Genomic DNA, 109,539 nt, shown 5'->3' with positions numbered 1-109,539 from the left:
ACCGGCCCGATCGGAAGGCAAGCCGATCCAATCGGCGCCTGCACACCCGGCCACCCGCGTCGCGTCGTGCTCACTCTGCGACGGCCATTGGAACAAGACGCTTCCCTCAGATGGGAGAAGAACCAAAAAAAAAGGGCGCAGCCCAAGCTGCGCCCTTTCTGTCACACATTTACCGCCACGCTTACCAGAAGAACTGCAGGCGCGCTTCGAGGATGTTCGGGTCGTCGTTCACGAACGCACGCGCGGTCGAGTTGTACTTCTTGCTGTCCACCATCACGTAGTTCAGCGCGAACTTGGTGTTGGAGCGCCAGTAGTAGTTCACGCCCACGGTCCAGATATCCATCTTGCCGCCGAGCACGCCATCGACGATCGGCGGACGGCCGGCCACCGGGTTGGCGTTGACGTTGCCGTCGTTCAGATCCATGTGGTCGTAGCGCGCGCCCAGCTGCCACATGCCGCGGCCCGGCTCATCCGGCAGGCCGGTGGTCGGCGTGCCGCCCTTGTAGCCCCAGGTCTCGCCGGTGATGTTCCACAGGCCGCTGACGTAGAAGCCGTCGCTGGTGTAGTTGTCGCGGGTATAGCGCTTGGCCTTGCTGGTGTAGTACTCGGCCTGGGCCTTGAACGGGCCGCCGATGTACATCGCTTCGGCGCCGATCGTGCTGACGCGGTCGGTGTCCACCAGGTTGCCGCTGTCGACCAGACGCGCGGTGGCCAGGTCGGCGTTGGGACGGGCACGCACGCGCAGGGTGTCTGCGTCGGTGTCGTAGTCCACATAGCTCAGGCCGAAGTGGAGCACCTGGCCCTTGTCGTTGATCGGCGCCCAGGTACCACGCGCGCCGTAGCCGCTGCCGTGGGCCAGGTTGCGGGTCAGCTCGCGGCCGAAGGCGCTGGCGGTCACCGACCAGTTGTTGTCACCGATGCTGTAGGCGCCACCGAGGCGACGGGCCACCGCGTAGGTATTGGTGACGGCCGCCTTGGAAATGAAGTCGTTGTTCTTGGTGCTGGACAGTTCTTCCAGGCTGTTGGGCTGCTTGAACTGGCCGAACTGCACGAAGTGGTTGGCGTTGCCGGCCAGCTTGTACTTCAGGTTGGTGTCCAGGAACTTGTCGGCCTTGGCGTCGTAGCCGACCACCCATTCGATGTTGCCCGGGCCCTTGCCCTTGAGCACCAGTTCGGCGCGGCGCAGTTCGAACTCGCTGTCCTTGCCGTTGCCGGCATCACCGCCGTTGAGGTCGGTCAGGTCGTTGTCGAACCAGTTGCCGTCGGCCTGGACCAGGCCTTCGAAGGTGATCTCCGAACCGCCGATCACATCGATGGCCACTTCGGCGTGGGCAGCCGGGACGAACAGCGCAGCCGCAACAGCCGCGGTCAGGAGTTGGCGATGCAGTTTCATGGAGAGGAGCCTTGCAGGCAGGTGGGAAGATGCTGCGCAGGCTAATTAGTGAAGATTGCGTAAATATGACAGTTTCAGACAAACCGACGGCCGGCCCGGGTCAGGCGCCGTCAGGGGTTGCCATTGATGCCCGACGCAGATGACCGCCGGGTTGCGTGCAGATGGCAGTCGCGACACCGCCTCAGGCGGCGGTTTTCTGCTTGAACCGGCACAGGTCGCGGATGACGCATTGCGGGCAGTCCGGCTTGCGCGCCTTGCACACGTAGCGGCCGTGCAGGATCAGCCAGTGGTGCGCATCGAGCAGGAACTCGGCCGGGATCACCTTCACCAGCAGGTCTTCCACCGCGCGCACGTCCTTGCCCGGGGCCAGCCCGGTGCGGTTGGATACGCGGAAAATGTGGGTGTCCACCGCCATCACCGGCTCGCCGAACGCCGTGTTGAGCACCACGTTGGCGGTTTTGCGGCCCACCCCCGGCAGCGCCTCCAGCGCGGCACGGTCGCGCGGGACCTCGCCGCCGTGCTGGTCGATCAGCATCGCGCAGGCGGCGATCACGTTCTTGGCCTTGGCGTTGAACAGGCCGATGGTGGCGATGTATTTCTTCAGGCCGTCTTCGCCCAGCGCGAGCATCGCCTGCGGCGTGTTGGCCACCGGGAACAGCTTGCGGGTGGCCTTGTTGACGCCCACGTCGGTGGCCTGCGCAGACAGCGCCACGGCCACCAGCAGTTCGAACGGCGAGCTGTACTCCAGTTCGGTCTTCGGGTGCGGGTTGAGTTCGCGCAGGCGCGTGAACATTTCGATCACGTCGGCCTTGGGCATGCGCGCGCTGCGCGGCGCAGGTTTGGCCGCCGGGGTGCTCTTCATCGTGCTCATCAGGAAGTCTTGCCGGCAGCCTTGGCCTTCGCGCGCGCCAGGATCGCGGCGGCGGCGGGCGGCAGGGCCGGTTTCAGTTCGGGTGTGGGGGCCGGCGGTGCGCGGCGCGCCTCGCGTTCGGCGGCGCGGCGGGCCAGCCGCTGCGTGCGCTGCTGGTAGCGCGCACGCGCGGCCCAGGCACGGTACAGCTGCTGCTGGGCCTGCACCAGGCGCGCGGCAAGATCCGGGTGGCCCGGCAGCAGTGCGGCGTCGCCCGGTGAGGGCACATAGTCCATCAGGCCCGCCGCCAGCGCAGCGTCCAGGTCGTCATCGAGCACCAGCAACAGCAGGCGGGCGGGCAGGGCAGGTGCGGCGTGCATGGCTCAGCGGTTCTGGAACACCGGCGGGCGCCGGGCAAGGAACGCGGCGGTGCCTTCGCGCATGTCCTCGGTGGCGAACATCAGCCCGAACTGCGCGCTTTCGTACTCCAAGCCTTCGCCCAGCGCGCATTCGCCGCCCACGTGGATCGCATCGAGGATGCCGCGCAACGCCAGCGGCGCGGCCTTGGCCAGCTGCAACGCAAGCTCGGCCACGCGCGCGTCGAGCGCATCGGCAGCCACCACTTCATTGACGATACCCAAGTGCAGGGCGCGCGCGGCGGCGATCGGCGTGCCCAGCAGGCAGAGCTCCAACGCAGCAGCGCGGCCGCACAGGCGCAGCAGGCGCTGGCTGCCGCCGAAGCCGGGAATCAGCCCCAGGTTGATCTCGGGCTGCCCCACCTTGGCGGTGTCCGCGGCGATGCGCAGGTGGCAGGCCATCGCCAGTTCCAGGCCGCCGCCCAGCGCAAATCCGTTGATCCGGGCCAGGACCGGCTTGGGCATCCGCTCGATGCGGCGCATCAATTGCTGGCCCAGCAGCGAGAAGTCACGTCCCTGAACCGGGCTCAATCCGTTCATTTCCGCGATATCCGCGCCGGCCACGAAGGCCTTGGGACCGGCGCCGGTCAGCACCACCACGCGGACCGCCGGATCGGCAGCGGCCGCGGCAAACGCCGCATCCAGGGCCTCCAGCGTGGCGCGGTTGAGGGCATTGAGCTTGTCCGGCCGGTTCACGGTCACGGTGCGGATGGCACCGTCATCGGCAACGTCGATAGGGGCGGGGGCGATGGGGGCGTCGGCCACGGCAGGACTCCTGAAAACGTTAAAAAAAAGTGATGTTGAACTCTTGAAACGAAGTCAGGTCAGAGCCTGCGTCGTTAGTGGCGGTTCAACGTTGCGGCGGCTATCCTAACCCGTCGCCTCAGGGCGGCCCAATGCGTCCTGAGTTACCACCCCTGGAGAAACGTTTGATGAAGTTGCGTTCTATCGCGGTCGCCGTCGCGGCCCTGGCCCTGACGGGCAATGCCTTCGCCCAGGACACCTCGTCCGAAAAGGGCAAGCTGAGCTATTACTTCGGTTACGACTACGGTAACAACCTCGCTGAACTCACCGCGCGCGGCGAGCAGCTGGACATCAACTCGGTGGTCAAGGGCCTGCAGGATGCCTACGCCAAGAAGCAGCCGTCGATCACGGCGGAGCAGTTGAAGCCGGCCGTCGAAGCCTTCCAGAAGCGCGAGCAGGGTCGTGCCCAGGCCGCCAAGGCCGAATACGACAAGGCTGCGGCCGACAACAAGACCAAGAGCACCCAGTTCCTGGCCGCCAACAAGGCCAAGGCCGGCGTGCAGGCGCTGCCGAGCGGCGTGCAGTACCGCGTGGTTGAAGCCGGCAAGGGCGCCAAGCCGACCCAGGCCAGCGTCGTGCAGCTGGAAGTTGCCGGTCCGTACCCGTACGGCACCCGTCCGGCTGAAGCGCGTCCGGCGCAGCAGATTCCGTCGATCAAGGTCAGCGAAGTCGAAATGAAGGCCATGCGCGAAGTGCTCGTGCAGATGCCGGCTGGCTCGAAGTGGGAAGTCACCCTGCCGCCGGAACAGGCCTACGGTGCCGACCCGCGCACCCCGTTCCCGCCGAACGTGGCTGTGCAGTTCGAGATCAAGCTGGTCAGCGTCAAGTAATCTGTCGTTGCACCCCGAACGCGCCGGTGGATCACCGGCGCGTTTTTTTGTGCCCGGCCGTGCGGCGTCACGCGCGCCTGGATCTACTGCAGACGCGGCCCGAAGGCGCCTGGAAACCGCGCAAATCCCGTGTATTCGCGCTAATGTTGCCCGGTGCATTCCCTGGCAGACCCCACGCATGCAACACCTACGCCCTGCATCGGCATCTGCGCGCTGGATCGCGCCGGCCTTTGCACGGGCTGCCTGCGCAGCGTGGATGAAATCACCCGCTGGTCCACGATGACTCGACACCAACAGAACCACGTCATGCAGCACACGCTGCCGCTGCGCGAGCAGTTGCGGCAATCGCTGCGCGGCTCGCTGGCCGAACACGAGCGCCTGTTGCGCGCCCTGCACCCGCTCGACCAGCCGCCGACCGGCGATGGCTGGAACCGCAGCGAACTGATCGATCTGCTGCCGCCCGGGCCGCCGGTGGAAGCGGCAGTGCTGGCCGGCATCGTGCCGCGCGCCGAAGGGGCCCAGGTGATTTTGACCCGGCGCACCGAAACGCTGCGCCAGCACGGCGGGCAGGTGGGCTTTCCGGGTGGACGTACCGAGCCGGACGATCGCGATGCGGTGGCCGCCGCGCTGCGTGAAAGCCAGGAAGAAATCGCACTGCCGCCCGAGCAGGTCCAGGTGCTTGGCTATCTCGACCCGTTTGTGACCATCACCGGCTACCGGGTGATGCCGGTGGTGGCGGTGATCGACCCGGCGTTCGTGGCGGTGCCGCAGCCGGACGAAGTGGCCGAAGTGTTTGAAGTGCCGCTGGCCTACCTGATGGATCCGGACAACCTGCGCCACGTGGACATCGAGCACCGCGGCCGTGTCCGCCACGTGCTGGAGTACGGCTGGCCCGGCCAGCGCATCTGGGGCGCCACCGCCGCCATTCTCTACAACCTGCGTCGCCGCCTGGAGCAGACCGAATGAACACCGCCACTCCCACCTGGACCACGCTGGTGGATGCCGCCGATCTGGCCGCGACCCTGGGCCAGGCCGGCACCCGCGTGCTGGATGCGCGCGCCACGGCCAGCACTGCGGTACGCGTGATGGACGCGCGGTTCGCGCTGACCGATCCGCAATCCGGTGCCCAGGCATACGCGCAGGGGCATATTCCGGGCGCGCTGCACGCCGATCTCAACCGTGACCTGGCCGACCTGGGCAAGACCGGCCAGGGCCGCCATCCGCTGCCCGACAGTGACACGTTCGCCGCCACGCTCGGCAGGTGGGGCATCGCGCCCGATACCCAGGTGGTGGTCTACGACGCCGCGGATGGCAGCATGGCCGCCGCGCGCCTGTGGTGGCTGCTGCGCCTGATCGGCCATGCCCGGGTGGCGGTGCTCGACGGCGGCGTGGCCGCCTGGCAGGCCGCTGGCCTGGCGTTGACCACCGACCAACCGGTGGTGGAACCGCTGCCTCCCTATCCGGGCCGTTTCGATCGCGCCCGGATCGCAACGGTCGACGAAGTCGCCGCGCGCCTCAAGCACGCACCGGGGTGGCTGCTGGATGCGCGCGCGGGCGAGCGCTTCCGCGGCGACGTGGAGCCGCTCGACCCGGTCGCCGGCCACGTACCCGGGGCGGTCAACCGCCCGTTCGCGCTGAACGTGGCAGACGGCCGCCTGCGCCCGGCCCCTGATCTGCGCGCCGCGCTGCAGCCGTTGATCGGCACCCATGCCCCCGAACAGGTCGTGCTGATGTGCGGCTCGGGCGTCACCGCCTGCCACCTGCTACTGGCCATGGAAGTGGCCGGCCTGCACGGCGCAAAGGTCTATGCCGATTCGTGGAGCGGGTGGGTCAGCGACCCCACGCGCCCGGTCGCCACCGGCTGATGCCCGCACCCGTAGTGCCGGGCTCTGCCCGGCAACCAAACCGGTAGTGCCGGGCTCTGCCCGGCAACCCCGATTCACCCCCGCATTTCCTGCAGCGCCACCGCCGCCAACACCCGTGGCCACGGGAACAACGGACCCGGGTCGCGTTTGCGCGGCACCCGCCGTTCGGGATCGTCGCTGGCCACTTCCTCGCGCGTGTCCAGCCACTCGTGCCCGGCGATGTACTGCAGTGCTGGCAGGGTCTGGCACAGGTGCTGAAGCAGGTCGATCAGCGCGGCGATCTGGGCGTCGGCGTAGGGCTCGTCCATGGCCTGATGGCGCGAATCCAGCCAGTGCGGGTAGCGCCCGCGGTTGACCAGCTCGATACCGATCGAGCGCGGGTTGTAGCCGCTGACATGGTGCGCCACCCGGTCCACCGCCACGTACTGCACGATGCGGCCGTCACGGTCGATGTAGAAGTGCCCGCTGTTGCCGCTGCCGCTGTCGTACAGCACGCGCTCGCCGTATGCGCGCGCCATCGCCAGGTCGGGCAGTTCGGTGCAGTGGATCACCACCAGGTCGACCTGCGCCGGCACACGCGCCTGCAGGCTGTCCTGGTAGGGCAGGGGCTGCGGATCGATCGGTGGCGGGGCGCGGCCGGGCATGGCGCGATGCTAGCATTCCGCCATGAACGCTCAAATCGATTCCTGCCCGGTGCGTGCATGAGCCGCGGCCACTGCATCCTTTCCCACGGCTTTGAGAGCGGCCCGGACGCCACCAAGGTGACCGCGCTGGCCGAGGTCGCCCAGCGTCTGGGCTGGACCCATGAACGCCCCGACTACACCGACCTCGACGCGATGCGCGCGGTAAGCAGCGTGGGCGACGTGCGTGCGCGCCTGCAGCGGCTGCTAGAGCTGGCCGCCGGCGCCGCGCAGCGCGGACCGGTGGTGCTGGCCGGCTCCAGCCTGGGCGCCTACATCTCGGCGATCGCCTCGCTGCAGGTTCCCACCCGGGGCCTGTTCCTGATGGTGCCGCCCACCACCATGGGCCCGATGTCGGCCCTGGACGCGGCCCCGGTGCCCACCAGCGTGGTGCATGCCTGGCATGACGAGCTGATTCCCGCCGCACAGGTGATCGCCTGGGCCCAGGCCCGCTCGGCGCGGCTGCTGCTGGTCGATGACGGGCACCGGCTGAACAATCACGTCGAAGTGTCGGCCCGGGCGTTCGAGGAATTGCTGCTGTCGTTGTGACGGCGGAGCGACCTGCCGTGGGGCCGTGCCCCGGATCCGGTGGTCCGGCCGCGCCGTCGGGGCGATCCTGCCCCGGTCACGTACAATGGCCCTCCTGGCGCCCGCGCCGGGCTGCTTGCCGTGCCCGAGGGCACCCCTTCTCCGCTGACCTGCGATACCGATCCTGTGAAATTCTTTGTTTCCTGCGCCAAGGGCCTGGAGTACCTGCTTGCCGACGAACTGTTGGCGCTTGGCCTGGAAAAGGCCACCGCCACCATTTCCGGCGTCAACGCCGAGGGCGAACTGGCGCAGGCGCAGCGCGTGGTGCTGTGGTCGCGCCTGGCCAGCCGGGTGCTGTGGCCGCTGACCGAGTTCGACTGCCCCGATGAAGGCTCGCTCTACCAGGGCGTGTCGGCGATGGCGTGGGAGCAGCACATCAGCCCCGAGCTGACCCTGTCGGTGGACGCGCACGTCTCCGGGACCGAAATCACCCACGCGCGCTTCGCCGCCCAGCGGGTCAAGGACGGCGTGGTCGACAGCCTGCGTTCGCAGGGCCTGGAGCGGCCGTCGGTCAACACCGACTTCCCGGACGTGCGCATCAACCTGTCGCTGCGCAAGGGCCGGGCCACGATCTCGATCGACCTGGGCGGTGGCCCGATGCACCGCCGCGGCTGGCGCATGGCGCAGAACGATGCGCCGCTGAAGGAAAACCTGGCCGCCGCCGTGCTGCTGCGCGCCAACTGGCCGAAGATCCACAGCGAAGGCGGTGGCCTGCTCGACCCGATGTGCGGCAGCGGCACCCTGTTGATCGAAGGTGCCTTGATGGCCGCCGACGTGGCCCCGGGCCTGCAGCGCCACGGCAGCATTCCGCCGAGCCGCTGGCTGGGCTTCGACCGCGACGCCTGGAACAGCCTGATGGAGGAAGCGCGCGCCCGCGAAACCGCCGGCCGCAGTGCACTCAAGCAGGTGATCCACGGCAGCGACGTCGATCCGCACGCCATCCATGCGGCCAAGCAGAACGCCGAAACGGCCGGTGTGGGCCACGCCATCTGGTTCGGCGTGCGCGACATCACCGATGTGCAGGTGCCGCCGCAGGAGACCGGCTGCGTGGTCTGCAACCCGCCCTATGACGAGCGCCTGGCCGCCGATGCGGTGCTGTACCGCCAGCTCGGCGACGCGCTCAAGCGCGCGGTGCCGCAGTGGCGCGCCAGCCTGTTGTGCGGCAGCGCCGACCTGGCCTTCGCCACCGGCCTGCGCGCCAACAAGAAGTACCAGCTGTTCAACGGCGCCATCGAGTGCGCGCTGATCGTCTGCGACCCCATCGCGGTGCCGCAGCGCGAGAACGCCGGGCAGCCGCGTGAGCTCAGCGAAGGCGCGCAGATGGTGGCCAACCGCCTGCGCAAGAACATCAAGAAGTTCAAGAACTGGCGCGCACGCGAAGCGATCACCTGCTACCGCGTCTACGATGCCGACCTGCCCGAATACGCCGCCGCCATCGACGTCTACGAAGAAGATGCCGGCGCGCGCCGTACCTTCCTGCACGTGCAGGAATACGCTGCACCGGCCACCATTCCCGACGTGGACGTGCGCCGCCGCCGCAACGAGCTGTTGTCGGCCGCGCGCGAGGTGTTCCAGGTGCCGGCCGAGCAGGTCGCACTGAAGTCGCGCGAACGCGGTAAGGGCGGCAGCAAGTACGGTCGTTTCGAGCAGCGTGGCGAGTTCGTGCTGGTGCGCGAGAACGACGCGCTGCTGCGTGTGAACCTGTTCGATTACCTCGACACCGGCCTGTTCCTGGACCACCGTCCGTTGCGCTGGCACATGGCCCAGGAGGCCATCGGCAAGCGCTTCCTCAACCTGTTCTGCTACACCGGCGTGGCCAGTGTGCAGGCGGCGGTGGCCGGTGCGGCATCGACCACCAGCGTGGACCTGTCCGGCACCTACCTGCAGTGGTGCGCCGACAACCTGGCCTTGAACGGCAAGGGCGGCAGCCAGCACCAGCTGATCCAGGCCGATGCGCTGGCGTGGCTGGAGGCCGAGCGGCACCGCTTCGACGTGATCTTCTGCGATCCGCCGACCTTCTCCAACTCCGCGCGCGCCGAAGACTTCGACGTGCAGCGCGAGCACGTGCGCCTGCTGCGCGCGGCCGTGGCGCGGTTGAGCCCGGAAGGCGTGCTGTACTTCTCCAACAACTTCCGCCGCTTCAAGCTGGACGAAGAAGCGATCAAGGAGTTCGCCGAGTGCAAGGAGATCTCCGCCGATACCATCGGCGATGACTTCGAGCGCAACCCGCGCATCCACCGTGCATGGGAACTGCGCCGCTACGGCGCATGACGGAAAAGGGCCGCATGGACGATCGCCACCTCCACACCCACGGACTGCTGCTGCGTCCCTTCGAGGACACCGATGCCGCCGCCTTCGCCGCGGCGGTGCGGGAATCGGCCGAGGGCATGCGGCGCTGGATGCCGTGGTCCTCGGTGGACTACCGCGACGACCAGGCGCTGCAGTGGTTCCAGGCGTGCCGCGAAGGCTGGGAGGCGGGCACGGCGTACGAGTACGGCGTGTTCGACCCGGCCACCGGTGCGTTTCTGGGCGGCGCCGGATTGAACGCCATCCGGCGCGATCATCGCTTCTGCAACCTGGGGTACTGGGTGCGGCAGGCGGGGCAGGGCCAGGGCGTTGCCACCCGCGTCGTGCAGGCACTTGCGGCCCACGCATTCGGGTCGCTGCAGCTGCAGCGCGTGGAGATCGTCGTAGCGGTGGGCAACCTGGCCAGCGAACGGGTCGCGGTGAAGTCCGGTGCGCTGCACGAGTGCGTGGCGCGCAACCGCCTGGTCATCGACGACATGGCCGCACCGGCGCACGTGTTTTCGCTGGTCCCCTGACGCTGCCGGTCACGGTAGAGCCGACCGTTGGTCGGCTGTTTTCCGTTCGGGCATGGCGATAGCCGACCAACGGTCGGCTCTACCCGTTCGGCCGCCGGTCAGTGTGCGAGCAGCGCCACCGCCAACCCGATCACCGGCAATGCCCACGCCAACGGGGCGATCCAGCGTGGCCGGAACGGGTACAGGCCGAAGGCGATCAGCATGCCGCTGACCGTCATCGCACCCAGCCACAGCACCGGACCGGCGGCCCAGCCGTGGTCCCATACGCACAGCACGAACGACAGCGTCAGCAGCGCCCAGCCCAGCCAACGCCACAGGCGCATGCGTGCCGGGCTGGCCGGCGCCTTGCCGTGCAGGTCCAGCTGGTGCTTGTCCATGGCCAGCGACAGCGCGGTAAAGGCCGAGAAGCTCACGGTGAGGGCCAGCAGCATCATGCGTTGGCCTCCACGTTCGCGCTCTCCTGCGCCTTGGCTGCTGCCGCCGCGGCGGCCTGCCGCTTCTTCTTCTCCGCCGCGCTCAGCGCCGGTTGCCAACGCTGCATGCGCAGCGCGCAGTAGGCCAGCACCGCACCGAAGGCCAGCATCATCAGGTCGAACCCGGCCAGCACCCAGTCGCCGGTGCGCAGGGTCACGCCCAGGTGTGCGTGGGTGGTGAGGGCATTGATCACCGGGATCAACAGGAACATCGCCGCGCCCAGGTACAGCTGCCATGCCCACATCAGCCGCTTGGGCCAGATGAAGGCCGCCAGCAGGGCCGCAGCCCAGGCGTAGAAGAACACGTTCACTTCGGCATCGGCGCGCTCGGCCATCTGCACCGGCAGCAGCCGGTTGCCCCAGAAGTAGGCGGCGAAGGCGATCGGCAGGCCGGCGACCGCGCCGATGTTGAGTGCGTCCACCAGGCGCAGGCCGAAGCCGATCTTTCCGCTCTTGGCATGCTTGGGCCGTTCCTTGACCGCCCACAGCACCACGCCGCTGGCCACCATCAGGCAGCCGATCAGGCCGGACACGAAGAACAACGCACGCAGTCCCCAGTCGGCAAAGCGGGCCAGGTGCAGGCCGTACATCACCCCGCGGGTCTGGGTGGCGCCACCGGACAGCGGGCTGGCCTCGATCAGCGCGCCGCTCACCGCGTCATAGCGCAACGACGGCGTATCCACCGACAGCCGCTTGCCATCACGCTGGTACACATCGATCACCGCATTGGCCCCACCCGGGTGGTACAGGGTGAAGCCGCTCACCTGGGCGCCCTTCCACTCGGCGCGCGCGGCATCCAGCAACTGCTGGATGGGCAGTGCGGTGGCCGTGCCTTCGGTCGGTGTGTCGATATCGGCCAGGCGCGCGAAGGCCTCGCTGAAGAACGCATCCTCATCCTTGGGGTAAGCCACGTTCACGCCCCACGGCAGGTACATGAACATCAGGGTGACGATGCCGGTGTAGGTAATCATCGCGTGATACGGCAGGGCCATCACCGCGCTGACGTTGTGGAAATCCAGCCACGAACGCAGGCCCTTGTCCTTGCGGAAGGTAAAGAAGTCCTTGAAGATTTTCTTGTGGGTGATCACCCCGGTGATGATCGCCACCAGCATGAACATCGCGCAGAAGCCCACCAGATAGCGCGCCCAGTACACGGGGATGTAGTGCAGGTCGAAGTGCAGGCGGTAGAAGAAATCACCGCCGCGGGTTTCGCGTGCGGCCACTTCCTCGCCGGTGCCCGGGTCCACGGTGGCATCGCCGAAACGGCCACCGCCACGGCGGCGCTTCTCGCCTTCCACCGGCGGCTTGACCATCGATTCGGGGTTGCGCCAGAACATCCGCATGGCCGGGTTGCGCGGGTCGGGCAGGGTCACGTTCCAGCTTTCGGCCTGCGGTGCCTTGTGCTGCAGGAACGCAATGGCGCGCTCGGCGGCCACCTCGCTGGACACCGAACTGCGCGGCAGTTCCGGCCGCATCCAACGGCTGATCTCTTCGCGGTAGTAGCTGGCCGTGCCAGCCATGAAAATCAGCAACAGCAGCCAGCCGACCAGCAGCCCGGTCCAGGTGTGCAGCCACGCCATCGATTGGCGGAATCCGTTCTTCATGCGCCCGCCCTCAGCAGCTCGGTACCCACCCAGAACAGCGCGGTGGGAATCAGGATGCCGACCCATGCGCGCAGCGCGGTACGGGTGGCGAACGCCCACAACGCCGCGCAGGCGCACAGCACGATGGCCACCAGCATCCCGGTCAGCACGGCCTGCCCGCGCGCGATGGGCAGGGCCACGGCGAAGAACATCGAGCAGGTGGCGGCCAATGCGTAGCCGCCGAAGATCGCGGCGAACGAGCGTGACGCCACCCCCAACCAGGGGCGGGCGAAGAAACTTCCGAAGCGGCTGAACCAGCTGGCGTCAGGCGTGCTGTCCACGGGGAACCTGCAATGTCATGTCGAACAACGGACATCACCGGCCGCGGCCGGTGATGCATGGAAAAGTGGCCATCCGTGGCCGTGTCGCTGCACCAGGCAACGTTCCCTTGGAGAACGGTTACAGCTTCCAGCGCAGGTTCAACATCACGTTGCGCGGCTCGCCCCAGTACACGCCGTTGTAGAAACCGACGTTGCTGTAGTACTTCTTGTCGAGCAGGTTGTTGATGTTGAGCTGGGCCGAGAAATTGTCGTTGAAGCGGTAGCCGGCAAACACATTGACCAGGTAGAACGCGTCCTGGGTGATGCGTGCCGATTCGGTGCGGCCGCTGGTCAGGTAGTCGGCGCGCGGCTTGGTGCTGTTGCGGTAGATGCTGCTCTGCCAGCTCACGCCACCGCCCAGCGACAGCCGGTCCCAGGCACCGCTGGGACGCCAGCTGGTGTTGAGGCGGAAGGTGTCGATCGGGTTGGTGGTGTTCTGCAACACGCCCGCCTGGTTGCGGATGGTGGTATGGGCAAAGCCGGCCGAGATGTTCCAGTTTTCGGTGATGCTGCCCTGGGTCTCCACTTCCCAGCCCCGGACCTTGTTGCCCTTGCCGGTGGAGCGGTAGGCATCGGTGCCATCGGGCAGGCTGCCTGGCGGCACCGCGTCGTCCAGTTCGGCCACGTTGTCCTTGACGCCCTTGAACACCGCCGCGGAGGCATTGAGGCGGCCGTTGAAGAATTCGCCCTTCAGGCCCGCTTCCCACATGTCACCGACCACCGGCTCCAGGTAGTTGTTGTTGCGGTCGCGGTAGGACTGCGGCTGGAAAATGTCGGTGTAGCTGGCGTAGGCACTGAGCTGCCGGGTGAAATCGTAGATCAGGCCGAAGTACGGGGTGAGCGAGTCGTCCGGCTTGTAGCCGCCGCGGGTGGCGCCGTTGCGGTTGCCGGCCGCGTCATAGCTATAGGCCCAGGTACGGGTTTCCCAGCTGCCGTAGCGCGCGCCCAGCACCGCCAGCAATGGATCGGCCAACTGCAGCTTGGCGGCCACGTAGGCGGCGCGCTGGCGCAGTTCGTTTTCCGAGGCGATGCGGCCCAGGCGCTGGATCGGCAGCTGCGGGACCTGGCCGGTCCAGTTGCGCCAATCGGGCACCTGGACATAGCTGGCCGGGAAGTCGGGGATGTCGATGTCGGGCACCTCGCTGGCGCGCACCGACTGGCCGATGCCGGCCACCAGCTCATGCTCCTGGCCGAACAGACGGAACGGGCCGCTGACGTTGAGGTCGAACACCTTCATTTCGCTGCGTTCGGCGAAGTGGCTGGTATAGGCGGTAACGCCGGTGCCGTCCGCACGCGGGTAGCCGGCCGCGCCGTACCAGACGCTGCCGTCGGTATCGCGCTTGGCCTGGGTGGCGGCGGCCTTGATCGCCCAGCCATTGCCGAGCTGCTGCTCCAGGCGGGCGAAGGTGGTCTTCTCCACGATCGGCCAGCTGCTCCAGTCGGCGGACATGTTGGTGGAACGCGGCAGGTTGGCCGGCGTACCGTCGGCTCCCCAATACGGCACCACGCCCCAGGTCACGCCGGTGGTCTTCGGCGACTGGTACTCATAGCCCACCTCGAAAAGGGTGCTGTCGCCCAGGTCGGCCTGCACGATGCCGTAGAACACGTCCTTGTCGAGCGCGTAGACATCGCGGAACGAATCGCTCTGCTGCTTGGCGGCCACGAACCGCGCGCGCACGCGACCGTCCAGGGCGACCGGGCCGCCGATGTCCGCTTCCAGGCGCTGGTTGCCCCAGCGGCCCACGGTGATCCCGGCGCTCATCGCCACCGCATCGGTGGGGCGCTTGCGCACCATGTTGACGGTGCCCGACGGATCGCCGGCGCCGGTGGTCAGGCCGGTGGCGCCGCGGACCACTTCGATGCGCTCGTAGATCGCACTGTCGGTGTTGGTCTTGATCGACCCACCGAAGGTGTTGAGCATGCCGTCGATCTGGAAGTTGTTGATGGCATAGCCGCGCGAGATGTAGCTGATGCGCTCGCTGTCGGTCACCGACACGTGCACGCCGGTGACCTGGCCCATCACGTCGGACAGGGCGAACAGGCCCATGTCGTCCAGGCGCTGGCGGGTGAGCACGGTGACCGACTGCGGGGTGTGGCGCAGCGACAGGTCCAGCTTGGTCGCGGTGCGGGCCTGCTTGACGGTGTACGAGGTCGGGATGTCGCCATCGGCGGTGACCTTGACCGTGTCCAGCGTGGTTGCATCGCCCGGATCGGTCTCGGCCAGCACCAACGGCGCATGGCCGGCAAGCGCGGCAAGCAGGGCCAGGCTCAGCAGCGAGGGGCGGATCAGCGGCGATGCGGTTGGAACGGTCATGTCAGGTGTCCAGGGTGGTAAAGCGGCGGTGCAATCCATTGCGGGCCGCGCGGTGCGGGGCGCCACATGACAACCGTGGTAGGGCAGGGGAAGCCTGCGTCTCCGGCGGGATTGGTCTGGCGCACCGCTTCGCCGCCATCGGCAGGTGCGGGCTCCAGATCGGGTCGGTTGGGGGTGTACACGGGGCAGGACCTGGGTGCGCAGTGCGCTGCCGGGGCCGGAAGGGCTAGGCGTACAGCCAATGCGTGAATGATAGTCATTATCATTTCGTTCGGCAAGTGTTATCAAACCGTTCAATGCGTGCCCGTGGCGTGGTCATGCACGCCGGTCCACTGGCAGACTGAGGCCTGCCTACTACCGATGCGGACACGTAATGATGGAAGGGCTGGAACTGCCGACGATCACCAACCACATGCCCGACCTGCTGGCCACCGACGAAGCCTGGTGGGCGAACGTGCGGGCGCTGTACGACCTCGACGATGCGGTGGTGATGCTCGACAACGGGTACTGGGGCGCGATGGCACGCCCGGTACTGCAGGCCTACCAGCAGGCCACCGCCACGGTGAACGCCGGCAACGCGTGGTTCGGGCGGCGGGCGTTTCCACCCCTGTTGGAACAGGCGCGCACGCATCTGGCCGAGGTGCTGGGCGTGCATGCCGATGAGATCGTGCTCACGCGGGGCGCCACCGAGGCGATGCAGGTCCTGATCGGCGGCTACAACCGGCTCGCCCCCGGCGACACCGTGCTGTACGCCGATACCGACTACGACAGCATGATCAGCGCAATGCGCTGGTTGCACGCCCGCCGCGGCGTGGCGGCGCAGCGCATCGTGCTGCCCGAGCCGTTCGACCACGACAGCATCGTCGAAGCCTACCGGCAGGCATTGCAGCGCTACCCGCGTACGCGCCTGCTATTGCTCACCCAGGTCAACCACCGCAACGGCATGCAGCTGCCGGTGGCCGAGATCGCGGCGCTGGCCCGTGCCGCCGGCGCGGAGGTGGTGCTCGATGCCGCGCACGGCATCGGCCAGGTGGATACCCCGCTACGCGCGCTGGGGGTGGATTTCGTCGGCATCAACCTGCACAAGTGGATCGGCGCGCCGGTGGGCATGGGCGCCATCTACGTGCGGCGCGGCCGCGTGCGCGACCTGGACCCGTACATGGGCGAGGCCGACGATGACCGCATCGACACCCGCATCCACACCGGCACGGTCAACTTCGCCGCGTGCATGGCGCTGCCGGTCGCGCTGGACCTGCACCAGCGCATCGGGGTAGCCAACAAGCGCGCCCGGTTGTTGTACCTGCGCAACCTGTGGCTGGACGCGCTGCGCGACGAGGTTGGCGTGCAACTGCTGGCCTCGGCCGATCCACGGCTGTCCAGCGCGATCGCCGCCTTCCGCCTGCGCGGCCAGACCACGCTGGCCGACACCACCGCCACCGCCGAACAGATGGTCCGGCAGTCGGGCGTGTTCGTGGTGCCACGCGACGGCCTGGCCTCCGGCGCCTGCCTGCGGGTAACGCCGGGCATCTTCAGCACGCCGGCGCAGATGGCGGCGTTGGTGGGCGCGGTACGTGCGGCGCTGGGGTAGGGACGCTCAGGCCTGCCCGGAGTGATCCAGCGGTGTCACCGTCAGCCGCACGCCGAGTGCGCCAAGCACGCGCTGCACCGTGTCAAAACGGGGATGCGCGCCGGGTTTGAGGGCTTTGTACAGGCTCTCGCGGCCGAGGCCGGTCGACTCGGCGATGTGGGCCATTCCGCGTGCGCGCGCCACGGCCTGCAGTGCATCCTGGAAATGCACCGCGTCGTCGGCGGCCAGCGCCTCGGTGAGGTACACCGCAATGGCGGCGTCGTCGACCAGGTGGTCGGCAGGGTCGAAGGCGAGAAGGTGAGGCTTGCGCATGGAGAGATTCCTGGAGAGAGAGCCGCGTGGCAGTGCGCGCTAGAGCTGGTCGGCGATCCGTTGCGCCTTCTTGATGTCCGATGCCTGGCTGTCCTTGCTGCCCGCACAGAGCAGGATGATCAATTGCTTGCCACGCCGCGTGAAGTACACGCGGTACCCCGGACCATGATGGATGCGAAGCTCGCTGACACGGCCGCCGACCGGCTTGACGTCACCTTCGAGCCCATGGGCCAGGCGCTGGATGCGTTCTGCGATGAACGCGCGCGCTCGCGTGTCGCGCAACCGGCGCAGCCACCTGTCGAAGTCCTCGGTTGCCCGCACCGACGTCATGACGATGAGTGTATCTGATTGGATACTGGTTGCAAGCGGGCAGATGCCCGCTGCACTCAGCGCTTCGCGCAGGCCTTCTTGATCTCGTCTTCGATGCGCGGCGGCGCGGTGCGCCCGAAGGCTTCGCTGATGTCGCGGCGCACACGCAGGTCGTCGCACTTTTCCGGGTCCACCGAACCGTCGATGACCGTACCGCGCACCGCGGGCTGACCGCGGCCGGCATCGGCCTGCATGCGCCGGCGGGCGTCGTACAGCTCGCGCTGGGCGCGGGTGCGTTCTTCCCAGCTGAGTTTGGGGTCGCGGGTGATCGGCCGGGTCACACCGGTGTCCTGCTCGGGCGGGCAGGGCACGGTCTGGTAGATGGTCTGCCCGCCGGCGGCGCATTTGTACACGCGCCCGGCATGGGCGCTGCTGGCCAGCGCGCACAGCGCCAGCGCAAGGATGGTCCGTTGCATCATTCCCCCTGTGGGCCACACCAGCCCGGAATGCGCGGCAGAATACGCGAACCAATTCACAAAAACACCCGGTCAATCCGTCAACCGGGCGGGGTGCCTACCAGTGCATCCACACCGTCAGGGCGTGCAGCAGCAGGCCGATCAGGCCGCCCACCAGGGTGCCGTTGAAGCGGATGAACTGCAGGTCGCGGCCGACGCTCAGTTCCAGCTGTTCGACCAGGTGGCGCTCGTCCCAGCCCTTGACGGTCTGCGCGATGTGCTGGGTGACACCTTCGCGCAGGCGGCTGGTCAGCCGTTCGGCGCCGTCCATCAGGTGCTGGTTGAGCGCATCGCGCAGCGACGGATCGTCCTGCAGCGCCTGCCCGACCGAGGCCAGGCTGCGGCGCAGGTGGCCGGCCAGTGCCGAGTCCTCACTGGACAGGTCCGCGCGCAGGCTGGCGTGGATGCGCTCCCACAGGCCCTGCACATAGTCCTGCACGGCCGGATGGTCGATGATCTGCTGCTTGATCTGGTCGATTTTCCCGGCCAGCGCCGGGTCGGTGCGCAGGCGCTGGATATAGTCGGCCAGCCAGGTTTCGTAATCCCGCCGCAGCGGGTGCTCGGGCTGGGCCAGAATCTGCTGCAGCTCGGCCAGCACCGCGTGCGCCATGCGCTCGGCCAGGCTGTCGCCGATCTCGTCGATCGGCTTGACCCAGTTCACGGTGCTGGCCAGCTTGGGCCACTCGCGCTGGATGTAGCGCACGATCAGCTCGGACGCGCGCTGCTTCACCGATTCGTTGTCCAGCCACTCGCTGACCCGGGTCAGGCCCTCGTCGAGCACGCGCTGGTGCCGGTTGTCGGCGGTGAGCAGGCCCAGCAGCTCGCCGGCGGTGGCTGCGGCGTTCCACTGGCGCAGCTGCTGGATCACAAAGCCCTGGATGCTGCGCCGTACCGCCGCCTCGTCCAGGAAGTCCAGCGCCTGCAGTGCCCAGCCGCGGGCCATGTCGGCCAACAGCCGCGACCGTGCCGGGTCGGCCAGCCAGCTGCCCAGCCGGCTGGCCGGATCGAACACCTGCAACCGCGCCAGCAGCGCCTGCGGTTCCAGGAACTGGTCGCGCACGAACACCGCCAGGCTGTCGGCGATGCGGTCCTTGCTGTGCGGGATGATCGCGGTGTGCGGAATGGGCAGGCCCAGCGGCCGCCGGAACAGCGCCACCACGGCGAACCAGTCGGCCAGCGCACCCACGGCGGCGGCCTCGCAGAACGCCGACACCCACGCCCAGATGCCCCGCTCGCCCTGCAGATGGCTGATGACGAAGCCGGCCAGCATGGCCAGCAGCATCGCCAGCGCGATAAGTTTGAGACGGCGCAGCTGCGCGCGGCGGGGATCGGGCGGAGAAATAGGCGTCATCCCTACAGTCTACCCACCCCCGTATGAGCACCCGGTAGTGCCGGCCGCTGGCCGGCAACCAGGCGAACCCCGACAGAACGGTAGTGCCGGGCCCTGCCCGGCAACCCCGCACCCCGTACCGAAGCCAACCGGTAGTGCCGGCCGCTGGCCGGCAACCCCGGGGGCTGTCCGCAGGTGCATGGCGCGGTCCGCACCAAGAGCAGCCGGGCAGAGCCCGGCGCTACGCCGCGCACCGCTTCACATCACGCGTCGGCGTCGGCCAGCTGCTTGCGCAGTGCCGCCAGCTGCTGGCGCAGGGCGTCGTTTTCCAGCGTCAGCGCAATCACCCGCTGGCGCAGTTCGGCGGGGCCTTCGCCCAATGCGTTGAGCGCGTCGGCAATCTCGGCTTCGCGGCTGGGGTCCACCTCGGTGTCACCGTCGGCGCTGTGCAGCACCTCCTGCACCGGCTTGCGCGGCTTGCGCTTGGCCTCGCGCACGCGCTTGGCGGCCTGCTTCAGCTCGTCCTTGCCGCCCACGGCCGCAGCGCGCTGCTCATCCTCGGGCAGGTCGGCCACCGCCGCGGCGGCGCTGATCGAGATCACCCCGGTCTTCACCGCCTCCACCAGCTCCGGCGCGGCCTGCTTGTGGATGCGCTCGATCATCGTCACCTGGCTGCTGCTCAGGCGCGCTTCGCGGGCCATGTCGGCACGGCTGACCTTCGGCGCCGGTGCCCACGGCGGGCTGTCCTCATCGCCTTCAGGGCTGGCATCGGCGATCTCGCCGTCGCTTTCCTTCTGCAGCTGGGCCTGCTCGGCACGATGGCGCTCGGCGAGGATGTCGCGCTTGCGCAGGGCCAGCACGCCGCGCTGGAAGTCCGACACGCTGCGCCGCCCCAGGTGCTGCTCGATCATCCACAGGTGCACGTCGTCCATCGACTGGAAACGGGTGTTCTGCACGGTCTGGAACGGCAGGTCGTGCTTCTGGCAGATGCCGAAACGGTTATGCCCGTCCACCAGCACATCGCCCCACAGCACCAGCGCATCGCGGCAGCCTTCGGCCAGGATGCTGCGCTCCAGCGCGTCGTGCTCGTCGGTGGTCAGGGGATCGATGTAGGCCTTGAGTTCTTCTTTGACGACAATGTCCATGCAATCCGGTACGCGAGCCAACGTGACCGACCATTGTAATGGGGCGGGGTAGTCGCGTCCCGGTCGCCGGGTTCAGACAGGGCGGCCGGCAGGCATGGCCTCAGGCGGTGGCGTTGATCATGTCGCCCAGGATCTCCACGATGCGGTCGATCTGCGCCTTGTCGATGATCAACGGCGGCGACAGCGCGATCACGTCACCGGTGCAGCGCACCAGCAGGCTGCCCTCGCGGAAGCAGCGCTCGAACACCTCATAGCCACGCGCGCCGGGCGCATCCTTGCGCGGCATCAGCTCCACCGCGCCGATCAGCCCGAAATTGCGGATGTCCACCACGTGCGGCAGGCCGCGCAGGCTGTGCAGCGCCGATTGCCAGTACTCGCCCAGCTCGATGGCACGCTCGAACAGGTGCTCCTCGGCATAGGTGTCCAGCGTGGCCAGCGCGGCCGCGCAGGCCAGCGGATGGGCCGAATAGGTATAGCCATGGAACAGCTCGATGGCCGCCGGCGGGCCCTGCATGAAGGCCGCATGCACCGCATCGGACACCAGGGTGGCACCCATCGGCACCGCGCCGTTGGTGAGCCCCTTGGCCAGTGTCATCAGGTCCGGGGTTACCCCGAAGCGCTGCGCGGCGAATGCATTGCCTACGCGGCCGAAGCCGGTGATCACCTCGTCGAACACCAGCAGGATGCCGTGCTGGTCGCAGATCTCGCGCAGCCGCTGCAGGTAGCCCGGCGCCGGCAGGATCACCCCGGCCGAGCCGGCGACCGGTTCGACGAACACCGCGGCGATGGTGGAGGCATCGTGCAGCGCGATCAGCCGCTCCAGGTCCTCGGCCAGCTCGGCGCCATGCCGTGGCAGGCCGGGGCTGAACGCATTGCGCTGCAGGTCCAGGGTGTGGCGCAGGAAATCGCTGCCGGCCAGCAATGACCCGAACTGCTTGCGGTTGTTGGGCAGCCCGCCAATGGACATGCCGCCGAACCCGACCCCGTGGTAGGCCTTTTCACGGCCGATGAAGCGGGTGCGCTGCCCCTCGCCGCGCAGGCGGTGGTAGCCCAGCACGATCTTCATCGCGGTATCCACCGCTTCGGAACCGGAGTTGCTGAAGAACACGTGGTTCAGCGGTGCCGGTGCCAGCGCGGCCAGGCGCTGGGCCAGTACGAACGGCAACGGCGTGCCCATCTGGAAGGGCGGGGCGAAGTCCAACGTGGCGGCTTGCTGCTGGATCGCCTGCACGATGCGCGGTCGCGCATGGCCGGCGTTGCAGCACCACAACCCGGCCGCGGCATCCAGCACCGCGCGGTCGTCGACATCGTGGTAATACATGCCTTCGGCCCGCACCAGCAGGCGCGGCGACGCCTTGAACTGGCGGTTGGCGCTGAACGGCATCCAGAACGCGTCCATCGTGTCGGGGCGCTGCTGGGACAGGGACGACAACGGGTGTTCGGCACGGCGCATCGGCAACTCCGCAGGGAACCGGATGGTCACGACTCTATCGCAGATGCATCACGGCGCGGGGTGAGGGCGGTGGGTATAAAGGGGGCCGATAGCCACTGCTGGAGACCCCGATGACCGCTGCCCGTACCCGTGAGGAATGGCAACGCCAGGCCGATGCGCTGGTGGTGCATGGCCAGGCCTTCATCGATGGCCGTTACGTGGACGCCGTCGATGGCGCGCGCTTTGCCTGCATCAGCCCGATCGACGGCCGCGTACTGGCCCAGGTGGCCGACTGCGGCAGCGCCGACGTGGAGCATGCGGTGGCCGCCGCACGCCGCGCCTTCGATGCCGGGCACTGGTCGCGCGCTGCGCCGGTCCACCGCAAGGCGCTCATGCTGCGGCTGGCCGACCTGGTGGAACAGCACGCCGACGAGCTGGCGCTGCTGGAAAGCCTGGACATGGGCAAGCCGGTGCGTGACGCGCGCCAGGGCGACCTGCCGGGTGCGGTGCGCTGCCTGCGCTGGACCGCCGAGGCCATCGACAAGGTGTACGGCGAGATCGCCCCGACCGCACCGGACACGCTGGGCCTGGTCAGCCGCGAGCCGGTGGGCGTGGTGGCGGCCATCGTGCCGTGGAACTTCCCGCTGCTGATGGCCTGCTGGAAGATCGCCCCGGCGCTGGCGGCCGGCAATTCGCTGGTGCTCAAACCGTCCGAGCGGTCGCCGCTGAGTGCGATCCGGCTGGCGGCACTGGTCGCCGAGGCCGGTATCCCCGAGGGCGTGTTCAACGTGCTGCCCGGCGACGGAAAGCGCGCCGGCGAGCCGCTGGCGCTGCACATGGACGTGGATGCGCTGGCCTTTACCGGCTCCACCGCGGTGGGCCGGCGCCTGCTGCAGTGCGCCGGGTTGTCCAACCTCAAGCGCACCTGGCTGGAATGCGGCGGCAAGAGCCCGAACCTGGTGTTTGCCGATGCGCCCGATCTGGACAAGGCGGCCGAAGCGGCGGCCACCGGCATCTTCTACAACCAGGGCGAGGTCTGCACCGCGGCGTCGCGGCTGCTGGTGCAGCGCTCCATCCAGGACGAATTCGTGACCCGCGTGCTGGCCCATGCACGGCGCATGCAGCCCGGCCACCCATTCGATCCGGACGCGCCGATGGGGGCGCTGGTCGACAACGCCCATGCCGACCACGTGCTTGAGCACATCAACCGCGGCCAGGCCGAAGGCGCGCGGCTGCTGCTGGGCGGCAAGCGGGTGGAGGTAGTGGCCGGTGGCAGCTACGTGCAGCCCACCGTGTTCGACGAGGTGGACGCCGGCCACAGCATCGCGCGCGAGGAAATCTTCGGGCCGGTGCTGTCGGTGCTGGGCTTCGACCACGAGGCCGATGCGGTGCGGCTGGCCAACGATTCGCGCTACGGCCTGGCCGCCGGTCTTTGGACCCGCGACCTGGGCCGCGCGCATCGGGTGGCGCGCCAGCTGCGCGCGGGCAGCGTGTGGGTGAACCAGTGGGATGGCGGCGACATGACCGCCCCGTTCGGCGGCTACAAGCAGTCCGGCATCGGCCGCGACAAATCGCTGCACGCCTTCGACAAGTACACCGAGCTCAAAGCCACCTGGATCCACCTGGGCGAGTGACCGCGCCGGGCCGGCGTGCCGGCGGCGACGGTCACGTCTGCAACCATCGGCCGCAGCGTCGTGCGGCCATGGCAGAATCGGGCAGCTGCCCTTTTGCGTGTGCCCGATGTCGACTCCCGCTGCACCTGCTGCCAACTCCCCGCGCCGGATCCTGCTGGCCAGCCTGATCGGCACCACCATCGAGTTCTTCGATTTCTACATCTACGCCACGGCGGCGGTGCTGGTGTTCCCGCACCTGTTCTTCCCCGACAGCAGCGACGGCGCGGCCCTGCTGCAGTCGCTGGCCACCTTCGCGGTGGCCTTCATCGCGCGGCCGGTGGGCTCGGCGGTGTTTGGCCACTACGGCGACCGGATCGGACGCAAGGCCACGCTGGTGGCCGCCCTGTTGACCATGGGCGTGTCCACCGTGGCGATCGGCCTGCTGCCGACGCACGCCAGCATCGGCATCCTCGCCCCGGCCCTGCTGGCGCTGTGCCGGTTCGGCCAGGGCCTTGGGCTGGGCGGTGAGTGGGGCGGGGCGGTGCTGCTGGCCACCGAGAACGCGCCGCCGGGCAAGCGCGCCTGGTACGGCATGTTCCCGCAGCTGGGTGCGCCGCTGGGCTTCCTGCTGTCGGCCGGCATCTTCCTGCTGCTGGGGCGGGCGATGAGCGATGCCGACTTCCTGCAGTGGGGCTGGCGCGTTCCGTTCCTGGCCAGCTCGCTGCTGGTGGCGGTGGGCCTGTGGGTCCGCCTGAACATCCATGAGACCCCGCAGTTCCAGGCCGCGCTGGACCGCAACGAGCGGGTCAAGCTGCCCATGTGGACGGTCATGCGCGAACACGGCCTGACCCTGGTGCTGGGCACGCTGGGCGCATTCGCCACGTTCGTGCTGTTCTACCTGATGACGGTATTTACCCTGGGCTACGGCACCACCGTACTGCAGTACAGCCGCGAGCAGTTCCTGCTGCTGCAGATGGTGGGCATCCTGTTCTTCGCGGCCGGCATTCCGTTGTCGGCACTGTACGGCGACCGCTGGGGCACGCGCCGCACCATGATCGTGGCCAGCGGCCTGATCCTCGCGTTCGGCATCGTGTTCGCCCCGTTGTTCCAGGCCGGCAGTCCGTGGCTGGTGGTGGGCTTCCTGTCGCTGGGGCTGTTCCTGATGGGCCTCACCTACGGCCCGTGCGGCACCTTCCTGGCCGAAATCTACCCGGTGCAGGTGCGCTACACCGGGGCGTCGCTGTCATTCAACCTTGCCGGCATCCTGGGCGCGGCCCCGGCGCCTTACGTGGCTACCTGGCTGGCCGAGCGCTTCGGCCTGCTGGCGGTGGGCTTCTACCTGTGCGGCACCGCGCTGGTCACCATCCTGGCGCTGCTGGCCATGGGCCGGCGCGCGGCCGTCAGCGGAAGAAGCGCTTGAGCGTGCGCCCCAGCCAGCCACCCTGCTGGTGCTCGCGGGCGAACTGGTTCAGGTGCAGCTTGACCTGCGGCGCATAGGCCTTGTCGTCGCCACGGATGTGGTTGAACAGCCAGCGCGACAGCATGGTGCGCAGTTCGTCGCTGATGTCTTCGCCGGCCTGGAAGCGCAGGCGGTACTCGGCCACGCGCTTGATGAAAATCTCATGCACGCGCTTGTGCGCCGCACAGAACGGGTAGCCGGCTTCCTCCATCAGCTCTTCCTCGAAGGCGAAGTGCGACATGGTGTAGTCCACCAGTTCGTCGATCACCTCGGCCACCGCCAGCCGTTGCAGGCTGGTCTGCGCCACGTGCAGGTGGTTGAGCATCTCCACGATCCGCATGTGCTGGTGGTCGATGACGTCGATGCCGATGTTCAGGTCGTCCTGCCAGACCAGAAGTGCCATGGTGCGTTCCCTGTGGTGTTCAACTGGGAACGACTCTAGGTCGATCGCGACACGCTCGCGTTGATCTCGATCAAGGCGCCAGGGCGGTTTCCCGGGCGGCACTGGCCACGCTGGTACAGCTCACCCGGTTGCGCCCGCCAGCTTTGGCCAGGTACAGCTGGCGGTCGGCCTCGGAGATCAGACGGTGCAGGGAATCGCGCTGCGGGCGCAGGCAGCACAGCCCGATGCTGACGGTCATGCGCAGGGTGGTGTCGCCCAGCTTCACCTCCAGCGCGGCAATGCGCTCGCGCAGCATTTCGAAGTAGCCACGCGCCTCGTCTTCCTCCAGCCCCGGCACCAGCAGGCAGAATTCCTCACCGCCGAAGCGGGCGATCAGGTCCTGGTCGCGGGCGTGGCCCGCCACCGCAGCGGCCACGGCGCGCAGCGCATCGTCGCCGGCCTCATGGCCGTGGGTGTCGTTGATGTGCTTGAAGTGGTCGATGTCGATCATCGCCACCGCCACCAGATCATCGTTGTGGTGCAGCTGCGGCAGCTGGCGCTGGCTCTGTTCCAGGAAGCTGCGCCGGTTCGGCAGCCCGGTCAGGAAGTCGCGCGTGGCCAGGTCCTGCAGGGTGCCGATCAGCTCCAGCTGGTCCACGTTCTGCGACACGCGACAGAAGAACTCTTCGCGTGAGAATGGCTTGCGCAGGAAGTCGTTGGCCCCGTTCTTGAGGAAGCGCGGGATCAGCGAGGGGTCGGTGTTGCCGGAAATGCCGATCACCGCCACCTTGTCGCGCGAGCGCAGGGTGCGCAGCCGGCGGGTGAACTCCACCCCCTCCATGCCGGGCATCTCCTGGTCGACCACGGCCAGCCGGATCGCCGGGTGCGCCTCGATCGCCTTCAGGCCCTCGGCGCCGTCGGCCGCCTCGTACACGGTGTGGCCGTACATGCGCAGCAGCGAGGCGGCGTACATCCGCGCCGACATCGAATCATCCACCACCAGGGCCGCGATGCGCCGGTTGCGCTCCAGCCGCTGCACCAGCCACACCAGGTAATCGATGCTGCCCGGGGTGTTCTTCAGGACGTAATCGATGATCTGCTGCTGCAGCACGCGCTTGCGCAGGTCTTCGTCGTAGACGCCGCTGACCACCACCGTGGGCAGCCCGCGCGACAGAAAGAACTCCACCACGTTGTCGCGGTCACCATCGGCCAGCACCAGCCCGGTCAGGACCAGGAACCAGCCCTGTTCCTCGTCGAGCAGCCGCCCGGCCTCGGCCAGGCTGGTGGCCACGAACACCGGCAGCTCCAGCCGCTGCTCGATCGCCTCGCGCAGCATGCTGGTGAAGGTGCGCGAGTTTTCCACCAGCAGGATCCGCTGGGGTAAGGCATCACCGGGGTCGCTGTCGAAAGCGCCCTGCAACAGAGCCGGCATGTGGCGTACGCTCGATTTCGAGTGGGTCGGCAGATATAGCGGCGATTTCACATGCAACTTTAGGGTGGATGTGTGACGGTGGGGAGCGCTTGTCGCGGGCAATCTCTGTCCGGAGGGACGCCCCAAGGACGTTGGGTGCGCTCGGACTGCCGCGCGGCAGTGTCGCAACCAGCGCGACATCTGGCGCATTGCGCGCCATTGATAAATTCAACCGACTCCTAGAAAGCGCCGGGAAGCCTTGTCCCCGCTGGCAGTCCGCTACGTCCTGGCCATGCCATGACGCTTTTGCCCTTATCGCCATTGCTGGGAGCCCGCAGCATCTGCGCAGGCGAGGGAGGGCCATCATGGACGATAGAGCAGCATCAGTGCGCGGCGGCAATTGTCGCGGCACATCCCAGCGGGAGTTGCGCAGCGCGGTGAAGCGCCCTACGCGGCAGAGGCAACACGCGCAGAGGATTGCGCCATTAACAAGGGCTACGCGGTGATCGCTGCACTCTTGGCCGCCTTGCGCATGGGCGATGGTCATCGCTTCCTGCGACTGCACACGGTGTTGGGTGACGGGGTGCTGGTTGCCGAGACGCTGCAGGGCGCCGAGCAGATCGATGGCGTGGGGTTCACCTGGTCGGTCACTACGCTGTCGCTGGATGCCGGGATCGCGCTTGAGCCCTTGATCGGCCAGCCCGCATTGCTGCAGATGCAGTTGGACGATGGCAGTTTGCGGCCGTTCCATGGGCGTATCACCTCTGCCGAGCGGATTGGCGGGAACGGCGGGCTGGCCCGCTACCGGTTGCGCCTGCAGCCGTGGATGGCCTTTCTTGGGCAGCGCGTTGATAGCTATGTGTTCCACGACGCCAGCGTGGTGGACATCGTCGAAAACGTCTTTGCCGATTACGTCGGGCTACTGCCGGCGTGGCGCTGGGATCTTGACCGGTCCAGCCTGTACCTCAAACGCACTCTCACCACGCAGTACCAGGAAACCGACCTAACCTTCGTGCAGCGCTTGTTGGCGGAGGAGGGCATCTACTATTGGTTCGAGCACAGCGGTGAGCCTGATAGTCCCTCCTTCGGCAAGCACATGCTGGTGCTGGCCGACCACCAGCACGGCGCACGCGATCTGGGGCCGGTGCGCTTCCATCGCGCCGATGCCTCCGAGCGTGCCGACAGCGTGCAGCAGTGGTCGCTGCACCATCGCTGGTGCATCTCGAGGGTGACCCGTACCACTTGGGATTCGCGCACCCTGCAACTACGCCAAGCCAGTGCCCAGGCCCGGACCTCGCAGCCGGACCTGGGCGAGGACATCGACACCTGCGGCCCCGACGGCTGGCCAGACCACGACAGCGGGCAGCGTCGGGCCCAGCAACATCTCGATGCATTGCGGGTGAGGGCGCACACCGTTGCCGGGCGGGGGCGATGGCGGCAGCTGGCTGCCGGCGCCCAGTTCCAGCTGACGCAGCATTGCATGACCGGGGAAGACACCGACTTCCTGTGCCTGTCGGTGCAGCACCTGGCACGCAACAACTTCGAGGCCGAGGTGCTGGATGCGCTGGAGCGACGGTTGGGGCCGGCCACGCAGGTGCCTCTACCATTGCCCGCTTCCCTAGGCGGACTAGCGATTCGTGCGAATCTCCCCGCGCTCAGCACCGCGTTCTACGACAACTGTTTCGTCGCCATTCCGGCCGCCGTGGTCTACCGTCCGCAAACCGAAGACGGCGACGGGGTCCGCCTGCATCCGCGCGCGTTGATCACCGGTACCCTCAGCGCAATCGTGGTCAGTGACGGCGAGCCACTGCTGTCGGACCGCGACCATCGCATCAAGGTGCAGTTCCCGTGGCAGCGGGGCAGTCAGTCGAGCACCGGCCTCGCCCATCCGGGTGGCGACGACAATGCGCCCGCAGACGGCGGCGCCTGGACCTGGGTGCGGGTGATGACCCCGTGGGGCGGGGACAACTGGGGCGGGGTGTTCCTGCCCCGGCGCGGTCAGGAAGTACTGGTGGCGTTCTTCGAAGGCGACATTGACAGCCCGGTGGTGGTGGGCGCGGTCTACAACGGGCGCGGCCAGACCGACGCAGCGCACAATCGGGTCGCCACCGGCGGGGCGCATGCGACCGGCAACGCACCGGCGTGGTTCGACGGCAATGAGCACCCAGCTGTCTACACCGGCTTCAAAAGCCAGGCCCTGGCCGACAGCCAGGACGGGCTGGGAGGCTATCAGCAACTCCGTCTGGATGACACGCCGGGGCAGGGACGGGCGCAGTTGTCCACCACCCAACACGCCACCACGCTGACGCTGGGGCACCTGAAGGAGGGGCAGGACAACCTGCGCGGCGCGGACCGTGGGTTTGGAGCTGAGCTGTCCACGCAGGCGTCTGGGGCGTTGCGCGCGGGGCAGGGGTTGCTTCTGAGTACCGAGCCGGGCGAGTCGCAGTTGGCGGCAAGTCAGGCGTTGGCACAGTTGGAGCAAAGCGCGGTGCTGGTGCAGGGGCTCAACGAGTCAGCGGTGAACCAGCAGGCGCAGTTGCCGAACGAAAGCGCTCAACTGCCTGCCCAGCAAAGTCTTGAGCGGCTACAGCGAAGCCTGCGCGCCACCCAGAGCGGCACCGTGCCCGACAGCATCACCGGTGGTGATGGCGAGGCGCCGGGCTGGGACAAGCCGGTATTGATGGGCAGCGGCGTGGCCGGCGTCATGAGCCTAACCCCAGCTGATCAGGTGTGGGTGAGCGGCACACACACCACGCTGGCTGCTGGCGTGGCGTTGAACTGGCTCAGCGAAGGAGCGTTGACGATAGCGGTACGCGAAGGGCTGACGCTGTACACCGAGGGCAGCAAACCCAAGTCGGGCAGTCCCAATCAGGAGCAGGGCATCGCGCTGCATGCCGCAAACGGCAAGGTTAGTGCGCGGGCGCACTGTAGCCAGGCCGTTCTGGCGGCCAGGACCAATGTGAAGATCGCCAGTACCCAGGCTGACGTGACGCTCTCGGCGCCGAACAAGCATCTGCTGCTGACCGCGGCGGGTGCTTACATCCGCATAGAAGGCGACAACATCGAACTGAGCGCGCCGGGGACGCTGGAGATGAGGGGAACCCAGCGGGAGTGGACCGAGCCGGAAGAAGCTCCCTATGACGTCGACTACAGCAACGGGCAACTGGGTGGCTGCGAGCTCAAGGACAACCTCGAATGAAGCTAATCGACCACCGGACCTCAAGCGGCTCTTGTGAGGTGCGCCACCTTACAGACATTTGCTATCTGCTTCGTCGTGAGCAGGGGGCATCCGCCCATCTCTACGTGCTTCTGGATGCCACGGTCGGGATCAGCTCGCACTTTGATCCACACGAGCCAGAGGATCAGTGGGAGATCAAGGTCGACGGCTTTGGCAAAGCGCCGCTTCGGCTGCTCCGCCTGGGACCGGGCTACGAAGAGAGCCTGAGAGTGTCCGCAAAGCAATGCCGGCTCGCACGGCGCGATCACCGTCGTGCCAGCGTAGTCGCCTGGATCGTAGCCCCGCAGCCGCCCTCCGACGTGGCTGCAACGTTGCGCAGGCTGCTCGAGAACGAAAAGCGTAGCGGCTCAGAGAACCCCATGCCGATGATGGACTCCATGTCAGTGCCGCACTGGCCTTACGCGCTCTCAGACCAGCAGCGACACCTGTTGTCTCGATCGGGCCTACGGATTGCCTGCTTGGGTTTCGCCGGGGAACTCTGTTGGATGGCGCAGCCACAGACCGAGTTGGAGCCGCTGCACATGCACGCGCGCGGCGTATTCAAGCTGGCGCGGGTAACCCTGGTGAACCACGCCGCGAAGGTGCTCAACGGGTTGGGCGGGTACGACATAGATCTTGAGCGGGCCCACCACTTCGCTGCATCCGTCATCGCCAATGTACGCAGGCGCAACGTTCTCGATCAGGCCATGCTCGTGGCGCACGATATCGCACTGAACTGCGAGCTGCATTGCGCTCCCGCGCTACGCGCCTTGATCGCTGATACACCCGAGCATGAAACGGCACTTGCGCAGGCATTGGGGCAGCTGGATCAGTCGCAGCTGGAGTGCATCAGGGACTCGCTGTTTCGCATGCATAGGGAGCGATGAAATGTGGACCATGAAAAACAGAATCGCAGCCTCTGCGGTCAACGCTGTGCCGTCGTGTGAGCAGGGCAAGTGCATCAACTGCGACAAGTCTGGGCTGCTCGTGCATCCCTTTCGCTACTCTGCATTTTGCAGTGACGAGGAGACCATTCTCGCCAGAGTGCCGGCGCTCAGTCCGTCTTCGGGCGACGCCCTGCCCGAGCTCACGTGTAGCAAGTACGCGATAAGAATGATGAGGGAAGGCTATCTCTATGTCGTCCTTGTGCGCAACGGACTCAAGTACATCGACAGCTACTACGTAAGATCGAGCGGCCGCTTGATGCGTTTTCGCGGAACGCCACCCGCGCGAAAGACGTCGGGCCTGGCGTGCAAACGCATGTCCACCTCGCCCAACGCACTGATGGTTGCCATTGACGCGCCAGAACAGGTCAGCATGACGTACTGGCTCTTTACGCCGGACCCGCTGTCAGAAGGTAAGGAGGGTGAGTTGATTGCCCAAGCAGAAGTGCTGCTTGCAGATGGGACTTTACAGGGATTCAGTCCCCAGAAGTGGGCCGATCAGCGCGAGAGTGAGCAGTACCTCTTGTCTCCTACTACCATCTCGTACTTTGCGTTGGAGTATGCGGTCGCCTCACAGATTGCGGGCTATTCGGTCGGTCAAGTCCCCATGATTCGCGCGCTAGACGAACAGCCGTTTCCGGCGCTGTGCGATTCAGGCGACCCACCGTTGCCACCTGCGTTCAGCGATGACCAGCGCGGGCCGTTCTATCAGTCCCGCCTGAACGCTTCGTTGCCCGTGCTCAGGGAGAGTCTCGCGCTGTTGCAGAGCGAGAACGGCGTTGGCATCGCTCTTCAAGACGCCATCGGCATCACTCAGGAGCTCAATGCATGGCGGAACCGTGCCATGGAAGGCATGGAAGGGTGGATGGACGTCGTCGATAACCATGGCGTCGACAATCGATGGAAGTACTTGGCTGCTCGGCAGTATGCGGACATCAAGGAAGGCGTGCTGTCCGGTCGAATCAAGGACGCCCAGCGCTCGGCCGAGGATGCAAGCAATCGAGAGTTCGACAGGACCATTGCCGATCTTGAGGCCCAGCGCGGCATCCGGGGCGCCTTGGACCCGAGGCCGATGATCGAGGTCGTCAAGATGACCAAAAAGCTGGATCCATGGGGATTACGGGCTGCCGAGGTTGAAGCTGCACGCCTGCGTGCGCGTGAGCGCTATCAGGAGGCGGAGGCGAGCCTGGATGGCAGGCAGGTGAGCATTCTGACTGAGTTCGATGAAAGGGCAGAAGTCTGCGAGAGTGCCATGTCGCTGCGCGCGGTGGATCATCTGGCCTGGTTGCGGAGCCAGATGCTGACACTGGCATGGCGAAGTTATGATCAGGATGACTTCATACAGGGGTGGGCATTTGCTATCCAGGTAGGTCTGGCCACCAATGGGATGGACGCGGACGATCAATCGCGGCAGGTAATGGATGAATGGTGGAGAACGCTGGAAGACGCTCAGAAGAGTGATGCAGCGCTGAATGAGAAAAACCTTGTCTGGCGGGTCTTCGTGCACAACAACCTGACCCTTGCAAAGCAACTAGCCAATGCGCTGGAGATCGCAAGAGTCTCGCCTAGGGAACAGGACGAGTGGGCGATAGTGGCTGCCACCAATGGCGCCGCAGCCAAGGTGCTTGGCCTGTTTGCAAAAGCCGACTCGGCGCTTCGCGCGTGTGAGCAAGCCGGCCAAGTCGCCTGGTTCAAACGCAATGTCATTGGTGTTTCGATGGCGTGGTACGTGAGCTGGGGGCGCGTGATGCTTTCCACCGCGACAAACTCAAAGGCTGATCAGGCGTATCTAAAGCTGCTCATCAAGCTAATGCAGCTCAGGATGGGGTCTTATGCGCAGGGGATTCCAATTGGAGCTTTCCACGCCACCCCGACATCTGGTGCGTTGCTGTCGTACTGGCGAGGACAAGTTGGAATTGCCATCCGTGAGGGAGTGCGGTTGGAAACTGCGAAGGGCCGCGCTGGCGGTGCATATCAAGGACGTGTATTACTCATGGCCACGATCTTCGAGTCTGTAAACCTGATCGTCAGAGGAAAACAGTTCAGCGTCGACGATCCAGTAAGCAGGGAGGGCGGGGCGCTCATTGCATCCGGCTTGGCATTGGTCGGTGGGGTGGTGGCGATCGCCGAGGGTGCGACGGGATGGGTTTCGAAAAATGCGCAGTCGGGAAGTCCGCTGGCCCAGCACTTCGACGCATGGAAAGGCCGGCTGGGACTGTACGGGGGATTCTTGGCGGGCTCGGCTGGGTTGTTGGGGGCGATTCTGGATGCGGGCTCATTCAGAGATATGAATCGACGGGGTAAGTCCACACTAGCTTCTGCCTACGCATCGAGAGCAATCGTGGCGTCTCTGGCGGCCGTGCTATCAATCACCGTCGCGTTCGCAGGGTCTGCGCCCTATCTGCAGGCGATGATGAAGAGCTCCCGGAATGCATCAACTCGCACCTTCTTTCGTGTGTCGAGCGGAGTTGCTGTTCGTATAGCTGCGCATGAGGCGGTAATGCTGATGCTTAGGGTCTGGGGTGGCAGGCTGGGCTGGGTCACGATTGGACTATCTGTACTGATCGTTCTCATGAGTCCGGACGACTTTGAGGATTGGTGCGAGAAAACTGTATTCAGAGGTGATAAGTCGAAACGGGGATACGGGAGCGCGGCTGAAGAGCTTGCGACGATCGTTCATCTTTCAGTAAAGGGTAATTCATAGATGTACATTCTGGAAATGTTCTGTTGGGCGGGTAAGTTTCATTCGGAAGTGGACGGGCCTGACGCTGAGGTTAGTGCGGATGACTTATATATGGAGCGTCGGCTGTGTGAGCGGTCTTCAACAGCTCCGGCGGACGAGGGTTCTGTTTTCAATCTGAACGAACGATGCATCGACCTTCAAGGGGCTTGGCAGGAAGACAAGCGTGGACTAATCACATTTATTTTTCTGGGCCTCATGTACGTGTGGCAGTGCCTGATTATGCTGGATATGGTGCTTCCCGGCATTGTTGGTCTTTTCAATGGAATAAATCCTTTTGGTCGGCCTGTGGTTGCAAGTGAATACTTCTTTTACCCTCTATTCGGGATTATTTGGCTCACAGTTAATGCCTTATTCTTTAAGTATTGCTGGCGATGGCTGAGGCTGGAGGTGTTTGTTCAGCGTCGTCTGGTCGTTCGATTCAATAGAATAACCCGTCAGGTTCACATCAATCGCCCCAACTACGCGGGCGGGCTTGTGACGTTTCCTTGGGATGCAGTCCTGCCTGAGATAAGCGGCAGTAAGCCGGGTAGCGGCGCAGGCGACGGTGCTCTGCTTTTGGGATGGCCATCGCATCGCACCGGAGCTGGCTTTGACGACATCTGCATGATTGGCGGATCTCTGGATGATCGCGGTAGTGCTGAAGCACTCTGGGAATACATCCGCCGTTACATGGAAGAAGGCCCGGACGAAGTGCCTGAGCCAAAGCACTTAAGAGCGCTGTTTCCTTGGCCCTGGGATTCGGTTCGTTCAACGTTGAGCTTCCTCTTGCCGTCGTGGCGGAATGGAGACAAGGGGCTCGTTCTCACGGGCGCCCTTCTCCTGTCTCCCTTGCTGATATTGCACTGCATCTGCCATTGGCTCTCGCTGCTGCTCTGCTGGCCCACCTACTGGCCCAGAATCATCCGTTGCGCAGGACTGCCTGGTGAGCCTGTTCCGAAGTTGACAACAGCAGACGACTACAGTCCGGAGATCGCCGTCAAGCTGCGGGCGTCAACGGTCAAGGTGGTTGGCCAGGAAAGCAGTCAGACCCCACCGGATGAAAGGCAAGGGATGGGGGAGTCGCGGTCATGACACCTGTCGACAGCCGGGTTCGGTTTCGACCTTTGCGCTTCGGTTGGGCGGAGATGCGCTCGGCTGCTGAGCACCCGGCGGCCGAAATAGTCCTCGCCGGGGCTCCTGCCATTGGACGCAACCAGGAGGCTGCCGACCGGCGATGCCATCGTGTGCGTTTGACTGCCGGCACAGCCCGTCCGGGCGCCCGCCAACGCGGCCCGCTCACTGGTCTCAAGTCGGGTGTTCTGATCCTGTCGTCGATTCCCGCGCTGGCATCGGCGCAATCCGACGATTCCGGTGTCCCGATGGCCGAGCAGGGGCTTGCCAGTCCCAGCCGATGGCTCCGGATCTGAGCCTGGATCCGGAATGGTGCTTGTACGGGTTCCGGCGGGATGGCATCTCCTGCTACCAGGTCAATGATCTGGCAGGTCGGGTGCACATAGTCGTCGGGAACGCAGATGAGACGTTATGGGTGCTGCTCGCAGGCGAGAGCACGGCGAAAGTGTTGTTGCTCACGTAGGGGGCTACCTGCGTGAGTCACTCGCTGGGTGGTCTATAGGGGCGCAGGGTTCTCGCTGGTGCTGTATGGCACTGGTGCCAATGCAGTGTGGTCGGCCGAAGCGACCCCGTGATATAGCCAGTTGCGTATGCTCGATTTCGCGTGGGTCGGCAGGTATAGCGGCGATTTCACAGGCAGCTTTTGGGTGGTTCTGTGGGGCTCTGGATCAGCCAACCTCAGCCAATCGCGGCAGTGCTCGCCTGCTTTGAGAGTGGCGGCCGTCGGATTTGCGTCAAAAGCCCAATCTTGCCCCGAGCCGCTCCATCTAAAGCGATAGTATCGCTGGCGTCGTCTGCTACTGGGGCAAGCTAGCCTTGGCTCACGGCGGTCCTATGGCCTACGACGTGCGTCGTTGTTCAACCCCTGGCGGCAGAAGATACTATCGCCGGAGTACCCCTCGCTAAACTCGACCTGGAGGATAATGTGCGGATTTCCCATTTTCGACACGTATTTGGTATTTTGATTCTGGCTGCGGTGCCGATGTTCGCTTCGGCACAGTCTGATAATCATGGCGTGCAGCTCGCAAAGCGAGGCCTGGGCCAGTCCCAACCGCTTGCGCTCAATCTGAGTCAGGACCCCGGTTGGCGTCTGTATGGATTTCAGCGGGATGGGATCACCTATTACCAAGTGAATGATCTTGCAGGGCGAGTGCAGCTGATCATCGGCAACGCAGAGGACGTGTTCTGGGTACTGCCGGCAGGAGATGGTTCCGCCCAGGTGTCACTGCCAGCAGAGCCTATCCAGGCCCCGGCCAGTGCAGTGCGGTCCCTTGTCTACCAGGATCAGACGTTTGCCCTGGTCCTGTATCGCAGTGGAGCAGGTGTCCTGTGGTCGGTCGAAGCCATCGACTGATACGGCAATGGCCTGCGGGTGGCGCAATCCACCTGCAGGTTCTCGTGCAGAGGACGTCAGGTCAGCGCCTGATGGCTGCCACTTCCAGAGGCCCCGACAGACGCGAATCCACTGTAATCCGGAATTTCGGAAGCGGCTCTTGTCGGACCTTCCATCAGAACCATCCGTATTCGGTTCTGGCGGCACTGGATAACCCCGCCGTAGGCGAGTACTCGCCCAGCCAGTCGCTCCATGGCCAGTGCTTCTGTCGCTCCGGAAAGTGCGCGCTTGGCATCCAGTAGTGCCACCGCTACCAGTATTCCGCTCCTTCCTTCGAATCGACCACACCGTGCCCGAACCCGGATCTGTCCAGATTCGTGCTTCAGCAGTAGCGAGACGCAGTCTGTGAGTGCGCGATAAGTGGCAAGCTGAACTTCAATGCTCAACTGACACGGGTCACCGGCCAGTTGGGGGCGGACCACCCGGTGGGTGAGGTCCCATGCCTCGCGCACGCCGCCCGCTTGCAGCGCCACGTACAAACCCACTTGTTCAAGTGCCGTGGGGTACACCATGCTGGCTTGCTCACGGAACTGGCGCGAATGCACGGCCGAGGTATGCAGGAGGCTCGTTGCGATTGCATGGTGGCCTTGTTGCTTGAGCCAGTTCACCACTTCGGTGAGAGACATGTCGATGCCATCACCCAGTTTCTTCAGGTGGATCGCACGCTCGCGCAGGTCCATTTCGCTCGCTCTGTGCGAGCTTCTGGCGAGCTTGATGGCGTTTTTCTCATCGACATCCCGGATGCGGTAGCGATGGTAGTAATGCGTGATGCGCGCGCCCAGCACAAACAGCGCCGCACCTGCGATCGCCATGACCTGCTGGGTGGCGAAGGTTGCAGGATCAAATGACGACGGATATGGGCCCGGGGTAGTCAGCCCAATGATCAGGTTCAGTGCCGGTACTCCAATGGCCGCGCCACGCCAGCCGTGCAGGCAGGTCAGTGCGATCGCCGGGACGGCCATCAACAATTGCGCGCTGGTCTTTGCCGTGGCCGATTCAGCCGGAATCAACATGGCCGAAATCCCAAGCAGTAACATCAGCGACAGAGCCGCGAGGGTCTGCCTGCGAAATGCGGTGGTCCATTCCGGTTCGGCATGTCGACGTGCCCAGAGCAGGGCAAGGGGGGCAACCGTCAGGATGCCGATGAAGTCACCCACGATGTAACGCGCTATACCGGTTGCCGCTGGCATTTCCGGGGGAATGGGCCAGAGTAGTTCGGAGAGAGCGATGTTCAGCGATGTCACCACGACCGCCGATGCTGCCGCGACGGAGATCAACCACATGGTCTTGGTGGCGGCCATCATCTTTCGGTGCAACCGCACTATCAGCATCACCGCCGGCATCAAACTGGCCGACGCCAGGATCACCCAGGTGAGCCCGTACTTTTCGACCATCGGGTAACGCATCTGCGCGAAGTAGGCGTATTCGCCCAACAACAGATAGGGCCACAACCGCGGCGGGCACAACAGAACCGCTGCTACACGAACGCCAGCGGGCAGGTAGAACTGATCCAGTGACAGTTGGCGCGCGGCCCAGCAGGCGATGGCGTACACAGCAGCCAACACGAATCCAGCCGGACGAATGTGAAGGTTCACCTGAAGCCCGTCTTTCCACCAATCCAGTCGCACGCGTTCCCTCCCGTTCGTGCCCAGCCAGCGTCCATGCACTGGACTATTCCGTTCAGACAGGACGGTATCGGCAGAAACCGGTTTATGCAATTGCAGACAGCAATTATCAGAATCGGATCAAGTGCGGATGCGTTGTTGGTCGTACCAACATGGCATTTACAAATGAGATGGTCATCTCAAATTCCGGTCGCCTTCACCACAGCGCATCCCGCAGTTTGTACCAGGACATCGCCGCCACCAGCAGCGGCGTGCGCAGCAGCCGGCCGCCAGGGAATGGCCGGTGGGGGATGCGTTCGAACACATCCAGGCGCGCGTTCTGCCCGGTGATGGCCTCGGCCAGCACGGCGCCGGCGAGCCCGGTTGCTGCCACGCCATGGCCCGAGAAGCCCTGTGCGAAGTACACGTTGGGGGTCAGCCGGCCCCAATGCGGCGCGCGGTTGCGGGTGATGTCGACGTAGCCGCCCCAGACCTGTTCCATGCCCACGTCGGCCAACTGGGGGAACACCTGGTGCATGCGCCGGGTCATCACCCCGCGCAGCCCGGGTGGCGGCAGGGCGGAGTAACTGGCGCGCCCGCCGAACAAGAGGCGGTGATCGGCGCTGAGCCGGAAGTAGTCCAGCGCCCAGCTGACATCGGCCACGGCCATGCCGTTGCGGATCAGCGACCGGGCGCGTTCGGCACCCAGCACCTGCGAGGCGCCGATATAGGTGCCCACCGGCATGATCCGGGTTTCCAGCTCCGGGGCGATGCCCTGCAGCCAGGCGTTGCCGGCGATCACCACGTGGTCGGCGCTGATGCTGCCGTGAGCAGTGCGCAGCTGCGGACGCGGGCCCCGCACCAACTGGATGACCGGCGATTGCTCGTGGATCACCACGCCCAGGCCTTCTGCCGCGCGTGCCAGGCCCTGTGCATAGGCCAGCGGCTGCAGGTGGCCGCTGGCCGCATCGAACATGGCCCCGGTATAGCGCGGGCTGTCCAGCTGGGCCTGCAGTTGGGTGCGGTCCCACCACTGCAGCGGATAGTCGTAGCGCTCGGCGAGGTCGAGCAGCCCGGCACGCAGTGCGCGTTCCTGGCGGGCGGTGATCGGCACGCTGGCGTGGCCATCGTGCCAGTCGCAGTCGATCTGGTAGTGCTGCAGGCGGTGGCGCAGCAAGGCCATGCCGTCGCGCGAATAGTCGAACAGCAGCCGCGCGTCTTCGGTGCCCACCAGCTGTTCCAGCGTATCCACTTCACACCCGTAGCCGACGATGGCCTGGCCGCCATTGCGCCCGGAAGCGCCCCAGCCCACACGGTGCGCTTCCAGCACGCTGACCCGGTAGCCGCGCTCGGCCAGCGACAGCGCTGCTGACAGGCCGGTGTAGCCCGCGCCCAATACGCACACATCGGTAGCGTGGTCGCCGGCCAGGGCCGGGCGCAGCGGTTGCGCCGGCAGGCTGTCGGCATACCAGCTGGATACATGGTCCTGGCCAGCGCGGCTCACGGCGTGCACCTGCAGGGGGCGGTGGGGACGTCAATCATGGTGACAGCATGCCAGCAACGATGCGCGGTGACAGCGCGCAGTCTGTCGCAGGCATCGCAGCCGGCATGTGAGGGCGCATGCCCCCGGCAAGGCGTGTTGCGCCACGCCCGTCCGCGGCGCTACCGTGGCAACAGGTCATCGGAGCATGCCGCATGGTCGCGCCCCCTTGGGTTGGCCTGCCCACCGACAGCACGCCGCTGGGCCACCACCGTTTCGCGGTGGCCGGCGAGAAGTACGTGCATGCGCTGGCCGTGGCGGCCGGTGCCACGCCGGTGCTGCTGCCCAGCCTGCAGCCCCCGTTGCCGGCCGCGCACTGGCTGGACCGGCTCGACGGTTTGTTGCTGACCGGCGCAGTGAGCAACATCGAACCGCATCACTACGGCGGTGCGCCCACCTGGCCGGGCAACCGGCACGACCCGGCGCGCGACGCCAATGCGCTGTCGCTGCTGCAGGCCGCATTGGAACGCGACATGCCGGTGCTGGCGATCTGCCGGGGGTTCCAGGAAGTGAACGTGGTGCTGGGCGGCACCTTGCATGCGCGCGTGCACGCGGTGCCCGGGCTGGCCGATCACCGCGAGGACCCGGCCGCGCCGGTGGAGCAGCAGTACGCGCCGGCGCACGCCGTGCAGTTGACCGGCGGCGGCTGGCTGGCGGCATGGGCCGGCGCAGACCGTGTGAAGGTCAATTCGGTGCACGGGCAGGGCATTGATCGCCTCGCCAACGGCCTGCGGGTGGAGGCCCGCGCCGACGATGGCCTGGTGGAAGCCGCGCGCAGCGACGCCCACACCTTCGTGCTCGGGGTACAGTGGCACCCGGAATGGCGTGTTACCGACCATCCCTTCCATCACCGCATTTTCCAAGCCTTCGGCGATGCTTGTCGCCGTTACTCCTGCAAAGCAGACCGGTCATGACCACCCGAACGCGTTCGCGTAAAGCCACAGCCCCGCGCAAAGCGGCCTCTTCTTCGCGCAAGGCCGCACCGCCGCCCGTGCCCGAAGAAAGCACGCTGCTGCGCTGGCTCAAGGACCGGCGCATCACCGAGGTGGAGTGCCTGGTACCGGACATCACCGGCAACGCGCGCGGCAAGATCATTCCGGCCGACAAGTTCTCGCACGATTACGGCACGCGACTGCCGGAGGGCATCTTCGCCACCACGGTTACCGGCGAGTTCCCGGACGACTACTACGAGCTGACCTCACCGTCGGATTCGGACATGATCCTGCGCCCGGATGCCGACACCGTCCGCATGGTGCCGTGGGCCACCGATCCCACCGCGCAGGTCATCCATGACTGTTTCACCAAGACCGGCGAGCCGCATGAACTCGCGCCGCGCAATGTGCTGCGGCGCGTCCTCAATGCCTATGCCGAACTCGGCCTGCGCCCGGTGGTGGCGCCGGAGCTGGAGTTCTTCCTGGTCCAGAAGAACACCGACCCGGACTTCCCGCTGCTGCCGCCGGCCGGCCGCTCTGGGCGTCCTGAAACCGCGCGCCAGTCCTACTCCATCGATGCAGTCAACGAGTTCGATCCGATCCTCGATCTGATGTACGACTACTGCGATGCGATGAAGCTGGACGTGGACACGCTCATCCACGAATCCGGCGCGGCACAGCTGGAGGTCAATTTCACCCACGCCAATGCGATGGATCTGGCCGACCAGGTGTTCCTGTTCAAGCGCACCATGCGGGAGTCGGCGATGCGCCACGGCATCTACGCCACCTTCCTGGCCAAGCCGATGGAGAACGAGCCGGGCAGTGCGATGCATATCCACCAGAGCCTGCTGCGGATCAGCGACGGCAGCAACGTGTTCACCGGCGAGCACGGCGGTGAGGATTTCAGCCCGTTGTTCGGGCACTACCTGGCCGGCCTGCAGAAGTACGTGCCGGCGGCGATGGCGTTCTTTGCGCCGAACGTGAACTCCTACCGCCGGCTGATGTTCGGCGAGGTTTCCCCGAGCAACGTGCACTGGGGCTTCGACAACCGCACCTGCGGGCTGCGCGTGCCGCTGGATACGCCGGAGAACATGCGGGTGGAAAGCCGGTTCGCCGGCTCGGATGCCAACCCCTATCTGGCCATCGCCGCCACCCTGGCCGCCGGCCTGCTCGGCATCCGCGAGCAGGGCTCCCCCACCGCGCCGATCAGCGGCAGCGCCAAGGAACTGGGCTACGACCTGCCGCGCTCGCTGGGCGAGGCCCTGGACGGGCTGGAGGGCTGCCCGGAACTGCGCGAGATGCTGGGCGAGCGCTTCTGCCGGGCCTATGTGTCGGTCAAGCGCAAGGAATACGAAACCTTCTTCCGCGTGATCAGCTCGTGGGAGCGTGAATTCCTGCTGCTCAACGTCTGAATGGCGCCGCGTCGCCAGATCCGGCATGGCCGTGAGGGCCATGTGCTGGGAAAATGTGGGCATGCCCGTTAGGCTGGCACCCGTTGTGCCGGTCTGGCCGGTTCCCCCACCTCGCACCTGACCTGTGGAGAGTCCGATGAAGCTGCGAATCCTCACCCTCGGCATTGCCGTATCCGTACTCAGCGCCTGTGGCGGCGGCAAGTCCGACGACGACAGCAAGGTGCTGAACGTCTACAACTACAGCGATTACATCGCCGAAGACACCATCCCGAACTTCGAAAAGGCCACCGGCACCAAGGTGACCTACGACGTGTTCGACAGCGATGAGATGGTGGAAACCAAGCTGCTGGCCGGCAACAGCGGCTACGACGTGGTGGTGCCGACGCTGAACTTCTTCGGTCGCCAGATCAAGGCCGGCGTGTTCCTGCCGCTGGACAAGAGCAAGATCCCGAACCTGGCCAACCTCGACCCGGACGTGATGAAGCGCATCGCCCAGCAGGACCCGGGCAACGAGTACGGCGTGCCGTACATGATCGGCACCACCGGCATCGGCTACAACGTGGAGCTGCTCAAGCAGCGCTTCGGTGGCAGCACCGACATCGCCAACAGCTGGGACCTGATCTTCAAGCCCGAAAACATCGCCAAGATGAAGGACTGCGGGATCACCATCCTGGACACGCCGTCGGACATGATCCCGATCGCGCTGCACTACCTGGGCGAGGATCCGCACAGCCAGGACCCGGCCACGCTGCAGAAGGCGGCCGACCTGCTCAAGGGCATCCGCCCCTACGTGCAGAACTTCCACTCCTCGCAGTACGTGGGCTCGCTGGCCAATGGCGGCACCTGCCTGGTGGTGGGCTGGTCGGGTGACATCATCCAGGCCCGCGACCGCGCCGCCGAAGCGGCCAACGGGGTGACCGTGGCCTATTCGATCCCGCGCGAAGGCGCCCCGCAATGGTTCGACATGCTGGCCATTCCCAAGGATGCCAAGCACCCGGAGGCCGCCTATGCCTTCATCAACTACCTGCTGGAACCGAAGGTGGCCGCGGCCAACACCAACTTCATCCACTACGCCAACCCGGTGACCAAGGCCACCCCGCTGGTGGACGAGGCGATCCGCACCGACCCGACCATCTACCCGCCGGCCGACGTGGCCGCCAAGATGTTCACCTACTCGATCAACACGCCGGAGGTGGACAAGCTCTACACCCGGTTGTGGACCGAGGTGAAGACCGGTCGCTGAGCGGACCTGCGTGCCCCCTGCAACGCCGGCCCCCGGGCCGGCGTTGCCGTTTCCGGACGGGCAGGGCACTGGCCCGGCCGGGCCCGTCAACGTCCGGATCCCCGGCGGGGCACAGCATGACGCGGCCACCACCGGTAAAATGCCATCCTCCCCCCGTCCGCTGCCGCTCCTGGAGCCGCCCCCCATGCCATTTGATGCCAAGCCGGAAGGCGAGGTCGTGCCGGTCCTCGAGCCGGGCTATCTGTCCATCCGCGCGCTGCGCAAGGAATTCGACGGCTTCGTCGCGCTCGACGATGTCAGCTTGGACGTGCGCAAGGGCGAAATCTTCGCCCTGCTCGGCGGTTCGGGCAGCGGCAAGTCCACGCTGCTGCGCTGCCTGGGCGGGTTCGAAACCCCCACCAAGGGCAGCATCGAGCTGGATGGCCAGCGCATCAACGACCTGCCGCCGTACCAGCGGCCGATCAACATGATGTTCCAGTCCTACGCGCTGTTCCCGCACATGACGGTGGAGCAGAACATCGCCTTCGGGCTGAAACAGGACGGCCTGGCCCGCGATGCGATCCGCACCCGCGTGGGCGAGATGCTGGAACTGGTGCAACTGGGCAAGCTGGCCAAGCGCAAGCCGCACCAGCTGTCCGGCGGCCAGCAGCAGCGCGTGGCGTTGGCGCGGTCGCTGGCCAAGGGGCCCAAGCTGCTGCTGCTGGACGAGCCGATGGGCGCGCTGGACAAGAAGCTGCGCTCGCAGATGCAGCTGGAGCTGGTCAACATCATCGAAACCTCGGGCGTGACCTGCGTGATGGTCACCCACGACCAGGAGGAGGCGATGACCATGGCCACCCGCATCGCGGTGATGGACGCCGGCTGGATCCAGCAGGTGGGCAAGCCCGATGAAATCTACGAGCAGCCGGCCAACCGCTTCGTGGCCGAGTTCATCGGATCGGTGAACCTGTTCGACGGGGTCATCGACGAGGACCTGCCGGAGTACGTCACCGTGCGCACGCCGCTGTTCCCCGCCCCGATCTATGTGGCCCACGGCATCACCGGCTACGAAGGCCAGCCGGTGGCGTTCGCGCTGCGCCCGGAGAAGGTGATGATCGGCAAGGACGAGCCGGCCGGGGACACCAACAAGGCGCAGGGGGTAATCGAGGAGATCGCCTACTTCGGCAGCCATTCGGTGTACCACGTGCGCCTGCCCAGCGGGGCCAAGGTGCTGTCCAACTTCGCCAACTCGCAGCGCTGGGCCAGCGACGGGCTGACCTGGGGCGACAGCGTGTGGGTGTGCTGGCGCGACAACGACGGCGTGGTGCTCACCGCATGAACGCCGCCGTCTGGAAGCGCTGGCTCCCCGGCACCCGCGGCAGTGTGATCGCCGCGCCCTACCTGTGGCTGCTGCTGTTCTTCGCGGTGCCGTTCGTGATCATCCTGATGATCTCGTTCGCGCGTACGCAGGTGGGCTCGCCGCCCTACACCTGGTTGCTGGAATACGTGGACGGGGCGTTCTCGCTGAAGCTCAACCTGGGCAACTACGCGGCGCTGGTGAAGGACAGCCAGTACGTGCTGGCCTACCTGAGTTCGATCAAGATCGCGGTGATCGCCACGCTGTTCACGCTGCTGATCGGTTACCCGATGGCCTACGTGATTTCGCGGATGTCGCCGGCCGCGCGCAACGTGGCGATGATGCTGGTGGTGCTGCCGTCGTGGACCTCGTTCCTGATCCGGGTATATGCGTGGATCGGCATCCTGGACCGCAACGGGCTGCTCAACCAGCTGCTGCTCAAGCTCGGGGTGATCGATGCGCCGTTGCAGATCCTGTACACGCCGACCGCCGCTTACATCGGCATCGTGTACTGCTACCTGCCGTTCATGGTGCTGCCGCTGTATGCCAACCTGGTCAAGCTGGACAACCGGCTGCTGGAGGCGGCCTACGACCTGGGCGCCAAGCCGTGGCAGGCGTTCCTGCGGATCACCTTGCCGCTGTCGCGCACCGGCATCATCGCCGGCTGCATGCTGGTGATGATTCCGGCGGTGGGCGAATTCGTGATTCCCGAGATGCTGGGCGGTCCGGACACGCTGATGATCGGGCGGGTGCTGTGGGGCGAGTTCTTCAACAACCGCGACTGGCCGACGGCCTCGGCGGTGGCGATCGTGATGCTGCTGTTGCTGCTGGTGCCGATCCTGCTGTTCAACCGGGTCCAGCAGCGTGAGCTGGAAGGGAAGCTGGCATGAGCATGGTGCGCGGCAACCGGTGGCTGAGCTGGTCGGTGCTGGGGCTGGGCTTCGGCTTTCTGTATCTGCCGATCCTGCTGCTGATGATCTATTCGTTCAACGAATCCAAGCTGGCCACGGTGTGGTCGGGCTTTTCCACGCGCTGGTATGGGGAGCTGTTCAACAACCGGCAGATTCTGGATGCGCTGTGGATCAGCCTGAAGGTGGCGTTCTGGACGGCCTGTGCGTCGACGGTGCTGGGCACGATGGCGGCGATGGTGATGACGCGTTTCAAGCGGTTCTCGGGCAAGACGGTGTTCGGTGCGCTGATCACCGCGCCGTTGGTGATGCCGGAGGTGATCCTGGGCTTTTCGCTGATGACGCTGCTGGTAGCGATGGGCGGTATTCCCGGCTTTCCGGCACGCGGGGTGACGAGCATCTGGATTGCGCATGTGACGTTTACGCTGTCGTTCGTGACGGTGGTGGTGTCGTCGCGGCTGCAGGAGCTGGACCGGTCGCTGGAGGAAGCGGCGATGGATCTGGGGGCGGGGCGGTTGAAGGTGTTCCTGCAGATCACGCTGCCGATCATCGCCCCGGCGCTGGTGGCGGGCTGGTTGTTGGCGTTTACGCTGTCGCTGGACGATGTGGTGATTGCCAGTTTCGTGGCAGGCCCGAGTTCGACGACGCTGCCGATGAAGGTGTTCGCGTCGGTGCGGATGGGGATCAAGCCGGAGATCAATGCACTGGCGACGCTGATGGTGCTGGCGGTGTCGATCGCGGCGGTGGTGGGGTGGTTCGTGACGGCCCGCGGCGAGAAGCGCCGCCAGCGCGACATGCAGATGGCGTTGCAGGACAAGGGGTGAGGCAACAGCAACAGCAACAGCGGGGCTGCATGTTCTGAGTGGCGTCGGCGTGGGTGGGTTGGCGGGACACGCCGTGAATCCATCCTTGGAGGCTCGTGGGCGCCATCCATGGCGCCCAACGGTCCCGCCAACCCACCCACGCCGACGCCCGACAGAATGCTTGCCCTTTTGTTGAAGGCGCAGGGCAACGGCGCAAGGCAGTTGCCGCGTTGGGGGGAGGGGTGGAGCAGGACGGTGTTCCACCGTCCCAGCCGGGCAGAGCCCGGCTCCACCCATCACGATCCGATCCGCACCGACCCCATCCGTCCCGTCCCGATCCGATCCGATCCGATCCGATCCGATCCGATCCATCCCGATCCATCCCGACCCGCGTCGCGCCGATCTGATCCGCACCGCACGGATACGCGCCGCGTAGAGCCGGGCTCTGCCCGGCTGCTCTTCTCTCCCCAATCAAACCGGTCGGCCGGCTCTTGCTCTTAGTGCGGACACGGCCAACTGTCTGGGCATGGTGCGGGTGGGAGGCCGGGACCGTCATGCGCCATGGATGGCGCATGCGAGCCTCCATGGATGGATTCACGGCGTGTCCCGGCCTCCCACCCGCGCCGTGCCAAACAGGTAGCAGTGAAACGCTGCTTTCCGCGCAGACCCTAACCTGCGACGCCACGTCGCAACCCACTCCCGGCTCGCCGCCAACCCCGGCAACATCCGGATCACAACACCGGGCGCAGAATGGTGGTCTGTCTTCCGGAGTACCACGATGACCGTTGAAATCGTCAATCCCGCGACCGGCCAGGTCACCTACCGCCATGAACTGCTCGATGCCGCCCAGGTTGAACAGCGCCTGGCCGCCGCGGCCGGCGCGTTCCCGGCCTGGTCTGGCCAATCCCTGCAGGCGCGCAGCGCCATCCTGCGTGGCATCGCCGCGCAGCTGCGTACCCGCAAGGACGACATCCAGCGGGCCATGACCAGTGAGATGGGCAAGCTCAAGGCCGAAGCCCTGACCGAAGTGGAGAAGTGCGCGCAGGCCTGCGAGTTCTACGCCGACCATGCCGCCGACTACCTCAAGCCGCAGCTGATCGACACCGAGGCCCAGCGCAGCTACGTGCGCTACGAGCCCATCGGCTGCGTGTTCGCCGTGATGCCCTGGAACTTCCCGATCTGGCAGGTATTCCGCTTCCTTGCGCCGGCCTTCATGGCCGGCAACGTCGCCCTGCTCAAGCATGCCAGCAACGTCCCGCAGTGCGCCGACCTGATCCTGGCCGTATGCCGCGATGGCGGCCTGCCCGCCGGCGTGTTCGACGTCCTGCACATCGACAACGACCAGGCCGCCGACGTGCTGCGCGACAAGCGGGTCAAGGCCGTCACCCTGACCGGCAGCGAACGGGCAGGACGCTCGATTGCCGCCAATGCCGGTGACCAGCTCAAGAAGTGCGTCATGGAACTGGGCGGCAGCGACGCGTTCGTCGTGCTCGAGGATGCCGATCTCGACAAGACCGTCGCCGCCGCCGTGAAGTCGCGCTTCGACAACAGTGGCCAGACCTGCATCGCCGCCAAGCGCTTCATCGTGGTCGATGCCATCGCCGATGCATTCGTGGAAAAGTTCGTGGCCGCCGCTGCGCAGCGCGTGTACGGCGACCCGCAGGACGAACGCACCACGCTGGCCCCGATGGCCCGCGCCGACCTGCGCGACGAACTGCACAGCCAGGTGCAGGACAGCGTGGCCAAGGGCGCCAAACTGCTGCTCGGCGGCGAGCCGGTGGCGGGCAGCCATGCCGGCTACCCGGCCACCATCCTGGACAACGTCGGGCCGGGCATGCCGGCCTATGAGGAAGAACTGTTCGGCCCCGCCGCGGCCATCCTGCGCGTGCGCGATGATGCCGAGGCGCTGCGCGTGGCCAACGACACCACCTTCGGTCTGGGGGGCAGCGTCTGGACCGCGGATGCGGTGCGGGGCGAAGCCATCGCCAAGAAGCTGGAATGCGGCGCGGCTTTCGTCAACGCCATCGTCAAAAGCGACCCCCGCCTGCCGTTCGGCGGCAGCAAGCGCTCCGGCTTCGGCCGCGAACTGGCCGACCACGGCATCCATGAGTTCATGAACATCAAAACGGTATACGTGGCCTGATCTGAAGAGGGTAGCGACCAACGGTCGCTACCTACCGACGATCCCCCCGGGGTAGAGCCGACCGTTGGTCGGCTGCCCGTAACGCCGGCACACGTCGCATGTATCCGGCATCGCCAAGAGCCGGCCAGCGGCCGGCACTACCGGACATCGGATCGGTAGAGCCGACCGTTGGTCGGCTCCCCGTAACACCGGCACACGTCGCATATATCCGGCATCGCCGGGAGCCGGCCGAACCGGGCATCGCATCGTTCAAACCGAGGTGGAGCCGACCGTTGGTCGGCTGCCCGTAACGCCAGCACACGTCGCGTATATCCGGCATCGCCAGGAGCCGGCCAGCGGCCGGCACTACCGGACATCGGATCGGTAGAGCCGACCGTTGGTCGGCTCCCCGTAACGCCGGCACACGTCGCATATATCCGGCATCGCCGGGAGCCGGCCAGCGGCCGGCACTACCGGGATTCGCATCGTTCAAACCGAGGGTAGAGCCGACCGTTGGTCGGCTGCCCGTAACGCCAGAACACGTCGCGTACATCCGGCATCGCCGGGAGCCGGCCAGCGGCCGGCACTACCGGGATTCGCATCGTTCAAACCGAGGGTAGAGCCGACCGTTGGTCGGCTGCCCGTAACGCCGGCACACGTCGCATATATCCGGCATCACCGGGAGCCGGCCAGCGTCCGGCACTACCGGGCATCGCATCGTTCAAACCGGGGGGTAGAGCCGACCGTTGGTCGGCTGCTCCAAATACCACACCCATGACGTACACCCGGCACCGTCGCCCGAAACGGGCCGCCACCCCGCCTCAGAGCCAACGCACCCGCTTGAACAGCCGGTACAACCCCACGCAGATCGCGCCCACGCCGATGATCATCGCCGGGTACGCCCACGGCTGGTCCAACTCCGGCATGTGGGTGAAGTTCATGCCATACCAGCTGGTGATCAGGGTCGGCGCCGCCAACAATGCCGCCCACGCACCCAACCGCTTCACCGTCTCGCCCTGCGCCAGCGTCACCAGCGACAGGTTCACGTTCAGCGCCGTGCCCAGCATTTCGCGCAGGGTGTCGATCACATCGCTGATCCGCACCGCATGGTCATGCACATCGCGCAGGTACAGCTTGACCTCGTCGGGCACCAGCTCGCCCTGGTAGCGCTTGATCTGGGCCAGCATGTCCTGCAGCGGCGCTACCGCCATGCGCATCTTGTTGAGCTCGCGCTTCAGTTCGTACAGCCGCACCACGGTCTGGCGCTTGTAACTGTCCGAGAAAATGTCCTTCTCCAGCAGCTCCAGCGTGTCGCGGTAGCGCTGGGTGATGGGCAGGTAGTTGTCCACCACGAAGTCCAGCACCGCATACAGGCAGTACGACGGCCCCATCGTGCGCAGCAGCTCCGGCTCGCGCTCCACCCGGGCGCGCGGCGCGGCATAGGACAGCGACGCCCCATGGCGGACCGTCACCAGGAAGCGGGGACCAAGGAAGGCATGGGTTTCGCCGTAGGCGATGCGCTCATCCACCATCTGCGCGGTGGTGACCACCACGAACAAGGAGTTGCCATACGACTCCACCTTGGGCCGCTGATGGGCGTTGCGTGCGTCTTCGATGGCCAGCGAGTGCAGGCAGAATTCTTCCTGCAGCTTCAGCAGCACGCTGTCGGCCGGCTCGTACAAGCCGACCCATACAAAGCCGTTGCCGCTTTCGATCACATCGCTGATCGCATCCAGGCTGATGTCATGGCGAATGCCCTGGTCATCGTAGTGCACGCAGTTGATGACGCAGGGCGGGTTCACGGGTGCGGTACTTTCCATGGGCGGCATCCTGCGTCAGCGGCCCGTGACAGATGCGTCACGACGGCCCAGCGCCCATGCCAGTGCCAGGTGCACCGGCAGCAGCAGCACGATCCACTGCAGGTTGACCTGCGCCTGCAGGCTCAGCCAGTGCAGGACCAGGCCCAGCGACGCCAGCAGCGCCACCGCCCACAGCACCCAGCGGAACCACGCACGCGGGGTGCGCCCGCGCAGCAGCGTGATGGCACCGGGCAGCAACAGCAGGCACAGCGGAGACAGCACCAGCAGGTTGCGGTTGGCCCACGCAGCCTGGTGCGCACTGAAGCCCCACAGGTAGGTCAGCAACGCACCGGCGATACCGCAGAACAGCCACACCGGCAGCGCGATGCCGCCCAGCAGGCGTCGGCGCGTGCGCAGTGCACACACGCCTGCCGCGGCCAGCAGGCCGCACAGCAGCCAGGGCCACCAGCGGCGCGGCGATTCGGTGGGCTCCGGCGCGATGCGGTGCGGCAGCAGTTCCTGCTCGGCCTGTACCAGCGGGCGGCCTTCGCTGTTGCGGGACTGGCGCAGCGCATCGGCCAGGCGCATCGGCACGAAGGCTTCCTGCCAACGCGAAAGCGGCTGATCGGCGAACGGCCCCAGCCCGATGTCGAAGCCCAGCCACATCCACGGCGACGGCGAGGCCAACCGCACCGATTCGCTCCGGTAGGTGTTGCCGCGCGAGCGCCCGGACAGCTGCGAATGCAGGCCGCCGCCGAGCGCTTGGTCCACCGCATCGCGGACCATGGTGGCGCAGTTGGCGGTGTAGTAGTCGTAGTGGTAGCGCGCGTTCTCCGGCTTGGCGCGCTCGGCCAGCGAGGCGGCCAGGGCGCGCGCCTGCTGCGGGTCCAGGTCCAGCCACTGGATGCTGGCCCCACGACCGCTCTCACGGTAGTAGGCCATGTCCTCGTCCAGCGGCAGCGCCACCAGGTAGTACATCATCTCGCCGCGCACGAAGCGGCCGATGAAGTCCGCTTCACCCGGATCGAAGTAACCGAAGTTGTAGGAGGTGGCCTGGCCCGTTACCGGGTCCACCACCACCAGCGCATCGTGACCGAAGCGCTCGAAGAAAATCTCGCCGGGCTGCATGGTCACCACGCCGATGCGCGGTGCCGCCGAGGCGTTCGCGCCGGAGTCAGCCACCGGCACGGTGACGGGGGCCGTCGCATCCTGGGCCAGCGCCGCGAACGGCAGGCTGGCCAGGGTGAGCATCCAGCACAGGAACAACAGGCGGCACGACGGCCACCGCTTCAGCAGGGGCCGCATGGCGTGGATCAATCCTCGTTGTTCGTATCGGCCGGCAGCACGGTCACATGGAACGCCTGCACGCGGCGGGCATCGGCACGCGCCACCCGGAACACGAAGCGGTCCAGGCTGAGCTCGTCGCCGGTCTCGGGCAGGTGGCCGATCGCCTCGGTGACCAGGCCACCGATGGTGTCGTAGTCGTCGTCGGGGAAGCTGGCGCCGAAGCGCTCGTTGAAGTCCTCGATCGCGGTCAGGGCGTCCACCACGTACTGGCCGTCGGCCTGGATCGCGATCTGCGCGGTGTGGTCCTCGGCCTCGTCGTGCTCGTCGTCGATTTCACCGACGATCTGCTCCAGCACGTCCTCGATGGTGACCAGCCCGGCGACACCGCCGTACTCGTCCACCACGATGGCCATGTGGTTGCGCGAGAGCCGGAACTCCTTGAGCAGCACATTGAGCTTCTTCGCTTCGGGAATCAGCACCGCCGGGCGCAGCAGCTCGCGCACGTTGGCCGGGCCGTTGTCGGCAACCACGCCGCGCAGCAGGTCCTTGGCCAGCAGCACGCCAAGGATGTCGTCCTTGTTGTCGCCGTGCACCGGGAAGCGCGAGTGGCCCGATTCGACCACCTGCTTCATTAGTTCAAGGAAGGGCGCTTCGACCGGCAGCGAGACCATCTGCGAACGCGAGATCATCACGTCGCCCACGGTGAGTTCGGCGACGGAAATCGCCCCCTCCATCATGCGCAGGGTATCGGCAGCGATCAGCCCATCATCGTGCGCGGTGTGCAGCACCGCCACGAGCTCGTCGCGGGTGTGGGGTTCGCCGGAGAAGGCAGAGGTCAGGCGTTCGAGCCAGCTGCGCTTCTTTTCGTTCTGCTCCAGGGTGGAGCTACTACTGTCGTCTTCAGACATCTCTGGAAAAAAGGGCACCCGGCGAACCGGGCGTTGGATTCAGTCTAGCAGGATGCGGGGCCCTGTCAGCGCCCGCCTGACGGGGCCGCATTCACCGAGGCGGCCGGCGGGGTGGGGGCCGGCACCGGCGCCTCCTCCTCCGCGGGCAGGTCCAGGCTGTAGGTGCAGCCGGCCAGGGTCTTGCCCGGGTGGCTCTTGACCGTGGACAGGCTCAGGATGATCGATTCGATCATCGGCTCCCCGGTGGTCGGGTCGGTGACATCGCGGCTGACCAGCTCGCGCCCGGCCATGAACTTGCCCGGGTTGTCCACCCCGTCCTCCAGCGCCAGTGTCTTCGCCAGCGGGCGCGGGTCGGCCAGGTCCAGGATCGCCATGATGCTGGCGCCGGCCACCGCCACGTATTCGGTGCGCTGCCCGAACACCGTCAGCGGCGTGGCCAGCCGGAACTCGGTCATGAACTGGTTGCCCTGGGGCAGCGGCTGCAGGCCATTGGCCACTGCCTTGAGCGGGTCGGCCACGACCGGCCCGACCGCCCGGTAGTCGGCCACGCTCTGGCGGCACTCGATCAGCGCGGCCAGGTCCAGCGGGGAGGCCGACGCAGCGGCGGGCAGCAGGGCCAGCAGGCCCAGGCAGAGGGTCTTGAAAGCGGTCATCTGGAATCCGTGGCGAGCCGGGCGGCGCGGCTTACTGCTCGTTGGCGTAGGGGTCGTCGATGCCCAGTTCAGCCAGGATGTCGCGCTCCAGCTGCTCCATGGCCTCGGCTTCCTTGTCGTCCTCATGGTCCCAGCCGAGCAGGTGCAGAACGCCGTGCACGGTCAGGTGCGCGTAATGGGCATTGAGCGCCTTGTCCTGCTCGGTCGCTTCGCTGGCCACCACCGGCGCGCAGATCACCAGGTCGCCCAGCAGCGGGAACTTCACGCCCTTGGGCAGGCCCTCGGGCACTTCGGCCGGGAAGCTGAGCACGTTGGTGGCGTAGTCCTTGCCGCGGTAGTGCCGGTTCAGCGACTGACCTTCCTTGGCATCGACCAGGCGGATGGCCAGGTCGGCTTCACGGATGCGGCCCTTGAGCGCGGCAGCCACCCACTTGCGGAAGCTCACCGCAGAGGGCAGCCCGGCGCGGGGCAGGGCGTAGCTCACGGCTACATCGAGGCGGACGGGGCCCTTGGTCATGGCGATACCGGTAATTCAGATCAATCAGGAGCCGACAGTATCGCGCGTGCGGCGCTTCACTGCGACTTCCAGTCGTCGGCGTCGTAGGCGATCTCGATGACATCGGTGGTGGCACGGCGCTCCTCGATACGGACGGTGCTGGCCGAGCCGTGGCAGTGGTACCCCTGTTGCTGGCTGAGCTGGCGGGTAATTGCGTGCATCATCTGCGTATCGGAGGCGTTGGAGTCGACCTGGATGGCGCCGGCGGCGCAGCCGCCAACGTTCTCCACCTGCACCGCCGGCACCAGTGCGCGCGTGGCCTGGTCCGCAAGCATGTCGAATGCCTCGGCGCCGATGTCCGGCTGCGCGGCCGAGATGCGCACCTTGACGTAGTACAGCTGCTTGTAAAACAGATACGCATTGGAGCGCAGCGGGGCGTCGCCCGGCGCGCGATGCAGTTCCATGCGCAGCTTCTGCCCGTTCACCCCGCCGGCGTTGGCAATGGCGTCGCGCATGACGGCCTCCTCATCGTTGGCCGCCGCCGGGGGCGGCGCAGGGGTAAGCCGGAATGCGTCAGCCGGCCCCAGCGTCCGCTGGCGCGAATAGGTGCCGTCCTTGACGGCATGCTTCATGCCTTCGCCGAACGCCTGCATGCCCTCGATCACTGCGGTATCCGGATCGAGGCGGCCCGCTGCATAGATGTACAGGTTGATCGTCGCTTCGGGGTGATCCTTGGCGCGGTAGAGCAGGCTGGCCCCGGCCAACCGGTTATCCGGATCGAGACTGCTGCGTACCAGGGTGAAATCGCCCACCGACCTGGGGGCGATCACGTAGCTGGTTTCCACATACGGACGCGCGGGGGCGGCCGTTTTTTCAGTGGCCGACGCCGTTGCCGGCACGGCGGCCAGCAGGCAGAGGCACAACAGCACGCAGGTACGATTCATGGCACTTCCTGTGCGACGGGAGTGCCAGCAGTGTACGGCTACTCCGCGCCGGGATTCACCTGCTGCAGGTCGCGCCGGTCGTAGGCGCTGACGATGCGCGCCACCAGCGGGTGGCGGACCACGTCGCGGGCCTCGAAGAAGGTGAAGCTGACCCCGTCCACGTCGCGCAGCACCTCGATCGCGTCGCGCAGCCCGGACTTCACGTGCTTGGGCAGGTCGGTCTGGGTGAGGTCGCCGGTGACCACCGCGGTGGAGCCGAAGCCCAGCCGGGTCAGGAACATCTTCATCTGCTCCACGGTGGTGTTCTGCGCTTCGTCCAGAATCACATAGGCATCGTTGAGCGTGCGGCCGCGCATATACGCAAGCGGCGCGATTTCGATGACATTCTTTTCCAGCAGTTTCAGTACTTTCTCCACGCCCAGCATTTCATACAGCGCGTCGTACAGCGGGCGCAGGTACGGGTCGACTTTCTGGCTGAGATCGCCCGGCAGGAAGCCCAGTTTCTCGCCGGCCTCCACCGCCGGTCGGACCAGGATCAGCCGCTGCACGCGCGACTCGTTCAACGCGTCCACCGCGCTGGCCACGGCCAGGAAGGTCTTGCCGGTGCCGGCCGGGCCGATCCCGAAATTGATGTCGTGGGTGGTGATCTGGTGCAGGTAGCGCGCCTGGTTGGCGCCGCGGCCGCGCACCGTGCCGCGCTTGACCTTGATGGTCACTTCCTGTGCTTCGTAGGCCCGTTCGACCACCTGGTCGACATTGGCCTGGTTCAGGCGCAGGTGGATGGCGTGATTGTCGAAGGTCACCTCCGCCGCTTCGGCGTAGAGCGCTTCGATCAACAGCTGCGCTTCCTCGGCCAGGCGCCGCGGGCCGGTCACGCGGAACACGTGGCCGCGGTTGGCGATTTCCACGCCGAGTTTGAGTTCGATCTGGCGCAGGTGCTCATCAAACGGGCCGGCGAGGTTGGCCAGGCGTTCGTTGTCTTCGGGAGCCAGGGTGAAATCGCGTTGCGAGAGTGCGGTCATTGCGTCTGGCAGCCTTCGATCCAGGGGACCGCGGCCGCAAGCAGGGAAAGGGTCTACAGGGTAGCGCGCAGCCCGTGCAGCCGCCATACCGGTGCCGGTTGTCCACACCGGGTGTGGGGGAGTCGTTGGCAAAGCTGTGGATATCCCGTGCCAGCCCTTGTGCGACAAGGTTGAACAAGGGCTGGTGAAAAAATGGCCGGTCGCTTCAGGAACAGGACACGCCGCCAGCCCGACCTGTACGCGGCACGCCCTCGGGCACTGGCGCGCTGTAGCCGGTGCATGCCCTGGTGGGGCGTTGGGAATTTGACGATATTTGCGTGGCGGAATCGGCCGGAATTATGTCGTTGGTTATGTTGATGGGCCAAGGCAGACATCCGGCGACGCTTCAGGCCCGCGCGTTCCGTGCGAGTAGGGGTTTTCCTACATTATCGTCAGAGTTGCCCCGGATATCGGGCCGCGACGATTCACTATATTCTTCGTCCATGCAGCTTGGTGCGTGCGTCTGTGTGGCGGGGAGAGCCTGCAGATAATGCGGCGGCGTGCGTTTCGACGGTAGCGACAGAGTGGGAGGTGCAGCGTGCTGCCGCCATGCCGGCGGGCCGGGTGCGCCATGGATGCTGGGCAGGTCACGCGGCCGGACGGCTGCAATGGATGGGCACGATGCAGGATGCAATCACACTGTTCGCCGGCGTCGCCGGGCTGGACGGCGCCAGTCGTCCGCACCGTCTGGCATTGGCCAACGGCCAGGCGCTGCTGGTCGAGCGCTGGTGCGGGCACGAACAGCTGTCCGACGGTTTCCAGTGGTGGGTGGACGTGCTGGCCAACGATGCCCTGCTCGACGTGGATGCCTGGCTCGGCGTTGCCGCCACATTGTCCTCGCGGCAGGCCGGCGGACACGACGTACTGCGCAGTGGGGTGGTGTCCGAGGCGGCCTGCCTGGCGTCCGATGGCGGGCTGGCGCGCTATCGCCTGTGCCTGGTGCCGTGGACCTGGCTGCTGGGGCAGGCGCGGCAAAGCCGGGTGTTCCAGGAACGGGCGGTGCTGGACATCCTGCAGGCCGTTCTGGACCCCTATGCCGCCCAGGGTACCTGGCGGGTCAGCGACGAAGTGATCGACTTTCTCGCCGCCGTGCCGCGGCGCAGTTACTGCGTGCAGTACCGCGAATCGGACCTGGACGTCCTGCAGCGCCTGCTCGCCGAAGAGGGCCTGGGCTGGCGCATCGAAGAAGACGCCGACGCGCCTGCCGGGCACGCACTGGTGGTCTTCGCCGACAGCGCCGCGCAGGCGCAGGACGCCACCTCCGAACGCGACGGCGGGCTGCGCTTCCACCGCGCCGACGCCACCGAGGCCACCGACAGCGTGCTGACGCTGGGGCGTTCGCGGCGTATCGGCGTGACCGCGCTGGTGCTGGCAAGTGACGACTATCGCGGCCAGCAGGCGCGGCAGGGGCAGACCCCGGTGCTGTCCGCGCAACGCGCGGAGACCACCCTGGAGGCGTACACCCCGGTGGGCGCCTATGCGTTCGCCAACCGCGGCGTGGCCGACCATTACAGCCGCTTGGCTGCCCAGGCGCACGAATCCCGCAGCGCCAGCTGGGTGGGCAGCAGCACCGCCCCGGGGCTTCGCGCCGGCACCTGGTTCAACCTGCGCCAGTGGCCGCTGTCCGACCGTGCCGGCGTGCCGAATGTGCTGGTGACGCGCATCTGGCACCAGGCCAGCAACAATTTCCCCACCACCGCGCGCGAGGCGCTGCTGCAGCGCCTGGGCCATGCGCCACCGGCGCCCATGGCCGGGCTGGATACGCCGGCGCGCCAGCGCCAGCTGTGCACGCGGGCCGAAACGCTGGGCTATGCCAACGCCTTCGAGGGCGTGGACCGTGCGGTGGCGTGGCGTCCGGCGCGCGAAGACGGCACCGGCCTGCGGTTGAATCCGCGGCCGCTGGCACCGGGCTACCAGACCGCGCGGGTGATCGCCGCCGATGGCAGCGACAGCGGTGAGGTGTCCTGCGACGACCTGGGCCGGATCAAGGTGCGCTTCCACTTCCAGCGGGCAGGCAGCGGCGACGATGGCAGCAGTTGGCTGCGCGTTGCCCAACGCTACGCCGGCCCCGGGGTGGGTGCGCAGTTCCTGCCACGGGTAGGGCAGGAGGTACTGGTGACCTTCCTGGAAGGCGACATCGACCGCCCGCTGATCGTCGGTACGCTCTACAACGGTCGCGGTGAAGCCGGCACGGCCGCCACCCCGGCCGGCGCGTCGGCGACCAGCGAACGGGGCGCCTATGCGCAGGCGGGGGATGCCCGCAGTAGTGCGCAGGGCAACCTGGCCGGTGGCCACGCGCCCGCCTGGCATGCGATGGGCGCCGGCGAAGACGCGCACCGCAACCCGGCCGCGCTGTGGGGCATCCAGTCGCGCGAGTGGCACGGCCAGGGGCACTCGCGGTTGCTGTTCGACGACAGCGACGGACAGCTGCGCCTGCAGTTGGCCACGACCCATGCCAGCACCCAGCTCAACCTGGGGCACCTCATCCACCAGGCCGACAACTTCCGCGGCAGCCTGCGCGGCGAAGGCAACGAGCTGCGCACCGACGCCTGGGGGGCCGTGCGGGCCCGCGCCGGCCTGTGGCTCAGCGCGCAACCGCGCGCCGCCCGCGCGCCGGCCGGTGAGGCGGTCGCCCCCAGTGCGCTGCTGACCCAGCTCAACGAACTTGGCCGGGTCCAGCACCAGGCCACCCGCGTGCACCGCAGCGTCGCCATAGCCGCGCACGCCGGCGTGGCGGGCCAGCAGGATGCGCCTGCGCCGCTGGCCAGCCTGCTGCGCAGCACCCGTACCACCGTGACCGGGGACGCCTTCGACAGCGGTCGGGCCGACGCCCCGGCGTACGCCAGCGGTGGCGGACAAGGGCGCTTGCCGCACAGCGGCGATGCCACCCTGGGCCTGTCTGGCAGCGACGGTCTGGTGCAGGTCGCGGGGCAGAGCCTGCAATGGGCGGTGGGCGAGGTGCTCAGCCTGGCCAGCGGGCAGGCGTCCGAATGTGTCGTCCAAGGCCAGGCGCGTGTCCACGCCAGCCAGGCCATCGGCGTGCTGGCGGCCACCGTGGGCACGGCCGCCGGGAACACGCTCAGCGTGGTGAGCGGGCAGGGCGAGCTGATCGTGCAGGCCCAGGACAACCAGATCCTGCTGCAGGCGCGCAACGCCCTGCGCGCGGCCAGTGCCAGCGCGGCGGTCGAAATGGCCGCGCCGAAAACCGTGCATATCGCCACGGCCGGCGGTGCCAGCATCACCCTGGCCGGCGGCAACCTGACCGTGACCTGCCCCGGCAACATCACCGTGCATGCGGGTCAGAAGTCCTTCGTTGGCCCCGCGAACCTGACCTATCCGCTGCCCACCATGCCGCGCAGCGAATCCCCCGATGTACTGCCCAGCTTCGCCTTCCGCCTGCAGGACATCCCGGGCCCGCAGGGCATCGCGCTGGCCGGCCAGCCGTGGAAAATCGTGCGCACCCGGCAGAGCGCCAGCGATACGCCGGACAACCTGCATGCGGTGGATGCCGGACAGTGGGTGGAAGTGCTCAAGGAAGGCAGCGCCGACGACGACGGCAAGGTCGCCCTTGACGATGCCGACTGCAAGACCGTCTGGGACGCCGTGGCGCGGTTCCCCGGGCGCCTGTACCTGGTGCACGGCATCGACGCCATCCCGCTGCAGATGCGCCAGTTCAGCACCGGCCCCGGGGTACGCGAGATCGTCGAGACCCTGGATGCCAACAACTACAGCAAGGACCTGCAGCACCTGCCCGATGCCGATGCGCTACGCGCCATCCGCCACCGGGTGGAGTACGAGTTCCAGTCCCTGCTGACCACCACGCCCAAGCAGCGCAAGGAGCTCTGAACCATGGCCGACGGCACCACTACCAGTACGGTTGCGCGCAACGCGCTGACCTGCCAGTCCGGCCAGGTAGGTACCTCCAGCGGTGACTACTACGCGCCGCCGGATCGCCAGTTCGCCCCGGTACGGCATGGCAACGCGGTGAAGTCCTACACCGACGGGCGCTCGGCCATGCATGCAATGGCCGAGGCGATCCGCGGCGCGAAAAAATTCATCTTCATCGCCGACTGGCAGATGAATTTCGACACGGAGCTGACCGGACGGGGAGAGGCCGGGCACCGCGGTCGCCTGAGCGAGCTGCTGTATGACGCGATCAATGTGCGTGGGGTGGATGTGCGGGTGCTGCTGTATGACAGCATCGAAGCCGCCGCGTACACGCATGAGAACGAAGCACGGACCGCGCTCTACATGATGCGGGATGACAAGACGCCTGGAAACATCGAAGTTGGACTTCATAACCCGGCAACGGGACGTACGGATCCTTTCAATATCGGCTTCTCTCACCATCAGAAGATTCTGGTGGTTGACGGGAAGATTGGCTTTGTAGGTGGGTTGGATGTTGCACATGGGCGCTGGGATGATGGCAACTTCGACGTCGTCTGCGACCCCCGACTACACATACTGAATGACCACTACAACAACTGCTTGATGAAACCGCGCGGCATGACGGCGGATGAAGTGACGTTGACTCAACCCAAGAAGGAGACGGGCCCTGATGTGGCTGGGAGGACGCGCCCGGGGTTCGCGCCGGCCTATCTACCTGGGCTTACGGTTGCCTTCGACCGCATGAAGCAGCAATGGGAGGACGGAGCAGCGCTGGCCGAACTTCTGGACTACGCGGACAAGGCCGCCATCACGCCCCGCCTGGAAGAGAAGGGCAAGCAGGTCCTTAGCGATGCAATCATTTCAGTTCTTCAGGAAATGACAGACGTCAAGGGAATCAAGGAGATGATCGAGGTGGTGCGGACCGTAGGAAAGGTCCTCAATTCCATCAAGATCGATCTCGACCAGGCACGGCACAAGTATCGTGAGGTGATTGCTGCAAGCAACCGTGCCGCAGATGAGGCTGCGAAGGGCAATGCCGGAGGCGCTGCCAATGCGGCTTCGGATGCAGTGGACGCGTTCACTTCAATTCAAGCCAAGGCTATCAATGATTGGATCAACGAAAAGAAAGCCGAGCTCCTGAAGAGCTACGACCGCGCCGTGAAAGTTGTCGATCGACTGGGCACCTATGCCGCTGATCCATCTCAGCTTGTAAAGGACGTCGAGAAGGCGCGCGCAGAAGCACTGGCTGCGTTGGAGCGTGCCAAGGAGTCGTGGGAGTCCTTCCGGAAATGGCTGGACACTCCGATCAACCGTGCCCAGAGCCTGCTGGACAGTGGTCGTCAGCCACGCATGCCTTGGCAGGACGTGCATGCACGGCTGGAGGGCCCGGCTGTTTTCGATATCTGCCGCAACTTCATGCACCGATGGAATGCAATGGTCTGGCAGAATCAACGCGGTGAATCGCTGATCGGGAGAGGAGCGAATGCTGTCGTCAATGCCGGCATTGGACAGGCAAACGATCTGGGTGCTGGCGTGCCGGAGCAGAAGTCGTTGGGACGGGGTCTTGAGCTCACTGCGCTGACGGATGCCTGGTTGGATGCAATGGGCGGAAGAACGGCACTGTTTGGAGACCTGTGCAGCAGGGGCAGCGCAGGCGAGGTCAGCGTGCAGATCGTCCGGTCGTCTGGCACCGCACTGCACGATATGGAGCGGAAAGGCTGCAGACAATATCGGTTGAATATGGACGATGGCAGTGATCTGAAGCCGTACTGGGAGCGCAGCCTGCCTATGAGATCGATCCAGGATGCCATGCTGAACTGCATCGCATCCGCCAAGGCGTTCGTCTACATTGAAACCCAGTTCCTGATTTCCGACTGCGGCTTCTCGGATGCAGATCCTGGGCGACGTTTGGACACCATCATCAAGGGCGGCCAGCGGGGGCCTGCAACGCCGGCCCAGGAGAAGAAGGCACAGCGAACAGCGCGCGTGCTGGGCGCTGCTGCGGGTCCGCTGGACGCTGTACTGCCCGAGACGCCCATTGCTGATGTTCTTGCAAAGAAGCAGGGCGTGCCCTCCGCCGCGCGCAATACACTTGTTGACACCATTGCCACCCGCATCGCAAAGGCAATACGGAGTGGCCAAGGGTTCCACGTCTACATCACGCTTCCCGTGCATCCGGAAGGCAACGTGAAAGACGGTGCCGTGGTAAAGCAGCACTACTGGGCGCAGCAGACGCTGTTGCGTGGTCACGACAGTCTGATTCGCCGAATCAGTCGCACTCTCGTGGCCAAACGCAAGGATATTCGCGACGTAAGCGTCAGCGAAGAAGATCTGCGAGACGAAGTTGCGGCAGGTGGCTGGAAGAAGTACCTGACAGTCTTGAATCTACGCAGCTACGGTGTCCTGAAAGACATCAATCACGACAGTTATAGCCGCGGGCCGCAAACTGCCGGGGGCAGCAAGGGCAGTCCACCACTCTATCTGGTGACCGAGCAGTGCTACGTGCATTCCAAGCTGCTCATCGTTGACGATGCGGTCGCCATCATCGGAAGTGCCAACTGTAACGATCGGAGCCTGCAGGGCGACGGCGACACCGAGATCGCTGCGGTGATTGCGGATACGGCGACATCAGTGCGTGACCTGGGCAATGGCGTGAGGGTCGTGACGCGAAAGTTTGCACAGGACCTTCGGATGCGCCTGTGGAAGAAGTTCCTGGGCATGTCGATTCAGGAAGAGGTTGTGTTTGGCGCAATCAAGAAGCAAGGCGGATTTACGGATGCAACCGACAGAAGATTTCATCCTCCTATCGTGAAGCAGGACCATGCCGAGCTGAACCTTGAATTGCCGGCGAGTGCCGATACGTCGGATTACATCCGTAGCCTTGCGGAAAAGAATGCATCCATATACGAAGAGGTGTTCACGAACGTTCCGAGGAATTCCATGGCACGCTACGACTCAGTCTTCGATGGATTTCCTTCCGGTGGCTGGAATGAGAAAAAGGACGCCATCGCGCGCTACATCTACGCGCAGCCACCTGACCTTCAAGCGCAGTACATGGAAGTGGCAAGCACCAAGGTGGACGAGGCGACGCGCACTGTGGGTCGCCACAACATTGCCAAGGCGCTCTCACGACTGAAAGGCAGCGGGGCAGGGGACCGGGTCAGAGGATTCTGGGTGTCGATGCCGCTTGAATGGGGGCACGGGATGGATGATCCTGCTGCTGCAATGCCTGTAGAACTCATTGCCGCTCGTCCGGCCGTTCAAGGCGGTTCCAGCGGCACCCTGCAGGCGCTTGCTCGCTTGGACGTGAAATCCCCCACGGAGCAAACATGAAAATCAGGCAGTCCCTGTTGTCCCTCCTGGTCATCACAGGTGCCCTCTGCTCCGGCGGCCGCGCGCTTGCATGCACCGACAGGCTGGACCCTCTGGCATCGCCTGCAACCGGGGTAAGCCTGCTATTCAGTAATGGACAAGGTGGGGGCGTCGGCGTCGCCACTCCCCGTCTTTTGCCGGGCGGTCGACTGGCACCGCCTGCCGTTTCTCCCGCGCTGAAAGAGCTTAAGGCCGGAAAGTTCGATCAATGGGGAGGGGACGTTGTATTCACTGAAGATGATGGGCGAGGCGGTAAGCGGGTCTGCCGGGTGGAGACCTGGAAGAGTAGAACCTTGAACGCTGTTGTAAGAGACAGTCTTGGTGGGAAGCCCGAACGTCTTCGGGACAGTGATGGAAGGGTGGCGGCCATTGCGTACATGCCTACGCCAGCGCAGGAAAGACATCCCGTGCTGGTGAAGTTGCTGCCGCACTACTACATGAGCTCGGCAACCGCCTTCTACTACGATGGGTCCAATAATCTCATTGAGGTGGACAGGTACATGTCCCCTGAGGCCAACAGGCTCAACCCGAAGTACCCGTTGAAGATCGTTGCACGGTCCGTCCTGTACTGCTTCCGCTACGAGGATGGCAGGTTGGTGCAGTCTGCAGGCTTGCCGGGGCCTAGCGTCAGCAAGGACCCGGCGTTCTCGTGTGGCCAGCTCAAGGCTGGCGAGCATTCGCTTGAGCGGTATCGCTACAACGCCAATGGAACCCTGCGCGCCATGCTGAACTACTACGGAGAGGGCGATGCCGACGCCTCCGACAGCCAGCGAAAGTCTGGCGGCGGAGGCTACGGGTCCATCTGGCTGCCCGAACGGCTTCCGTCCGGCGAGCAAGCGCGCGTGGAGCTTCATTTCAATGCGAAAGATGAACTGACCAACCTCAGTACAACGTTTCTGGAATTCGCGGCAGCAGACGCGCAGCCCTCGTATGCGGCGCGTGGCGATGCCGGCGGTTCGATGCTTGAGTACCGGTTTCCTGGTTCACCGGTGCCCTTGTCGGTGATAGACAAGGGATTCGCTGCGATCGGTAGCTACCCCAGGGTCAGGATCTTTCCTCATCGGAGCGGAATGACGGTGTCAGAAGTCTTCGACGCTGGTTCCAGAAAGCCGCGCCAGCGGCAGTGGCGCAGCTTGGATCTGAATCGTCAGGAGATGTACGGCGGCAATGGCAAGCTGATCCGCGTAGTTCAATACGGTGCCGCACCGCAGGATGCCTACGAGGAAGACCTGAAAGGCTATGCCGAAAGTGGCGTGCTGAAGGTTACGCCCACTACCACCGGCTACGCCAGCTACCGCGTCTACGACTACGACACAGCAGGCAAGGAGCGTCTGACCTTCGTCTGCTGGCAGCACGATGTCCCCAGCAACAAACCCCTCCGCCATTTCCCATGGTGGACGCCCGACCCGGGTCCCAAACGCAGCAGGGAAGAAGCCCTCGTGTATGGCATGAAGAACGTGGCCAATCGCTGCGGTAGGCCGGACGGCACGATGGTGATACAGGGCTTGGCACAGATTGATGCCTACATGGCGAAGACGTATGGGTATGACGTGGACAAGCTCAGCTATGAAGGTCGCTGAGCCTCAAGGCGCCGTGCGTCCGGTCAAGTGCAACGGCAGCCCCCTGTTCGGCACGCTTTTGGGGTCGGCCGCGGACTGTGCGCCGAGATGTGGCAACGAAAAGGGCAGTTCGACGGCATCTGATCGCTGACTGCAGATTTTTCGATGCGGCGCATGAGCCAGCCTTGGACAATCGTATTGCGCCAGCGTATTGGCTGGGTCAAGGCTGCGGCGTCCATGCGGATTCGGCGCGCCCTTTCATTTTCAAGGCGCGTCGGCGACGAAAAGGCTGTTCGCTCGCTTGCTTTAGTTGATGCAGTATTTGTCTGGAGTGGGCATGAATCATAGGGCGCAGTTGAGGTTGCTGCTGCTGAGTGCGTTCGGCGTCTGCGCGTCGAACCAGGCGATTGCGTGCACAGATCGCCTGGATCCACTGGCTTCACCCAATCGAGATGTGGCCATGAGATTCACGGACGGTCGATCCAGTCCCATAACCGTAAGCGAAGCGCGCCTGCTTCCTGATGGCAGGGTCTCACCGCCTCGTGTGTCGCCACCTGTGGGAGAGATTCAGGCAGGCAAGTTTGATCACTGGGGTGGAGACGTAGTCTTCATGGAGAACGATGGGCACGGAGGGCGGCGGGTGTGCCGCGTAGAGTCCTGGAAGAGTCGGATGTTTGATGCGGTCGTGCGAGACAGCAGAGGGGGTGGCCCGGTCCCGCTGGTCGACAACAGTGGAGAGATACGCACTGTCACATACACATCAACACCTGGCCAGGAGCGTAATGCAATCTTGGCGAAAGTGTTGCCGTACTACTACCTGGATTCTGCGATGGCGTATTACTACGACGATCGCGGGCATCTGGTCGAGGTTGGAAGGTATGCCTCTCCTGAAATGCGTGTGACGAGCAACAGGAATTCCGCTCAGGACGTGACAAGGTGGGTGCTGTACTGTTTCACCTACCGGGATGACAGGCTGGAACTTGCCGCTGAATTCGCCAAGAGCGGTCCAGCTACGCCCGCAGGTTTCGCATGCGATCAACTGCGTCGTGCTGGCGTATCCTATGACTCGTATCGATACAATGCCGATGGGACGCTTTCGGCACAGCTGCGGCACTACAGAGTCAACGCTCAAGACGGCAATGGCCCGCCCCGGCAGTTCCGGACCGTCAACCAAGCCGGGAGCGGCACAAAATGGCTGCGCGGTTTGGGCAACGGTGAGAGGGCGAGCGTGTCCTTCAGCTTCAGTGCGGCAAACACATTGACGCATTTACAAACTACGGACCCGAATGTTTTCAAGGGTGATGCGCAAGCGCTGTACGCTGAGCGCGCGCAGGACGACGGGGTTGTTACTCGTTACAGTTTTCCCGTTCACCCGGTGCCGCTTTCGCTCGTCGGCAATGATTTTGCCGGGCTTGACCGCTACCCGCGAATCAGAAGCTACAGGCACCGTGACGGAAGCCAGATATCGGAACTATTCGATGCTGGCGCGCGCACTCCTCGCCAGCGTCAGTGGCGAGGAGTCGATCTGAGCCGGCAGGAGATGTACGGTGCGGATGGCAAGCTCACCCGTGTGATCCAGTTTGATCGTCAGGGAGGGGAGGGGGACGGTCGAGACGTCCTCAAGGCGTATGTGGAACCGGGTGTTCTCAGGGTGACGCCGACCACGATCGGTCCGTCCAGCTATCGTGTTTATGATTACAACGCGCAGGGGAAAGGGCGCCTGATCTTCGTGTGCTGGGAATACGATGTGCGCGACGGCAGACCCTCCGAGCACTTTCCCTGGTGGACGCCTGATCCGCAGCCGAGGCGCGACAGGAACGTCAGGCGTTTTGGCAAAGGCCACTACGCACACGCATGTGGCACTCCAGACGGGACAATGCGGGTCAAGGGGTACTACCGCATCAAGGAATACATGGCAGTCACCTACGGCTATGACGTGGAGAAGCTCAGCTATGACTACGGTCGATAAGGCACAGAGACCCGAAGAAAGTTGCTGGGCGCGTCTGAAATGATGCATCAATGCCGATGCCGTTCAATGGGCTGGGCTTGGCCCCCGCCTCAGGGGGTGAGAAGGGAGACTACATCCGTTACCTCGGAAGGAATGCCATGGCCAGCGATGTAGTTGCACCCCCGGGCCGCCCGAATGGCCTGGCAGAAGGTTCCGTCCGCGTACCCCTCAGCGCACCACGTTTCCCACGCCTGACCATCTGTTCGCTGGCACTGGCCGTGCCCGGCCTGCTGCTTGTAGCGTGTCTGGTCATTGCGGCGTTCGCCGTGGAGTGGGGTGCCGTCAACGAACGCGGTATGGATGCGCTGGTGGTAGTACTGCTTTCATTGCTCGCGCTGTTTCCCATGGGTGCGCTGCTGGCTGTCGTCAGCCTGTTCCTACGTCGGCAGTCCTGGCGCTCGTCACTGTCGGCGCTGGTGCTGCACCTGCTGGGTCTGGCCATCCTGTGTTTTTCAGCCTATGTGATCGTTTCAGCGTTGGCGGCAGCTGCGGTTAACGCGGTGCAAGCCACACTGAGTGATCTGATGGCGATGCTTACGATGCTATCTGGCAGCTAGCGCACTGGTGGCGCAACTGACCCATTTCGCGGCGGGTGCGCGGGATCATGCGGCAGGCCTGGCGCTCTGCAACGCTGGCGCCGGGGCTGAACCTGTCGGGGCAGTGGGCCTTGTTGTATGTTGCCTACATGATCTCGGTGTATCTGTCGGAGCCGTGAGCACAGCGTAGGAAGCTCAGCGTTCGACGAAGGCCCGCCAGATGCGCGGCTGACGCGTGAAGGCGGCTTCCCCTAGAATGAATGCCGAAACACATTTGCAGGAAGACCTCGACATGGACAGCCAGGAAGCGGCACACAGCATGTTGCCCCCGTCCCGCAGCGACGGCATGGATCACGGGCTCGCCGATATCGCGAGCCGGACCGCACTGGTGCTGGAAACCAACAACCTGCGCGGAGGCGATGCCGCGGTGGAGGCACTGGGCAGCCTGCAACGGTTGATCGCCCGGCTCAATCAGCAGAGTGTTTCCCCGCGTGCGTTCGCGCAGTGGATCATCACCCACGATGGGCTCGATCTGGAGGCCCGCCAGGCGTTGTGCCTGCTGGCCGGGCGACCGCTGGATTTCGTTGAGATCGACACGCGCACCGGCTACTACGAGGCCAAGAACGTCGGCTTTGATCATGTCGACGGCGTGCGTTGCCAGTATGTGGTCTTTGCCGATGCCGATTGCCTGCCCTGCAACGACTGGCTGGAGCAGTTGCTGACGCCGTTTGCCCAGCCCAACGCGCCTGTCGCGGTCGCCGGGCGCACCAGTTATGCAGCCACTGTCACGGGCACTGCCTTGACGGCGATCGACTTCATGTACTTCCCCAGCCCGTTGCGTGACGGCGCGACGCGCAATTTCTATGCGAACAACGTGGCGTTCCGCCATGAAGTCTTTGAACACCACCGGTACGAGCCCCTCGACGGCGTTTATCGGGCCCATTGCCAGGTCATGGGGCTGCGCATGCAGGCTGCAGGCGTTGCGGTGGCCTACGCGCCGCGCGCGCACACCGAGCACCGACTGCCCGACAGCCGGCGGGAAGTGGTCGAGCTGCGGTGGTTGCGCGGCGGCGACAGCGTCGACCTGACCCCCCACCTGATTCGCGCCTACCTGCCGGACCGGCTGCAGTGGCTGGCGCGCAGCGGTCCGCTCGGGCCGTTGCTGGTCATGGCCGGGCGCCTGCGCTACAGCCTGGCGGCGCTCAATCACCAGGACCTGCCGCCGCTGCGTGGCATGCGCCGGCTTGCCGCAGCGACCCTGGTGATGGGCATGTCATTGCTCGATACCGCCGGCGCCGTGGTTCGTGGGTGCGGCATCTCCGCCGGTCGCGCCGCTGCCCAGCACGGGCAGGCCTTGTCCTACCACCGCACGCTGGAATGAGCCGCGCCGTGCGATGGCACCGTCCGCAGGCTGCGCTTGCAGGGGAATCCCACATGAAACACGGTTTGATCGGCCCGTTTGGGTATGCATTGCTGTGCCTGGCCTGGCTGGCACCGGGGAGTCCGGCGCATGCCGCCGCGTTCAACGGGCGGGGCGTGTTTCACTTCGCGTCAACCGGTGACTGTGCCGCACCCTCGCAACCGGCGGCCAGCACGTGCCATCGCATTGCCCTGGATGTTGCCGATGCCCATGCCCGTGTAGACCCTAGAACCCACACGATCGTGATCGCCGCCGATGCTGCCCACGATCGGAAGACCGTGGTTGGCGACGTGCTGCTGCACGGCAGTGGCGTGGCCGCCGATGGCCAGCGCGTGCCGCTGAGCCTGCACGTGCTGCTGCGACGCTCGGGAAACACCTGGAAACCCGACACCTACGTGCACGCCCCGGTGCGCGGCACGTTCACCGCGATCGAACTTGAGCCCTACCAGATCGGCGTCCGCGACGGCGCCGGCGTGCGCGTGCTGCTTACCGCCGGGCAAGCCCGCAAGGCCCTTGCCGAGCCCTCGCTTGCGGCACGGGTTGCCGGCTACTTCGTCCGGGTGCGTCCCAGCGACGCGAACAGGCCGGGTGCCAATGACATCACCGTATCCCTCGGCATGGGCCGGCTGTCCAAACCCTTGCTGCGCGCCAGCTTCACTGCCGATCCGCCCGGCACGGCGCCGCTGGATCCGCTGCTGGCCAGCGGGACGTGGAACCTGCGGTTGCAGGCGCTGAGCAGCCAGGTACCGGTCTGGGCCGTACAGCGCCAGCTGTTCGTGTTCGGGCTGGACGCCAGCCCGCTGCTCTCGGGCGTGCGCCAGCGGGGGTTCGACAAGCGCGACACCCTGGAGCTGGGGGCGGTCAACGGCACGGGCTATCTGCGCTTCAACGGTGTGGAAGAGCGCTTCCCGGCGGCAGCCTCGGCAGGTGCGGCGTTCATGCGCGAGAGTTTCATCGGCCTGATCCTTGCCTGGCACCGCCGTCCGCCGGCGACCCCGTCCGCCGCGCGACCTGCGCCATGAGCGTCGTCCAGCAGGACGCCGACGCGCTGGATTTCGGCTGCCTGGCCACGCCCGTCGCGCGTGGCCTGCGCGGGTTGCAGGCGCGCTGGGTGGACCGGATCAAACGTGCGGCGCTGGTCCGGCTTCACCGCAGTCGGCGCGGCGAACGGCTGCTGCTGCGCATGTATCTGGTCGGCGAAGACGCCACCGAGCGCGCGCTGCTGGATGAACTGATGCCGCAATCGCCGGAATGGCTTGATCGCCAGATCGAACGGCATCTGGCCGATGAGCGTCGGCATGTGGCGCTGTTTGCCGACGCCCTGCGGCGGGCTGGCGATGATGGCACCGGCCGCATGGAGCCGGACTGGCTCAGCCGGCGCAAGATCCAGCGCTGGCGACGCCTCTCGCATGCGTATGCAGGGCACTTCAGCCACGGGTTGCTGGTGCCTGCCTTCGCCACGGGGTTGTGTGCCGAGCAGATGGCCGAACGCGTGCTGGCCCGCCACTGTGACGTGATCGGCGCCGAGCATGCGATGTACCCGTTGCTGTCGCAGGTGCTGGGCGACGAGAAGGCGCATGTGCGCGTGTGTGGGAACACCCTGCGGCGGCTCGTGGCACCCGATGAAGTGCCGGCGCTGGCGCGCCTGCTGAAGGACATTCGCGCAGTCGACGCCGGCTTCGGCGTGACCGGGGCGCTGGCGATGTACGTTGCCGGCTGGGTGTTTGGCGGCCTGCGGGGCACCGGTGCAGGCGACCGATGAGTCCCCGCATCCTTTACCTCGCCACCGCTGATGCGCGTGGCCATCTGATGCGTGCGCAGTTGTTGGTGCATGCGCTGCGTGACGCAGGCGCCAGCGTCGAGGTGCTCACCACGTCCGTGCAGGGCCAGCAGTTCCTGCTGCGCTTCGGTATCCAGGCGCAGGTGCTGTCAGTGCACTACGCGGTCCAGTTCGATGACGGGCAGAACATGCTGCGCGCGGCGACCAACCGTACTGTCGCGCACTACCTGTTCCGACCGGGGCGCATGCTGCGCGACATCGGACGCCTGCAACGCCGCTTGCGCGCTGCTGACCTGGTCATCAACGATTCCTTCCATCCCGCGCTGCTGCACATGGGCATGCTGCCCGGCTGGCGACGCAAGGTGGTGCATGTTTACGGCGCCAGCCTCAAGGCTGCGTTGATCAGTAATTTTGCAGGGGTGGGGCCGCGCCTGTTCGGGCGCTTGTTTGGCTGGATCGTGCACCGCCAGCTGCACCTGGCACGGGCCTGCATCGAGCACGATTTCGCCTGTGAGATCGACGACGCCGCAGCCCCCGCCCTGCATCGCCTGCCAACCCCGGTCGCCTTGGCCGAGGCGACACCGGCGCAGGCCACGGGCGGTGCGGCGGTGTACCTCAACCCGCATTTCAGCGACCCCGGCTTGGCCGATGCGCTGAGCGCGGGCCTGGCCGATGCAGGCCTCGCGGCGCATCGGGTGGGTGAGGGCTACGCCGGGCGCGACGGGTGGATCGCCGTTGATCCGGACTGGGCCAACCACGCGGCGCATGCACAGCTGATCGTCTCTGCGCCGGGAATGGCCGCGCTGTCGATCGCGCTCGTCTACCAGCGTCCGATCCTCCTGGTCCTCAGCGACCAGCCCGAACAGGCAAGCAACGCGGCACGTGCGGCCCAGCTCAAGCTCCTGCACCAGGTGGTGGTATGGAACGGCGATGCAGGTCAGTTCCAGCGTGAGGTGGCGCAGGCGGCGGCACGGCTGTGTGCTGCGGCCACACCGGATCCCGCTGCCGCGGACGGTCGGCGTCGCGCCCAGACCCGGATCGATGCATGGGTCAGCCGTCTGCTTGCCCTGGGGAGGCGTTGATCGTGTCGCCTGCCGCCGCTCGTCCCCCTGCAGCCACGCAACGATGGCCGTTGCGCCCCAACGCGCGCCAGGCGCTGGTGGCGCTGCTGGGGCTGGTGGCTGGCCTGACGGTGTTCATCGCGTTGCAGCGTGTCGTGGTGCCTCGGTATGTCTGGGTCACCCGGCTGGACGAGCAGATTCCGTTTGTTGCGCAGTCCTGGTGGCTGTATGTGGCGTTCTTTCCGTTCGTCGTGCTGGCAGCGGCCTACGCCAGCGCGGACCGGTTCCGCCGTTTCAGCAGTGCCACCTGCTTGGCCTTCGGTGTGGCCCTGGTCTGCTTCTGGCTGTTCCCCGAACATGTGCCCAGGCCCGATCCCGTTACGATCGACAATGCCTTCCTGCAGCAGCGCCTGGCCAGGCTTTGGCAGCTGGATCTGCCGTCCAACGGGTGCCCCAGCCTGCATGTTGCAGTGACGTGCCTGGCCTGTGCGGGGCTCTGGAACCGCCCCGGCAGGTGGGGGATCGGCCTTGCCGGACTGCTGATCTGCCTGTCGACCCTGACACTCAAACAGCACACCGCAATCGACGTCGTCGCCGGCGCACTGCTGGCCCTGGTCTGTACGCTGGCCACTTACCGACAAGGACGCGCTGCCCATGTGCCCGCCTAGATCACGTGCCGGCGACAATGCGGCGCTGAATCGCTTTGCCCCTGACCCCAGCCTGTTCGTCGTCAACCCGTGGACCGGCCTGCTGGCCCTGCTGGGCGACTGGGGATTGATCGTGGCGGCATTCGTGATGGCCATCGTGGTGCCGCATCCACTGACCTACCTGCTGGCGGCACTGGTCATCGCCCGCAGCCAGCTCGCGCTCGCGGTGATCATGCATGAGAGCGCCCACGGGCTGCTGTTGCCCCGGCAGCGGTTGAACGACTTGGTCGGTCAGTGGGCGGCCGCCGGGCCGCTGTTCATTTCGCTGCAGACCTACCGCGCCGGGCACCTCAAGCACCACCTGCATCCCATGCGCCATGACGACCCGGTGGCGGCGGTGTTCGGGCTGGCCGACTACCCGCAGCCGCGGGGCACGGTGGCCATGCGACTGCTGGCCGATCTATGTGGCATTGGCTATCTCATCAGTGCGTTCAAGCTGGTGCGCGGCGACTACAGCGCGATCATGCCTGCGGTGGACAAGTCGCGTAGGACGTTGGCCTGGGAGGTCGGTTCCATGCTGGCCAGCAACGCGCTCCTGTTCGGCCTGCTCGCCTGGTCCGGGCATCCGCTGCTGTACCTGGGCCTGTGGTTGCTGCCCGCGATCACCCTGCTTCCCTTCATGGGGCGGGTCAGGGCGATCATGGAACACGCCGGGCTACCGGCCTGCGACGATCAGAGCCGCAACGCGCGCAGCATCGTGCGCCGGAACTGGCAGACCTTTGTGTTCGGCCCCCACGCGGTCCACTACCACATCGAACACCACCTCTACGTGCGCATGCCCTTCTACCATCTGCACCGCGTCCATGCCGACCTGGTGGCGCAACGGTTGATTCCCGGCGAAAACCTTCATGACGGTTACATCGGGGTGCTGCGCAGCGTCACGCGCACGGTGCCGGATACGCCGCCCGTCTGATCCGGCCGCGATGCGCGCTGCCCGGCCGGCGCACCTTCACAGGCTGCGCCCGACGCGGGAGGCAGCATGCAGGCTCTGCTCCTGCCCGGATGCCTGCGATGCCCGCCCTGGTCCCGCCCGGTCGCCTCCCCTTGGCCTGCGTGGCGGCCGTGTTGCTGCTCGCCGCCTGCCACCCTGCGCCGCCTGAAGCCCTTGGCACCCTCGAATGGGACCGCATCACCGTACCGGCGCCCGCTGCGGAGACCATCGTCGCGGTCGCGGTCGCGGTGGTGGAAGGGCAGCATGTGTCCGCTGGCGCCCCCTTGCTGCAACTGGACGCCACCCGCACTGCCGCGCAGCTGGCCGCATTGCAGGCGCAGTCGCAACGCGCCGGACAGGCGCTTGAGGAACTCGAGCATGGCCCACGGGTGGAAGACATCGCCCAGGCCCGCGCCAATCTGGCCGCCGCGCGCGCACAGGCCGCGGACGCATCGGCGTACTACGCCCGCCTGCAGCCACTGGGACGGCAGCGCCTGGTGGCGGCGGCCGACGTCGACCGCGCCCGCGCCGCCGCTGGCAATGCAACGGGCGTGGTGCAGGCCGCCGAACAGGCATTGCTGGCGCTGCAGCATGGCACCCGCGCCGAGCAGGTGGCCCAAGGCGCCGCGTCGTTGCAGGCCGCGCAGGCCCAGCAGGCCGGACAGGCGGTTACGCTGGGCAAGCTGGCGCTGGTGGCACCGCGCGCCGGGGTGATCGACGCGCTGCCGTACCGGTTGGGGGACCAGGCGCCGGTGGGCGCGCCGCTGGCCGTGCTGCTGGTGGGAGACCATCCGTATGCGCGGGTGTACCTGCCCTCGGCGCTGCGCCCGTCGGTGGTGGTGGGGCAGGCGGCCCACGTTTACCTGCAGGGGCGCGACGGCGCCCTGACCGGTCGGGTGCGGGCGGTGCGCAGCGACCCGGTGTTCACCCCGTACTACGCGCTCACCGGTGAGGACGCGGCGCGGCTGAGCTACCTGGCCGAAATCGAGCTGGTCGGTACGGACACCGCCGCATTGGCCCGGTTGCCCGCCGGGGTGCCGGTGCGGGTGACGTTCTGATGCTCCCGACGGCGCGGACCGATCCCGCTGCGGCCGTACTGCCCGAACCGGCGGGGGCAGAGCCGCTGGCCATCCGCGCCCGCGGCCTGACCAAGCGCTTCGGTGACCTGGTGGCCGTCGACCACGTCGATCTCAGCGTGCCGCGCGCGAACGTCTACGGCTTCCTTGGCCCGAATGGTTCGGGCAAGTCCACCACCATCCGCATGCTGTGCGGGCTGCTCACCCCGAGCGAGGGCGACATCGAGGTGCTCGGCCTGCGCATTCCCGAGCAGGCCGAAGCGCTGCGCAGGCGCATCGGCTACATGACCCAGCGCTTCTCCTTGTTCGACGACCTGACCGTCCGCGAAAACCTGGAGTTTCTTGCCGCCGTGCAGGACATCCCGCGCGCTGCGGCACGCCAGCGCATCGACGCGCTGGTGGCGCAGTATCACTTTGAAGACCGCCAGAGGCAGCTGGCCGGAACCCTGAGCGGCGGCCAGAAGCAGCGCCTGGCACTGGCCGGGGCGGTGATCCAGCAGCCCGAGCTGCTGTTCCTGGACGAGCCCACCAGCGCGGTGGATCCGGAGTCGCGCCGCGACTTCTGGGAGAAGCTGTTCGACCTGGCCGATGCCGGCACCACGCTGCTGGTGTCCACCCACTACATGGACGAGGCCGAGCGCTGCCACCGCCTGGCCATCCTGGACCAGGGCGCATTGGTGGCCGACGGCAGCCCCGCCGAGCTGACCGCCGCGCTGCAGGGCCGCACCCTGGAGGTAGCCGCCCAGCAGCCGCGGCAGGCCCAGCGCCTGCTGGCCGGGCTGCCTGGCGTGCTCAGCGTGGCCCAGATCGGCAACACCCTGCGCGTGCTGCTGGCGCACGCCGGCGAAGGTGAGGACCGCATCCGCCAGGCGCTGCGCAGCGGCGGGCAGGGCGCCGAGGTCGTGCCGGCGGCCGCCAACCTGGAAGACGTGTTCGTGTCGGCCACGCGCGGACGCGACAGCACTGCGGCGCAGGGCGCCTCGCCATGAGCCTGCGCCGGCTGTGGGCGATCGTGCTGAAGGAGCTGCGCCAGATGCGCCGCGACCGCATCACGTTGGCGATGATCGTGGGCATCCCGGTGATGCAGCTGGTGCTGTTCGGCTATGCCATCAATCTCAACCTGCGCCACCTCGACACCGGCGTGGCCGATCAGGCCGGAACCTCGGCCTCACGTGCGCTGCTGATGGACATGGTGGCCACCGGGGTGATCCACCCGATCCTGCGCGTGGATACGCCCGAGCAGCTGGTGCAGGCGCTGCGCGAGGGACGCATCAGCATCGGGGTGGTGGTGCCGCCGGATTTCGAACGCCGCCGCTTCGACGGCCGCGAGGCCGTCCAGGTGATGGTGGACGGCAGCGACACCGTGGTGCAGAGCGCGGCGGTGCAGCTGGCGCAGGTGCCGTTGAGTACCCAGCCAGTGGGCAACGATCGGCCGTTGCGCAGCGGCGCGGTAGCCAGTGCCGGGCAGATCAGCGTGGTGGCGTTCTACAACCCGCAGCGGCGCTCGGCGATCAACATCGTGCCGGGGCTGATCGGCATCATCCTGACCATGACCATGGTGATGTTCACCGCCGTGGCCATCGTGCGCGAACGCGAGCGCGGCAACATGGAGCTGCTGATCGCCACGCCGTTGACCCGCAGCGAACTGATGATCGGCAAGGTGCTGCCGTATGCGGCGATCGGGCTGGTGCAGACCACGCTGGTGCTGCTACTGGGCATGTGGCTGTTCGATGTGCCGGTGCGTGGCAGCGTTCTGGACGTATACCTGGTGGCGATGCTGCTGATCACCGCCAACCTGTCGCTGGGGCTGTTGATCTCGACCAAGGCGCAGTCGCAGTTCCAGGCCATGCAGATGACGATGTTCGTGTTCCTGCCGTCGATCCTGCTGTCCGGCTTCATGTTCCCCTTCGCGGGGATGCCCAGGGTGGTGCAGTGGCTGGCCGAGGTGCTGCCGCTGACCCATTTCCTGCGGCTGGTGCGCGGCATCATGCTGCGGGGCGCGCGCTGGTGGGAGCTGTGGCCGGAGGTGCTGGCACTGCTGGCCTTCATCGCGGTGATGATGACCCTGGCGATCCTGCGGTTCCGCAAGCGGTTGGATTAGCAACGCCGACCGACGGTGGGCATGTGGCAACAATGATCCGGAGTGCCGATCAACGGTCGGCATCTACCGGGGCCGGCGGATACGGGTCAACGGTGGGGTAGGTGCCGACTGTTGGTCGGCACGCTGTTACGCCGTCACCATCCGCGCGCGCAGCGAATTGCTGTACGCCTCGGTGATCACCACGTCGACGAACTGGCCCACCAGGCGCGGGTGGCCGGGGAAATTCACCGAGCGCATGTTCTCGGTCTTGCCGGTCAACTCGTTCGGGTCGCGCTTGGACGGACCTTCCACCAGCACGGTCTGCACGGTGCCGACCATCTTTGCCGAGATGCCGGCGGCATGTTCATTGATCCGCGCCTGCAGCCGCGACAGCCGCGCGTGCTTCTCGGCATCGCTGATGGTGTCTTCCAGATCGGCCGCGGGCGTGCCCGGTCGGCGCGAATAGATGAAGGAGAAGCTGTGGTCGAAGCCGATGTCCTCGATCAGCTTCATGGTCTTCTCGAAATCCTCGTCGGTCTCGCCGGGGAAGCCGACGATGAAGTCCGAGCTGATCGAGATGTCCGGGCGCACCGCCCGCAGCTTGCGGATCTTGGCCTTGAATTCCAGCGCGGTGTAGCCGCGCTTCATCGCCGACAGCACCCGGTCGCTGCCGGCCTGCACCGGCAGATGCAGGAAGTTGGCCAGCTGCGGCACGTCGCGGTAGGCGTCCACCAGCGAGTCGCTGAACTCCAGCGGGTGCGAGGTGGTGAAGCGGATCCGGCCCACCCCGTCGATCTCGGCGATGGTGCGGATCAGCAGGCCGAGATCGGCGAACTCGCCCTCCCCATACGGGCCGCGGTAGGCGTTGACGTTCTGGCCGAGCAGGTTGATCTCGCGCACGCCCTGGGCGGCCAGCTGGGCCACTTCCACCACCACGTCCTCGAACGGACGGCTCACTTCGGTGCCACGGGTATAGGGCACCACGCAGAACGAGCAGTACTTGGAGCAGCCTTCCATGATCGACACGAAGGCCGAGCCACCGTCGGCGCGCGGCTCGGGCAGGCGGTCGAACTTCTCAATCTCCGGGAAGCTGATGTCCACCTGCGACTTGCCCGACTCGCGCCGCTGCCGGATCAGCTCGGGCAGGCGATGCAGGGTCTGCGGGCCGAACACCAGGTCGACGTGCGGGGCGCGCTTGATGATCGCTTCGCCTTCCTGCGAGGCCACGCAGCCGCCCACGCCGATGATCACGCCACGGCCGTTGTTCTTCAGCGCCTTCCAGTAACCCAGCTGGCTGAACACCTTCTCCTGCGCCTTTTCGCGGATCGAGCAGGTGTTCATCAGGAGCACGTCGGCCTCGGCCGGGTCGTCGGTGAGCTCCAGGCCTTCGGCGGCGGCGAGCACGTCGGCCATCTTGGACGAGTCGTACTCGTTCATCTGGCACCCGTGGGTCTTGATGTACAGCTTGCCGCGCACCGGTCCGTCCACCTTCGGCCGTGAGCCGGGCAGGGGAATCAGGTCGGGGCGGGGCGAATCGGGCGAAGCGGAGGCAGGCAAGGCGGAGCCGGCCGAAGTCGGCGCGGTCGAAGCTGGCGTCCCGGTCATGGCGCTTATTCCAGTCGGGTGGGCGGGCAGGCAGCCGGGAAGGCTGCTGGTAAGCCGCCCATTGTAGCGGGGAAGGGGGGAGGGCGCCGGGCGCCCGGGCCGGCCCGCGATGTGACGGCCGTCGGGGTTGGAGCCGGCGGTCCGTCAGTGGCGCGTCAAAGACTTGGCAACGCTCCGTTAACTTGGGACACTCGCCGCCATGAAGGGGATCTTGGGGATCGCTGCGCTGGCCTTGGCTGCGCTGACCGCTTTGCCGGCCAGTGCGGGCACCCTGTACAAGTGCATCGGGGCCGACAACATTCCCAGCTACGTCAGCAAGCGGGTGGCGGGCGCGTCCTGCAGCGTGGTCAGCAGTTACCGGCCCGGCCGGGACGCCCCACGCCGGTACGTGCCGCCTGCACCGACCCCATCCGCTGTCGTTGCGGCACCGGCCGCCAGCCCGGCCGCGGCCGATCGCGCCAGCACCGGCACCGCACTGACCGCCAGCGCGCCGGCCCAGCCGGCCACCGTGCTCAGCGCCCCGGCGGCGGCGCCCGCCTCGAGGCCCAACAAAGCCGGGCGCGTGGTCAACGGCCAGGTCTATTCCTACATGAAGGACGGGGTGCGCCACTACACCAGCGCCCGTCCCACCCAGCTGGCCAGCCTTGGCCAGGTGCGCACCATCCACTACAGCTTCATCGAGCGCTGCTACGCCTGCGGCGCCAACCCGGGGGTCAACTTCGGTTCGGTGCGGCTCAACACCACGGCCTTCCAGACCGAAATCGCCGCCGCCTCGCGCGAGTTCGGGGTGGAAGAGGCCGTCGTGCGTGCCATCATCCATGCCGAATCGGCCTACAACCCGACCGCGCTCAGTCGCGCCGGGGCACAGGGCCTGATGCAGTTGATGCCGCCCACCGCGCGGCGCTTCGGCGTCACCGATTCCTATGACGCAGCGCAGAACATCCGCGGCGGCGTGCAGTACCTGTCGTGGCTGCTCAAGCGCTTCAATGGCAACCTCACCCTGGCCGCAGCCGGTTACAACGCCGGCGAGGGCGCGGTGGATCGCCATGGTGGCGTGCCGCCCTACAGCGAAACCCAGTACTACGTGAAGCGGGTGGCGCAGTTGGCCGATCGCTACCGCGGTGCGCAGGCCACCACCCAATGAGGCACCGCGCCCATGGCGCTGGCGGCCCTTCATGGCGTAATGTCCTGCAGTAATGTTGTTCCGTAGTACCGCGTTGTGTGGCCGACTTCGGTTCAGCTACACTCGCGGCAGATTCAATGTGGACTGGCCCCCACCGGTCCACTGGCAGCCTCAAGCTACCTAAATCAATATCGGAGTGCCGGATGGCCAACGATGGGGTAAACGATCCAGTCAACACCGGACGTCGACGATTCCTTTCAGCAACCACCGCGGTGGTCGGAGCAGTCGGCGTCGGATTTGCAGCGGTACCGTTCATCAAGTCCTGGAATCCCAGTGCCCGCGCCAAATTGGCCGGTGCCCCTGTGATTGCCGATATCAGCGCCCTGCAGGAAGGCCAGCGACTGGTCATGGAGTGGCGTGGACAGCCGATCTGGATCGTCAAGCGTTCCAAGGCCATCCTGGAGGCACTGCATGGGCTGGACGATCGCCTGAAGGATCCCGAATCCGGCGAGAAGGACCAGCAGCCCGAGTACGTGCTCAAGCAGAACCCGGAGTTCCGTTCGATCAAATCCGACGTGTCGGTGCTGGTCGGGCTGTGTACCCACCTGGGCTGCTCGCCGGAAATGGTCGCCGAAATCCGTCCCGAGCCTTACGACCCGCAGTGGAAGGGCGGTTACTTCTGCCCGTGCCACAAGTCGCGCTTCGACATGTCCGGTCGTGTGTTCAAGGATGTTCCGGCACCGATCAACCTGCTGGTGCCGCCGCACCATTACCAGGACGACAACACCATCATCATCGGCGTTGACCCGCAGGGGGCGGCTTGATCATGGCCAACATCCTTTCCCGCACCGCCACCGGTGTCGCCGACTGGGTCAATGCCCGCGCACCGGGCCTGATGCCGGTCTACCGCAAGCATGTGAGCGAGTACTACGCGCCGAAGAACTTCAACATCTGGTACTACTTCGGTTCGCTGGCGCTGTTGATCCTGGTCAACCAGATCGTGACGGGCATCTTCCTCACGATGCACTACAAGACCAACGCCGCCGAAGCGTTCGCCTCCATCGAATACATCATGCGTGATGTGGAGTGGGGCTGGCTGATCCGCTACATGCACTCCACCGGGGCCTCGCTGTTCTTCATCGTGGTCTACCTGCATATGTTCCGCGGGCTGCTGTACGGCAGTTACCAGAAACCGCGCGAACTGGTGTGGATCCTGGGCATGCTGATCTACCTGGTGCTGATGGCCGAAGCCTTCATGGGCTACGTGCTGCCCTGGGGCCAGATGTCTTTCTGGGGCGCCAAGGTGATCATCTCGCTGTTCGGCGCGATCCCGGTGATCGGGACCGGCCTGACCGAGTGGATCATGGGCGACTACCTGCCCAGCGACGCCACCCTCAACCGCTTCTTCGCCCTGCACGTGATCGCCCTGCCGCTGGTGCTGTTGCTGCTGGTGGTGCTGCACCTGGGCGCGCTGCACGAGGTGGGCTCCAACAATCCCGACGGCGTGGAAATCAAGAAGGGTCCCAAGGGCAACCGCTGGTCGGCCACCGCGCCTACCGATGGCATCCCCTTCCACCCGTATTACACGCTCAAGGATGGCGTGGGCGCCGGGTTCCTGTTGATCATCGCCGCCTTCATCATCTTCTTCGCCCCGGCCTTCGGGGGGCTGTTCCTGGAACACGACAACTTCACCGAGGCCAACCGCTTGGTCACGCCCGAACACATCAAGCCGGTCTGGTACTACACCCCGTACTACGCGATGTTGCGGGTGGTGCCCAACAAGCTCGGTGGCGTGCTGGTGATGTTCTCGGCCATCGCGATCCTGTTCCTGGTGCCGTGGCTGGACCGTGCGCGGGTCAAGTCCTACCGCTACCGTGGCTGGTTGTCGCGGGTGCTGCTGGGCGTGTTCGCGGTGTGCTTCGTCTGGCTGGGCGTGATCGGCTCGGGCCCTGGCACCGACGCCCACGAAACCTATGTGGGCCGCGTGCTGACCTTCCTGTACTTCGCCTTCTTCATCACCATGCCGCTATGGACCAGGCTGGACAGGACCAAACCGGTACCGGATCGGGTGACCACGCATGACTGACCACTGGATTGTCCGGCTGGCCTGCGCGGCCGCCCTGATGTTGAGCAGCGCCATCGCCGGTGCCGCCGAGGGCGGCAAGACCCTGCAGGCCGGCAACGACCTGAGCGACCGGGCCTCGCTGCAGCGTGGCGCGCAGCTGTACATGAACTACTGCTCGGGCTGCCACGCGCTGAAGTACCTGCGCTATTCGCGCATGGCCGCCGATCTCGGGCTGAGCGAGGACGAGGTGATGAACAACCTCAACTTCACCGGCACCCCGATCGGCGAGCAGATCCCGGTGAGCATGCCCAAGGCGCAGGCGGAAAAGTGGTTCGGCAAGATGCCGCCGGACCTGAGCCTGATTGCCCGGGTACGCGGCAGCGACTGGGTGTACACCTACCTCAAGTCGTTCTACGTGGATCCGTCGCGGCCCCTGGGCTGGAACAACAGCCTGTTCCCGAATGCGTCCATGCCCAACCCGCTGTGGGAGATGCAGGGTCTGCAGCACGCGGTGCACGGCAAGGCGGAAAGCCCGGGCGCCGACCCGCCGGTGATCGGCCTGAAGATCGAGCAGCCGGGCAACGTGGATGCACAGCAGTACGACCAGACGGTGCGCGACATCACCAACTTCCTGGAGTACGCCGGTGAGCCGGCTGCGCTCAAGCGCCAGAAGCTGGGCGTCTGGGTGATCCTGTTCCTGGCCCTGCTGACCTTCCTTGCCTACCTGCTCAAGAAGGAATACTGGAAGGACGTGCACTGAGCCTCCAGGCGCCACCGAGCGTGGATCGATTCCGGCAGGGGTCGATCGGCCTATTGGCTTTTGTGATGGGCGGTTGCACACTCGGGTACTGTGACGACCGCTGGCAATGGGCTGGCGGCGCCGATACGACCGGCGGTTACCGGACGTTGGAGAGCCTTTGATGGCGGCGAGCGTACGCATGCGAAACACCTTGACGCTGTTTTCCTCGAACGACGATGTCCTGTGCCATCGCGTGCGCCTGGTACTGGCTGCCAAGGGCGTGAGCTACGACTTCGTCCCGGTCGACCCGCAGAATCCGCCCGAGGACCTGATCGACCTCAACCCGTACCATTCCGTGCCCACCCTGGTGGAGCGCGAGCTGGTGCTGTACGCGGCATCGGTGGTCAGTGAGTATCTGGACGAGCGCTACCCGCACCCGCCGCTGATGCCGGTCGATCCGCTGTCGCGCGCGCGCATCCGCCTGGCGATGCTGCGCATCGAACACGACTGGGTGCCGCAGGTGCAGGCCATCCAGCTGGGCAACAAGACCCAGGCCGAAGCCGGTCGCAAGCGGCTGAAGGAACTGCTGACCAGCGCGGTGCCGCTGTTCAAGGCCAGCAAGTTCTTCCTCAATCCGGAGATGAGCCTGGCCGACTGCGCCATGGCCCCGATCATCTGGCGCCTGCAGTCGCTGGACGTGCCGTTGCCCAAGGATGGCAAGTCGATCGAAGACTACGGCAACCGCATTTTCCGCCATCCCGGTTTCATCCGCAGCCTGACCGACCAGGAAAAGAAGCTGCGCGATCTGCCGGGTTGACCGGGCGCACCGGCGCTGTCAACGGGCCGGTGCACTGAATGAAAACGCAGGGCGGGCGCGCGCGGAGGCTGACCTGCGGGTAGGCGGGCGCGTACACTTGTCACTACGCAATCGGATCCCCGCAGCCGAGCAAGGCTCGGCTCTACCCCATGACTGAAGACACTTTCCGCATGACCAGCCACCGTCCGTACCTGTTGCGGGCCTTGGTGGAATGGATCAATGACAACGACCTGACGCCGCACATCCTGGTCGACGCCGGGATGCCGGGCGTGCAGGTGCCGCAGAGCGCGGTCAAAGACGGCCGGGTGGTGTTGAACATCGCCGAACGCGCCGTGGTACAGCTGCACATCGACAACGACGGCGTGAGTTTCTCGGCGCGCTTTTCGGGCACCAGCTACCCGGTGCACGTGCCGATTTCGGCCGTGCTGGCCGTGTACGCGCGCGAGACCGGGCAGGGCATGGCGCTGCCGGATGACATCCCCGGCCACGAACCGGGCCCGGAGGATGAGCTGCCGCCGGACGACAGCCCGACCCCGCCCGATGACGTGCCGCCCAAGCCCAGCGGCCGCCCGCATCTGCGCGTGGTGAAATAAAACACGCATGGCCGCCGCAAGGCGGCCATTCCACGTAGAGCCGACCGTTGGTCGGCTGCTCTCCGCAGGAATTTACGGTAACCCACCCGGTAGAGCCGACCGTTGGTCGGCTGCTCTCTGCGGAAATCCACGGCAACCGAACGACGTCAGCCGACCAACGGTCGGCTCTACCTCCCGGGGTTAGACGTCTTCGGCGCCGCTGGTGTCCACGCTCCGCCGGATCTCGCTGATGCGCGCCGCTGAGGGTCCGACGAACGACACCAGCTCGTCCCCGCGCAGCACCATGCGGCCGCTGTGGCGGTCCACGCCATCGTGCGAATACTCGAACTTGAACGTGCGCTCCCAGCCCAGCCAGCCGTTGGGCTTGCGGCAGACACGCAGCCCGGTGGAATGCACGCTCTGGTCCAGCCATTGCACATCGGCGGCGCGGCAGGCGTTGCGGCCCAGCTCGCCGGCACGCTCGGCGGCGGCGCGTGCAGAGTTCCAGAACGCGTACGCGAACGCACCGGCAATCATCAACAGGATCAAACTGGGCATGGGTGACTCGGGACGTTCTGAGCGGCTGGAACCCCCAAGATGGCGGCGAATCATGCTCGGATCAAGCCAGGTACGCGCCCGTCATCCGTCGGTACGAGGCGTGGCCGCGGGCAATGGCACGGGAGGTTTGGGTGGCGTAGCCGGTAACGACGACGGCCGTGCCGGGACCGGTGCCGCCTCCGGCGCAGCAGGCGACACCGGCACCGGGCGTGGCGGCGGCAACGGCTGGGCGGGGCCCGGTGGCATGCCATCCACGGCCGGTGATGGTGTCGTGGGCGAGGGCGGGAGCGCCGCAGGCGCGGTCGCCACCAGCTTCAGCAGCGCGGCCCAGTCCTGCCGGTTGAAGTTGCATTCCTCTTCGCGGCCCGGCGTGCATCCCAGTTCCATGCCATCGCTGGCATTGGCCTTGGCCGGCGGCAGTTCGATACGGCCGCTGCGGTCCAGCGACAGCTTGCGCATCGCCACGGTGTTCATCACGTTGCCGCCGATCAGGTACAGGGTGCGGTCGCCGCCCATGTTGGCCGCGATCACCACCTCGCAATGCGACTTCCAGTGGGTCACCGCGCCACTGCCCAGCGACTGCACCAGACCGCTGTAGCTGAGCGCTTCCCGGCGATCGCGCAGGTAGCACAGCAGGTCGCCCGGCGCGGGTTTTTCCTGCGCCGGATCGGCCATCCGGTACGGGCCGCTGTTCTGGTACGCCGCGCGGATGTAGTCGATATGCCGGGGCGAGCGGGTAAAGCCCGGCACGCTGGCGCGGGTCATCACCCAGGAAATGAAGGCGGCCGACCACGGGTTGTCGATCAGGAACGCACGGCAGTCGGTATCGGTGTAGCGCGTGCCCGGCGGGGCCATGCAGCTGGTTGCACCGGGCTGCCCGCCCATCGGCGACAGCGTACCGCTCTGGCGCCAGTACCCCACCACGCGTTGCCAGGCGACCATGCCGTTGTCGGCGAGGTGCACGTCCTCGGCCTCGGTCGCGCTGATGCTGGCCACGCGGCCGTCGCGGTCGATGAACGGGCGATACCAGAGCCGATGTTCGTTGCACGCGGTCTGCACGATGTTCACCGCCAGGGGGCTCAGCCCGAACCGGGGCGGGATGTCGCAGACCTCGGCCGCGGACGCGGTGGCCGGCAGCAGTGTCGCCAGCGGCGACAGGCACGCAAGCAGGAACAAGGGGCGCATACGCGCTCTCCGGGTGGGGGGCAGGGCAAGCCTCGCAGACCGGGTCTGCCGATCCCGTGAACGCCGCGCGCCGATGCCGCACGACCAACGGTCGTGCGGCATCGGCGGGGTGGGTGTCGACCGTGGGTCGACACGCGCGCCTCAACCCGGCGGCGGGCCCAATTTCAACGACAGGTCGATCGCCTGCACGTGCTTGGTCAGGCCGCCGATCGAGATGCAGTCCACGCCGTCCTCGGCGATCGCGCGCAGCCCGTCCAGGCCCACGCTGCCGGAGACTTCCAGCGGAATCCGCCCGGCCGCGATCCGCACCGCCTCGCGGCGCAGATCGGCGTCGAAATCGTCGATCAGAATGCGCTCGCAGCCCACGGCCAGCGCTTCGCGCAACTGGTCCAGATCCTCGACCTCGACCACCAGCGGCAGCTGCGGCCACTGCGCCCGTGCAGACTGCACCGCCGCCGTGAGCGAGCCCGCGGCGCGGATGTGGTTTTCCTTGAGCATCACCGTGTCGAACAATCCCAGCCGATGGTTGTCACCGCCGCCACAGCGCACCGCGTACTTCTGGGCCACGCGCAGCCCGGGCAGGGTCTTGCGGGTGTCCAGGATGCGTGCGCCGGTGCCCGCCACGGCGGCCACGTAGCGCGCCGTCGTGGTGGCCGTCCCTGACAGCGTCTGCAGGAAGTTCAGCGAGGTGCGTTCGGCGCTCACCAGGCTGCGGTTGCGCCCGTGCAGGATCGCCAGCACCGTACCGGCGGCAACGTGGTCGCCCTCGGCCACCCGCCAGTCGATCTGGACCTGCGGGTCCAGGGCGCGATGGGTGGCGTCGAACCACGGCCGGCCGGCGATCACCGCGTCCTGCTTGCACAGCAGGTAGGCGCTGTCGGGGCGGTCGGGCAGCAGTGCGGCGGTGACATCGCCGCTGCCGATATCCTCGGCCAGCGCCCGTGCCACATCGGCCGTTACCCCGGCGGCATCGGGTGCCGCAAGCTCGGCCCGGCTCATTTTTCCGGGAAGTCGGCGATCTGCGCGGTGGCGATGGCCTCCTCGGCCAGCAGCACCGGAATGCCATCGTCGACGCGGAACACCTGCTTGCGGTCGCGGGTCAGCAGCGCCTCGCGCAGGGCCAGCGCCTGGGTGCTGCCGTCGGCCTTGAGCACGGCGCCGGCGCCGATCGCGCGGTTGAGTGCCTCCAGGCCCTTGGCGTCCAGCAGGGACAGGGGCTGGCGGGTGTCGGGCGAGCACAGCAGGTCAAGCAGCTTGCGATCCATGGATTCTTCGTCTTGCGTGGAAGATGGCTAGAATACGTCTTTAAGGCAGGTGACGGCCAATGACCCCCAACCAATCCGCGCCGCTCGTCGGCATCGTCATGGGTTCCCGCTCCGACTGGGAAACCATGCAGCACGCCGCCCAGAAGCTCGATGCGCTCGGCGTTCCCTATGAAGTGAAAGTGGTCTCGGCGCACCGCACGCCGGACGTGCTGTTCACTTATGCCGAGCAGGCCGGCAGCCGCGGCCTGCGCGCGATCATCGCCGGTGCCGGGGGCGCGGCCCACCTGCCGGGCATGATCGCGGCCAAGACCGCCGTGCCGGTGCTGGGCGTGCCGGTCCAGTCCAAGGCCCTGAACGGCATGGATTCGCTGCTGTCGATCGTGCAGATGCCGGCCGGCATCCCGGTGGCCACCTTCGCCATCGGCAACGCCGGCGCGTCGAACGCGGCGCTGTTCGCGGCCGCGATGCTGGCCCCGGAGCAGCCGGCGATCGGCCAGGCGCTGGACGCATTCCGCGCCCGCCAGACCGAAGACGTCATGGCCCACGACGATCCGCGTCAATGAGCACCCGAACCGTAGGCATCCTGGGCGGCGGCCAGCTGGCCCGCATGATGGTGTTGGCCGGCGCGCCGCTTGGGCTGCGCTTTGAACTGTTCGACCCGGCCGCCGACGCCTGTGGTGCCCAGGTGGCGCCGCTGCAGGTGGCCGCGTTCGACGATGAGGCCGCGCTGGCTGCATTTGCCGCCCGCGTGGACGTGGTTACCTTCGATTTCGAGAACGTGCCCGCGCACAGCGCCCGCTTCCTGGCCGAACGCGTGCCGGTGTATCCCAACCCGGATGCGCTGGCCGTGGCCCAGGACCGCCTGAGCGAGAAGACCCTGTTCCAGCAGCTGGGCATTCCGCTGCCGCCGTTCGCCGACATCCGCAGCCGCGACGAACTGGCCGCCCGGGTGGCCGAGTTCGGCATGCCCTGCATCGTCAAGACCCGCCGCCTGGGGTACGACGGCAAGGGCCAGTTCCGCATCCGCAGCGCGGCCGATATCGATGCGGCGTGGGCCACGCTTGGCGAGTACGTCGAGAAGACCGGCCTGATCCTGGAAGGCTTCGTCGCCTTTGATCGCGAAGTCAGCGTGGTGGCCGTTCGCGGTCGCGATGGTGAGTTCCGTGCCTGGCCGGTCACCGGCAACTGGCATGTGGACGGCGTGCTGTCGGCCAGTCTGGCGCCGGCGCGGTTGAGCCCGGCCCAGCACGAGGCGGCCATCGGCCATGCCCGCGCGCTGGCCGAGCGTCTGGACTATGTCGGCGTGTTCGCGCTGGAGCTGTTCTGCCGCGGTGACGAGCTGCTGGTCAACGAGATGGCGCCGCGCGTGCACAACTCCGGCCACTGGACGATCGAAGGCAGCGAGACCTCGCAGTTCGAGAATCACCTGCGCGCCGTGCTCGGCCTGCCGCTGGGCGACACCCGGATGCTGGGGCAGGCGTGCATGCTCAACTGGCTGGGCGCGATGCCGGCTGCCGAGGCCGTGCTGGGCCAGCCCGGCGGGCATTGGCACGACTACGGCAAACAGCCGCGTGACGGCCGCAAGGTGGGCCACGCCACGCTGCGCGATGACGACGCGGGCACGCTGGCCGATGCGTTGGAAAACGTGGGCGGGCAGCTTGATCGCGGCGCCCAGGTCGCCCCGGTGGTCGCGGCGCTGCGCGGGTAGAACGGTGGGAGGATACCGGCGCCCCGGTCACGACCAACGGTCGTGACCTACCGGAATCTGCCGGTACACGCGGCCATCCCGAAACCCCGGTAGGTACCGACCGTTGGTCGGTACACGCGGCTCAATCGCGCAACTGCGCCGCCACGAAATCCCAATTGACCAGCTTCCAGAACGCCTCCAGATAGCGCACGCGCTCATTCTGGTAGTCCGTGTAATACGCGTGCTCCCACACATCACAGGCCAGCAGCGGGGTGCTGTGCCCGGTCAGTGGCGTGCCCGCATTGCGCGTGCTCTGGATCGCCAGCGCGCCGGTCGGGTGCTGCACCAGCCATACCCAGCCCGACCCGAACAGGCCCAGTGCGGCGCGCTCGAACTCCTCGCGCAACCGGCGCACGTCGCCGAAGTGGCGGGTCACCAGTTCGCCCAGCCGGTCCTTCGGATCGCCGCCGCCGCGCGGGTGCAGGCACTGGAAGTAGAACGCGTGGTTCCAGGCCTGGGCGGCGGCATCGAACAGACTGCCCTGGCTTTGCCGCACGATGTCCTCCAGCGGCAGGTCGGCCAGCTCGGTGCCTTCGATGCGTGCGTTGACCGCCTCGATGTAGGCGCGATGGTGGCGGCCGTGGTGCAGGTCCAGCGTTTCGGCCGACAGGTGTGGCTGCAGGGCGGTGCGGTCGTAGGGCAGGCGGGGCAGGTCGAGGGGCATGGCTCGCATTGGATTGGGGACGGGGGCGCCGGAGGCAGGGCCGGAAGGCTTACAATGGCGCTGAGGGAAGTCTATCCGACCGGCCAGGCCGGGTTGTCCCACCCGCAGGGAGAGTCGTTGTGGCGGTGATGCAGCAGATCCAGACCGAAGTGGAGCGTTACCCCCTCGTGTTGTTCATGAAGGGCACCCCCCAGTACCCCATGTGCGGGTTCTCCAGCCGGGCGATCCAGGCCCTGATGGCCGCCGGCGCGGTCGCGCTGCGCACGGTCAACGTGCTTGAGGAACCGGAGGTCCGCGCGAACCTGCCGCGCTTCTCCAACCTGCCCACCTTCCCGCAGCTGTTCATCCACGGCGAACTGATCGGCGGCTGCGACATCGTGCTGGAACTGTTCGAATCGGGCGAGCTCAAGCGCATCGTGGAAGAGGCGTCGCTCCCATGAGTGCGGTCCCGTCCGTTGTGGTCGGGACTGGATCGCTTGCCGATCGCGTCATCCTCATCGCCGGTGCCGGCGGTGGCTTCGGCAGCGCCGCTGCCGTGGCCTGTGCCGAGGCAGGGGCCACGGTGGTCCTGCTGGGGCGCAAGCCGCGCCGGCTCGACCGGGTGTACGCGGCCGTCCAGGCCGCCGGCCCCGAACCGCTGCTGTACCCGATGGACCTGGAAGGGGCTACCCCCGACGACTACGCCGCACTGGCCGAGCGCCTGCAGAGCGAACTTGGCCGTCTGGACGGCCTGCTGTACTGCGCCGCCGACTTCGCCGGCCTGACCCCGTTCGAGCTGGCCGACCCGGCCGCCTTCGCCCGGGCGGTGCACGTCAACCTGACCGCCCCGGCGTGGCTGGCCCAGGCCTGCCTGCCGCTGCTGCGCCAACGTGACGATGCCGCACTTGTGTTCACCGTGGACGATCCCGGGCGGGTAGGGCAGGCGTACTGGGGCGGCTATGGCGCCGCCCAGCACGGCCTGCGCGGCCTGATCAGCAGCCTGCATGACGAGCTGGGCCGCAGCACGGTCCGGGTCAGCGGCCTGCAGCCGGGCCCGATGCGCACGGCCTTGCGTGCCCGGGCCTTCTCACTGGATGAAGACCGCAGCGCCCGCGATCCGGCCGACTGCGCCCAGGCCGCCGTGCTGCTGCTCTCGGCCGCCGGTGCGCCCCACCGCGGCCAGATCCACCCCCCCGCCGCGTAGCGCCGGGCTCTGCCCGGCTGCTTTTGAGGTTCTGACGCAGCCGGGCAGAGCCCGGCTCTACGGGTTCGCCGACCACGGCCCAAGCCGGGCAGAGCCCGGCTCTACGGGTTCGCCGACCATGGCCCAAGCCGGGCAGAGCCCGGCTCTACGGGTTCGCCGACCCTGGCTCCAGCCGGGCATAGCCCGGCTCTACGGATCGCATATCCCCGCCATTCAGCCGGTTCATCCTGAATGTGAAGAAAGCGTCACGATACCGTTGTGATGGCGTGTGTTTTGTCGCCAAACCGTCACAATCCGAAGCTACCGTGTTAATCTAGTGTTAACCGTTGCGGCTGAAACCAGCCAGCGGCTAGGGAACCCAGATCAAAAGTCCAGTCAGCCGCCAGCAAGGCTGCTTGGGCGCGTTTTTTTCTCCGCCATCCCCAATCTCGCATCGAGGCTATCCCCAAAATGACCCACCTCCGGATGTCCAAGCTCACTCTTGGTCTCGTGGCTGCACTTGCCGCCGCTCCCGCCTTCGCCCAGAGCACCTCTGCCGGTGTCGGCGGCCAGGTCACGTCCGCCGCAGGTTCGCCTGTTGTCGGTGCCGAAGTCACCATCACGCACACCGAGTCGGGCACCGTCAGCCGCGCCACCACGGATGCGTCGGGTCGTTACAACGCGCGCGGCCTGCGCGTGGGTGGTCCGTACACCATCACCATCAACAAGGCCGGTGAAGGCACCAAGACCGAAGACGGCGTTTACCTGAACCTCAATCAGGTAAACACCGTCAACGCCAACCTGGCTGGCGACGTCGCAGCCACCAACCTCGATGCCGTGCAGGTCGTCGCCATTGCGGGCGGTCTGGACATCTTCAGCGCCACCAAGATGGGCACCGGCACCAACGTGACCCGCGAAACGATGGATGCGCTTCCGTCGGCCAACCGCAACATCCAGGACTACGTGCGTCTGGATCCGCGTATCTCGCAGGTCAGCAAGGCTGACGGCGCGATCTCGGCTGGCGGCCAGAACACCCGTTACAACGCCATCCGCATCGACGGCATCAGCGCCTCCGATCCGTTCGGCCTGGGCTCCAACAATCTGCCGACCGAGCGTCAGCCGGTGTCGATGGACGCCATCCAGGAAATCAACATCGACCTGGCCAACTACGACACGACCATCGCCGGCGGTACCGGTGCGGTGATCAATGCCGTGACCAAGTCGGGCACCAACGAATTCCATGGCACCGTCTACGGCTCCTACCGCGACAAGGACATGGTCCGGTCGCGCCTGGAAGGTGACACGCAGGACTTCAACGGGTTCGAAGACGAGAAGACCTATGGCATGACCTTCGGCGGCCCGATCGTCAAGGACAAGCTGTTCTTCTTCAGCAACTACGAAAAGTATGAGCGTTCGGCCGCCGGCATCAGCCTGAGCGATACCCCGATCGGCAAGGGCACGATCAGCACCGCCGATGTCACCCGCGTGCAGGACTACCTGAAGGGTCTGGGTTACGATCCGGGCACCCTGTCGGCGCCCAACAGCAAGACCGAGATCGAGGAATACGCGGTCAAGCTGGACTGGAACATCAACGAGAACCACCGTGCCGCCCTGCGCTACAACAAGATGGAGCAGAACGTCGTTCGCTTCCCGCAGGTTTCCAGCAGTGCCATCTCGCTGAGCAACTTCTGGTACCAGCAGCCGACCCAGTATGAAACCTGGATGGGCGAACTGTTCAGTGACTGGTCGGAGAACTTCTCGACCGAGTTCAAGATCTCGCACAAGGACTATTCGGCCAACCGCGTTCCGCTGGTCGACATGCCGCAGATCCGCATCCGCTCGGGCAACGACTCGCTGTACGTCGGTACCGAGCAGAACACCCACGTCAACATCGTGGAATCCAAGGAGCTGAGCGCCTTCGGTGCCGGTACCTGGTATGTCGGCGATCACACCGTCAAGTTCGGCTTCGATTACTCGAAGAACGACCTGATGAACTTCTACGGCCGCAACCTCAACGGCGTATATGAGTTCAGCAGCGTCAACGATTTCATCAACGGCACCGCCTCGCGCTACCAGCTGCGTGCGCCGCGCGCCGATGGCAGCCGCGACGATATCCCGGCCGACTTCACCCTGAAGAACACCGGCGTGTTCGTGCAGGATACCTGGGCGATCAACTACAACCTGAGCTTGATGTTCGGCGTTCGCGTGGACATGCCTGACTTCAGTGATCAGCGTCTGTACAACCCGCGCATCGAGCAGCTGTATGGGTTCAACAACACCCAGCTGGTCGACAAGGCGCTGGTGCAGCCGCGTGTCGGGTTCAACTACACCTTCGACAGCGACCGTCCGACCCAGCTGCGCGGTGGCGTGGGCCTGTTCGGCGGCGCGGCTCCGAACGTGTGGCTGGCCGGTGCGTACCAGAACACGGGTCTGAACTACATCGAGTATGACCAGCGCAACCCGCCGGTGGGCTCCTTCACCCCGGATGGCAACAACCCGTACGTTCCGGCCGGTGGCCCGGCGTCGGCGCGCCAGAACGTGGACATCATCGCCCCGGGCACCCGCCTGCCGTCGGTGTGGAAGGCCAACCTGGCGTTCGATCATGAGCTGCCGTGGTACGGCATCGTGGCGTCGGCGGAAGTGCTGGTGACCAAGGTCAAGGACGGCATCTACTTTGACCGCCTGGACGTGGCCGCACCGACCACCTACGGCCCCGATGGCCGTGCGATCTACTGGAACGCAGCGGGTCGCAACCAGGCCAACACCCGTGTCGACAAGGGTGTCGACTACGGCATCACGACCGGTACCAAGTCCGCTGTCGACCGCGCCAACCGTCCGAGCGACATGGGCGATGTGCTGGTCATGCGCAATACCGACAAGGGCCGTGGCAGCCAGGCTACCTTCTCGCTGGCCAAGCCGCTGACCGAGAATTGGGGCTGGTCGCTGGGCTACACCTACACCCAGTCCAAGGAAGTCAGCCCGCTGACCAGTTCGCAGAACACCTCGAACTGGAACAACACGCCGATCTTCAATTCCAACGAAGACGTGGCCTACAACTCGCGCTACGCGATCAAGGACCGCATCACCGGCACCCTGGAGTGGAAGCACAACTTCTTCGGTGACAATGCCACCCGCGTCGGCATGTTCTACGAAGGCCGTTCGGGTCGTCCGTTCAGCTACATCTTCTACAACGATGCCAACGGCGACGGTGCCACCACCAACGACCTGTTCTACGTGCCGAATGCTCCGGGTGACGTGCTGTTCACCGGTGGCGCGGCGATGGAGAAGCAGTTCTTCGATTGGCTGGCGCAGAATCCGGAGCTCGATGCCTTCCGTGGCGGCGTGGTCCCGGCCAATCAGCACCGGTCCAAGTGGACGAACTCCTTCGACGTGCGTATCAGCCAGGAGTTCCCGGGCTTCATGAAGGAGCACAAGGGTGAAATCGCCCTGGACATCATGAATGTCGGCAATCTGTTGAACAAGAAGTGGGGTCTGATCGACGACTACGGCTTCTACTCGACCCGCCGTGTAGCCAACTACGCCGGTATCGATCCGGCCACCGGCAAGTACGTGTACTCCTTCACTGGTGCGGACAGCTCTGCGATCCAGGAAAACAACAACGACAAGGGCAACACCGCCGTGTCGCGTTGGTCGATGCAGCTGACCCTGAAGTACAAGTTCTGATCCAGCGAGCTTGATACGTGATTGAAAACGGCCGGGGAAACCCGGCCGTTTTTTTGTGGCACGTCGCCCGTGTGTATCGGTCTTCTTGCCAGATGGGTCCGGTCCATGTATTCTCAATGGGTTGCGCGGAAATCAGCGCGCCGCAGCGGCTCCAAATGGCCTGCTGACGTCAGGATGTATCCAACGGTCGGGTTTCCCGGCCGTTTTGCTTTTTAAGGGGGCAGCAGTACAGTCGTCTACCTTGAGGAAGCGAAAAGAATGGAAATGAAGATCACCGAAACGCCGGCGCGGACGCTGCCGGTGCAGGACGCGCGGATCTACCCGCGCGGTGGACTGGATGTGTTGTCGCGCGCCGAGGTGGCACGCCTGCGCGATGCGTCCGGCGGTGGCATGCACGAGCTGCTGCGCCGGTGCGCGCTGGCCGTGCTGACCAGTGGCAGCGCCTCCGACGATCCGCGCGCGGCGCGCGATCTGTACCCCGATTTCGACATCCAGGTGGCCCAGCAGGATCGCGGTGTGCGCATCGACTTGGTGAACGCACCGGCGATGGCCTTCGTCGATGGCGAGATCATCCGCGGCGTCGCCGAGCTGCTGTTCGCCGTGGTCCGCGACCTGGCCTACATGGCCATCGAAATGGGCCCGGCCTACGCGGCCGAATTGGAATCCTCCGAAGGCATCACCAACGCGGTGTTCGGGCTGCTGCGCAACGCGCGCATCCTCAACCCGGGCGATCCGAACCTGGTGGTGTGCTGGGGCGGCCACTCGATCGGCCGCGATGAGTACCTGTACACCAAGCAGGTCGGCTACGAGCTGGGCCTGCGCGGCCTGGACATCTGCACCGGCTGCGGCCCGGGCGCGATGAAGGGCCCGATGAAGGGCGCCACCATTGCCCACGCCAAGCAGCGCAAGCACGTCACCCGCTACATCGGCCTGACCGAGCCGGGCATCATCGCCGCCGAGTCGCCGAACCCGATCGTCAACCACCTGGTGATCATGCCGGACATCGAGAAGCGTCTCGAAGCGTTCGTGCGGATCGGCCACGGCATCATCGTGTTCGCCGGCGGCGTCGGCACCGCCGAGGAAATCCTGTACCTGCTCGGCATCCTGCTGCGCGAGGAAAACAAGGACCTGCCGTTCCCGCTGATCCTGACTGGCCCGACCGTGGCCGCGCCGTACTTCGAGCAGATCGACCGCTTCATCCGCCTGACCCTGGGCGATGCGGCGGCCGCACGCTACGAGATCATCATCGGCGACCCGGTGGCGGTGGCGCGGCGCATGTCCGCCGGCATCAAGCGGGTGCGCGAGCATCGCCTGGAGCAGAAGGATTCGTTCTTCTTCAACTGGTCCATCGAGATTCCGTGGGAGTACCAGCAGCCGTTCGTGCCGACCCATGAAGCCATGGCCGCGCTGGACCTGCACCACGGGCGTCCGCCGCATGCCCTGGCGGCCGATCTGCGCCGCGCGTTCTCCGGCATCGTCGCCGGCAACGTGAAGGAAGACGGCATGCGCCGCATCGAGGAGTTCGGCCCGTTCGAGATCCACGGCGACGCCGACATGATGCAGGCCCTGGACGAGCTGCTGCGCGGCTTCGTCGAGCAGCGCCGGATGAAGATCTCCGGCGAATACCAGCCCTGCTACAAGGTCCTGGCCTGAGCTGAGCGGTGACCTGGGCCGGGGTGGTCCGGGTCACGCAGGGCGGGCAGGGTGGGGTGCTGGCCGGGGAGCTGGCGACCCGCTCGAGGCCTGCGACCCTGCCTTGTCGTGTCAACCGATTGACGCCTGTCGCCCCCGGGCGACCGTTCGTCCTGCCGCCGCTTGCCGCCGGGCGGCGGGGCGTTCATCTTCTATGCCATCACGCTGGGGAGCGTTCCATGTCCGTCCGCCGATCCAAAGGCTTCACACTGGTCGAGTTGATGATCACCATTGCGGTGGTTGCCATCCTGGCTGCGATCGCCTTTCCGAGTTTCCAGAGCACGCTGCGCTCGAACCGGGTCGCCTCCGGCATCAACGAGGCATCCGGGCTGGTTGCGCTGGCGCGCAGCGAGGCCATTCGCAACAAGCGGGGCGGTGGCGTCTGTGGCAGTTCCACCGGCACCAGCTGCGACGGCAGCTGGAGCAAGGGCATGTTGGCCTGGGCCGATGTGGACGGCGACAGCGGCTACTCCACCGGCGAAGTCGTGCTTCGCTACGTGGTGGTGAACCCGGCGCTGCAGACGGCCGGCCCGTCGTCGGCGGCCATCGCGTTTGACGGCCACGGTCGTCGGCGCAGTGCCGATCCGCAGGAAATCAGCCTGCAGCCCAGCAAGTGTGGCACCCAGCAGCTGCGCCGCCGTTTGACCGTGAATGCCTCCGGGCAAGTCAGCACCCTCAAAGAGAACTGCTCATGAAACGCTTCCGTGCGCCAGGTGGCCGCCGTGCCGCCGGTGGTTTCAGCATGATCGAGGTTCTGATCACCATCATCGTACTGGCCTTCGGCCTGCTTGGCTTTGCCCTCCTGCAGACCATGAATGTGCGCTTCGTACAGAGTGCCAATTACCGCACCCAGGCGACCAATCTTGCCTATGACCTGATCGACCAGATGCGCGCCAACCGCTTCCAGTCGGCCTGGTACACCAACGCCACGTTCGCGTCCGGCGCAGTGACCCGCACTGCCTGCTCGCGGCCGACCGGCACGGTGGACATCGGCCAGAACATCGCCCGCTGGCAGTGCCAGGTGGTACAGGCGCTTGGTGAGGGTGCCAGCGCGACGGTGGTCAACGCCAATGGCCGGGTCACTGTCGGCATCACCTGGGGCGACCAGCGATGGGACAAGGCCAACCCGAACACCACCACCACCTTCACCGCGGTGACCCAGCTATGAGCCCCGTCCTGGCCAGTTCGCGTCGCGTCGCGGGCATTTCGTTGATCGAGGTCATGATCGCGATGGTGATCGGCCTGGTGTTGATGCTGGGCGTCATCCAGGTGTTCTCGGCATCGCGCGAAGCATCCCAGCTTGCCGCCGGTGCTGCGCGCGCGCAGGAAAACGCGCGCTTCGCGCTGGAGTTCCTGCAGCGTGATATCCGCATGGCCGGCCACTTCGGCTGCGTCAACGACCAGGCCCACTTCGTCAAGAACCAGGGCGACCCGGTCGTGAACATTGCCGCAGCCACGACCGGTAGCGGCCATCCGTTGGACTTCTCGGTGTCGGTGCAGGGCTATGAAGCGCCCAGTACCGGGCCCACCAACAGCCTGACCCTGGGCGCCACCTGGGCGGTGCCGACCGGGTTGCCGACTGCGCTGAAGAGCCTGCCGGTGCGCGGTGGCAGCGACATTCTGGTGCTGCGGTTCATGGCGCCCGTGGGCGTGCCGGTGACCAGCATCAGTGCGGGCGCCAACAGCAAGGTCGGCTTCGATGCTCAACTCGGCAAGCGTCTTACCGAGGATGGCGTGACTGCGCCGGGTGTGTTCGGCATTGCCGACTGCAGTCACGCTGATATCTTCATCGGTACCTACGCTGCCGGCGTGGTCACGGCCGCCGGGCCGTCACTGCAGCGCTACAACGTGCAGCCGACCGGCGAAACGATGCTGTACCGCGCCGAGTCGATTGCGTACTTCATCGGCACCTCCACCAGTGGCGAGCCCGCGCTGATGCGCGCGCGTGCCAACAAGGGCGGCACCTACGATGCGGCTGAAGAACTGGTCGAGGGCATCGAAAACCTGCAGGTGATGTACGGCCTCGATTCGACGCCCATCATCAGTCAGACCACTCTGCCAACCGGCAACATTACCGTGCAGAACATCGCCACCGCGGTGGCCAGCACCGACGACGCTGCCGGGGCAGGCCAGTGGCGGCGCGTAGGCCTGGTGCAGGTGGGCGTTCTGGCCCGCAGTCCGGGGCCGGCGACGGCAACCGCGTCGGTGGCGGCCGTCAACGACCCGCGTTCGCTGGGCCTGCGTTTCGCGCCGGCGGCGAAGAACGACGCACGCTACCGCGCCGCGTACGAATCCTCCATCGCGCTGCGCAACCGCCTCTTCGGGAATTGATGCCATGAACCGGTCTTCCAGAGCATTCGTGGCGCCCGCACAACAGCGCGGCGCAGTGTTGTACGTCGCCCTGATCATGCTGATCCTGCTGGCCTTGATCGGCATCGCCGGCATGCAGGTGGCGGGCATGCAGGAAAAGATGGCGTCCAACTACCGGGCGACCAACACGGCATTCCAGAATACCGAAGGCCTGACCCGGCGCACCGAGCATGCCATCGAGGCGATCGCCAACCGCACCTCCCTGGCCAGCGACGCACCGATCCAGGACAGCAACATCAAGCTCAACTGCGACGATGGCTACGATCCGGTGAAGTGGGGCCGGGACACGGTCATTACCGCTGCCGACGCGGTCAATGTGCGCCGGATCGACTCCTGCATCATCGGCGGTGGTTCGCTGGGCATGGGCAAGCCGCTCGATCCGACCGCACCGATCTACCAGATCACCTCCTTCTCAACCGATGTGCCGGCGGGGCCTTCCTCGTCAGCTGTCATCGACACTGTTTTCAAGCTCTGAGGCCGCCGTCATGATTACGCGCAAATTCGGTATCACGGCAGCGGCAGGGTTGCTGCTGGTCGGCTCAGGTGCCTACTTCATGTATAGCCTGTTTGCCGCGCAGGGGCAGGGTGATCTGGCTCAGGCCCCCCTCAACACCGTGAGCTCGGCGACGCCGGCCTTCATCATGGCGGTGGATGATTCCAACTCGATGACCTTCGAGCGCATCTTCGTCGGCGGCGATGGGCGCATGCAGTGGAATGGCAGCAGCTTCTTCAAGTCGGCGGGCGTGTTCTACAACGTGGGCACCGGTTGTTCATCCAACTCGGCCGACTGCTATCTCTACCTGTTCCCGCACAACGGTTTCAACACTGCCTACAGCAGCGGGCGGGCGATCCCGCCGCTGGATGCGTTTGGCTTCGCGCGTTCGCCCACCTACAACGCCGGTTACTTCAATCCGGCCGTGACCTACGATCCCTGGCGGATGGCCGTCAAGGACGGCGCGGGCAACTTCCTGCAGCCGGCGGCGGACATCCGTGCCACCCGGGCCGATCCTCGCTCAGGCAAGGATTTCAGCACGCCCTACAACGTCACCTACGATCTGCGGAACGCCCGGGCAGTGACCACGGAGGGGTTCCAGTTCCTTACCGGCATGACCATTCCGGCCGGGACGATGTACTACGCAAGTGAACGCGACGGTGAGTACTGCAACACCACGTACACCACCAACCGCGGCACGTATTCGAACAATGATGGTCTGGCCGATACCGGCGGCAAGTTTGTCAAGCTGGAGAAGGATTGGGTAGCGCCGATGAACTGCGTCGTGACGGTGCAGTATTTCCCGGCCACGTTCTACCTGCCGGCGGCCGATCCCGCGCCGGCAGGTTACAAGACCGACGATGCCAATCGACCGGTGATCAGCAATGCGTGTGGCCCGGGGTGCAGCATGCGCCGCTACACGATCATTTCCGACAACTATTCAAGCGGCTATGACGCTGCGATCCAGAATTTCGCCAACTGGTTCCAGTATCACCGTAACCGCATTCTGTCGATGGTCGGCTCGTCCTCGCATGCAATGGGCGAGATCGAGAACATGCGTGTGGGCTACTTCACCATCAACAACCGCGTGGACGTGACGATGTATGACGTCGTCAAGGAACGCGCCTCGCTGTATCAGCAGATCTATTCGCTGAAGCCCAATGGCGGTACGCCGAACCGGCAGGCGGTCGACTTCCTCGGAAAGCAGTTCACCCGTACCGGTCCCGGCGCACCGGTGGCGCTGGCCTGCCAGCGCAATGGCGGCATGCTGTTCACTGACGGCTATACCAATACCGACAGCGCGGTGCCGAAGGGCACCAACTACGGCAATGCTGATTCCACCGGGACCACGAACTTCACCGGTGCGCCGTTCGCCGACAGTTACTCCAATACCATCGCCGACATCGCGGCCGCCTACTACGACGGCCCTCTGGTGCCGCTGCGGGACGATGCCGGCTTCCCGAAGGGGCAGGTGCCTGTCAGCAAGCAGTGCGACACCCTGTCCAAAGCCTCGGCGGATTGGAAGCGACTGGATTGCCAGCCGAATCTCCACATGAATTTCTACGGGGTGACGCTGGGTGCGCAGGGCAAGATCTACGAGGTGAACCAGGCGGCCACGAAGGACCCCTACACCACCACGCCGAACTGGAATGCCAACGGTAGCCCGATGGATTCCGACGATGGTCGTGTCATCGACGAACTGTGGCATGCCGCGATCAATTCGCGTGGCGAGTTCATCAACGCAAAGACGCCTGCGGAAGTGACCGCCGCCATGCGGCGCGTGCTGTCGGCCGTGGCAGCGGGTTCGTCACCGTCCGGTACCATCGCGTTGACCGGTGCGCGCATCGGTGCGGGCTCGCTGACCGTCAGCCCCGCATACGAGGTGGCCAACGAAGGCACCGACTGGTTCAGCCGTCTTTCCGCCAGCCAGGTCACGGTGGATCCGGCGACGCAGGCGGCCAAGTACACGCCGATCTGGGAGGCGAGCACCCGGTTCCCGGCGGCAGCTGCACGCAAGATTTACTACGCCAACGGCAAGACTGTCAGCGAGTTCACGTCGTCCACGGTTACCCTGGATACGCTGTGTGCCACGCCCACCGATCTTTATCCGGGGATGAGTCGCTGCGATTCGACTGGTCTGGCGGGGCTTGGCGCGACCGATGCCACCGCTGTGGCTTACCTGCGTGGCGATACCTCCGGTGAAGTCCGCAATGGCGGAAAGCTGCGCGACCGATCGGCGATCCTGGGCGACATCATCAACTCTTCGCCGCAGATCAGCTCCCCGATCGACGATTACGGGTACCGTGCGCTGACGGGTGATCTGGGAACCAGCTACGACGCCTACATGAAGGCCAAGTTGACCAGGAACTACATGGTCTACGTTGGGGCCAATGACGGCATGCTTCACGCCTTCGAAGGCGGCCTGAACGCGGCGGGCGCCACTGCCGGCAGCGGCGGGCGCGAGTCATTCGCCTATATCCCGGCTACCTCGGTCGGGCACATGGGCAACCTGCTCAAGCCCTACAACCGTCTCAATGCCAAGGACCAGGTGCCCCACCGCTATTTCGTCGATGGCCCCCTGACGGTCGGCGACACCTTCTATGGCACGTCGTGGCACACCACGCTGGTGGGCACCACGGGGGCGGGCGGACGCGGCGTGTTCGCGTTGGATGTCACCAGCCCTGGCAGTTTCGGTACCGGTAGCCGTCTGTGGGAAATCAATGACATCACCGGTGCAACGCCCGAGATTCGAAACAATATCGGCCACGTGTTGGGCAAGCCGGTCATCGTGCCAGTCAAGTCGGGCAACACCGTGACCTGGAAGGCAATCTTCGGCAACGGCTACAACAGCAAGAACGGCAAGGCGGTGCTGTTCGTCGTGGACATTGGCACCGGCGATCCGAAGGTGCGCATGATCGAGGCGGCGGAATCCGGCGCGGGTACGCCGAACGGCGTCAATGGCCTGGGCAACATCGTGGTGCTGGATCGCAAGGACAACGCCACGCCTGCCAATGCGGTGCGTGATGGTTACGCAGATACCGTCTACGGTGCTGATGCCAACGGTGCGGTGTGGCGTTTTGACCTGCTGGACAAGGCCGACAGCATCTCCACGCCGGTGTTCACTACGCTCGCGCGTACTGAATCCAAGATGGTGTACCGCCAGCCCATTACCGGTGGCCTGACGGCCGCGGCAGGTGAGGGCGGCGGCGTGCTCCTGATGTTCGGAACCGGCAGCTTCTCGTTCGCCAATGACGTGGCCGATGAATCGACCCAGTCGTTGTACGGCTTCACTGATACCTCCGGTGCCACCATCACCACGGTCACCCGTGCTTCGCTGCAGCCTTACGTGGTGGCGGCAGGCACCGATGGCACCTCCCGGTCGATGACGGTCGGGACCACGCCTGCAACCGTGCTTGGCTGGTATATCGACCTGCCCAAGGGTGAGCGCGCGGTGGGCTATCCGGACATCGTATCCGGCGTGGTATTCATGCCGACGTATGCCGCGTCGGTGAACTCGACGGGGTGCAGCACGATCGGCAATAACTGGTTGTTCGGACTGGACGCCCGGTCCGGGACTGCCGCGTTGTCGGCCGTGCGCAGTGGGTCTCCGACGGGCAAGTCGTACGCGGCGGGTACCGCGGCGATCGCCCTGGATACTGGCGGAACCGCACCGGTCAAGGACGTGGCCGTGTCGGTGGTGCCGCGTCTGCAGGCGCCTGCCAACCCGGGCGGCGGGGCCGCACCGCCGGCGGTGCCGGGCAGCGGGTGCTGGATGGTGGTCAACGTGGCCGGCGCCCAGCCGATGTACCTGCCTTACCCCTGTGGTCGCCAATCCTGGCGCCAGATTCAGTAACGGAGCACGCGCATGCGTTCTACACAGTTCTACCGGGCCTGCAGCGACCGTCGTCGGTCGCTCGGTTTCACCTTGATCGAGTTGATGATCACGGTGGCCGTGGTGGCGATTCTTGCAGCGGTCGCGGTGCCGACCTATCAGGACCAGGTGCGTAAATCGCGGCGTGCGCAGGCCAAGGCCGATCTGGTGGAGTACAGCCAGATGGCCGAGCGCTTCCATACCGTGCAGAACACCTACCAGGGCTTTGCACTGCCCTCGACGCGGTCGCCCCGCGAAGGGGCGACGGCCTGGTACACCCTGGGCATCCAGCAGGCCGCCGGTACCTTCACCATCACGGCCACGCCGCAGGGCGCGCAGACCAAGGACAAGTGCGGCACGATGTCCATCAACCAGGCGAGTGTAAAGACGCCCGCCGAGACGACGGTTTCCGGCTGCTGGTAGCGCCGTGCGGGGCAGGGTGTTGCATCGTTTCGCGGCAACCTCTAGAATTCGGCTCCCCGCCCGAATAGCTCAGCCGGTTAGAGCACTTGACTGTTAATCAGGGGGTCGTTGGTTCGAGTCCAACTTCGGGCGCCAGATTCTGCAAAAGCCGCGAGAAATCGCGGCTTTTGTCGTTTCCGGGCCGCGGCTTCGGCGGTCACGGGCAAGGCTGGTGATCGCGGTAGGTGCGTGACCGCGCGCGGCCGCTGTTGTTGACGACTACCTCGCCATGGCGTTCCCCGCGGACGCACAGGGTAATGGTCAGGTTTCGGCCAAAGCTGCGCCCGTTGGGGCCGTAACGCAGGCGCGGCCGCCCCGAAGTTGCGCTTGCCCGCACCGCGCCAGCGCGGGTGCCGGCATGGTAATGCAGCACCTCGGCAGGGCCTGCCGGTTGTGCCAGGTCGTCGTGGTCCCGGTAAATCAACCACCCTGCGCTCCAGTCATCGCCGCACTGCTGCCCATCCTGGCTGGCGCATACCGTTACCGCATGCCGGCGGCTGAGCGCGGTACTGCGCGCAGAGGCAAAGGCGGACATCAGCTGCAGGCGCACGCCGTCGGCACGGGTGCGGTCCAGCAGCGCCTGAATGCCTGGCAGGGCAAGCGACGCGAGGATCGCCGAGATGCCCAAGGCAACCAGCACCTGGACCAGCCCGATCCCGATGGCCGTTGCCCGGGGGTGAAATGCGATATGCATGGCTCAGAACCGTTGATGGCAAGGCCTGAACATGCGCTCCCGGCCGCGATTGGGGCTACCGGCCAACGCCCCGCCTCCCCCTCGGCCTTCCCCTCAGCCGGCCGTCACTATTGCCCCCGGTATACTGGTAGGCCCCGGATATGGCGGCACCATGAGCGATCGCTTCGAACTTGTCTCCCCGTATTCGCCGGCCGGCGACCAGCCCGCGGCGATCGAGAAGCTGACGGCCAACTTCGAGGCGGGCATCGCCAAGCAGACCCTGCTCGGCGTAACCGGCTCGGGCAAGACCTACACCATTGCCAACGTCATCCAGAACGTCCAGAAACCGACGCTGATCATGGCGCCGAACAAGACCCTGGCCGCGCAGCTGTACGGTGAGTTCAAGTCGTTCTTCCCCAACAACGCGGTCGAGTACTTCGTCAGCTACTACGACTACTACCAGCCCGAAGCCTACGTGGCCGCGTCGGATACCTTCATCGAGAAGGACAGCTCGATCAACGAGCACATCGAGCAGATGCGCCTGGCTGCGACCAAGACCCTGCTGTCCCGCCCGGACGCGATCGTGGTGGCCACGGTGTCGGCGATCTACGGCCTGGGCGCGCCGGAAGACTACCTGTCGCTGCGCCTGATCCTGTCCACCGGCGAGCGCATCGAGCAGCGCGACCTGATCAACCACCTGACCTCGCTGCAGTTCACCCGCAACGAGTACGAGCTGCAGCGCGGTACGTTCCGCGTGCGGGGTGAGGTCATCGACGTGTTCCCGGCCGAGTCGGACAGCGAAGCGGTACGCATCGAGCTGTTCGACGGGGTGGTCGAGCAGATCAGCATGTTCGACCCGCTCACCGGTGAAAGCCTGCGCAAGCTGATGCGTTACACGCTGTACCCCAAGACCCACTATGCGACCACCCGCGAGCGCGTGCTGGCGGCGGTGGAAACCATCAAGGCCGAGCTCAAGCCGCGCCTGGAGCAGTTGTACGAGCAGAACAAGCTGGTGGAAGCGCAGCGCCTGGCGCAGCGCACCCAGTTCGACCTGGAGATGATGGCCGAGGTCGGCTTCTGCAACGGCATCGAAAACTATTCACGCCATCTCACCGGCAAGGCCCCGGGCGAGCCGCCGCCGACCTTGTTCGACTACCTGCCGGCCGACGCGCTGCTGGTGATCGACGAGTCGCACGTGACCATTCCGCAGATCGGCGCGATGTTCAAGGGCGACCGGTCGCGCAAGGAAACCCTGGTGGAGTTCGGTTTCCGCCTGCCGTCGGCGTTGGACAACCGCCCGCTGCGCTTCGAGGAGTGGGAGGCACGGTGCCCGCGCAGCATCTACGTGTCGGCCACGCCCGGTCCGTACGAACTGCGCGAAGCCGGCGATGAGATCACCGAACTGGTGGTGCGCCCGACCGGCCTGATTGATCCGGTGGTGGAGATCCGCCCCGTGGGGACCCAGGTCGACGACCTGATGAGCGAAGTCAACGAGCGGATCAAGCTCGGCGACCGCGTGCTGGTCACCACGCTGACCAAGCGCATGGCCGAGAACCTCACCGACTACCTCACCGAGCACGGCATCCGCGTGCGCTACCTGCATTCGGACATCGACACGGTGGAGCGGGTGGAGATCATCCGCGACCTGCGCCTGGGCAAGTTCGACGTGCTGGTGGGCATCAACCTGCTGCGCGAAGGCCTGGACATGCCCGAAGTGTCGCTGGTGGCGATTCTGGATGCGGACAAGGAAGGGTTCCTGCGTTCCACCGGTTCGCTGATCCAGACCATTGGCCGCGCAGCGCGCAACCTGCGCGGCAAGGCGATCCTGTACGCCGACAAGATCACGCGCTCGATGCAGGCGGCGATCGACGAGACCGACCGTCGTCGCGCCAAGCAGGTCGAGTACAACGAATTGCATGGCATCACGCCGAAGTCGGTGCTGCGGCCGATCACCGATGTGCTTGAAGGCGCACGGTCGGATGCGGCCGAGAAAGAGTCGCGCGGCAAGGGCAAGGGCCGCGGTGGCAAGGTGGCCGAAGAGGCGGTGGATTACCGCACGCTGGGGCCAGCGCAGATCGCCAAGCGGCTGCAGGCGCTGGAGCAGAAGATGTACCAGCATGCCCGCGACCTGGAGTTCGAAGATGCCGCGCACGTACGCGACCAGATCCGGCAGCTGAAGGAGGCCAGTCTGGGCTGAACAACGCGTTGTGAAATACCTTCACAAAAGTGTTGCGCTTGTCGGGGGACGTCCGTAATATACGCGGCCTGCACCGACGCATTCGCAGCGGCGCAGAAGCAGCAAACGGGCGGTTAGCTCAGCGGTAGAGCACTACCTTGACATGGTAGGGGTCACAGGTTCGAACCCTGTACCGCCCACCACTCCAGTCGCAGAGACTGCAGTGGGACCCACAGAAAAGCCGGCCATCAGGTCGGCTTTTTCGTTTGGGTCGGCGTTGGTCGGGTCGCCATGGCGGCACCCGCGACATTCACCGACATCCAGACGACGGCCTGCCCGATAGCGCAGGTATCCGGCCCGGCCCAGCATCGGGTTTTGTGCCCGGAGCGTTGCATGGTCATCGCGGCAGGCCGTGACGGTGTGCCAGCGGCGGTTCCACTTCCCCTGTTCGGCAAGGCGTGCGCTGCGGCGCTGCTGGTGGGCGTGTGCGTCATTGTCCTTGCGCCGCAGCTGCTGCCGCGTGGGCTGGGGATGGTGGCCGTCGGTGTCGGTCTGCTGGTGTGGTGCTGGCCCTCGCGATGGCGTTGGCTGGGCGCGGCGCTGCTTGGGGTGGGCTGCGCCTGCCTGCACGGGCACACGGCGCTTGCGCGGCAGCTGCCTGCCGCGGCGGGGGGCGATCACGTGTTGCAGGGCCGGGTGATCAGCCTGCCCGAGCACGGTGGGCGCAGCAGCCGGTTCCTGTTTCGCGTCGACGACGATCCGGCGCTACCGGTTGAGGTGCGCGACCGCGTGTTCGCGATGGGGTGGCATGCCCGGTCTGACAGCAGCGAGGATCCGCGTCGGCGCGTGCAGGCGGGGGCGCGCTGGAGGCTGCATGCACGGCTGCGCCCGCCACGGGGGCTGCGCAATCCCGGTGGCTTCGATGCAGAACGCCACGCCCTGTTGCAGGGGGTGGCAGGGTCCGGACAGGTCCGTGAACCGGACAGCGCCCGTTTACTGACGCCCGGCAGCGGGGTGCCCGCCTGGCGTGAACGCATGGCGGCGGCCATCGCCGCCCAGGTAACCGGGGGCGGCGCGCGTTTCATGCAGGCCCTGGCGCTGGGCGATACCCGGGCGCTCACCCAGGCCGACTGGGACGACCTGCGCGCACTGGGGCTGACCCACCTCATCGCGATCTCCGGCTTCCACGTCGGGCTTGTCGCCGGGTTCGCGGCGTGGCTGGCCGGCTGCGCCTGGCGCGTGTGGCCGCCGCTGGGGCGGTATTGGCCTCGCCCGTTGGGGATGGCCGTTGCCGCCGTCTCCGGGGCGGCGCTGTACGCCGCGGTGGCGGGCTTTGCGCTGCCGACCGTGCGCACCGTGCTGATGATTGCCGTGCTGGCCGCCGCCCGCTGCAGCCGGCGCCGGGTGACGGTCGGCCAGGCCCTGGCGCTGGCCGCCCTGGCGGTGTTGCTGGTGGATCCGCTGGCCGTGCTGGCGCCCGGCTTCTGGCTCAGCTTCGCCGGGGTGCTGTGGCTGGTGTGGTGCCTGCCGGGGCGCGATCCGCGTTGGCTGCGCACCTTCCTGGCGGCGCAGGGCGTGGCCACGCTGGCGCTGCTGCCGCTCACCGTGGCGCTGTTCGGCCAGGCCTCGCGTGCCGGGCCGCTGGTCAACCTGCTGGCGATTCCCTGGTGGAGCCTAGTGGTGGTGCCACTGGCGCTGCTGGGCACCGCACTGGAAGCGTTGGTGGAGGGGGCAGGGCGCTGGCCGTGGCAGCTGGCCGCGTGGTGTTTCGAAGGCAGCTGGTGGTTGCTCGGCTATGCGGCCCGCAGCCCGCTGGCGCTGTGGTGGCTGCCACAGGCCCGCGACGCGGCGTTGCTGGCGGCGGTGCTCGGGGTTGCGTGGCTGCTGCTGCCGCGCGGCAGCGGTGGGCGGCTGCCGGCGGCCCTGCTGTGCCTGCCGCTGCTGTGGCCGGCCCAATCGCGGCCAGGCGACGGTGAGGTGGAGCTGCTGGTGATGGATGTGGGGCAGGGCATGTCCATATGGGTGCGGACCCGCACCCACCGGTTGTTGTACGACACCGGCCCCGCTGCGACGGGCGGGTTCGACGCTGGCGAGCGGATCGTCGTGCCCACTCTGCGCGCGTTGGGCGAGGGTCGGCTGGATCGGCTCGTGCTCAGCCACGGCGACCGCGACCACGCCGGCGGCGTTGCGGCGGTCAAGCGTGGCTTCCCGCGCGCACCGTTGCTGGCGCCGCAGGGTGCGTTGCCAGGCATCGATGCGCCCTGCCATGCAGGGCAGTCCTGGCGCTGGGACGGGGTGAACTTCCAGTTCCTGCACCCCCGCCCGGGCACCCCGTACCAGGGCAACGAAAGCAGCTGCGTGCTGCGTATCGTGACCGCGCAGGGCGCGATCCTGCTGGCCGGCGATATCGGTGCGCGCAGCGAGACGGAGCTGCTGCAGGCCGCGTCCACGCTGCGGGCCGAGCTGGTGGTGGTGCCGCATCATGGCAGTGACGGCTCCTCCAGTGCTCCCTGGGTAGCCGCGGTGGCGCCCCGGCTGGCGATCGTCTCGGCCGGGCACGGCAACCGCTTCCGGCACCCGCGGCCGGCGGTGGTCGCGCGCTGGCAAGGTGCCGGAGCCGAAGTGCTGAACACCGCCGACAGTGGCGCGCTGCGCGCCTGGCTCGGGCGTGAAGGCCTGCACGTGCGTGAACAGCGGGTTTTTCAGCCGCGTTGGTGGGATGCCGCGGAGCGGGCGCGGTCGGCTGCTATCCTATCGGCGGTCAAACAAGCGGCTGATGGGCCGGAGGGTTGAAACGTGTGGGAACTGGTCAAGGCCGGTGGCTGGCCGATGGTGCCGCTGCTGCTGTTGGGCGTACTGGCTTTGGCAATTGTCCTGGAGCGTTTCTGGACCTTGCGGCGTAACGAGGTCCTGCCCCCCGGGCTGGGCCAGGAAGTGCGCAACTGGGCCGCGCGCGGCAAGCTCGACCCCAGCCACATCCAGTCGCTGCGCGCCAACTCGCCGCTGGGTGCGCTGCTGGCCGTGGCGCTGGAAGCGCGCAACCGCCCGCGCGACCAGATCCGCGAGCGCATCGAGGATGCCGGTCGGCACCTGGTGCACCGCATGGAGCGTTTCCTGAACGCCCTGGGCACGATCGCCTCGGCCGGCCCGCTGCTGGGCCTGCTGGGCACCGTGGTGGGCATGATCCAGATGTTCCTGGGCATCCTCGACCACGGCGTGGGCGACGTGAACCAGCTGGCCGGCGGTATCGGCAAGGCGCTGGTGTGCACCGCCACCGGCATGATCGTGGCGATTCCGGCGCTGATGTTCCATCGCTACTTCAAGGGCCGCATCGGCGGTTACGTGATCGAGATGGAGCAGGAAGCCAGCGCGCTGCTGGATGCGCTGGACGGTCGCCCCGGGGTGATGAACACCGGCGCCCGTGCGCAGAGCGCCGCGCCGGCCGCACCCGTTACGGCCAAGGGCTGACGGATGCGTATTCGCAATGACCGGGTCCAGGACGAGCCGCATATCGATCTGGTACCGCTGATCGACGTGATCCTCGTGCTGATCATCTTCTTCGTGGTCACCACCACCTTCGACGCGCGCTCGACCCTGCAGCTGCAGCTGCCGACCGCCAGCCAGCAGGACAACAGCGAGCCGCCGCGTTCGCTCAGCGTGCTGGTCAACGCCGAAGGGCGCTACTTCATCAACGACCAGGAAGTGCTGCGTACCGACGTGGAGGCGGTCAAACAGACCATCGCCGCGGTGGCTGGCAGCGACCGTGAACAGACCGTGCTGCTGCGCGCCGATGCGCGCACGCCTTACCAGGCCGTTGTCACTGCCCAGGATGCCCTGGGCCAGCTCGGCTTCCGCCGCATCGCCATCGCTACTGCGCCGGAGGTGCATCCATGAGTAAACAACACGCCCCGATCTGGCCGATCTACAAGCGCCTGCTCGGCTATACCCGCGCCTACTGGACCTTCATGGTGGCCGCGGTGATCGCCATGGTCGTCGAAGCGCTTGCCGGCTACCACTTCACCAAGCTGATGGAGCCGCTGGTCAACCGCGGCTTCGTCAACCCCGAGCCGCGCATGGCGGTGATCCTGCCGCTGACCATCCTCGGCCTGTTCATGATGCGCAGCCTGGCCACGCTGGTCAGCGACTACGCGCTGGCCCGCACCGGTCGCAGCGTGGTGCGTGATCTGCGCGAACAGGTGCTGGAAAAGTACCTGCACCTGCCGTCCTCGCACTTTGACAGCGAGGCGACGCCGGTGATGGTCAGCCGCCTCAACTACGACACCGAACAGGTCACCCAGGCCAGCGCCGACGCGCTCAAGACACTGGTGGCCGACACCCTGACCATCATCGCGATGCTGGTGGTGATGCTGCAGATGAGCGTCAAGGTCACCGTGGCGATGCTGGTGGTGGTGCCGCTGATCGGCGTGATCGTGTCGTTCGTGGGCAAGCGCTACCGCCGCATCAGCCGTGGCATCCAGGACGGCATGGGCAGCATGGCGCAGACCGCCGAGCAGTCGCTGGCCGCGCAGCAGGAAGTGAAGGTGCATGGCACCCAGGCGCATGAAATCTCGCGCTATGCCCGCCTGGCCAACCGCATGCTCGGCCTCAACATGAAGGTGGAGACCACCCGTGCACTGGCGTCCAGCACGGTGCAGTTCCTGGCCGCGCTGGCGCTGGCGGTGATCGTGTGGGTGTCCACCCGCGAAGCCCTGGCCGGCAAGCTCAACGCAGGCCAGTTCATGGGCCTGATGACCTCGATGATGGCCATCATTCCCTCGCTGCGCCGGTTGACCAGCGTGCAGACCTCGATCTCGCGTGGCGTGGCTGCCGCCGAGCGCCTGTTCGGCATCCTCGACCTGCCGGTCGAGCGTGACGAGGGCATCCAGAAGATCGGCCGTGCGCGGGGCGAGCTTGCCTTCGAGCACGTGATGCTGCGCTACCGTGAAGACACCGGCATCGCCCTGGATGACATCAGCTTTGTCGCCAAGCCCGGCACGGTCACCGCGATCGTCGGCCGTTCCGGCAGCGGCAAGACCAGCCTGATCCGGCTGGTGCCGCGCTTCTACGAACCCAACGGGGGCCGCATCACCCTGGACGGCGTTTCGCTGGAAGACTACCCGCTGGCCGACCTGCGCCGCCAGGTGGCGATGGTGGGGCAGAAGGTGATGCTGTTCGACGACAGCGTGGGCGCCAACATCGCCTACGGCATGGACGCCAGCGAAGAGCAGATCCGCGCCGCCGCCGAAGCG

91 protein-coding genes and 2 tRNA genes (1 of these 93 cut by a window edge) are annotated in these 109,539 nt (G+C 66.2%); 60 read left to right on the top strand and 33 right to left on the bottom strand.

Going from position 1 to position 109,539, the window contains the following annotated elements:
- Positions 1 to 181: 181 nt before the first annotated feature.
- From DX03_RS13085 to DX03_RS13070, 4 genes are all read right to left on the bottom strand, one after another.
- Positions 182 to 1,393, bottom strand: coding sequence for an OprO/OprP family phosphate-selective porin (locus DX03_RS13085; RefSeq protein ID WP_038689373.1), 1,212 nt, complete (start codon positions 1,391 to 1,393; stop codon positions 182 to 184).
- A gap of 181 nt (positions 1,394 to 1,574) precedes the next feature.
- On the bottom strand, positions 1,575 to 2,264 hold the full coding sequence (nth, locus tag DX03_RS13080) for an endonuclease III (protein ID WP_038689371.1): 690 nt from the start codon (positions 2,262 to 2,264) through the stop codon (positions 1,575 to 1,577).
- Positions 2,264 to 2,623: a hypothetical protein gene (locus DX03_RS13075; RefSeq protein ID WP_038689369.1), complete on the bottom strand. Its 360-nt coding sequence runs from the start codon at positions 2,621 to 2,623 to the stop codon at positions 2,264 to 2,266. The genes nth and DX03_RS13075 overlap by 1 nt, the downstream gene beginning before the upstream one ends.
- Positions 2,624 to 2,626: 3 nt before the next feature.
- Positions 2,627 to 3,409, bottom strand: coding sequence for an enoyl-CoA hydratase-related protein (locus DX03_RS13070; protein WP_038692367.1), 783 nt, complete (start codon positions 3,407 to 3,409; stop codon positions 2,627 to 2,629).
- Between the two features lie 182 nt (positions 3,410 to 3,591).
- Between DX03_RS13070 and DX03_RS13065 the strand changes: the two genes are divergently transcribed.
- From DX03_RS13065 to DX03_RS13055, 3 genes are all read left to right on the top strand, one after another.
- The gene (locus tag DX03_RS13065) at positions 3,592 to 4,293 is read left to right on the top strand and encodes an FKBP-type peptidyl-prolyl cis-trans isomerase N-terminal domain-containing protein (RefSeq protein WP_038689367.1); all 702 of its coding nucleotides are present in this window, start codon (positions 3,592 to 3,594) and stop codon (positions 4,291 to 4,293) included.
- Positions 4,294 to 4,455: 162 nt separating this feature from the next.
- Complete coding sequence (locus tag DX03_RS13060) at positions 4,456 to 5,259, top strand: CoA pyrophosphatase (RefSeq protein ID WP_038692365.1); 804 nt, start codon at positions 4,456 to 4,458, stop codon at positions 5,257 to 5,259.
- Positions 5,256 to 6,158: a sulfurtransferase gene (locus DX03_RS13055; protein WP_038689366.1), complete on the top strand. Its 903-nt coding sequence runs from the start codon at positions 5,256 to 5,258 to the stop codon at positions 6,156 to 6,158. The genes DX03_RS13060 and DX03_RS13055 overlap by 4 nt, the downstream gene beginning before the upstream one ends.
- 74 nt (positions 6,159 to 6,232) lie before the next feature.
- Here DX03_RS13055 and DX03_RS13050 read toward each other — a convergent pair whose 3' ends face one another.
- The gene (locus tag DX03_RS13050) at positions 6,233 to 6,802 is read right to left on the bottom strand and encodes an N-acetylmuramoyl-L-alanine amidase (RefSeq protein WP_038689364.1); all 570 of its coding nucleotides are present in this window, start codon (positions 6,800 to 6,802) and stop codon (positions 6,233 to 6,235) included.
- 57 nt (positions 6,803 to 6,859) lie between these two features.
- Here DX03_RS13050 and DX03_RS13045 point away from each other — a divergent pair, with 57 nt between their 5' ends.
- From DX03_RS13045 to DX03_RS13035, 3 genes are all read left to right on the top strand, one after another.
- The gene (locus tag DX03_RS13045) at positions 6,860 to 7,387 is read left to right on the top strand and encodes an alpha/beta hydrolase (RefSeq protein WP_038689362.1); all 528 of its coding nucleotides are present in this window, start codon (positions 6,860 to 6,862) and stop codon (positions 7,385 to 7,387) included.
- Positions 7,388 to 7,552: 165 nt separating this feature from the next.
- Positions 7,553 to 9,697, top strand: a complete 2,145-nt coding sequence (gene rlmKL / locus DX03_RS13040) for a bifunctional 23S rRNA (guanine(2069)-N(7))-methyltransferase RlmK/23S rRNA (guanine(2445)-N(2))-methyltransferase RlmL (RefSeq protein WP_038689361.1) — start codon at positions 7,553 to 7,555, stop codon at positions 9,695 to 9,697.
- A gap of 14 nt (positions 9,698 to 9,711) precedes the next feature.
- Positions 9,712 to 10,248, top strand: a complete 537-nt coding sequence (locus tag DX03_RS13035; protein ID WP_038692363.1) for a GNAT family N-acetyltransferase — start codon at positions 9,712 to 9,714, stop codon at positions 10,246 to 10,248.
- Between the two features lie 98 nt (positions 10,249 to 10,346).
- On the opposite strand, the gene DX03_RS13030 is transcribed toward DX03_RS13035, so the two are convergent.
- The 4 genes from DX03_RS13030 to DX03_RS13015 all read right to left on the bottom strand — a co-directional run bounded on the left by DX03_RS13030 (position 10,347) and on the right by DX03_RS13015 (position 14,998).
- Positions 10,347 to 10,682, bottom strand: a complete 336-nt coding sequence (locus DX03_RS13030) for a DUF3325 domain-containing protein (protein WP_038689359.1) — start codon at positions 10,680 to 10,682, stop codon at positions 10,347 to 10,349.
- A complete protein-coding gene (locus DX03_RS13025) occupies positions 10,679 to 12,325 on the bottom strand; it encodes a PepSY-associated TM helix domain-containing protein (protein ID WP_038689357.1) in 1,647 nt (548 codons plus the stop codon). The genes DX03_RS13030 and DX03_RS13025 overlap by 4 nt, the downstream gene beginning before the upstream one ends.
- Positions 12,322 to 12,645, bottom strand: coding sequence for a DUF3649 domain-containing protein (locus tag DX03_RS13020; protein WP_038689355.1), 324 nt, complete (start codon positions 12,643 to 12,645; stop codon positions 12,322 to 12,324). The genes DX03_RS13025 and DX03_RS13020 overlap by 4 nt, the downstream gene beginning before the upstream one ends.
- 118 nt (positions 12,646 to 12,763) lie before the next feature.
- Complete coding sequence (locus DX03_RS13015; RefSeq protein WP_038689353.1) at positions 12,764 to 14,998, bottom strand: TonB-dependent siderophore receptor; 2,235 nt, start codon at positions 14,996 to 14,998, stop codon at positions 12,764 to 12,766.
- 373 nt (positions 14,999 to 15,371) lie between these two features.
- On the opposite strand from DX03_RS13015, the gene DX03_RS13010 reads away from it, so the two are divergent.
- Positions 15,372 to 16,586 carry an aminotransferase class V-fold PLP-dependent enzyme gene (locus DX03_RS13010; protein ID WP_081797241.1) on the top strand — a complete coding sequence of 405 codons (1,215 nt, stop codon included), beginning with the start codon at positions 15,372 to 15,374 and terminating at the stop codon, positions 16,584 to 16,586.
- Between the two features lie 6 nt (positions 16,587 to 16,592).
- Here the strand turns inward: DX03_RS13010 and DX03_RS13005 are convergent, their stop codons facing one another.
- The 6 genes from DX03_RS13005 to aptA all read right to left on the bottom strand — a co-directional run bounded on the left by DX03_RS13005 (position 16,593) and on the right by aptA (position 21,650).
- Positions 16,593 to 16,898, bottom strand: a complete 306-nt coding sequence (locus DX03_RS13005; RefSeq protein WP_038689351.1) for an addiction module antidote protein — start codon at positions 16,896 to 16,898, stop codon at positions 16,593 to 16,595.
- A gap of 39 nt (positions 16,899 to 16,937) precedes the next feature.
- Positions 16,938 to 17,228: a type II toxin-antitoxin system RelE/ParE family toxin gene (locus tag DX03_RS13000; RefSeq protein WP_038692358.1), complete on the bottom strand. Its 291-nt coding sequence runs from the start codon at positions 17,226 to 17,228 to the stop codon at positions 16,938 to 16,940.
- Between the two features lie 56 nt (positions 17,229 to 17,284).
- Positions 17,285 to 17,683 carry a DUF4124 domain-containing protein gene (locus tag DX03_RS20455; RefSeq protein ID WP_181406228.1) on the bottom strand — a complete coding sequence of 133 codons (399 nt, stop codon included), beginning with the start codon at positions 17,681 to 17,683 and terminating at the stop codon, positions 17,285 to 17,287.
- 97 nt (positions 17,684 to 17,780) lie between these two features.
- Positions 17,781 to 19,073, bottom strand: coding sequence for a DUF445 domain-containing protein (locus DX03_RS12995; protein WP_038689349.1), 1,293 nt, complete (start codon positions 19,071 to 19,073; stop codon positions 17,781 to 17,783).
- 242 nt (positions 19,074 to 19,315) lie between these two features.
- Positions 19,316 to 20,197 carry a ParB N-terminal domain-containing protein gene (locus DX03_RS12990; RefSeq protein WP_038689346.1) on the bottom strand — a complete coding sequence of 294 codons (882 nt, stop codon included), beginning with the start codon at positions 20,195 to 20,197 and terminating at the stop codon, positions 19,316 to 19,318.
- Positions 20,198 to 20,297: 100 nt separating this feature from the next.
- Positions 20,298 to 21,650 carry an omega-aminotransferase AptA gene (gene aptA / locus DX03_RS12985; RefSeq protein ID WP_038689344.1) on the bottom strand — a complete coding sequence of 451 codons (1,353 nt, stop codon included), beginning with the start codon at positions 21,648 to 21,650 and terminating at the stop codon, positions 20,298 to 20,300.
- A gap of 110 nt (positions 21,651 to 21,760) precedes the next feature.
- Here aptA and DX03_RS12980 point away from each other — a divergent pair, with 110 nt between their 5' ends.
- On the top strand, positions 21,761 to 23,263 hold the full coding sequence (locus tag DX03_RS12980; RefSeq protein ID WP_038689342.1) for an aldehyde dehydrogenase: 1,503 nt from the start codon (positions 21,761 to 21,763) through the stop codon (positions 23,261 to 23,263).
- A gap of 106 nt (positions 23,264 to 23,369) precedes the next feature.
- Positions 23,370 to 24,662 (top strand): MFS transporter, encoded by a 1,293-nt coding sequence (locus tag DX03_RS12975; protein ID WP_038689340.1) that lies wholly within the window; start codon positions 23,370 to 23,372, stop codon positions 24,660 to 24,662.
- Here the strand turns inward: DX03_RS12975 and DX03_RS12970 are convergent.
- Entirely contained in the window at positions 24,643 to 25,104 is a 462-nt protein-coding gene (locus DX03_RS12970; RefSeq protein ID WP_038689338.1) for a bacteriohemerythrin, read from the bottom strand. The two genes, DX03_RS12975 and DX03_RS12970, sit on opposite strands and share 20 nt — an antisense overlap.
- Positions 25,105 to 25,174: 70 nt before the next feature.
- A complete protein-coding gene (locus DX03_RS12965; RefSeq protein WP_038689337.1) occupies positions 25,175 to 26,515 on the bottom strand; it encodes a GGDEF domain-containing response regulator in 1,341 nt (446 codons plus the stop codon).
- A 511-nt stretch (positions 26,516 to 27,026) separates the two neighbouring features.
- Between DX03_RS12965 and DX03_RS12960 the strand changes: the two genes are divergently transcribed.
- The 5 genes from DX03_RS12960 (at position 27,027) to DX03_RS12940 (ending at position 35,862) form a co-directional block, all read left to right on the top strand.
- Complete coding sequence (locus tag DX03_RS12960; protein ID WP_081797332.1) at positions 27,027 to 29,693, top strand: type VI secretion system Vgr family protein; 2,667 nt, start codon at positions 27,027 to 27,029, stop codon at positions 29,691 to 29,693.
- Positions 29,690 to 30,598 (top strand): hypothetical protein, encoded by a 909-nt coding sequence (locus DX03_RS12955; protein WP_038689335.1) that lies wholly within the window; start codon positions 29,690 to 29,692, stop codon positions 30,596 to 30,598. Before DX03_RS12960 ends, DX03_RS12955 begins: the two co-directional genes overlap by 4 nt.
- 10 nt (positions 30,599 to 30,608) lie before the next feature.
- Positions 30,609 to 33,359, top strand: a complete 2,751-nt coding sequence (locus DX03_RS12950; RefSeq protein WP_185753350.1) for a T6SS effector BTH_I2691 family protein — start codon at positions 30,609 to 30,611, stop codon at positions 33,357 to 33,359.
- Entirely contained in the window at positions 33,360 to 34,469 is a 1,110-nt protein-coding gene (locus DX03_RS21190) for a DUF6708 domain-containing protein (RefSeq protein WP_185753349.1), read from the top strand. It begins immediately after the preceding gene.
- Between the two features lie 964 nt (positions 34,470 to 35,433).
- A complete protein-coding gene (locus DX03_RS12940) occupies positions 35,434 to 35,862 on the top strand; it encodes a hypothetical protein (protein WP_038689331.1) in 429 nt (142 codons plus the stop codon).
- A gap of 56 nt (positions 35,863 to 35,918) precedes the next feature.
- On the opposite strand, the gene DX03_RS12935 is transcribed toward DX03_RS12940, so the two are convergent.
- Both DX03_RS12935 and DX03_RS12930 read right to left on the bottom strand, forming a co-directional pair.
- Complete coding sequence (locus tag DX03_RS12935) at positions 35,919 to 37,529, bottom strand: MASE1 domain-containing protein (RefSeq protein WP_081797240.1); 1,611 nt, start codon at positions 37,527 to 37,529, stop codon at positions 35,919 to 35,921.
- Positions 37,530 to 37,722: 193 nt separating this feature from the next.
- Positions 37,723 to 39,018 carry an NAD(P)/FAD-dependent oxidoreductase gene (locus DX03_RS12930; protein ID WP_425598276.1) on the bottom strand — a complete coding sequence of 432 codons (1,296 nt, stop codon included), beginning with the start codon at positions 39,016 to 39,018 and terminating at the stop codon, positions 37,723 to 37,725.
- A 182-nt stretch (positions 39,019 to 39,200) separates the two neighbouring features.
- Between DX03_RS12930 and DX03_RS12925 the strand changes: the two genes are divergently transcribed.
- The 7 genes from DX03_RS12925 (at position 39,201) to DX03_RS12895 (ending at position 47,822) form a co-directional block, all read left to right on the top strand.
- Entirely contained in the window at positions 39,201 to 39,959 is a 759-nt protein-coding gene (locus DX03_RS12925; RefSeq protein WP_038689329.1) for a gamma-glutamyl-gamma-aminobutyrate hydrolase family protein, read from the top strand.
- Positions 39,956 to 41,389 (top strand): glutamine synthetase family protein, encoded by a 1,434-nt coding sequence (locus DX03_RS12920; RefSeq protein WP_038689327.1) that lies wholly within the window; start codon positions 39,956 to 39,958, stop codon positions 41,387 to 41,389. The genes DX03_RS12925 and DX03_RS12920 overlap by 4 nt, the downstream gene beginning before the upstream one ends.
- 136 nt (positions 41,390 to 41,525) lie before the next feature.
- Entirely contained in the window at positions 41,526 to 42,632 is a 1,107-nt protein-coding gene (locus DX03_RS12915) for a polyamine ABC transporter substrate-binding protein (protein WP_038689325.1), read from the top strand.
- Between the two features lie 184 nt (positions 42,633 to 42,816).
- On the top strand, positions 42,817 to 43,950 hold the full coding sequence (locus tag DX03_RS12910; RefSeq protein ID WP_038689323.1) for an ABC transporter ATP-binding protein: 1,134 nt from the start codon (positions 42,817 to 42,819) through the stop codon (positions 43,948 to 43,950).
- A complete protein-coding gene (locus tag DX03_RS12905) occupies positions 43,947 to 44,858 on the top strand; it encodes an ABC transporter permease subunit (RefSeq protein ID WP_038689321.1) in 912 nt (303 codons plus the stop codon). Before DX03_RS12910 ends, DX03_RS12905 begins: the two co-directional genes overlap by 4 nt.
- Entirely contained in the window at positions 44,855 to 45,700 is an 846-nt protein-coding gene (locus tag DX03_RS12900; protein WP_038689319.1) for an ABC transporter permease subunit, read from the top strand. Before DX03_RS12905 ends, DX03_RS12900 begins: the two co-directional genes overlap by 4 nt.
- A gap of 757 nt (positions 45,701 to 46,457) precedes the next feature.
- Positions 46,458 to 47,822 carry an NAD-dependent succinate-semialdehyde dehydrogenase gene (locus DX03_RS12895; protein WP_038689317.1) on the top strand — a complete coding sequence of 455 codons (1,365 nt, stop codon included), beginning with the start codon at positions 46,458 to 46,460 and terminating at the stop codon, positions 47,820 to 47,822.
- Positions 47,823 to 48,622: 800 nt separating this feature from the next.
- Here the strand turns inward: DX03_RS12895 and DX03_RS12890 are convergent.
- The 7 genes from DX03_RS12890 to DX03_RS12860 all read right to left on the bottom strand — a co-directional run bounded on the left by DX03_RS12890 (position 48,623) and on the right by DX03_RS12860 (position 54,910).
- Positions 48,623 to 49,621 (bottom strand): magnesium and cobalt transport protein CorA, encoded by a 999-nt coding sequence (locus DX03_RS12890; RefSeq protein ID WP_038689315.1) that lies wholly within the window; start codon positions 49,619 to 49,621, stop codon positions 48,623 to 48,625.
- A gap of 15 nt (positions 49,622 to 49,636) precedes the next feature.
- On the bottom strand, positions 49,637 to 50,851 hold the full coding sequence (locus tag DX03_RS12885; protein ID WP_244880247.1) for a lipoprotein N-acyltransferase Lnb domain-containing protein: 1,215 nt from the start codon (positions 50,849 to 50,851) through the stop codon (positions 49,637 to 49,639).
- A 62-nt stretch (positions 50,852 to 50,913) separates the two neighbouring features.
- On the bottom strand, positions 50,914 to 51,795 hold the full coding sequence (locus DX03_RS12880) for a CorC family transporter (RefSeq protein ID WP_038689313.1): 882 nt from the start codon (positions 51,793 to 51,795) through the stop codon (positions 50,914 to 50,916).
- Positions 51,796 to 51,860: 65 nt separating this feature from the next.
- A complete protein-coding gene (locus tag DX03_RS12875; protein ID WP_038689311.1) occupies positions 51,861 to 52,448 on the bottom strand; it encodes a hypothetical protein in 588 nt (195 codons plus the stop codon).
- Positions 52,449 to 52,479: 31 nt separating this feature from the next.
- On the bottom strand, positions 52,480 to 52,965 hold the full coding sequence (ybeY, locus tag DX03_RS12870) for an rRNA maturation RNase YbeY (protein ID WP_038689309.1): 486 nt from the start codon (positions 52,963 to 52,965) through the stop codon (positions 52,480 to 52,482).
- Between the two features lie 56 nt (positions 52,966 to 53,021).
- A complete protein-coding gene (locus DX03_RS12865) occupies positions 53,022 to 53,888 on the bottom strand; it encodes a hypothetical protein (protein ID WP_244880120.1) in 867 nt (288 codons plus the stop codon).
- A gap of 38 nt (positions 53,889 to 53,926) precedes the next feature.
- Positions 53,927 to 54,910 carry a PhoH family protein gene (locus DX03_RS12860; protein WP_038689307.1) on the bottom strand — a complete coding sequence of 328 codons (984 nt, stop codon included), beginning with the start codon at positions 54,908 to 54,910 and terminating at the stop codon, positions 53,927 to 53,929.
- A 660-nt stretch (positions 54,911 to 55,570) separates the two neighbouring features.
- Here DX03_RS12860 and DX03_RS12855 point away from each other — a divergent pair.
- The 14 genes from DX03_RS12855 to DX03_RS12790 all read left to right on the top strand — a co-directional run bounded on the left by DX03_RS12855 (position 55,571) and on the right by DX03_RS12790 (position 75,388).
- Positions 55,571 to 58,795 carry a type VI secretion system Vgr family protein gene (locus DX03_RS12855; RefSeq protein WP_081797331.1) on the top strand — a complete coding sequence of 1,075 codons (3,225 nt, stop codon included), beginning with the start codon at positions 55,571 to 55,573 and terminating at the stop codon, positions 58,793 to 58,795.
- Positions 58,796 to 58,798: 3 nt separating this feature from the next.
- Entirely contained in the window at positions 58,799 to 62,170 is a 3,372-nt protein-coding gene (locus DX03_RS12850) for a phospholipase D-like domain-containing protein (protein WP_038689305.1), read from the top strand.
- A complete protein-coding gene (locus DX03_RS12845; protein WP_244880119.1) occupies positions 62,167 to 63,789 on the top strand; it encodes a hypothetical protein in 1,623 nt (540 codons plus the stop codon). Before DX03_RS12850 ends, DX03_RS12845 begins: the two co-directional genes overlap by 4 nt.
- 808 nt (positions 63,790 to 64,597) lie before the next feature.
- Positions 64,598 to 65,737, top strand: coding sequence for a hypothetical protein (locus DX03_RS12840; RefSeq protein WP_185753348.1), 1,140 nt, complete (start codon positions 64,598 to 64,600; stop codon positions 65,735 to 65,737).
- Between the two features lie 137 nt (positions 65,738 to 65,874).
- Positions 65,875 to 66,333 (top strand): hypothetical protein, encoded by a 459-nt coding sequence (locus DX03_RS12835; protein ID WP_185753347.1) that lies wholly within the window; start codon positions 65,875 to 65,877, stop codon positions 66,331 to 66,333.
- Positions 66,334 to 66,631: 298 nt separating this feature from the next.
- Complete coding sequence (locus DX03_RS12830) at positions 66,632 to 67,693, top strand: glycosyltransferase family 2 protein (protein WP_051598995.1); 1,062 nt, start codon at positions 66,632 to 66,634, stop codon at positions 67,691 to 67,693.
- A 53-nt stretch (positions 67,694 to 67,746) separates the two neighbouring features.
- Complete coding sequence (locus DX03_RS12825; RefSeq protein ID WP_038689297.1) at positions 67,747 to 68,754, top strand: hypothetical protein; 1,008 nt, start codon at positions 67,747 to 67,749, stop codon at positions 68,752 to 68,754.
- Positions 68,751 to 69,494, top strand: a complete 744-nt coding sequence (locus tag DX03_RS12820; protein WP_038689295.1) for a hypothetical protein — start codon at positions 68,751 to 68,753, stop codon at positions 69,492 to 69,494. The genes DX03_RS12825 and DX03_RS12820 overlap by 4 nt, the downstream gene beginning before the upstream one ends.
- The gene (locus DX03_RS12815; RefSeq protein WP_038689293.1) at positions 69,491 to 70,594 is read left to right on the top strand and encodes a glycosyltransferase family protein; all 1,104 of its coding nucleotides are present in this window, start codon (positions 69,491 to 69,493) and stop codon (positions 70,592 to 70,594) included. The genes DX03_RS12820 and DX03_RS12815 overlap by 4 nt, the downstream gene beginning before the upstream one ends.
- 50 nt (positions 70,595 to 70,644) lie before the next feature.
- A complete protein-coding gene (locus tag DX03_RS12810) occupies positions 70,645 to 71,241 on the top strand; it encodes a phosphatase PAP2 family protein (protein ID WP_038689292.1) in 597 nt (198 codons plus the stop codon).
- A complete protein-coding gene (locus DX03_RS12805) occupies positions 71,228 to 72,193 on the top strand; it encodes a fatty acid desaturase family protein (RefSeq protein ID WP_038689290.1) in 966 nt (321 codons plus the stop codon). Before DX03_RS12810 ends, DX03_RS12805 begins: the two co-directional genes overlap by 14 nt.
- Before the next feature lie 98 nt (positions 72,194 to 72,291).
- Positions 72,292 to 73,269, top strand: a complete 978-nt coding sequence (locus tag DX03_RS12800) for an HlyD family secretion protein (protein ID WP_051598854.1) — start codon at positions 72,292 to 72,294, stop codon at positions 73,267 to 73,269.
- Between the two features lie 71 nt (positions 73,270 to 73,340).
- Entirely contained in the window at positions 73,341 to 74,276 is a 936-nt protein-coding gene (locus DX03_RS12795) for an ABC transporter ATP-binding protein (protein ID WP_038692341.1), read from the top strand.
- A complete protein-coding gene (locus tag DX03_RS12790; protein WP_038689288.1) occupies positions 74,273 to 75,388 on the top strand; it encodes an ABC transporter permease in 1,116 nt (371 codons plus the stop codon). Before DX03_RS12795 ends, DX03_RS12790 begins: the two co-directional genes overlap by 4 nt.
- A 126-nt stretch (positions 75,389 to 75,514) precedes the next feature.
- On the opposite strand, the gene miaB is transcribed toward DX03_RS12790, so the two are convergent.
- Positions 75,515 to 76,972 (bottom strand): tRNA (N6-isopentenyl adenosine(37)-C2)-methylthiotransferase MiaB, encoded by a 1,458-nt coding sequence (gene miaB / locus DX03_RS12785; protein ID WP_038689285.1) that lies wholly within the window; start codon positions 76,970 to 76,972, stop codon positions 75,515 to 75,517.
- Positions 76,973 to 77,171: 199 nt separating this feature from the next.
- On the opposite strand from miaB, the gene DX03_RS12780 reads away from it, so the two are divergent.
- From DX03_RS12780 to DX03_RS12755, 6 genes are all read left to right on the top strand, one after another.
- A complete protein-coding gene (locus DX03_RS12780; protein WP_038689283.1) occupies positions 77,172 to 78,116 on the top strand; it encodes a lytic transglycosylase domain-containing protein in 945 nt (314 codons plus the stop codon).
- 182 nt (positions 78,117 to 78,298) lie between these two features.
- Entirely contained in the window at positions 78,299 to 78,919 is a 621-nt protein-coding gene (petA, locus tag DX03_RS12775) for a ubiquinol-cytochrome c reductase iron-sulfur subunit (RefSeq protein WP_038689281.1), read from the top strand.
- A 2-nt stretch (positions 78,920 to 78,921) separates the two neighbouring features.
- Positions 78,922 to 80,181 (top strand): cytochrome b, encoded by a 1,260-nt coding sequence (locus DX03_RS12770; RefSeq protein ID WP_038689279.1) that lies wholly within the window; start codon positions 78,922 to 78,924, stop codon positions 80,179 to 80,181.
- A complete protein-coding gene (locus tag DX03_RS12765; protein WP_038689278.1) occupies positions 80,174 to 80,920 on the top strand; it encodes a cytochrome c1 in 747 nt (248 codons plus the stop codon). Before DX03_RS12770 ends, DX03_RS12765 begins: the two co-directional genes overlap by 8 nt.
- A 160-nt stretch (positions 80,921 to 81,080) precedes the next feature.
- A complete protein-coding gene (locus tag DX03_RS12760; protein ID WP_038689276.1) occupies positions 81,081 to 81,716 on the top strand; it encodes a glutathione S-transferase N-terminal domain-containing protein in 636 nt (211 codons plus the stop codon).
- A gap of 149 nt (positions 81,717 to 81,865) precedes the next feature.
- Positions 81,866 to 82,309, top strand: a complete 444-nt coding sequence (locus DX03_RS12755) for a ClpXP protease specificity-enhancing factor (RefSeq protein ID WP_038689274.1) — start codon at positions 81,866 to 81,868, stop codon at positions 82,307 to 82,309.
- Between the two features lie 180 nt (positions 82,310 to 82,489).
- Here the strand turns inward: DX03_RS12755 and DX03_RS12750 are convergent, their stop codons facing one another.
- From DX03_RS12750 to DX03_RS12735, 4 genes are all read right to left on the bottom strand, one after another.
- Positions 82,490 to 82,846 (bottom strand): DUF3301 domain-containing protein, encoded by a 357-nt coding sequence (locus tag DX03_RS12750; protein WP_038689272.1) that lies wholly within the window; start codon positions 82,844 to 82,846, stop codon positions 82,490 to 82,492.
- Positions 82,847 to 82,927: 81 nt separating this feature from the next.
- Entirely contained in the window at positions 82,928 to 84,031 is a 1,104-nt protein-coding gene (locus DX03_RS12745; RefSeq protein ID WP_081797237.1) for a DUF2272 domain-containing protein, read from the bottom strand.
- A 141-nt stretch (positions 84,032 to 84,172) separates the two neighbouring features.
- A complete protein-coding gene (gene nadC / locus DX03_RS12740; protein ID WP_038689271.1) occupies positions 84,173 to 85,030 on the bottom strand; it encodes a carboxylating nicotinate-nucleotide diphosphorylase in 858 nt (285 codons plus the stop codon).
- Positions 85,027 to 85,296: a Trm112 family protein gene (locus DX03_RS12735; RefSeq protein ID WP_038689269.1), complete on the bottom strand. Its 270-nt coding sequence runs from the start codon at positions 85,294 to 85,296 to the stop codon at positions 85,027 to 85,029. Before DX03_RS12735 ends, nadC begins: the two co-directional genes overlap by 4 nt.
- 59 nt (positions 85,297 to 85,355) lie before the next feature.
- Between DX03_RS12735 and purE the strand changes: the two genes are divergently transcribed.
- Together purE and DX03_RS12725 are read left to right on the top strand one after the other, a co-directional pair.
- Positions 85,356 to 85,859 carry a 5-(carboxyamino)imidazole ribonucleotide mutase gene (gene purE, locus DX03_RS12730; protein WP_038689267.1) on the top strand — a complete coding sequence of 168 codons (504 nt, stop codon included), beginning with the start codon at positions 85,356 to 85,358 and terminating at the stop codon, positions 85,857 to 85,859.
- Positions 85,856 to 87,004: a 5-(carboxyamino)imidazole ribonucleotide synthase gene (locus DX03_RS12725; protein ID WP_038689265.1), complete on the top strand. Its 1,149-nt coding sequence runs from the start codon at positions 85,856 to 85,858 to the stop codon at positions 87,002 to 87,004. Before purE ends, DX03_RS12725 begins: the two co-directional genes overlap by 4 nt.
- Positions 87,005 to 87,125: 121 nt before the next feature.
- On the opposite strand, the gene DX03_RS12720 is transcribed toward DX03_RS12725, so the two are convergent.
- Positions 87,126 to 87,707 carry a superoxide dismutase gene (locus tag DX03_RS12720; RefSeq protein WP_038689263.1) on the bottom strand — a complete coding sequence of 194 codons (582 nt, stop codon included), beginning with the start codon at positions 87,705 to 87,707 and terminating at the stop codon, positions 87,126 to 87,128.
- Between the two features lie 119 nt (positions 87,708 to 87,826).
- On the opposite strand from DX03_RS12720, the gene grxD reads away from it, so the two are divergent.
- The 11 genes from grxD to DX03_RS12665 all read left to right on the top strand — a co-directional run bounded on the left by grxD (position 87,827) and on the right by DX03_RS12665 (position 101,537).
- Positions 87,827 to 88,147: a Grx4 family monothiol glutaredoxin gene (gene grxD, locus DX03_RS12715; RefSeq protein WP_038689261.1), complete on the top strand. Its 321-nt coding sequence runs from the start codon at positions 87,827 to 87,829 to the stop codon at positions 88,145 to 88,147.
- Positions 88,144 to 88,890: an SDR family NAD(P)-dependent oxidoreductase gene (locus DX03_RS12710; protein WP_038689260.1), complete on the top strand. Its 747-nt coding sequence runs from the start codon at positions 88,144 to 88,146 to the stop codon at positions 88,888 to 88,890. Before grxD ends, DX03_RS12710 begins: the two co-directional genes overlap by 4 nt.
- A gap of 450 nt (positions 88,891 to 89,340) precedes the next feature.
- Positions 89,341 to 92,553 (top strand): TonB-dependent receptor, encoded by a 3,213-nt coding sequence (locus DX03_RS12705; protein ID WP_038689258.1) that lies wholly within the window; start codon positions 89,341 to 89,343, stop codon positions 92,551 to 92,553.
- Positions 92,554 to 92,817: 264 nt separating this feature from the next.
- Positions 92,818 to 94,206 carry a nucleotide 5'-monophosphate nucleosidase PpnN gene (ppnN, locus tag DX03_RS12700; protein WP_038692338.1) on the top strand — a complete coding sequence of 463 codons (1,389 nt, stop codon included), beginning with the start codon at positions 92,818 to 92,820 and terminating at the stop codon, positions 94,204 to 94,206.
- A gap of 218 nt (positions 94,207 to 94,424) precedes the next feature.
- Positions 94,425 to 94,940, top strand: a complete 516-nt coding sequence (locus DX03_RS12695) for a GspH/FimT family pseudopilin (RefSeq protein WP_038689256.1) — start codon at positions 94,425 to 94,427, stop codon at positions 94,938 to 94,940.
- Complete coding sequence (gene pilV, locus DX03_RS12690) at positions 94,937 to 95,413, top strand: type IV pilus modification protein PilV (RefSeq protein WP_038689254.1); 477 nt, start codon at positions 94,937 to 94,939, stop codon at positions 95,411 to 95,413. The genes DX03_RS12695 and pilV overlap by 4 nt, the downstream gene beginning before the upstream one ends.
- Positions 95,410 to 96,576, top strand: a complete 1,167-nt coding sequence (locus DX03_RS12685) for a PilW family protein (protein ID WP_038689252.1) — start codon at positions 95,410 to 95,412, stop codon at positions 96,574 to 96,576. The genes pilV and DX03_RS12685 overlap by 4 nt, the downstream gene beginning before the upstream one ends.
- A gap of 4 nt (positions 96,577 to 96,580) precedes the next feature.
- Positions 96,581 to 97,090 (top strand): pilus assembly PilX family protein, encoded by a 510-nt coding sequence (locus tag DX03_RS12680; protein ID WP_038689250.1) that lies wholly within the window; start codon positions 96,581 to 96,583, stop codon positions 97,088 to 97,090.
- 10 nt (positions 97,091 to 97,100) lie between these two features.
- The gene (locus DX03_RS12675; RefSeq protein ID WP_038689248.1) at positions 97,101 to 100,961 is read left to right on the top strand and encodes a pilus assembly protein; all 3,861 of its coding nucleotides are present in this window, start codon (positions 97,101 to 97,103) and stop codon (positions 100,959 to 100,961) included.
- Positions 100,962 to 100,973: 12 nt separating this feature from the next.
- On the top strand, positions 100,974 to 101,402 hold the full coding sequence (locus tag DX03_RS12670) for a type IV pilin protein (protein WP_038689246.1): 429 nt from the start codon (positions 100,974 to 100,976) through the stop codon (positions 101,400 to 101,402).
- 58 nt (positions 101,403 to 101,460) lie between these two features.
- Positions 101,461 to 101,537, top strand: a tRNA-Asn gene (locus DX03_RS12665).
- A 61-nt stretch (positions 101,538 to 101,598) separates the two neighbouring features.
- Here the strand turns inward: DX03_RS12665 and DX03_RS12660 are convergent.
- A complete protein-coding gene (locus DX03_RS12660) occupies positions 101,599 to 102,135 on the bottom strand; it encodes a GspH/FimT family pseudopilin (protein WP_038689245.1) in 537 nt (178 codons plus the stop codon).
- A gap of 151 nt (positions 102,136 to 102,286) precedes the next feature.
- Here DX03_RS12660 and uvrB point away from each other — a divergent pair, with 151 nt between their 5' ends.
- From uvrB to msbA, 6 genes are all read left to right on the top strand, one after another.
- Positions 102,287 to 104,311, top strand: a complete 2,025-nt coding sequence (gene uvrB / locus DX03_RS12655) for an excinuclease ABC subunit UvrB (RefSeq protein WP_038689243.1) — start codon at positions 102,287 to 102,289, stop codon at positions 104,309 to 104,311.
- Positions 104,312 to 104,418: 107 nt separating this feature from the next.
- Positions 104,419 to 104,493, top strand: a tRNA-Val gene (locus DX03_RS12650).
- A gap of 190 nt (positions 104,494 to 104,683) precedes the next feature.
- Positions 104,684 to 107,083 (top strand): DNA internalization-related competence protein ComEC/Rec2, encoded by a 2,400-nt coding sequence (locus tag DX03_RS12645; RefSeq protein ID WP_185753346.1) that lies wholly within the window; start codon positions 104,684 to 104,686, stop codon positions 107,081 to 107,083.
- 3 nt (positions 107,084 to 107,086) lie between these two features.
- Positions 107,087 to 107,758 carry a MotA/TolQ/ExbB proton channel family protein gene (locus DX03_RS12640; protein ID WP_038689241.1) on the top strand — a complete coding sequence of 224 codons (672 nt, stop codon included), beginning with the start codon at positions 107,087 to 107,089 and terminating at the stop codon, positions 107,756 to 107,758.
- A gap of 3 nt (positions 107,759 to 107,761) precedes the next feature.
- Positions 107,762 to 108,184: an ExbD/TolR family protein gene (locus DX03_RS12635; RefSeq protein WP_038689239.1), complete on the top strand. Its 423-nt coding sequence runs from the start codon at positions 107,762 to 107,764 to the stop codon at positions 108,182 to 108,184.
- A protein-coding gene (msbA, locus tag DX03_RS12630; protein WP_038689237.1) for a lipid A export permease/ATP-binding protein MsbA crosses the window boundary here: on the top strand, positions 108,181 to 109,539 show its 5' portion. 390 nt of this gene lie beyond the right edge of the window; the window shows 1,359 of its 1,749 coding nt (coding positions 1-1,359); it begins with the start codon at positions 108,181 to 108,183; its stop codon lies beyond the right edge, outside the window. The genes DX03_RS12635 and msbA overlap by 4 nt, the downstream gene beginning before the upstream one ends.

The organism is Stenotrophomonas rhizophila (assembly GCF_000661955.1).
Classification (GTDB): Bacteria; Pseudomonadota; Gammaproteobacteria; order Xanthomonadales; family Xanthomonadaceae; genus Stenotrophomonas; species Stenotrophomonas rhizophila.
This window is presented reverse-complemented; position numbering and strand designations above follow the sequence as displayed.

Bases quoted from the DNA above. Each gene is read 5' to 3' on its own strand.
- DX03_RS21190 (WP_185753349.1), top strand. From the start codon at position 33,360: ATGTACATTCTGGAAATGTTCTGTTGGGCGGGTAAGTTTCATTCGGAA.
- DX03_RS20455 (WP_181406228.1), bottom strand. From the start codon at position 17,683: ATGCAACGGACCATCCTTGCGCTGGCGCTGTGCGCGCTGGCCAGCAGC.
- DX03_RS13025 (WP_038689357.1), bottom strand. From the start codon at position 12,325: ATGAAGAACGGATTCCGCCAATCGATGGCGTGGCTGCACACCTGGACC.
- DX03_RS12765 (WP_038689278.1), top strand. From the start codon at position 80,174: ATGACTGACCACTGGATTGTCCGGCTGGCCTGCGCGGCCGCCCTGATG.
- DX03_RS12995 (WP_038689349.1), bottom strand. From the start codon at position 19,073: ATGACGCCTATTTCTCCGCCCGATCCCCGCCGCGCGCAGCTGCGCCGT.
- DX03_RS12910 (WP_038689323.1), top strand. From the start codon at position 42,817: ATGCCATTTGATGCCAAGCCGGAAGGCGAGGTCGTGCCGGTCCTCGAG.
- DX03_RS12675 (WP_038689248.1), top strand. From the start codon at position 97,101: ATGATTACGCGCAAATTCGGTATCACGGCAGCGGCAGGGTTGCTGCTG.
- DX03_RS12850 (WP_038689305.1), top strand. From the start codon at position 58,799: ATGGCCGACGGCACCACTACCAGTACGGTTGCGCGCAACGCGCTGACC.
- aptA (WP_038689344.1), bottom strand. From the start codon at position 21,650: ATGCGCCGTGCCGAACACCCGTTGTCGTCCCTGTCCCAGCAGCGCCCC.
- ppnN (WP_038692338.1), top strand. From the start codon at position 92,818: ATGAAGATCACCGAAACGCCGGCGCGGACGCTGCCGGTGCAGGACGCG.
- DX03_RS12770 (WP_038689279.1), top strand. From the start codon at position 78,922: ATGGCCAACATCCTTTCCCGCACCGCCACCGGTGTCGCCGACTGGGTC.
- DX03_RS12970 (WP_038689338.1), bottom strand. From the start codon at position 25,104: ATGGCACTTCTGGTCTGGCAGGACGACCTGAACATCGGCATCGACGTC.
- DX03_RS12660 (WP_038689245.1), bottom strand. From the start codon at position 102,135: ATGCATATCGCATTTCACCCCCGGGCAACGGCCATCGGGATCGGGCTG.
- DX03_RS12750 (WP_038689272.1), bottom strand. From the start codon at position 82,846: ATGCCCAGTTTGATCCTGTTGATGATTGCCGGTGCGTTCGCGTACGCG.
- DX03_RS12755 (WP_038689274.1), top strand. From the start codon at position 81,866: ATGACTGAAGACACTTTCCGCATGACCAGCCACCGTCCGTACCTGTTG.
- DX03_RS12845 (WP_244880119.1), top strand. From the start codon at position 62,167: ATGAAAATCAGGCAGTCCCTGTTGTCCCTCCTGGTCATCACAGGTGCC.
- DX03_RS12990 (WP_038689346.1), bottom strand. From the start codon at position 20,197: ATGGACATTGTCGTCAAAGAAGAACTCAAGGCCTACATCGATCCCCTG.
- DX03_RS12670 (WP_038689246.1), top strand. From the start codon at position 100,974: ATGCGTTCTACACAGTTCTACCGGGCCTGCAGCGACCGTCGTCGGTCG.
- DX03_RS12790 (WP_038689288.1), top strand. From the start codon at position 74,273: ATGAGCCTGCGCCGGCTGTGGGCGATCGTGCTGAAGGAGCTGCGCCAG.
- DX03_RS12900 (WP_038689319.1), top strand. From the start codon at position 44,855: ATGAGCATGGTGCGCGGCAACCGGTGGCTGAGCTGGTCGGTGCTGGGG.
- DX03_RS13010 (WP_081797241.1), top strand. From the start codon at position 15,372: ATGATGGAAGGGCTGGAACTGCCGACGATCACCAACCACATGCCCGAC.
- DX03_RS12950 (WP_185753350.1), top strand. From the start codon at position 30,609: ATGAAAAACAGAATCGCAGCCTCTGCGGTCAACGCTGTGCCGTCGTGT.
- pilV (WP_038689254.1), top strand. From the start codon at position 94,937: ATGAAACGCTTCCGTGCGCCAGGTGGCCGCCGTGCCGCCGGTGGTTTC.
- DX03_RS12855 (WP_081797331.1), top strand. From the start codon at position 55,571: ATGCAGGATGCAATCACACTGTTCGCCGGCGTCGCCGGGCTGGACGGC.
- DX03_RS12925 (WP_038689329.1), top strand. From the start codon at position 39,201: ATGGTCGCGCCCCCTTGGGTTGGCCTGCCCACCGACAGCACGCCGCTG.
- DX03_RS13085 (WP_038689373.1), bottom strand. From the start codon at position 1,393: ATGAAACTGCATCGCCAACTCCTGACCGCGGCTGTTGCGGCTGCGCTG.
- DX03_RS13015 (WP_038689353.1), bottom strand. From the start codon at position 14,998: ATGACCGTTCCAACCGCATCGCCGCTGATCCGCCCCTCGCTGCTGAGC.
- ybeY (WP_038689309.1), bottom strand. From the start codon at position 52,965: ATGACCAAGGGCCCCGTCCGCCTCGATGTAGCCGTGAGCTACGCCCTG.
- DX03_RS12800 (WP_051598854.1), top strand. From the start codon at position 72,292: ATGCCCGCCCTGGTCCCGCCCGGTCGCCTCCCCTTGGCCTGCGTGGCG.
- DX03_RS12645 (WP_185753346.1), top strand. From the start codon at position 104,684: ATGGTCATCGCGGCAGGCCGTGACGGTGTGCCAGCGGCGGTTCCACTT.
- DX03_RS13030 (WP_038689359.1), bottom strand. From the start codon at position 10,682: ATGATGCTGCTGGCCCTCACCGTGAGCTTCTCGGCCTTTACCGCGCTG.
- DX03_RS12710 (WP_038689260.1), top strand. From the start codon at position 88,144: ATGAGTGCGGTCCCGTCCGTTGTGGTCGGGACTGGATCGCTTGCCGAT.
- uvrB (WP_038689243.1), top strand. From the start codon at position 102,287: ATGAGCGATCGCTTCGAACTTGTCTCCCCGTATTCGCCGGCCGGCGAC.
- DX03_RS12635 (WP_038689239.1), top strand. From the start codon at position 107,762: ATGCGTATTCGCAATGACCGGGTCCAGGACGAGCCGCATATCGATCTG.
- purE (WP_038689267.1), top strand. From the start codon at position 85,356: ATGACCCCCAACCAATCCGCGCCGCTCGTCGGCATCGTCATGGGTTCC.
- DX03_RS12865 (WP_244880120.1), bottom strand. From the start codon at position 53,888: ATGAATCGTACCTGCGTGCTGTTGTGCCTCTGCCTGCTGGCCGCCGTG.
- DX03_RS13005 (WP_038689351.1), bottom strand. From the start codon at position 16,898: ATGCGCAAGCCTCACCTTCTCGCCTTCGACCCTGCCGACCACCTGGTC.
- DX03_RS12815 (WP_038689293.1), top strand. From the start codon at position 69,491: ATGAGTCCCCGCATCCTTTACCTCGCCACCGCTGATGCGCGTGGCCAT.
- DX03_RS13035 (WP_038692363.1), top strand. From the start codon at position 9,712: ATGGACGATCGCCACCTCCACACCCACGGACTGCTGCTGCGTCCCTTC.
- nth (WP_038689371.1), bottom strand. From the start codon at position 2,264: ATGAGCACGATGAAGAGCACCCCGGCGGCCAAACCTGCGCCGCGCAGC.
- DX03_RS13065 (WP_038689367.1), top strand. From the start codon at position 3,592: ATGAAGTTGCGTTCTATCGCGGTCGCCGTCGCGGCCCTGGCCCTGACG.
- DX03_RS12920 (WP_038689327.1), top strand. From the start codon at position 39,956: ATGACCACCCGAACGCGTTCGCGTAAAGCCACAGCCCCGCGCAAAGCG.
- DX03_RS13000 (WP_038692358.1), bottom strand. From the start codon at position 17,228: ATGACGTCGGTGCGGGCAACCGAGGACTTCGACAGGTGGCTGCGCCGG.
- DX03_RS12720 (WP_038689263.1), bottom strand. From the start codon at position 87,707: ATGCCCCTCGACCTGCCCCGCCTGCCCTACGACCGCACCGCCCTGCAG.
- DX03_RS12885 (WP_244880247.1), bottom strand. From the start codon at position 50,851: ATGCTCACCCTGGCCAGCCTGCCGTTCGCGGCGCTGGCCCAGGATGCG.
- DX03_RS12835 (WP_185753347.1), top strand. From the start codon at position 65,875: ATGGCCAGCGATGTAGTTGCACCCCCGGGCCGCCCGAATGGCCTGGCA.
- DX03_RS12830 (WP_051598995.1), top strand. From the start codon at position 66,632: ATGTTGCCCCCGTCCCGCAGCGACGGCATGGATCACGGGCTCGCCGAT.
- DX03_RS12680 (WP_038689250.1), top strand. From the start codon at position 96,581: ATGAACCGGTCTTCCAGAGCATTCGTGGCGCCCGCACAACAGCGCGGC.
- DX03_RS12825 (WP_038689297.1), top strand. From the start codon at position 67,747: ATGAAACACGGTTTGATCGGCCCGTTTGGGTATGCATTGCTGTGCCTG.
- DX03_RS12820 (WP_038689295.1), top strand. From the start codon at position 68,751: ATGAGCGTCGTCCAGCAGGACGCCGACGCGCTGGATTTCGGCTGCCTG.
- DX03_RS12895 (WP_038689317.1), top strand. From the start codon at position 46,458: ATGACCGTTGAAATCGTCAATCCCGCGACCGGCCAGGTCACCTACCGC.
- DX03_RS12960 (WP_081797332.1), top strand. From the start codon at position 27,027: ATGGGCGATGGTCATCGCTTCCTGCGACTGCACACGGTGTTGGGTGAC.
- DX03_RS12735 (WP_038689269.1), bottom strand. From the start codon at position 85,296: ATGGATCGCAAGCTGCTTGACCTGCTGTGCTCGCCCGACACCCGCCAG.
- DX03_RS12685 (WP_038689252.1), top strand. From the start codon at position 95,410: ATGAGCCCCGTCCTGGCCAGTTCGCGTCGCGTCGCGGGCATTTCGTTG.
- DX03_RS12695 (WP_038689256.1), top strand. From the start codon at position 94,425: ATGTCCGTCCGCCGATCCAAAGGCTTCACACTGGTCGAGTTGATGATC.
- DX03_RS12745 (WP_081797237.1), bottom strand. From the start codon at position 84,031: ATGCGCCCCTTGTTCCTGCTTGCGTGCCTGTCGCCGCTGGCGACACTG.
- DX03_RS12705 (WP_038689258.1), top strand. From the start codon at position 89,341: ATGACCCACCTCCGGATGTCCAAGCTCACTCTTGGTCTCGTGGCTGCA.
- DX03_RS13075 (WP_038689369.1), bottom strand. From the start codon at position 2,623: ATGCACGCCGCACCTGCCCTGCCCGCCCGCCTGCTGTTGCTGGTGCTC.
- DX03_RS12915 (WP_038689325.1), top strand. From the start codon at position 41,526: ATGAAGCTGCGAATCCTCACCCTCGGCATTGCCGTATCCGTACTCAGC.
- DX03_RS12975 (WP_038689340.1), top strand. From the start codon at position 23,370: ATGTCGACTCCCGCTGCACCTGCTGCCAACTCCCCGCGCCGGATCCTG.
- DX03_RS12725 (WP_038689265.1), top strand. From the start codon at position 85,856: ATGAGCACCCGAACCGTAGGCATCCTGGGCGGCGGCCAGCTGGCCCGC.
- DX03_RS13045 (WP_038689362.1), top strand. From the start codon at position 6,860: ATGAGCCGCGGCCACTGCATCCTTTCCCACGGCTTTGAGAGCGGCCCG.
- DX03_RS13055 (WP_038689366.1), top strand. From the start codon at position 5,256: ATGAACACCGCCACTCCCACCTGGACCACGCTGGTGGATGCCGCCGAT.
- DX03_RS12880 (WP_038689313.1), bottom strand. From the start codon at position 51,795: ATGTCTGAAGACGACAGTAGTAGCTCCACCCTGGAGCAGAACGAAAAG.
- DX03_RS12890 (WP_038689315.1), bottom strand. From the start codon at position 49,621: ATGGAAAGTACCGCACCCGTGAACCCGCCCTGCGTCATCAACTGCGTG.
- DX03_RS12955 (WP_038689335.1), top strand. From the start codon at position 29,690: ATGAAGCTAATCGACCACCGGACCTCAAGCGGCTCTTGTGAGGTGCGC.
- DX03_RS12860 (WP_038689307.1), bottom strand. From the start codon at position 54,910: ATGACCGCACTCTCGCAACGCGATTTCACCCTGGCTCCCGAAGACAAC.
- DX03_RS12965 (WP_038689337.1), bottom strand. From the start codon at position 26,515: ATGCCGGCTCTGTTGCAGGGCGCTTTCGACAGCGACCCCGGTGATGCC.
- DX03_RS12780 (WP_038689283.1), top strand. From the start codon at position 77,172: ATGAAGGGGATCTTGGGGATCGCTGCGCTGGCCTTGGCTGCGCTGACC.
- miaB (WP_038689285.1), bottom strand. From the start codon at position 76,972: ATGACCGGGACGCCAGCTTCGACCGCGCCGACTTCGGCCGGCTCCGCC.
- DX03_RS12840 (WP_185753348.1), top strand. From the start codon at position 64,598: ATGGCGTATTACTACGACGATCGCGGGCATCTGGTCGAGGTTGGAAGG.
- DX03_RS12805 (WP_038689290.1), top strand. From the start codon at position 71,228: ATGTGCCCGCCTAGATCACGTGCCGGCGACAATGCGGCGCTGAATCGC.
- DX03_RS12875 (WP_038689311.1), bottom strand. From the start codon at position 52,448: ATGACCGCTTTCAAGACCCTCTGCCTGGGCCTGCTGGCCCTGCTGCCC.
- DX03_RS12760 (WP_038689276.1), top strand. From the start codon at position 81,081: ATGGCGGCGAGCGTACGCATGCGAAACACCTTGACGCTGTTTTCCTCG.
- DX03_RS12905 (WP_038689321.1), top strand. From the start codon at position 43,947: ATGAACGCCGCCGTCTGGAAGCGCTGGCTCCCCGGCACCCGCGGCAGT.
- petA (WP_038689281.1), top strand. From the start codon at position 78,299: ATGGCCAACGATGGGGTAAACGATCCAGTCAACACCGGACGTCGACGA.
- DX03_RS13050 (WP_038689364.1), bottom strand. From the start codon at position 6,802: ATGCCCGGCCGCGCCCCGCCACCGATCGATCCGCAGCCCCTGCCCTAC.
- DX03_RS12980 (WP_038689342.1), top strand. From the start codon at position 21,761: ATGACCGCTGCCCGTACCCGTGAGGAATGGCAACGCCAGGCCGATGCG.
- nadC (WP_038689271.1), bottom strand. From the start codon at position 85,030: ATGAGCCGGGCCGAGCTTGCGGCACCCGATGCCGCCGGGGTAACGGCC.